Origin of the sequence: Devosia sp. CN2-171 (genome assembly GCF_049354815.1) — a bacterium.
In the GTDB taxonomy this organism is placed as follows: domain Bacteria; phylum Pseudomonadota; class Alphaproteobacteria; order Rhizobiales; family Devosiaceae; genus Devosia_A.
Genome location: NZ_CP186479.1, coordinates 2,587,438 through 2,696,242, shown reverse-complemented (window position 1 = coordinate 2,696,242; position 108,805 = coordinate 2,587,438). Strand labels below are relative to the sequence as shown.

The window sequence follows — 108,805 nt, the reverse complement described above, 5'->3', positions numbered from 1 at the left end:
CGTGCCGTGCCGGTCGCCCTCGGCGCCTGGACTTTTCCGGCCGTCCTGATGCTCTCTGGCGTCGCCATCGCGGCTCTTGGGGTCACTTTCGTCACCCTCGGCCGCTGGCTCTGGTACGGCGGGCTCGGCGTCTGGAAGCTCGACCAGATCGGCGCCGCGCTCGAGCAGACCGTGCTCTATGCGGTACTGGCCGGTGTCGTTGCTACCGCCCTGGCCATGCCCATGGCCTGGATCGCAGTGCGTGCGCCGGGACGCTGGCAGCGCGTGCTCGAGGCCTGCCACCTCTATGTCGGGGCGCTGCCAGGGATCATCGTCGCGCTGGCGCTGGTTGCCATCACCGTCCGCGTCGCTCTGCCGCTCTACCAGACCGTCGCGACGCTGATCTTCGCATACGCCCTCATCTTCCTGCCCCGCGCACTGACCGGCCTCCGCTCCTCGATCGCCCAGGTCCCCGTCGAGCTCGAACGGGCCGCGATGAACCTCGGCCGGCCTCCGGTCGCCGCCGTCTGGCAGGTGACCATGCGCCTCGCTTCGCCCGGCATCGCCGCCAGCGTCCTGCTCGTCGCGCTCGGCGCCGCCAACGAGCTGACCGCGACCCTCATGCTGGCCCCCAATGGCACCCGTACACTGGCGACCAAGTTCTGGGCGCTGACCAGCGAGATCGACTATGCCGGCGCGGCGCCTTATGCCGTGCTGCTCATCCTTGTTTCCATGCCGCTGACGTTGCTCCTGCGTCGCCAGTCCAACCGGGCGATCGGACAATGACCCTGCTCTCGCTGACCGGCATCACCCGCCGCTTCGGCCATGTCGTGGCCCTCGACAATGTCGACCTCGAAGTCGCGCGTGGCGGGCTGACCGCAGTCGTCGGCGCCTCCGGCTCGGGCAAGACCACTATGCTGCGCCTGATTGCCGGCTTCGAGCCGCCCGATGCCGGCCGCATCGCGCTCGGCGGGCAGGTGTTGGCAAACGGCCACGACTATGTGCCGGCCCACCGCCGTGGCATCGGCCTCGTCGCCCAGGAAGGCGCGCTCTTCCCGCACCTGAGCGCCGGCGCCAACATCGCCTTCGGCATGGATGGCGGCGAGCACGCGCGGCGGGTCGGCGAGTTGCTCCACGCCGTCGAGCTCGATGCCGAGCTCGCCCATCGCATGCCGCATGAGCTCTCCGGCGGCCAGCAGCAGCGTGTGGCTCTCGCTCGCGCGCTCGCCCGTCGCCCGACGCTCATGCTGTTCGATGAGCCGTTCTCGGCTCTCGATGCCGGCCTCCGCGCCAACATGCGCGAAATGGTCAAGGCCCGCCTCGCGGCCGAAGGCCTCACCGGCATCCTCGTCACGCATGATCAGCAGGAAGCGCTGAGCTTTGCCGATCAGCTCGTCGTCCTCGAACAGGGCCGCATCGTCCAGGCCGGCGATCCGCGCGAACTCTACCTGCAGCCCCGCACCGAAAGCCTGGCCCGCTTCCTCGGCGACGCAGTGGTCATTGATGCCGAGGTGGCCGGCGGCGAGGCGATGACACCGCTCGGCCGGCTCAAGGTCGGCCGCATCACCGCCCCCGGCCGAGCCCGCATCCTGCTCCGGCCCGAGCAGATCCGGCTCGTGCCATGGGCGGATGGTCAGCCCACCGCCGAGATTCTTTCGGCTTCGTTCGAGGGCCCGGTGACCGTCGTAACCTTCCGCGCCGACGGCGCCACTTTCAGCATCAAGTGCTCGAGCGCCGAAGCCCCGGTGCAGGGCCGGGCGTCGATTGTCGTCCTGGGCACCGGCCATGTCGTCGAGCCCGCTCCTCGCGCCTGATCGGCCGCAGTGTTTTCGCCACTTTCGCCCTTAGTCCCATTCCATCGCCGTCGGGAATATGGCTTATGGGCGCAACTGGTATGGTAGGGTTGAGGAGCCTCCCTGAATGAAGATTACCGATCTCAAATGCGCGATCATCGCCAACAGCCCGGTGATCCGCATCACCACCGATGAGGGCATCACCGGCTGGAGCCAGATCGAGACGCCCAAGCCCTACGTGAAGCCGCAGGTGCTGCAGCTCAAGGACTGGATTGTCGGCCAGGACCCGCGCGACGTAGAGCGTGTCATGCGCCGCATTCGCGTGCGTGGCGGCTTCAAGCCCTTCGGCTCGGCCGTATCCGCCATCGAGCACGCGCTCTGGGATATCGCCGGCAAGGCCCTCAACGCACCGGTCTACCGCCTGCTCGGCGGCAAGGTCCGCGACCAGGTGCGGACCTACCGCACCCTCTACCAGGCCGAAGTGCCCGGCGGCGCCGAGCACACGCCCGAGGGCTACAAGCGCTGGGCCGAATACGGCAAGTCGCTGAAGGGCGAGTTCACCCTGTTCAAGCTGCCCAGCGCCTTCCACTCGTCCATGGTGCGCGACTTCCCGAATTACTTTTATGGCGAAGTCCAGCACGATGCGCCGTTCCCGTACCCGCACAAGGGCACGATGACCAAGGAAGGCCTCGATCACCTCGTCGCCTGCATCACCTCGGCCCGCGAGACGCTGGGCAAGGGCTACAACACCGCCGTCGACGCCGGTCCGGGCTTCATGCCGCTCGATGCGCTTCGCCTCGCCAAGGCGGTGGAGCATCTGCACCTGATGTGGATCGAGGATACCGTCACCGGCGACTACAGCCCTTACGTCAATCCCGACGTCTACAAGGACGTCACCCATCACACCACGACGCCGATCCATACTGGCGAGCAGATCTACCTGCGCCAGCACTACAAGGCCCTGATCGAGAGCCATGCCGTCAACGTCATCGGTCCCGATCCCTGCGACGTCGGCGGACTCGCCGAGATCAAGTGGGTAGCCGAGCACGCGGACCTGCATGGCATTGCCATCGCTCCGCACGGCACCGCCAACGGCATTCTCGGCCTCGCCGCGCTGATCCAGGTCTGCGCTACCATGCCGGACAACCTGATCGCCTTCGAGTACCCTGCCCGGTTCGAACCCTTCTGGTACGACATCACCGAAGGTTTTGAAGGCATGCCGGTGAAGGGCGGGCTGATCGACGTGCCGGATCGCCCGGGCCTCGGCGTCAACTTGATCGCCAAGGAAGCCAAAAAGTACCTCGAAGAGGGCGACGAGAACTTCTTCGACTAAACGCCTGCGACGAACTGACTATCCCGCGCCGGCTGGCCTCCAGCCGGCGTTTTCCTTGTCGGACCGCGACTTGCCGACAAGGAATGGCGGAGAAAAAGGGAAACGGCGATTGTTCCTCGAAAGTTAGCGATTCCAATGACTTATGAGCGCCGCACTTGCCCTCTGTGTACCAGTCAATTGCGCACCATGGACAAGCTCCAAGGTTCGCTTTGGCTGCCACCAGACCTTGGTGTGTCCTTCGATTCCCACGGTCCGCTTTGCGCTACGACCAGACATCAGCGCGGAACGAGAGCGCGACTGACAGGTCGGCGCCACTACCCGACGAGCGAGCACGTCGTCCTCGGTGAAACGATGGAGTAGGATCTCGGTCGGATCGGAGCGGCCGTGGTCGTTGAGAACGCCAATCGCTTCATCGGCGAACTGGCCCGCGCTGGCCCTTTATCGTCTCACGCCCAGCCGTGACATCTTCTCACTTAGGGTTCGGCGAGGGACCCGCAGGGCATCAGCGACGGCCGAGACCGAGTCCTGGTGGCGGTCGAGCTCGGCCTCGATCAGGTGGCGTTCGTAGGCGGCGACGCGCTCAGCAAGGCTGGCGCCCGAGACGATGGGCGTGCGGGTACCGAGGATGTCGGCCAGCGACCGACCGGTCGCGTCGAGGCCCAGGGCGAAGCGGTCAGCGGCGGCCTTGAGCTCGCGCACGTTGCCAGGCCAGGGATGAGTCAGCAGGATGTTGATGTCGGCTGGGTGCAGGCTGGGGGCGGCCCGGTTGAAGCGCCGGGCGGCCGCGCCGAGGAAGTGGTGGAACAGCAGCACGCTGTCGTCGGCGCGCTCGCGCAGCGGCGGCAGGGTGATGGTGGCGGTATTGAGCCGGTAGTAGAGATCGGCGCGGAAGCGACCGGCGGCGCTCTCGGCGGCAAGATCGGCCTTGGTGGCGGCGACGAGCCTCAGGTCGAGCGGGATCTGGCGGTTGGAGCCGATGCGCTCGACGACGCGCTCCTGGATCACGCGCAGCACCTTGGCCTGGGCCAGCATCGGCATCGACTCGATCTCGTCGAGCAGGAGCGTGCCACCATTGGCGTACTCGAACTTGCCGATGCGCTGGCCGCCAGCGCCGGTAAAGGCACCGGCTTCGTGGCCGAACAGCTCGCTTTCGATCAGCTCGGCGGGGATGGCGGCACAGTTGACGGCAACGAACGGTCCTTTGGCGCGCGGTGAGAAGTCGTGGAGGCACCGCGCTACAACTTCCTTGCCGGTGCCAGTCTCACCCAGGATGATTACGTCTGTCGGAATGCCGGCGAGCTCCAGTACGGATCGGCGCAGCCGCTCGATGTTGCGCGAGGAGCCGGCGAGGCGGGTCGCAAGTTCGGTCTCGCCGCCGTCGAGCTTTCGACGGAGTTCAGCCACCTCGCGTTTCAGCCGGGCCCTCTCGGCGGCGCGGGTGATGATGCGGACCAGCTGATCCGGCACATAGGGCTTTTGCAGGAAATCGAAGGCACCGGCGCGCATAGCCTCAACCGCCATCGGCACGTCGCCGTGGCCGGTGATGAGGATGACCTCGATGGGCAGGCTCCGTTCGCCAATGGCGCCGAGGAGGTCGAGTCCGGACAGGCCGGGCATGCGTACGTCAGTCAGCACGACATGCGGGTGCGCTTCGTCGATCACCGCCAAGGCTTCGGCGGCGTTTGCCGCCGTCGTGGTGGCAAAGCCCGAGAGGCGCAGCCATTGCTCGAGCGCCGTGCGCACCATGTCTTCGTCGTCGACGATAAGGACGGCGGGGTCGGTCATGCGGGCTCTCTTGTGGTGAGGGCGGGGAGGAGCGGCAGGGTGACAGTGAAGGTGCTGCCTCGACCTGAGCTGCTCGTGACGACAATGTTGCCGCCGCTGTTGCGCACGAGGCCATAGGAGATGGAAAGACCGAGGCCGAGGCCCTTGCCGGCCTCCTTGGTGGTGTAAAACGGATCGAAAAGGCTGCCGAGTTCGCCGGGGGCGATGCCTGCACCCGTGTCGGTGACGGTGATCCGCGCCGTGCCACCTTCGGTCGCGACGCCAACGGACAGGACGCGGATCGTGGCGGCTTCCATGGCATCCGCGGCGTTGGCGATGAGGTTGATCAGCACCTGCTCGAGGTGCACCGGGTTGACGGCGACCGTGATCGGGGCATCGGGCCGGCGATACTCGACATCGATGCCCAGCTGGCGCAGCTTGTGGTCAGTCAGGTCCAGCGCGTTGGCGATGGCAATTCGGGCGTCCGCGCTCATGGCCACCCCTGTTTCCTTGCGGGCGAAGGTCTTGAGATGCCCGGTCAGGGTGGCGAGGCGCTCGACCACTTTGTCCATGGCCGAAAGCACCGGGCCAATTTCTTTGTCACCCCGACGGTCGGCAAGGAGGTGGGCGCTCGCGAGGTGGGTGGTAAGCGCAGCGATGGGCTGGCTGACCTCGTGAGCGACGCCGGCCAGGGCCTGGCCGAGGCTGGCCATCTTGGCGGCTTGAACCAGTCCATGCTGGGCCTCGCCTTCGGCCTTCTCGGCCCGCACACGGTCCGCGATCTCGGCTCGCAACTGTTCATTCATGTTGTGGAGGTCTTCGGTACGCTCGGCCACACGCTGCTCAAGCCGGTCGTGCTCGGCGAGGCGCTGTGCGACGTGGCGTTGGCGCTGGATGATGAGGACGACGATCAACAGCAGCGCCGCACAACCGAGGGCCGCTGCCGCGGCTGCGACCAGCGACCATCGGGTGAGCGGCGCCATGGGAGTGAAGGATACGATCCGCCATTGGTGCCGGGGCAAGCGCAGCTCGTCGACAATGAAATAGCCCGAGGCCTCGATATCGCTGTCGGCGATATGGGCGAAACGAGCGCCTCGGCTTGACCACATGTCGGAAGTGACCGGCTTGGAGCCGAGGCCGTTGTTGCCGTAGCGCAGAGCAGCATTCGCGGGCGGCGCGACACCGGGCGCCAGCGCGCGATAGCGCCAGTCGGGGCGGGTGGAAAGGATGACCACGCCGTCGTTGTCGACGATGCCGATCAGTTCGCCCGAGCGCCACCAGTTGGCCTCGATCTCACCCAGGTTGATTTTGGCTACGGCGACGCCCAACGGCCCGTCCGGACCATCGATCCGCTCGGAGAGGAAATAGCCAGGCACGCCTGTAGCGATGCCGACCGCATAGAAGCGGCCGTCCCCATCGCTCAGCGCGTCCTCGAAATAGGGGCGGTGGGCGAAGTTGTGGCCGACGAGGCTGTCATACGCCCACCAGTTGGAGGCCGCGACGACGTTGCCGGCGGTGGACATGACGAAGGTTTCGCCGGCGCCGGCGGTATTGTTCAGGTTCGACAGGAAACCGTTGGCGGCGTTGCGGGCGGCCTCGTCGCCCGGTTGCTGCAGCACAGCGTGGGCCTCGACTGCTTGGGCGATGGTTGCCGGCAGGTAGTGGAAGCGCTCGATGATGGCTTCCAGCGTGCGGTCGAAGAGCGCCAGGCGCCGCTCGGTCTGCTCGGAGGCATTTGCGATGGCCGAGGTGGAGGCGAACTCGAACCCGGTCCAGCCGGCCAGCGCAGTCACAAGCATCGCCGCGCCAATCCAGACGAGGTGGCGGAGCTTCAGGCTTTCCTCCAGACGGGCCTCTGCCACGCATTCTCCTTTGGCAATTTCCTGCCGAAAGTTACGCACCGGCCGCGCAATTTCTTGCCTAATCCGCTACCACAGCCTGCGGCGATTGCATATCAGCCCTGCATTTTTCATGTTTGGCACGGCGGTTGCAAAGGTTGCGACAGGGCGCCGAGACCGGCGGCCGACCAATGGGAGGACAGAAACATGAAGACCCTTCTGCGCACGCTCGCCGCCGGCGCCTTGATCGCCGGCCTCGCTCTGACCGCCGCCGCCTCGGCCCAGGACTATCCGACCAAGCCGGTAACGGTGGTGGTGCCGTTCTCGGCCGGCGGCCCGACAGATACGGTGGCGCGTCTCATCGCCGAAGTGATGAGCAAGGATCTCGGCCAGCAGGTCGTGGTGCAGAACGTCGGCGGCGCCGGCGGCACGCTGGGTGCCGGGCAGGTCGCGACGGCGCCCAATGATGGCTATACGCTGCTGGTGCACCATATCGGCATGTCCACTGCTCCGACGCTCTACCGCAGCCTGCCCTACAACCCCGAGACCGATTTCGCACCCATCGGGCTAGTCACTGCCGTGCCGATGACACTGGTGGCCCGCAAGGGCTTCGAGCCCAACACGCTTGCCGACCTCACCGCCTACATCAAGGCGAATGGCGAGAACGTCACCTATGCCCATGCCGGCATCGGCTCGGCCAGCCAGCTGTGCGGCATGCTGCTGATGGACGCGCTCGATGCTCCCATGACCACCGTGCCCTACCAGGGCGCCGGCCCGGCCATGACCGACATCATCGGCGGACAGGTGGACATGATCTGCGATCAGTCGACCAACACCACCAGCCAGATCAAGGCCGGCGAAGTGAAGGCCTATGCGGTGACCTCGCCCGAGCGGCTCGCCAATTTCCCGGACCTGCCGACCACCGCCGAAGGCGGGCTCGACCAGGTGCAGGTGACGGTGTGGCACGGGCTCTATGCGCCGGCCGGCACGGATGCGGCGATCATTTCGCGCCTCGAGGCCGCGCTGCAAACGGCGCTGGCCGATGCGACGGTAATCAGCCGCTTCGCCGAGTTGGGTACGACGCCGGTGACGGCCGCGGAAGCAACGCCTGATGCCCTCAGCAAACAGCTGTCGAGCCAAATCGTGCTGTGGCGCGGCATCATTGAAGCCGCCGGCGTCTACGCCGACTAAGCGTTGGTCCCCGTTCCATCAGCAGTCCCGCGGACCTCAGGCCCGCGGGCAACCTCAGCACGCCCTGCGCGAGATGGCTTGGGCTGACAGTGGACGGGCGGCGGCACCGAGGAGAACCGAGATGGCTATGACATTTTCGACCAAGGACCTGGCGGCAGGCGGCATATTCGTGGCGGCGGGTGCCTATTTCGCCCTCGAGTCGCTGAACTACAAGCTCGGCACCGCTTTCCGAATGGGACCCGGATACATTCCGCTGCTGCTCGGCAGCGCGCTCGCGGTGCTGGGCGTCGCCATCGCGGCCAGTGGTTGGCAGAAGCCGGACGGCGACGAACTGCAGCCCGTCCCATGGCGCGGCCTCGCGCTGGTGGTGCTGACCATTGCCTTTTTCGGTGCCACCGTCCGTGGGTTGGGCTTCGTGCCGGTGGCGTTCATTTCGGCCTTTGCGACAGCGCTCGCGAGCCGACTCAACTCGCCGCTCTTTGCCGCGCTCCTGGCGGTGGCGCTGACAGTGCTCTGCACGCTGGTCTTCAAGATCGGCCTGGGGTTGGGCGTGCCGATGTTCGGCCCCTGGCTCGGGCAATAGGGGGTAACCATGGATATCGTCGCTTCGCTCGGGCTGGGGTTCTCGGTCGCACTCGACCCCATCAACATCCTCTACTGCTTCATCGGCGTTCTGCTGGGAACGCTGGTCGGCGTGCTGCCCGGCATCGGGCCCACCGCCACCATCGCCATGTTGTTGCCGATCACCTTCTCCCTTTCGCCAGCCGCGTCGCTGATCATGCTCGCCGGCATCTACTATGGCGCCCAGTATGGTGGCTCGACCACGGCGATCCTGATCAACCTGCCGGGCGAAAGCTCGTCGGCGGTGACCGCGATCGACGGCTACCAGATGGCGCGGAAGGGCAGGGCCGGGCAGGCTCTGGCTACCGCTGCGCTTGGCTCGTTTTTTGCCGGCACGGTGGCAACGCTCCTGCTCGCCTTCGCCGCACCGCCGCTGGCGCGAGCGGCGCTCAGCTTCGGGGCACCGGAATATTTTTCGCTGCTCGTCCTCGGCCTCCTTGTCTCGATCGCGCTGGCGCACGGCTCGATCCTCAAGGCGCTGGCGATGATCGTGCTCGGGTTGCTCCTCGGAATGGTGGGGCAGGACATCTACGAGGGTACGCCGCGCTTCACCTTCGGCATCCGCGAGCTGTTTTCGGGCCTCAACTTCGTCTCGGTCGCCGTGGGGGTGTTCGGGGTCGCCGAAATCCTGCGCAACCTCGAGAACGAGAAGGGCCGCGAGGTGATGGTCAAGTCGGTCAAGAATCTCTGGCTGTCGAAGGACGATTTCAAACGCATCATCGCGCCGGTGCTTCGCGGCACGGGCCTGGGCTCGCTGCTCGGCGTGCTGCCGGGCGGTGGGCACATCCTCTCGTCCTTTGCGTCCTACTCGGTCGAGAAACGGCTCTCGAGGAACCCCGAGGAGTTCGGCCAGGGCGCCATCGAGGGCGTTGCCGGGCCGGAGTCGGCCAACAATGCCGCGGCTCAGACCTCGTTCATTCCGCTGCTGACGCTGGGCATCCCGGCCCATCCTGTGATGGCGCTGATGGTCGGGGCGTTCATCCTCCAGGGCATCACGCCGGGCCCAAACGTCATCAACGACCAGCCGGCGCTGTTCTGGGGCATCATCGCCTCGATGTGGATCGGCAACGTGCTACTGGTGCTGCTCAACCTGCCGCTGATCGGGCTGTGGGTGAAGATGCTGAGCATCCCCTATCGCGCCTTGTTCCCGGCGATCGTGCTGTTTGCCTGCATCGGCTGCTACTCGATCAACCAAAACGTCTACGACATCTTCGCGATCGGCTTTTTCGGCGTGCTAGGCTACGTGCTGATCCGGGTTGGTTGCGAGCCGGCGCCGCTGCTGCTCGGCTTCGTCTTAGGGCCGCCGCTCGAGGAAAACCTGCGCCGCGCGATGATCATCTCGCGGGGCGATCCGATGGTGTTCATCGAGCGCCCGATCTCGGCGGTGCTGCTGGCCATGGCACTGGCTGCGGTCATCGTCGCTGTGCTGCCGGCGATCCGGCAGAAGCGAAAGGAAGTGTTCGTCGAGGAGGACTAGGCTCGAGATGGCGGCTACTGCTCCTCCGACCGGGGCTGCTAGTCTTTGGCTCGCATCGCATGTTCCCGCCGAACAACCGCTCGCCGCCGGCGGTAAGGCAGCAAAGATCGCCGAGCCAAATACGCTCCTGTGCGAGATGCCGCAGCATCGAGTAGGGGGCAGTGGTTTAACGCAAGTCGCTATGGCAGTTTGTGTCCTGCCGCGGTGAACAGGCGGTACCATTCCTGGCGCGTCAGGACGACGTCTGATCCTGTCGCACTCTCCCTCACGCGATCCGGCTTGGTGGTCCCCAACACCACTTGCAGGTTGGCTGGGTGCCGGGTGATCCAGGCGATGGCGATGCCCATCGGCGTAACCGCGTATTTCTCGGCGAGTTCATCCATCACGACGTTGAGCTCGGCATAGTTCTCGCGATCGCCGATGAAGACCCCCTTGAAGAAGCCTTTCTGCACCGGTGACCAGGCTTGCAACGTCATGCCCTTGAGACGCGAATAGTCGAGCAACCCGACGTCGCGCGAGACCGACTGTTCGAGGCCGTCCATGTTGGCCGCGATGCCCTGCGCGAAGAGGTTGGCATGGGCGATGCTGAGTTGAACCTGGTTGAACAGCAGCGGTTGGCGCACCGCAGACTTGAGCAGTTCGATCTGGCCCGGTGTCTGATTGGAGACGCCGAAGTGGCGTACCTTGCCCGCCGCGTGCAACGTATCGAATGCCTTGGCTACGTCGTCGGGTTCGACCAGCGTGTCCGGGCGATGCAGCAGCAGGACATCAAGGTATTCCGTTCGAAGCGCCTTCAGCGATCCATCGACGGCTGCGATGATGTGCTCGGACGAAAAATCAAAATAGCCGGGCCGGATGCCGGCCTTGCTCTGGATCATGATGCGAGCACGGTCGGACGCAGAAAGCTTTACCGCCTCACCGAAGCGCGCCTCGCAGACATGAGGTGCACCGCCATACACATCGGCGTGGTCGATCATCGTTACGCCGCTCTCAATCGCCGCGTCGAACAATGCCCGAATTTCGGCTTCACTCATCCTGGCGATGCGCATGAGACCCAGCACAACGCTGGAAACGGTGAAATCGGAATGCGGGACTTTGATGATCTTCATGGCTGCACCGAAGCGTAAGAGGACCGCACTGCTTACCACAGCCTTCCGCCGTGGTGACCAAGATCGTGCCCCGGCTCGACACTCGGGCCTGCTTTACCAAGGCCGGCCTAGAATCACTTGGAGCCGACCGGCCCCACTCGGTCCCGCGCGGCGGCTAGGCGGTAGGCACCCAGAGAGGGCCCGACGAGAACTCGCGGGACGGCCCGACCGTGACGCCGGGTCTTTGCATATGCTGTGGCCAGCGAGCCGGTATCCGCTCCCGAAGGTCTTTGCGCAGTGACACTGGAACACCTGACGGCCCTGATGCCGCGTTGATGGCGGCGGTCAGGGCGCGCATGGAGGCCATCGTTGCGCGCTACCTGCCGACCGACGGCACGATGGCAACACGGGTGCCCGGGCTTTCGCTGCACCGACTGACGATTCCCGAAGGCCCGGCCTCCTTCGTTTACGAGCCCGCCTTCGCATTCATCATCCGGGGAAGGAAGAGGGTCGTCGTCGGAGACGACGAATATGTCTGTGACGAGGGGCATTTCCTGCTCACCTCGATTGGGCTTCCAACGGTCGTGCAGGTCTTGGAACCGAGCGAATCCGCCCCATACCTGTCGATCAAGCTCGACTTGGACCTTGATCTTGCGCGCGACTTGATCAGCGAGGTTGACCAGTTCAATAGCGTCAGGAGGCGCGACGGGCCGGGCATCGGGGTGGGCCCGGTCACCTCCACGTTGGCCAGTGCCTGCCTTCGGCTGATCGAGTTGTTGGACAGCGAGCAGGACACCGCCATTCTGGCGTCCGCCATCCAGCGAGAAATCCTGTGTCGCGAGCTCACAAGCCCGGTTGGAGCACGCCTACGCGAGACAGTTCAGCTCGGCACACGTGCCAACCATGTCTTCGCGGCGGTTCAATGGATTCGCCACCACTACGCCGAGCCCATGCACCTTGAAACTCTGGCAGGCGAAGCCAGCATGGGCGCGTCGACGCTGCACCATCATTTTCGCGCGCCGCCTGCCGACAAGTGCCGCGACGCTGCGTGGTCCTGACTCGACGCTGTACCGACACTTACCGGCCGCGAGGGTACGAGCCTCGCAGTAAGGTGTAAGGCCGTAAGAACTGAGGTTCGCTTTGGCCCAAAGCGGACATTTGAGGGGACAGCGCCAATGCGTGCGTTCTGACCAGATGTCGTGCGGCATTCTGGCAGTGAACTGCTAGGCTGCGCAGTCATGACAAGCACACTGGTTGCCACCAAGCTCTTCGTGCCCACGCCACGGGACGTAGTCGTGGAGCGTCGACGGCTCATCGAGCGCCTCGAACGAGGTGCGGCTTCAAAGCTGACGCTGATCTCGGCGCCGGCAGGATTCGGCAAGACCACCCTGGTTTCTGCTTGGCTCGCCGCGCGCTCCGCCGGACCCGAGGCGGTCGCATGGCTCTCGCTCCAGCAGACCGACAATGAGCCAGCTGTCTTCTGGACATATGTGATTGCTGCGTTCCAGAAGTCGTTGGCGGACAGGGCCGCGGCATCGCTCCACGTGCTGGAACCAGGCCAGCACTCCAGCGATCTTGTGCTGGCCTCGCTGGTAAACGAGCTCGCCAGCGCAAAGTTGAGCATCAACCTCATCCTTGACGACTACCACGTCATCGACGAGCCGGACGTGCAGGCCGGGATGAAGTTCCTGCTCGAGCACCTGCCGCCACATGTCCACATCGTGATCACGACGCGGGCCGACCCTCCGCTGCCGATCGCCAAAATGCGGGCGCGCGGTGAGGTGGTCGAGATCCGGTCGGCGGACCTGCGTTTCACCGCCGACGAGATGGCGGCCTACCTGAACGGGATGATGGGCCTCGGGTTGACGGCCAATGAAATAGCAGCGCTCGAGGAGCGGACGGAGGGCTGGATCGCTTCGCTGCAGCTTGCCGCACTATCGATGGAGGGGCGGGCCGACCCGACATCGTTCATTGCCGGATTCGCCGGAAGTGATCGTTATGTCTTCGACTACCTGGTCGAAGAGGTGATGGAGCGTCTTTCCGACGACGTTCGCAGCTTTCTACTGGACACCTGCTTCCTCGACCGCTTGAGTGGCGAGCTCTGCGACGCCGTCATCGGACGGACGGCGAGCAACGCAACACTCGCGGCGCTGTATCGCGCCAACCTGTTCCTCGTCCCGCTCGATGACCGTAGCGAGTGGTACAGGTACCATCACCTCTTCGCAGACGTCCTGCTTACCCAGCTCGATGCTCAAGCCCGCAGCCAGTTGCCACGCCGGCACCAAAAGGCCAGCGACTGGTACGAGCAGCACGGGGAGCGGTCCGAGGCTATCCGGCATGCCCTCGCAGCCGAGGATTTCGAGCGCGCCGCACGGCTGATCGAGCTTGCCATCCCCGAGACGCAGAAGCATCGCGGCGAGGCCCTTATCCGCAGCTGGGCGCGACAGCTGCCTGATGAGCTCGTTCGCAACCGGCCGGTGCTCGGTATCGGCTTTGTCGGGGCACTGATGTCCTACGGCGAGTTCGAAGGGATGGAGGAACGCCTGCGCGATATCGAGCGCGGCCTGGCAGAGTTGCACCAGGGCGATCAGTCGCCATGCGTGGTGGTCGTCGATGAGACGCAGGTCCGCCGGCTCCCCGGGGCCATCGAGTTGTACCGCGCCGCTCTGGCGCAGGTTCGGGGTGACGTGGCTGCAACTATCGAGCACGCGAGGCGAGTGCTCGATCTCGTGCCGGAGGACGACGACCTGGGTCGCGCCTCTGGGTCGGGGCTGCTGGGAATCGGATACTGGTCCCTCGGAGATCTCGAGGCTGCAAGCCGATCATGGACGGACTGCAAGAACGGGCTGCGGCGCATCGGTCACATCGCCGATACGCTCGGCGTCTCGATCGCGCTTGCCGATATCCAGCTGGTTCAGGGTCATCTCCGGGCTGCCGCGCAACTCTATGAGCAGGCACTGCAGGTCGCGGCGACGGAAAGCGGCGCCGGTCTCCGTGGCACGGCGGACATGCATGCGGGCCTGAGCCAGCTTCTCCGCGAACGCAATGACCTTGAGGCCGCGCACCGACACCTGTCGAAGAGCCACGAGATTGGCGAACGTGCCGGGCTGCCGCAGCAGCCGTATCGGTGGCGGGTCGCCGCGGCGCAGCTGTTGCAGGATGAGGGGCAGCACCAGCGAGCCGCCGAGTTGCTGGATGAGGCGGAGCGCCTCTACGTCAGCGACTTCTTCCCCAATGTCCGGCCGGTTGCTGCAATCAGGGCGCGCACCTTTATCGTTCAGCGCCGCCTTGATGACGCACGTCGCTGGCAGCGCGCGGCCGGTATCGGCATCGATGATGAACTGAGCTATCTGCGCGAGTTCGAGCACATCACCCTGGCAAGGGTGCTGCTGGCGCAGGAGGGCAATGACCGTTCCAGCCGAACGGATCAGGTTAGTCGGTTCCTTGATCGCCTGCTGGAGGCGGCGGAACGCGGGGGACGTGCCGGTAGCGTCATCGAGATATCGATCCTGCAGTCGATTGCCCACCGGCACAGCGATGCCGACGCGGCGCTCGGTTCGCTTGAACGCGCACTCGCACTGGCCGCGCCCGAGGGCTACGTGCGCTTGTTCATCAACGAAGGACCAGCGATGGAAGCCCTCCTCAAGATCGCGGTCAAGCGCCGCATCGCTCCGGACTATGCGCGCGAGTTGCTGGCTGCGTACGGCCCGCCGGAAGTGAGGCCGCAACGGCACCCGGACCTGATCGAGCCACTGAGCGAGCGTGAACTCGACGTGTTGCGCCTGCTCAGCACGGATCTCGCAGGCCCCGAAATCGCCCGCGAACTGGCGGTCTCGGAAAACACCATGCGCACCCACACCAGGAACATCTACGACAAGCTGGGTGTGAACAACCGTCGCTCCGCGGTTCGCCGCGCGGAGGAGCTCGACCTTCTGACGCGCGCCAAGCGACAGTAGTTCCGGGTGCCCGCCTCGGCCCTGCCAAAATAGTTGCGCGGGCTCACCAAGCTTGGTGAGGCGCTCTCACCAAAACCGCTCCCACAAGTGCACCCGTCGAACGCGACGTTCGCCACGAGCACGAGCCGAGGAGCGGCATGACTAAACCATCTGCAAACCCGACCGAGACCTACGAGATTCGCCTGCGCGGGCACCTGGATGCCCGCTGGGCCGCTCGTCTGGCGGTGCCAAACCTGACCCATGAAGCCGATGGCACGACGACTCTGCGTGGCATCGCGGCGGATCAGGCCGCGCTCCACGGGTTGCTCCAGCGCGTGCGAGATCTCGGCCTGACTCTGATCTCGGTCATCCGCGTCGGCTCCGACCTTCCCATGACTATTCCCACCGACTTCAGCGAACCAAGGAACCAGAAATGAGCACTACTGCGACCATCTCCACTCTGAGAGCCGAAACGAACGCGGCAAATCCCGCTGCGACGCAAACCACCGGTCATCGGCGCGGTGCGAACACTGATCAGCAGCTTCTCGCCAGACTGGCGGGCGGACTGTTTCTCATCACCTATGCCACCTCCATCCCGCCCGTCGCCGCGCTCTACGTCCCCGTCCTGAACGATCCGGCCTTCATTATGGGTACCGGCACGGACATGGGCCTCTCCTGGGGCGCGCTGCTCGAGCTGCTGCTGATCGTCTCCAACATCGGCACTGCCCTCGTCCTGTTCCCCATCCTGAAGCGGGTCAGCGAAGTCCTCGCACTTGGCTTCGTCGCCGTGCGAATCATGGAATCCGTCTTCATCGCCGTGGGCATTCTCAGCCTGCTTTCGATCGGAACGCTGCGAGCGGAGGCGGCGGGGGCGGACGCCGGGGCGCTCCTCATCGTCGGCCAGGCCTTGGTCGTCCTGCACGACTGGACCTTCCTGCTCGGTCCCGGCACCGTCGTGGGCGTCGGCAACGGCCTGATCCTGGGCTACCTGATGTACAAGTCACGGCTCATCCCGCGGGCAATGTCCGTGCTCGGCCTCATCGGCGGACCGGCGCTCCTCGCTGCCAGTGCTGCCATCCTGCTCGGGTTCATCGAGCCCGGCTCCACCTGGCAGGTCATCGCCACTGTCCCCGAGTTCTTCTGGGAGCTGTCGCTCGGCATCTGGCTGCTCGCAAGAGGCTTCAACCCCGGTGCCCTCGCCGCACTCGAAGCGGCAACCCCGGGTCGCAGCGGTGCGGCGCGCGACTAACGCTGCCTGCCTTCCGGAGGATGCGGGGCATCCTCCGGAACTCCAACCAACACGGCCAATGCACCATTCGTCGTCGCTGCTGATGCGAACCGGCTTGGCTGTAGTCAAATCAGGGACCGAACCATGAAGATCACCTACCCAGGCCTCGTCCGCTGCACCGGCCTCGCAGCCATTCTCGCCGGCGCCATTTTCGCCGGCATCCAGCCGATCCATCCCCCCGACATGCTTGCTTCCGTCACCACGGGCAACTGGGCCATCATCATCAGCCTCAAGCTCGCGATGTGCCTGCTCTTTCTCGTCGGAATCGCCGGCCTCTACCTCCGCCAGGCCGAGAGGACAGGCTGGCTCGGCCTCGCCGGATTTCTGCTGCTGACAGTCTCGTTCTGGCTGCAGACCGCGTTCGTCTTTGCCGAGCTCTTCATCCTGCCGGTGGTGGCGGCATCGACGCCGGCTTTCGTCGATAGCTATCTGGGCGTGGTCAATGGCAGCCCCGGCGAAATGGATATCGGCGCGCTGGTACCGACCTACGGGGTTGTCGGGCTCTGCTATGTGCTGGGCGGGCTGCTGTTCGGCATCGCCGCGGTTCGCGCTGGCATCCTGCCGCGCCTGCCGGCGATGGTGCTCGCCATCGCGGCGATCATCACTCCGGCAGCCGCGTTCCTCCCCCATGAGATTCAGCGATTTGCAGCGGTGCCCATGGGACTAGCGCTGGGCTGGCTGGGTTGGGCCCTGTGGTCGGAGCGAGCGAAGGCGCGCAGCAGTGGGACAAGTGCACCACTGATCTAGGCCGACCGACCATCATTTCGGGCGCGACTTCTTTCACCCGGTCACCAAGTGTGATGACGCGCCCTCACCACATCCACGCCCAAGACTGCATCCAGCGGACATTCCGTTCGCAACAGGAGACCTCCATGCACCGCTCGATACTCGCTCTCGCCTTCACAGCCCTGTCGCTTGGGGCTGCCCACGCCCAACAGGCCCCCATCCTCGAAATCGTCTGGCCGCCAGAAGGCGCGGTCATCGAGCTGGGCGGCGACGCCGACCAAACCATTGGCGTCGTCGTCAAGAGCAACTTCTCGCTGGTTCAGGCAGGGCTGTGCGGCGACAACGCCGAGTGTGGCCACATCCACATGAAAATCGATCCTGAAGGAGACAGCTGCAACATCCCTGGGAGGGCCTATAACAGCATGAACAGCGATTTCGGCGGCGACCTGATCAAGGCACGCTTCGGCCACTGCCCGAGCCCAACAGGCACCCACGTTATCGGCATCCTGCTTGCCGACCAGGACCACAACCCCATCCTTATCGACGGCAAGCCCATTACGGCCCTCGTGATGGTGACGACGAAGTCCGTCAAATGAGTGCGATGGCGGCAACCGAAGACGCGAGAGCCTGTAACAGCCTGCCGGCGACTAGGCCCGGTGTGGCAGATCGGCGGCGTGCCGAGGCGGGAGCCGCCTTGGTTGTGCTCTTCACAACGGGCGCGAAGACTTATGGCGTCGCCATCCGGCTGGTGTTTCCGTGGCCCTCGGTGGCTGTCGGCGTTGAAGCCGTTCCGGGGGGCGATCTCGCTCCGGGACGGCATCTATGAGCGCTACCTCAATCGAACCCGGAACATTCGCCGTTTTCGCGTCGAAGTGGACCTTGCCAGTCGCCTCCGCGCTGCGTGGTCGGGTTGTTCGCTTCGGCGTCCTTCGCTCTGAGCACAGCGACATCTCACAGAAGATGCTGTCCAACAGCCTGAAGTTGCTCGAGCGGCAAGGCTTGGTGGAGCGCCGACACTACCCCGTCATTCCACCGCGAGTGGAGTACCGCCTGACTGAGGCGGGAGAGCAATTGCTGGAACGCCTTGAGCCCCTGGGACTACTAATCGCTGGAGCCCGGGAGAGCGTCGAAGCCGACGGCAATCAACACGCAAACTCGAGGTTGCGGGGGGCCAACGTACGCTGTTGGCAAGAAGATAATGCTCAGTGAACTTGAGCTGGCCGCGGCAAGCCAGCGCCATTTTCGCCAGGATCAATATATTCTAGGGTGTTGCATGGATATCGCGGGCATCGGCAGGGTGGTGTTCTGGGAAGGCGGAAGCCTTTGGCTTGCACTGGTCACAGGCGTCGTGCAGCGACATTCACATCATGCCCTCCAACTCTGCGTGCCCCTGGAGGGCGAGGCCCAATTCCAGACTGAGCCGGACGGCGAATGGGTCACCTGCGTGGGTGCGCTGATACCGCCGGATGTCCCACACGCCTTCCGCGCACCCGGCAAGGTGGTTGCAAACATCCTGTTCGAACCGGAATCCGCCGTCGGACGGACGCTCCTGGCGAGATGCGCCCAGCTTGGTCTCAACCATCTCGATGCAGGGTTTGTGGCGCCGCTCGCTGCACCCATGGCCGCCGCCTATTTCCGCGGGGCAGACGACGACGAGTTGCGTGTGCTGGCGCAGGGAACTGTCGCGGCGGCGGCAGGTGTCGCCCTTCGACCGAGTGCGGTCGATCCAAGGATCATCGCGGCGATTGCCGAGATACGCCAGCGCATCGACGAGCCGATCGTGCTGGCTTCATTGGCGCGCCGAGCGGGGCTTTCAGCGGGGCGGTTTCGTCACCTGTTCGTGGCTGAGACCGGAGTGTCATTGCGCGCGTTCGTTCTGTGGGAGCGCCTCAACAAGGCGCTGTCAATCGGCTTTGCCGGGGGCTCGTGGACCGAAGCAGCCCACGCTGCCAACTTCGCCGACTCCGCTCACCTGACGCGCACGTGCCGGCGCATGTTCGGTCTTGCACCGACGTCTGCCCGCGTCGAGGAACTGGACCACCGACAGATAGCGTGATCCGACCCGGTTAGCCCCTACGTTCAATCGTGGGGCGGTCCGACTGTCTATTGCAACATCATCATCCCTGAAGGAGGCTGAATATGCCCAAATCCAGTTCGACGTCCAAGTCACCACTTCGCCTGCTCTGGCTTTTACCTGTTGCGCTGATCGGCGTCGTTGGTATCGGCGCCGTTGCGATGATGCAGCCCCCGCCGGCTGATCTCGATCTCTCGCTGACTCGGACGACCGAACAGGGCCTGTACGTCGGCACACTGGAGCCCGGTGCGTCTCCCGTTCCCGTGGGCACGATGCAGTCGTGGACAGTTGTGGTCACTACGGCGGACGGCCAGCCTCTTGAGCACGCAGAGCTGTCGATCGATGGCGGCATGCCACAGCACGGGCATGGCCTCCCGACCGAGCCGCAGGTCACGGACGAACTCGGCGGTGGGCGTTACCGGATCGAGGGCATGAAGTTTAACATGCCCGGTTGGTGGACGATCACCCTGGAGGTTTCGGGTGCCGCCGGCACCGATAGCGCCACTTTCAACCTCACGCTCTGAGAAAGATCATGCGCCTCCCATTGGTTGTTGGTGCTGTCGTGCTCGCCACCGCCATTGCGGGTTGGTCTTGGTTCGAGGTGACAGCCCCCACGTGGAGCCCGGCGGAGGCCAAGCTCATTGTCTCCTTGTCGCTGTCGGCATTGCCACTCCTCCCGTCCGATCCATCCAACGGGGTTGGGGACGACCCGGCGGCGGCGGCACTGGGTCGCTCGCTCTTCTTCGACACGCGCCTCAGTGGCAACGGCAAGGTCGCCTGTGCGTCTTGCCACCTGCCGGAACGGCAATTTCAGGACGGGACGCCACTGGCGACGGGCATGGGGCAGACCAACCGCCGAACCATGCCGATAGCTGGCACTGCCTACAGTCCCTGGTTGTTCTGGGACGGTCGCAAGGATAGCCAGTGGTCTCAGGCGCTGGGGCCCCTCGAGAGCCCGGTAGAGCATGGCGCCGATCGCACGCAGATCGCCCGCCTCATCTCAGCAAACTACTCTACCAGGCGGTATTCGGTTTGCTGCCGGAAATGACCGGTTTGCCGGAGCACGCGAGCCCGATGGGTGCAGACGCTGCAAAGGCTTCGTGGTCGTCCGCACTTTCCGAACAAGAGCGCGACCAGATTAACCGGGTCTTCGCCAATGTCGGCAAGGCGATTGCTGCGTTCGAGCGGACGATCGAGCCTCAACCCACTCGCTTTGACAACTATGCCGATGCGCTAGCAGCAGGACAAGACACCACCGGAATTCTCTCGCCGACCGAGTTGGAAGGCCTTCGCCTCTTCGTCGGCAAGGGAGACTGCACCAAGTGCCACAACGGTCCGCTTCTGACTGACCAGCACTTCCACAATACCGGCGTCCCCGCTGTGGCCGGGCTGCCAGAGGACGCGGGGCGCATCGTCGCGACCGCTCAGGTTCTCGCCGACCCCTTCAACTGTCTCGGCCCTTACAGCGACGCCGGTCCCGCGGACTGCGCGGAACTGCGCTACATGGACCGCGACGGACACGACCTGGTGCGCGCCTACAAGTCGCCGTCACTGCGCGGAGTAGCCGAGCGCGCGCCGTACATGCACGCCGGCCAGATCGCGACCCTGGCGGCGGTGGTTCGCCACTACAACGCAGCGCCGGATGCACCTGCCGGACACAGTGAACTGAAGCCCCTGGCAATGAGCGATGCGGAGCTGGCCGCGCTTGAGGCCTTTCTAGGAACGCTTGGCGAAGTCGCAGTCCAGGGGTCCAAGTCATGATCGACCGGACCATGCTCAAGGAGCACCTCGCGCTCGAGCGCCGCTCGATCACCGAGATCGCCACGGGTATGAGCGCCGCCGCCGTGGTCGGCGCGACGCTCTACAACTTCGGCTTTTTCGCCCCGATCGAATGGAGCTTGATCTCACTGCTGACGGTGCAGGACCTACTGATCGGCGCGGGCGTAGCGCTGGTACCTATGGCTGCGGCGGCGTGGATCGCGATGATGGTCGGACGACTGATCCGTTCTGCGCCCGAGCGCAAGGCCATCGCGCTTGCAGTTGGTGTACCCATCCTCGTTCTGGCCGGCATCGGCTTTTATGCGTTCTTCAGCGGGCCTTTGCAGTGGACGTTAGGGCACCTGGCGTGCGGTTACCTCGTGCTCGGCGTGGTTGCAGCTGGCGCAAACGTGCTCGTGAAGTCGCGACACATGCCACTCGCTTGGCTGGTGTTCTCACTGATCTACATTCCTACTGCCGTCGGCATATCGGACAGTATTGCCGCCTCTGCTCCCGATCGGCCGGTCTCCCAGGTCGAGACTGATCGGGGAGTGTTGCGCGGAGTCGTTGTCAGGGTGACATCGGCATACCTGTTGATCACCCAAGACAACACCATCATCACGATGCCAATGAGCAAGGTGCGCGAAATGCGTCGGCTCTACGTGCAATCGCCTGAGGCCGACTTCCTGACCGGGCCCACAACCCCGGAACATTAGCCCCTGCGTTCAATCTTGCCCTGCCGACACCGCGTAGATCTCGAGCAACCACTTGAGAGGGATACAGATGAACGCGACCACAGACGGACCACTGACTGTATTGTCCACTACCAGCGACAGGTCCAAGTCGGCCGGCATGACGCGAGGCTCGCGAGGCTCACGTATTCTGCGCAGCCTGCTCCGAGCGGCCTGCGGCACCGTCGCATCGGTCGCCGTACTCGCGGCACTGGGCGCGGTCTACGAGACCGTTGCCGGATCCACTGACGCATCGATCTATCCCCCCGCCGGGCGTCTCGTTGATGTCGGGGGGTATCGGATGCACCTCGACTGCCGAGGCAAAGGATCACCCACCGTTGTTATGGACGCGGGACTCGGCGGGTCGTCTCTCGACTGGACCCTCGTACAGGCGGACGCTGCCAGCACAACGCGGGTCTGCAGCTACGATCGGGCTGGCATGGGCTGGAGCGATGCCAGCCCGCTTCCGCGAACCCCCGGCCACATTGCCGACGAGCTGCACACGCTCCTCAACAATGCCGGCGTTCACGGCCCTTACGTCCTTGTCGGCCATTCCCTTGCCGGAAAGAACATTCGGATGTTTGCGTCCACTTATCCTGATGAAGTGGCGGGCATGGTTCTCGTCGATGCGCGAAGCGAGTACGTCGACGCACTGACACCGAAGGCCGAAGCCGACGCGTTCCGGGCAGCCCTTGAAATGCAGGGCATCCTCTACGGGTTGGCGCGCCACCTGGGTGTGGCGCGCGCGCTCGGTGCCAGCCTTGTTGGCGCCCCCCTGGTTCCGCCAGCAGTCGCCACCGAAATGGCCCTCCTGCAAACCCGGAGCGCTGCCATCGATGAGACCACCAAAGAGGGACTGGCACGGTCAGCCGACGATCCGGCACTCACCGGGTTCTCACTCGGATCGATCCCCCTCGTGGTGATTGCGGCGGGCGCAAGCACGGCCGGCATCCCGAATTGGGCGAATGCTCAGAATGAACTGGTTGCCCTCAGCACCCAGGGCAAGCTCGTCGTAGCCGAACAGAGCGGCCACGCCGTGCAGCTCGAAGACCCAGGCGTCGTCTTGGACGCCATTGACGACGTAGTGTCGATGGTCCGCGCCGACCACTAGTCACGCCTTTCCCACAAACTCGACTCTTGCCCGAACCGCAGGACGCCCGCTGGAACGCGCGGTGCCGCATCAAGGAGACAGACCATGAAAGCCATGACTTACCGCCAGTATGGCGGACCCGACGTCGTCACGCTCAGTGAAGTCGAAAAGCCCACACCCAAGCCGAACGAAGTCCTAATCCGCATCCTCGCGACCACCGTGACCACCGGTGACTTTCGTGCGCGCAGCCTCAACATGCCGGCCGGCTTCCGGCTGATTGGTCGACTGGTCTTTGGCCTTATCGCGCCGAGACAGCCGATCTTGGGGACGGAGCTGGCCGGGATCGTCGAGGCGGTTGGCGCCGACGTGATAAACTTCAACCCGGGCGACGAGGTCATTGCCTTTACGGGTGGCGCCTACGGCAGCCACGCCGAATACCGGACGATGCCGGAAACTGGGACGATTGCCCTCAAGCCGACCAACCTGTCATTCGAAGAGGCTGCATCGCTGTCCTTCGGCAGCATGACGGCTTTGCCGTTCCTGCGTGACAAGGCCCGGATCAAGGCTGGCGATCGCGTACTCGTCGTCGGCGCATCCGGCGCGGTTGGCACTGCCGCCGTACAGATCGCTCGTCATTTCGGTGCCGACGTCACTGGTGTGACCAGCACGTCCAACGTGAAGCTGGTTGCCGCGCTCGGAGCGCATCGCGTGATCGACTACACCCAGACGGACTTTGCAATGACGGGGGAAACCTGGGACATCATCGTCGACACCACCGGCACCGTCGCGTTCGCCCGGTGTGCTCACTCGCTCAAGACTGGCGGCCGCCTTGTCGCCATTCAGGGCTCGTTCGCGCAAACTCTCGGTATCGGAAAGCCATCAAAAGCCAGTGGCAAAGAGGTCATCGCCGGCTATGTGCCGGCCCGACCCGACGATCTTCGCTACATCGCCAGGTTGGCGTCGAACGGCGAGCTGAAGCCAGTGATCGACCGCGTCTACCAGCTCGAGGATGCGGCCGAGGCTCATGCCTATGTGGACACTGGCCGCAAGAGGGGCAGCGTTGTCCTGACGGTGGCAACGGGCGAGTTCGAGACCGCGACTGGCCGGCCGGCTGGGGTTTTGGCGTCCTGAGCACCTCGCCGGGAAGGACACCGGGCAGCCGTTTCTGGCGCAAGGCGGCCCGGCTAATGCCCACAATTGGCCCTATGCGGAACTACGGCGAATGTGGGTGATTGCCGACATCGGCTCGAGACATGGGGGCGCTTCACGGCCTTCGGGTCCAGAAAGCTGGCCACGCTGTCACTGAGCGCCGGGTTGTTGTCCACGTCAGCACTCACCACAGAGCTTGAGGTGTGGGGTGGATGACCGTTCGTGGCTCAAAGCGGACCTTCCCTCCATTCGGCGCTGGATCCGCGTGCGACCACGATACACTTGAGGATCCGTCGTTCGGTATCGCGGCCCTTGCCCTGCACTAACTGATCCAGCATGTCGGCCCCCTGCCACCCTAGATCGTAATAGGGCAGAGCTACCGTCGTTAGCTCAGGTTTGAGGCCGAGCGAAACCGTCCTGAAGTCGTCAAAGCCAACAATGGTGATGTCATCGGGCACCCGCAGGCCGATGGAGAGGGCGGCCAGGTAAGCCTGGAGCGCCATCTCGTCATTGCCGCAGACGAGCGCGGTCGGCCGGTTAGGCGAGGCAAGGATATCCAGCGCTTCCCGGTAGACATAGTTTGTCTCGCGGCCGATTGGTCCCTCCATTCCCAGGCGGATGATCAGGTTGTCCTCCGGTATGCCGGCTGCCTGCGCCGCGGCGAGGAAGGCATCTAGCCGCTGATTGGCGCCCAACAGCAAAGGGTTCAGCCGGATGTAGCCGATCCGGCGATGGCCGAGGGCAATCAGGTGCCGGGTGAGGTCATATGAGCCGCCAAAGTCGTCGGGCTCGATCGAGGGATATGCATACCCGTCTTCCGCATGTGAGTTGACCAGCACGGTCGGTATCGAAACTTCGCCTGTCGCCGGCGCCACCACCCGATGGTACATCGCGACGTGGAGGACGCCGTCGATGCGATGCGCCTTGAAGGTGCGCCAGACATTGGCCTCCCGTTCCCGATTGCCGTCGGTGTTGGCCAGCAGCACCGTACGACCATTGGCATTGGCCCAATCCTGCACGCCCCTGACGATGTCGCCGGAGTAGGGCGTCGTCGAAATGAAGTCGGTGACGATGCCTATAGTGTTCGAGCGGTTCGAGCGAATGCTCCGGGCTGCCAAGTTTGGGATGTAACCCAGATCGGCAATCGCCAGCTTCACCTTCTCGATCGTGTCAGGCGTGACATTCGGCTCGCCATTGACCACCCGAGAGACGGTCTTGTCGGAAACGCCGGCCACACGCGCGACATCCTTGATGCTGACCATTCGTCCTCCCTTGCGCTCACCCGCGAACACTAGCGAGACAAATCCGACGCCGCAACCGACGACGTCGACATAGGCAATGTCGACGTCGACATTTTGATTGACGACGTCGACATTCAAAAATATCGTCCAGCTCGCAGCGGGTCGTCTTCCGCTGCAAACGACATGGAGGAGGAGACATGAACAAGACGCTATTGTGCACGGTGGCGGCGCTTTCGCTGGCCACGTCCGCTGCCAATGCCGAAGCCATAAATGTGCTGGTCGAGGGTGGGGGTCATTCTCTGCAGCAAGCCGCCGCCGATGCCTTTACCAAGGAAACCGGCATCGAGGTCAACTTCGTCGAGGTGCCCTACCAGGGCGTCTACGACAAGCTCACGGCCGAGATCGCTTCGGGAACTTCGAACTATGACGTGGTGACCATCGACGTGGTCTGGAACGCCGCTTTCGCGTCGCATGTCGAGGACCTCAGCGACCTCTTCACCGACGCGGTAAAGGCCGACATTCCCCCAGCCCTGGTCGCTGACGCCAATGTCGGCGGCAAGATGATAGGCATGCCTGCCTGGGCGAATGCCGAGATCGTCTTCTACCGTAAGGATCTGTGGGAAGACCCGGCCAACCAGGCCTCCTTCAAGGAACAGTATGGCTACGACCTCGCCCCGCCGGCCACCTGGCAGCAGTGGCGCGACATGGCCAAGTTCTTCACCAAGGACGGCATGTACGGCACCAACATCATCGGCGCGACCTCGGAAGAGTGGATGGCCGAGGTGCTGCAAGCCGGCTCGCCCGGCGTGATCCTCGATGCCGGGGGCAAGGTGATCCTCGACAATCAGGCCCACGTCGATGCGCTCGAGTTCTACCGGGCGCCGCTATGCGAAGACAAATCGGCGCCGGACAACGCACTCGAGATCAATTGGGGCGAAGCTCAGAACTTATTCTACCAGGGTCAGACGGCAATGATGAAGTTCTGGGCACACGCCTACAAGATGACGCCGGAGGACAGCAGAGTCGCCGGCAAGGTTGGGGTGGCGCCCATGATCGGAGGTAGTGCAGGCGTCGCCGGCATCCCCGGCCCTTGGTACAACGTGGTTCCCTCGACGTCGCAGCACAAGGATGCGGCGCGGCAGTTCGTTGCCTATGCGGTGGCACATAACGCGCTTGGCATCGAAGCTCCGCTGGGGCTCGCCGCCACCAACTCGGCCTATGCGAGCTATATGGGCAAGCCCGGCTACGAGCATTTCGGCCCGCTGATGGACACGCTGTCGGCGCCCGCCACCAAGGGGCGCCCGCTCAACGAGCACTACCAGGAGATCGTTGACGAAGCCGTCATGCCCGCTTTCCAGGGGGCGCTGGAGTGCGAAGACAACGTGGCCACGCTGCTGCAAGATGCGGCCGTCACCGCTCGAGACATCCTGGGTCAGTAAGCCCTAGAGCAGTCAGGTTCGGGGCGGCGGCACGCCGCCTCGGCGTCCACGTGCATAACTGGGAGGAAGCCATGACCGAACGCAGGTTCGTGCTGCTTATGCTGCTGCCTGCCGTGCTGTTCCTGGGGTTCATGGTCGCCTACCCGGTCGCACTGCTCGTCTACAACTCGTTCTTCGACGTCAAACTGATCGATCCGGCGAACCGCGTCTGGGTCGGGCTGGCGAACTATGCCGAGGTGTTCACCTCGAAGCGGATGCTCGAATCCGCTATCCGGACGCTGAAGTACTCAGCCTTTGCCCTCACCTTCGAGCTGCTGTTCGGCTTCGGCGCGGCGCTTCTGTTCTCGGCGATCGCCAAGCATTCGCACTGGCACCGCACCATCTTCGCGCTGCCGCTGATGATCTCCCCGATCGTCGCGGGCCTCTTGTGGCGGTTTCTGCTCGTCGGCAATATCGGCATCTTCAACTACGGGCTGGCCGCGCTTGGCATCATCGCCGATCCGGGCGATATCAAGTGGCTATCCGACACCGATATCGTGATCTACTCGGTGGCTGTCGCCGACATCTGGCTCACTACCTCGTTCGTGGCCCTGGTCAGCTATGCCGGCCTGATGAACATCCCCAAAGACCTGTTCGAGGCGGCGCGCATCGACGGCGCAACTGCCGTCCAGCGGTTCTGGCACGTCACCCTGCCGATGATGCGGCCGGTGCTTGCAGTCGTGGTGATCGTGCGCGGCATCGACGCGCTCAAGACCTTCGACCTGATCTGGATCCAGACCCAGGGCGGTCCCCGGCAGGCCAGCGAAGTGCTGTCGATGAATATCTATCAGCGCATGGTTCGCTACGGCGATCTTGGCCAGGCTTCGGCCTCGGCGACGCTGTTCCTCGCCTTCATGATTGCCCTTGCGGGCCTCGCCTACTGGAAGATCTGGAGGACCGACCGTGGCTGATCGCGTCCCACAAGATGCCGGCAAGGTGGTGATCAATGCGGTGGCCCTGCTGCTGGTGCTGTCCTATGCCCTGCCTTACGTCTACCTGGTTTCGACCTCGCTGAAACCAGCGGTCGACGTGCAGCAGATCCCGCCCTCGTTCTTCCCCAACCGGGTTTCGTTCGAGAATTTCGGCACTGTCGTCAGCACGGCCGGGCTGCCTCAGGCGTTCATGAACTCGGCGCTCGTCGCCATCCTGACGACGCTACTGTCGTTGCTGATCTCGGTTCCGGCCGCTTACGTCTCGGCGCTGTATCGGCGGCGGATCACCGTGCTCTTCCTGCTGTTTGCACTCATTACCCGCATGGTGCCGGCGGTGTCGCTGGGCGTGCCGCTCTTCCAGATCCTGAAGTCGCTGGGCCTGCTGGACACCAAGATCGGGCTGGTCCTCGCACACACCTCCACGGCCGTGCCGCTGGCGCTGCTGTTGATGGCGGCCTTCTTCGAGGGCATGCCGAAGGAGCTTGAGGAGGCAGCGCGCATCGACGGCTGCAGCCGCTTCGGGGCGTTCTGGCGCATCATGCTGCCGCTGGCGCCGGGTGGCCTCGCCGTCACGGCGCTGTTCAGCTTCATCGCCAGCTGGAACGAGTTCCTGTTCGCCTTGCTGCTCACCTCGCAGAACAGCAAGACGGCGCCGATCTTCATTGCCGAGTTCAACTCGGTCTATGGCCTTGCATGGGGGCCGATGACCGCCGCGGCGGTGCTCTACTCGCTCCCCGTCATCCTCGTCACGCTTGTCCTGCAAAGGCAGATCGTCGGCGGTCTGACTTTCGGGGCGGTGAAAGGCTGAACCATGCGCGCTCCCACCAGAACAAGAGTTTCCGAGGAAGAGGCCGGTATGCGCAGCTCCAATGTCTACGACGTCACCGAGTGGTCAGCCGGAAATCCGCATGAGGACATCGGCGCGGTGATCAACGGCATCATCGCCGACATCAGGCGCCGGCAGGCGGTGGCCGACCTAAACGACGGAGGCAAGCCCGGTGCGGTGATCTACATCCCGCCGGGCGACTACAGGCTGAAGACGCAGGTCGTCATCGACATCAGCTTCCTCAGGATTGCCGGATCCGGCCACGGCTTCACATCGTCCAGCATCCGTTTCAACACGCCGCGAGATCAGTTAAGGCAGTGGCACGAAATCTGGCCGGGGGGCAGTCGCGTGATCGTCGATATCGCCGTCCAGCCGGGCGCGGCGGAGGGGGACGGCGCGGCATTTCTCGTCAAGCGTGCGGGCAACCCGCGCATCAGTTCGGTCGAGTTCGCGGACTTCTGCATAGACGGCCTGCACTTTTCCGGCGGCTCCGGCGATGAGGCCGAGAACTCGTACAGGAATGGCAAGACCGGGATCCATGTCGCCAGCGCCAACGACTCGTTCCGGATCACCGGCATGGGGCTGGTCTACCTTGAGCATGGCGTCGTCTCGCATCATACCGATGCCTGCGCCATCGAAAGCAACTTCATCGCCGAATGCGGCAATTGCATCGAGCTCAGGGGCATGGGGCAGGCGTCGCGGATCGCCAGCAACCTGATCGGGGCGGGCTATGACGGGCATTCCATCTATGCCGAGAATTTCGGTGGTCTGCTGGTATCGGGCAACAACGTCTTCCCCCGGGGGCGGAGCAGCATCGCCCTTTCCGGGGTTGTCAGGTCGTCGATAACGGGGAACAGGCTCCACTCGTTCTATCCGGGGATGCTCGTCTTCTCAGGCAACTGCTCGGAGAATCTGGTCGCTTCCAATCACTTCTTTCGCGACCGCGAGCCGTGGGCGCCGATGACCCGATACGACAATGGGCTCGATGACCAGTTCGGGCTCCTCCATCTCAACGGCGACAACAACTCGGTGATGGCGAACCATATCTCGGAGTCGATTGACACCCAGTACCTGAAGCCTGCCAACGAAAGGCCGGTGATCATCCGGATCGTCTCGGGCAAAGGCAACTATGTCGCGAACAATCACATCGTGGCGACCACCGAGAGTTCGCATGCGAGCGACGCACCGAACAGCGAATGTTTTGCCACGCAGGTGGAGGCAATTCTGGCAACAAAGAACCTGACAGCTCTCGAGGTGATTGCCGTCAAGATCGAGCCAGGGGCCAGCCACAACACGGTGCTGGACTCCGGCAGCGATGCGCAGGTGCTGATGGACAGGTCGGTGAATGCGTTTCGAGGAACGCCTGTGCCGGGGCAGCTGGCCGGGAACCTCACGCCTTGAGCGGCGCAGGGATCTGAAATGGAAGCGTCCATCAACCACTCCTCTGGCTACAGGCTCGAGTTCTGGGCCCGCGGGCCGGGTTTCATTCGTCTCACGCAAGGCGATGCCCTGCTGTGGCAGGTTCCGGCGTTTTCCGGCCACGAGGACTTCTTCACATATCACCACTCTCAGCCCGGCAGCGTCACGGTAGAGTGGGACAGGTCCGAGGCCATTCTATTCGCATATGGCTACGACCCGGCGACCGTCGACGAGATCGGTATCACGATCTGGGCGTTCGAGGGCGACGAGCTGACGCTTCAACATCCCGATCCGCGAGCGTCCTGCTAGCGTGTAAGATCACGATTGGACTGTTTGCGCTGTTGTGCTTGGTCCAGTTAGCTCGCCTGGCAGGGGCAGAAACTAGCCCCTGAGCGTCCGCTTGGCGCAAAGCGGACCTCGGCCCTTATCGAAACAGCCGCAAGGTCACCGCAAATAACGGACAACATCAGCACGTGGTCGCTGACCTGCGTCGCACCAGATTTCCAGGCATTCTGCCGTCTTGCCGGCCAATATAGCGCCTTCTGGTACGCACAACCCTGCCCACGTCGACCAACCGGATGTCCGCTAGTGGCCCAAAGCGGAGGCCATCATCTAGGCACCGTCTGACTGACTTCCCCTGAATGCGGCTCCGTCTCGGATTCCACCAGGTGCCATGTAGCGCACCGACATTTGCCCGCTAGACGTTCTCCGATGTGAAGATGTCGAAGGGCAGGATGCTTGTCTGGCTGCGAGTGTCCTCGAGGTTGGATGTCGCGCGCACCATGTTCGAGACGATCTCGGTGGCGAGACGCTCCAGTGGATGGGATAACACCACGGTCACCGAATGATCGAGTAGGGCCGCGCGCGTCACATCCATTAGGTCGTGGGCGATGACGACAATCTCACCGGCCCTGCCGGCGTTGCGCAGGGCGGACAGTACGCCAGTGATGCCGCCGCCGGCCACGTAAACGCCGGCGAGATCCGGATGCTCGTTGAGGAGTCTTTCGGTGATCTCCTGGGACACGCTGCTGGTCTCGAAGGTCGAGAGCGCCTCGAGAACGGTGAAGTGCGGGTCGTGCTCGCGGAAGTACGACCGGAAACCGCTTTCGTTCATTTCCTGGCTGCGGAATCGGTGACTGCCGACGAGGATCGCAACCTTGCCCGCCTCCTTGCACGTATGGGCGACCGCCCAGGCCGCCGTCCGGCCCACTTTCCAGTTGTCGAGCCCAACATAGCGCAACTGACCGGTGGGTGAGCTCTGCGAGATCAGCGCGAAGACTGGCACCCCTCGCTGCTCCAGTTCGCCGATGGCGCCGGCGACCAGGGCGTGAACCGGCGCCACGACACCGATCGCATCGCAGGTCTGCCCCAGCGCCAGCAGCTTCGAAGCCGTGGTCTGTGGCGCCAGGTCTTCGGCAAACTCGATCTCGAGGTCGATGTCGTGGCCCTCCAGGCCTCGTGCGGCTGCCTCCAGCGCAGCCGCCACGTTCCTGTAGAAAAGTCGGGTCGGCTGCAGCAACAGGAAACCGAACCGGTGCTTGGCTCGGCGCGCGGAGACGCTCGATTGAATGGTCCCCAGCCCATAGAAGCCGATCCGCTCTGCGGCATCCCGGACCTGCCTCATGGTGGCATCGCGGACGTTCTCGGCACCGGCCAGCACCCGATTCACGGTGGAGATGGACACTCCTGCTGCTTCAGAGAGGTCGCGAATTGTCGGGCGCGGCACATCGATCTCGTGTCATTTCGTATCATTAAATGAGAGCGTATGACATGGATGGAATGAAATCAATGAGCCAGTTCAGCTTTTGTTGACTCTCATCCTGAGCTGTTGAGTATCGCCGATATAAGGGGCGAATGCTCCAGGGAGGGAAATGTGAAACGAGCGAAGTATCTTCTTACGGCACTGGTAGCGGCGTCGCTGATGGCCTCGAGCGCCATGGCGGCGAACATCGCGGTCGTCGGCGGATCGAACGACGATGCGTTCTGGAACATCATCAAGAAGGGCCTCGACGACGCGACGCCGGGGATCGTGGCCAATGGCGGGTCGGTAAACTACCTGCGCCTCGTGAACTACGACAACTTTGCGCCTGACGTGGTGCAGCTGATTCGCACTGCAATCTCGATGGACGTCGATGGCCTCGTGATCCCGAACTGGGTGACGGAAGCCGAGGACCCGGCAATCAAGGACGCCGTGGCGGCCGGCATCAAAGTGATCCTGATGAACGCCGGCGGGGCCGACAAGGCGCGCGAACTTGGCGCCATCAACTATGTCGGTTCGGACGAGTATGTGGCCGGTGTCGCCGGCGGTGAGTACTTCGCCGAGCATGGCCAGAAGAACGTGCTGTGCATCAACACGCTGCCGGGCACTGCCAACATCGAAGCACGCTGCAAGGGCGTGATCGACGGCATCACCGCCAAGGGCGGCAAGGGTGCGCAACTGCCGCTGCCCTCGACCTCCTTCGGCGATGCCACTGCCGTTGCCGAAGCTATCAAGGCGACGCTGCTACAGGATGAAACCATCGACGGTGTGATCACCATTTCTGCCGGCGACGCAGACTCGGCGGCCATCGGCATCAGCCAGGCCGACAAGACAGCGACCACCATGCTTGGCACTTTCGACCTGAACCAGGCAGGCCTCGACCGCGTCAAGGGCGGCACGCAGCTGTTCGCCATCGACCAGCAGCCCTATCTTCAGGGCTTCCTCGCAACGACGTTGCTGGCTTCCGCCATCGACTTCGGCACCGATCTGCCCACCTTCCCGGTACTGACCGGTCCGGGCATCGTCGATGCGTCGAACATCGATGCGACGCTGGCGGGCGTATCGAGGGGCGCGCGCTGATCCCGCGCTAAGACCCCGGGCTCGCAGCCAGGGTGCGGCGGGTACTCTCGTCGAAGTGCGACGGGGCGCGTTGCCCCGTCCAGCTCACGACACATGTGTTCTTGAATTTGGGAGAGTCCCATGAACCGTAGCTTCTCGCTGGGCGGGCTGCTGCGCCGGCCCGAGGCGGGCGCCCTGTTGGGCCTCGTGGCCGTGCTGATCTTTTTCTCGATCTTCGGCGGGACGTCTTTCCTCAAGATTGCCGGGATGTCGAGCTGGCTAAACGTGGCGGCAACGCTGGGTGTCATCGCGATTCCAGTCGGCCTGCTCATGATCGCGGGCGAGCTCGATATCTCGGTGGGCGCGATGGTCCCCGCCGGCGCGATGACGGTGTCGATAATCTCCGGGCATTTCGGCCTGCCGATCTGGGTCGGCGTTGCCGCGACGCTGGGCTTCGGCGTGCTTGTGGGCTTGATCAACGGCCTGATGGTGGTGCGGACGGCGGTGCCCTCCCTCATCGTTACGCTGGGCAGCCTGTTTGCCGTTCAAGGCATGGTGCTGGGCCTGTCGGTCTTCATCACCAAGTCCACCAGTGTCGCGCTCAAGACCGAGGGCCTCGCAAAAATGCTGTTCGGCGACTTCGTCTTCGGCCAGCTGCAGGTGATGGTCATCTGGTGGCTCGTGGCCACCGCGGCCTACGTCTATTTCATCCACTTCTCGAAGTTCGGGAACTGGGTCTTCGCCATGGGTGGCGACAAGGTCTCGGCGCGCAATGCGGGCATTCCGACCGAGCGGCTGACCATCACCCTGTTCGTCCTGTCGTCCACCAGCGCCGCCTTTGTCGGGATGTGCCAGGCGATCCTCTACAATTCTGCGCAGGTCGCGGGCGGCCAGTCCTTCATCTTCAACTCGATCATCTCGGTCGTCGTCGGCGGCGTGCTGCTGACCGGCGGGTTCGGCTCGGTGATCGGCATCTTCTTCGGCACCATCACCTTCGCCATCGTGACCCAGGGCATCTACTACACCGACTTCGACCGCAACTGGTCGAGCCTGATCATCGGCGTGCTGCTGCTGCTGGCCGTGCTGATGAACAACACCTTCCGCCGGGCCGCGCTCTCCTACGCACCGAAGAAGGGGAGCAAGTGATGGCTAAGCCGATCCTGCAGCTCAAAAACATCAGCAAGCATTTCGGTCCGATCGACGTGCTGCACGACATCTCGCTGGAGGTGAACGCGGGCGAAGTGCTGTGCCTGTTGGGCGACAACGGCGCCGGCAAATCGACCGTTATCAAGACCCTCGCGGGAGTGTTCAAGCCCAGCTTCGGCACCATCGAGATGGACGGCGAGGTGGTCGAATTCACCGGGCCGCGCGATGCCGCCAACCGCGGTATCGCGACAGTGCACCAGTTCGGCGGAACGTTTCCGCTGATGAGCATCGGCCGCTCGTTCTTTGTCGGGGTGGAGCCGACGCGGAAGTTCGGCCCGTTCAATATCTACGATCGACGGACCGCCAACGAAATCGCCGTCAAGGCGGTCCGCGAGTTCGGCATCACGCGCATCGACGACGGGGACCGTCTGGTGGGCGGCTTGTCAGGTGGCGAGCGCCAGGCGCTGGCCATCGCCCGCGCCGTGCATTTCGGTGCCCGCGTCCTGATCCTCGACGAACCGACGGCTGCGCTGGGCGTGAAGGAAGCGGCGCACGTGCTGCGCATCGTGCTTCAGGCCCGCAAGCGCGGGCTCGCCGTGATCTTCATCACGCATAACGTCATTCACGCGATGACGGTGGGCGATCACTTCGCCGTCCTCATCCGGGGCGCCAAGGCGGCGGATTTCCGCAAGGGCGAAATGACCCGCGAGCAGATCACCGACCTGATGGCCGGCGGCGAGGCGATGGCCGAGCTGGAGGCTGAAATCAACAGCCACGCGGCGGGTCAAACTGACGAAACCAGAGCAGAGGTAACTTGATGAAGATCGCACTTGATCCGTTCATGCACCGGCACCTGTCGCTGGAGGAACTTCCGGCAAAGGTGAAGGAGCTTGGCTACGACTGGATTGAGCTCTCGCCCCGTGGAGATTTCCTTGAGTGGTTCAAGGCGCCACGCGTCTTTCCGGAGCGGGTGAAGTCCTTCAAGCGCGCGCTCAAGGAGCAGCAGGTCGGCATTGCCTCGCTGCTGCCCATGTACCGCTGGGCCTCCAATGACGAGGATGAGCGGCAGGCCGCGGTTCGCCACTGGAAGCGCGCGATCGAGATCGCCGTCGAGATGGAAGTGGACACCATGAACTCCGAGTTCGGCCGCGGGCCGCACCCGGACAAGGGTTCCTGCTACTGCTGCCACACCGGCTCGATGATCGAAACCTGTGAGGATGCTTGGTGGCGCTCGATGGAGGAACTGGTGCCACTGCTCGAGAAGGAGGGGGTCACCCTCCACATCGAGCCGCATCCCGAGGACTGGGTGGAAACGCTGCAGCCGGCGGTCGACATTATCCGCACGGTCAATTCCAAAAGCGTCAAGTTCCTCTACTGCGCTCCGCACACCTTCCATTTTGGCGACGACACCAAGGCGATGTTGCGCGAGTGCGCCGACGTCCTCGCGCATGTTCACGTGGGCGACACGTTCAATCACAAGGCCAGCTCGGGGTTGCGCTACATCCTCAACCCGCCCGGCACCCAGGCACGGGTGCACCAGCACCTCAACATCGGCCAGGGCGAAGTGCCGTGGGACGACTTCTTCGGCACGCTCGGCGAGATCGGCTTCGACGGCATCATGACCGCCTGCGTCTTTGCCTGGGAAGACAAGGCCGACCACTCCGGCAAGTTCATGCGTGCCGAAATGCAACGCTACATCGACAAGTACTGGAACAAATAACTAGCTATGCTCAAAGGCGAAAAACTCATTGAACGCCCCCTGCGCTGGGGCATGGTCGGCGGCGGGCGCACCAGCCAGGTCGGCTACAAGCACCGCACCGGCGCGCTGCGCGACAACACGGCCTACGAATTCGTCTGCGGCGCCTTCGACGTCGATGCAGCGCGCGGCCGCGACTTCGGTACGGCCATCGGACTCGATGGCGACCGTTGCTATGCGGACTACAAGACCATGATCGCCAAGGAGGCCAAGCGCTCCGACGGCGTTGAGGTGGTCTCCATCGCCACCCCGAACTTCTCGCACTTCGAGATCACCAAGGCCTGCCTCGAAGCGGGACTGCACGTGATCTGCGAGAAGCCTCTCTTCTTTACCGTCGCCGAGTGCGACGAGATCGAGAAGCTGGCTCGGGACAAGGGCCTGATCGTCGGTGTCACCTATGGCTTCACCGGCCACCCGCTGGTCCACCAGATGGCGGCGATGGTCAACAAGGGCATGCTGGGCGAGATCCGCATCGTCGACCTGCAATACACCCACGGCTTCAACGCTGGCGACGACACAAACGCCTCGGAAGCCCAGAAATGGCGCACCAACCCCAAGACCTCCGGGCCGACATTCGTTCTGGGCGATATCGGCACGCACCTCTACTACCTCTCCGAGATCGTGCTGCCGCACCTCAAGATCGAGAAGCTGCTTTGCGACCGCAAAGCGTTCATCCCGACCCGTGCGCCGCTCGAGGACCATGCCACGGTGTTGATGCACTACGACAATGGGGCCCGCGGCCGGCTCTGGGTGTCGTCCGTAAATGCCGGGAACATGGGCAGCCAGCGCTATCGCTTCGTTGGCTCGAACGCCTCGATCGAATGGTCCGACAGCCACCCGGACCAGTTGATCTATGAAGTGCAGGGCGAGCCGAACCGTATCCTGCACCACGGCATGCCCTATCTCGAACCCGAGAGCCTCGCCGTCGACCGCATGGGGGCGCTCCACACCGAAGGGCTCGGCGACAGCTGGGCCAACATCTACCTGTGGATCGCGCAGGCGATCGACGCCCGCAACCGCGGCGACGACGCGTTCCTCGCCACCCATCACTACCCAGGCATCAAGGCCGGCACCGAAGGCGTGCGCTGGCTCGAGAACTGTGTGCGCTCCGCCGACGCCGGCTCGGCCTGGGTCGATTTCCGCTAACCCCTTCTCCCCCTAGGGCGCGCTCCGGCGCGCCCCTTCTTTGGACAGAACGACGATGAAACTCTCTATCTGCACCGACGTCATGGGCGGCCTACCGTTCATCCAGATGCTCGACAAGTGTGTGGCATTGGGCGTCGAAGGCGTCGAAATGACCGGCGGCGGCTGGTCGCCGGCGCCGCACTTCCGCGCCGGGGAACTGCTCGCCGACGGGGCGCTGCTCAAGTCGAAGCTGAAGGAGATCGAGGCTCGCGGCCTCCATATCGCCGCGCTGAACTGTTCGGCCAATCCCCTCGATCCGGGCGAGATGGGCAAGCGCCATCGCAAGGAGATGGAGGACACCATCCGCCTCGCGGGCGCCATCGGCGTCAAGACGGTCGTGACCATGTCAGGCCTGCCCGAGGCCGCCCCCGGCGACATGGTGCCGAATTGGCTCGTCTACACCAAGTCCTGGCCCGATGAGATGCCGGAACGCGACCGCTACCAGTGGGAAGAGCGCGCCTTCCCGCTCTGGCATGACCTCGTCAGGCTGGCCGACGAGGTCGGCGTCGCGAAGTACGCGCTCGAGAACTTCTCCGCCATGCTGGTGTGGAACCCGGAGACCCTGTTCCGGCTCCGCAACGCCGTAGGTCCCAAGGTCGGCATGAACCTCGACCCGAGCCACCTGATGTGGATGGGAGCCGATCCGATCGCCTCCGCCCGGGCGCTCGGGAACGCCATCCATCATTGCCATGGCAAGGACACCCGCATCGAGCGCGGGCGGGCGGATGTCGACGGGCTGCTCGAACTTCGCGAGGTGACGGATGTGGCTAACCGCACCTGGAACTACGTCGCGGTTGGCGCCGGGCACGACCTGCAGTGGTGGAAGGAGTTCTTCTCCGTCGTCCGCATGCAGGGCTATGACGGCTGGGTGAGCCTCGAGATGGAGGACTTCACCATGTCTGTCGAGGCCGGCATCCAGTCTTCGGTCGATGCCCTCAAGGCGACGATCAGCCGCTGAGATCGGGAGCACGAGGCAAGCGCATGAGCGTTCCCATTACCATCACCTGCGCCCCGTGCTGCTGGGGCGTAGACGACGTCAAGAACCCGCATCTGCCCGCATGGGAGCACGTGCTGGACGAAGCACGCACCGCGGGCTTCGACGGGCTGGAACTCGGCCCCTACGGCTACCTGCCGCTGGACGTGGATCGGGTTTCAGCGGCGCTGGACCAACGCAAGCTCCGCATCGTCGCCGGCACGATCTTCGATAATCTCGTCGATCCCCGGAACCGCGACAACCTGCTGCGCCAGACCGAGGAAATCTCCGCCCTCATCACCCGCCTGCCCAAGCCCGCCGGCCATCCCCACCAGCGCTTCGAGGCGCCCTATCTCACCGTCATGGACTGGGGTCACGTGGCGCGGGACTACGCGGCGGGGCATTCCGACCAGGCGGTTCGCCTCGACGACGCGGCCTGGGCTGGCATGGTCGGAAACATCCGGGCCATCGCCGAGCGCGCGAGGGACGGCTTCGGCGTCCGTGCCGTCATTCACCCGCATGCTGGCGGCCACATCGAGTTCGCCGACGAGATCGAGCGGATCGTCGAGGACATCCCCGCCGAGATTGCCGGCCTCTGCATCGACACCGGCCACACCGCCTATGCTGGGATGGATCCCGTCGAGACGCTCCGTCGCTATTGGGACCGCATCGACTATATCCACTTCAAGGACATCGATCCGGTCGTGTTTGACGAGGTGATGCAAGAGCACATCCACTTCTTCGACGCCTGCGCCAAAGGCGTGATGTGTCCCATCGGCCGCGGATCGATCGACTACGCCGCGGTCTATGAGCTGCTCAGGTCGCGGGGCTACGCGGGCTACGTCACCATCGAACAGGAACGCGACCCGCGAAACGCCGGCAGCATCCTCAAGGATCTGGCAGCGAGCCGGAGCTTTCTCCGGGAAGTCGGATTTGCCAACTAGGAGAGCGACGGATGTTTGAACCCGCCCTCGGTATCGAGCGTCTCGGAACCATCAAGGAGATCTCGACCCTCGCCGGCGTCGCGGAGAGCACGGTACACCGCGCCCTGAAGGGCCAGCACAACGTCAGCAAGCGAGCCCGCGGGCTAGTGATCTCCGCCGTCTGGGAGATCAACGCCCGAAAAATCCGCTTGGTCGAGCGTGTGGACCGCGATCTCTAGCCGATCACCTTGACGCCGTCCGCGGCGCCGCCAAGGTCTGCGTAATTGCGCAACGCAGACCGCGGGGGTATTTCGTGGAGCGAACGTCCGCTATTGGCGCCAAGCGGATGCTGGCCAATGTCCGCATTTGGCCCAAAGCAGTAATTCGTGACGGCTGCAACCTACACGCGCATAGCCTCGATGACAGCGCGTAAGCTGGCGGACATGTTTCGCCGGCTTGGATAATAGAGGTACAACCAATCCTCCGGTTGGCACCAGGCTTCAAGGCACTGGATCAAGCTTCCATCCGCGAGGGCCGCAGCGGCGCGCTGTTCCCACACGTAGCCAAGTCCCACACCGCCTTGGGCCGCGTGGACGATGAGCTCGTGGTCGTCGAGCGCAAGCGGGCCGGTGGGCCAGTAGTCGATGGCCTCACCGTCCTTGCGAAACTCCCACGCGAAGCGATTGCCGTTCGGGAAGATGTTTTGGATGCCGACATGATCCTTGAGGTCGTGCGGCGTTTCCGGGATGGCCCGGCGCGCGAAGTAGTCAGGCGACCCGACCACGATGAGGCGCAGGCGCGGGTTGATGCGGACGGCGACCATGCCTTCGCGCAAGCTCTCACCCAATCTGATACCGGCGTCGAATCCTTCCTCGGCGATATCGACCAGCCGATCGGTTGCGACAACCTCAATTTCGAGATCGGGATTGGCTGCCGTGAGCGGTCCTAGCATCGGTCCCACAACGAACGGTGCGATCGAGTTAGGGACATTGAGGCGCACTTTGCCGAAGGGGGTGTCGCGAAACTGATTGAGGCTGTCGAGGGCCGCCCCCATGCCGTCGAAGGCGGGAAGGAGCTGAGCGTGCAACCGGCCGCCGGCATCGGTGAGCGAGACGCTACGGGTTGTCCGGTTCAGCAGTCGGATGCCGATCCTTTCTTCGAGGTTGCTGACGGCATGGCTAATCGCCGACGCCGTGACACCGCGTTCCTCGCCGGCTTTGCGAAAGCTGCGGTGACGGGCGACGGCCTCGAAGGCTGCCAGTTCTGATAGGTCGCTCGCTCTCATTACTGAGCATGGTTCAGCATTGTCAGGATCATTGCAAGGCTAATCAGAGCACCCGATCCGGCTCAATCTCTTCTCAACGACGGCAATGCCGCCGGCGCCGCAAACCGAGGAGAAAGAAATGACCAACTTCACCATTCCTGCCCGCAACACGGCTTCTGCCTTCGCCGATATGCGCGGTCACCATGTCGCGCTCCGCGTGACCGACTTCGCCAAGGCCAAGGCCTGGTACATCGAGAAGCTCGACTTCCGAGTCGTCCACGAGTGGCCCTATGCCGACGAAGAGCTCGCCTACATGGCGCCCGCGAACGACGACAACTTCATGATCGAGCTGCTGGGTGGCGGAGACCCGCTGCCGAAGGACAAGCCGTCCTACACTGATCTCGGGGACAGCCTCGGCTATGCAGGCTACCACCACTTCTGCATCAACGTCGCCGACATGAACAAGACGGTGGCCGAACTCAAGGCGCGCGGCGTGACCATCGTCACCGAGCCCTTCCAGCTGGACGCCATCAGCCGCAAGCTCGCCTTCTTCGCCGATCCGTTCGGCAACCTGATCGAACTCGCCGAAATCGTCGGCTGACGCGGCCGGGGGGCGGCGGATAACGCCGCCCCTCCGATTAATCCGCCCGACATAGGATACCGATCATGCCCAAGACCTGGTTCATCACTGGGTGCTCGACAGGCCTTGGCCGCGCCATTGCCCAGCACCTCATCTCGCTCGGCCACAATGTGGCTATCACCGCTCGCAATCCGGCACAGATTGCCGACCTCGTCGTCGATCACCCGCAGACCTCCATGGCGATCAAGCTGGACGTCACCGACCAGTCGCAGATCGATCAGGCGCTTGCCATGGCGACGATGCGCTTCGGCGCCATCGACGTGCTCGTGAACAATGCCGGCGTCAGTTATTTCGGCGCCTTCGAGGACAGCGATCCTGACGCGGTCCGCGCGATGTTCGACCTCAACGTCTGGGGTCCTGTCAACATGCCACGCGCTGCTCTGCCCGCGATGCGTCGGCGCCGGTCATCGTCAACATCTCCTCGATCGGTGGGCTGAGAGCTTTTCCGGGGTGCGAGCTGGGCGCCCCTAGACTGTTCTATCGCGACCACCGGGGGCCTCCGATTAATGCGCCGGAAAGGCGCATGGACGATGGCTGCACTCAACCGAGCGCGGCTTAACTGCGGCCCGAAGGCCAAAATCCATCCATCCACCGTCGACGTCAGAGGCTGGTCGACGCAAGGCACGTTGCCATGGTCATGATGGACGGGCAAGCACACACTCAGACGACGCCCGAAACGTGGGGACTTGCGTGAAATTTCCAATCAGCGTTGGCGGGGTACATGGCGGGTAGCCATGACGATCCGCAGCGATGCTGTAGGAAAATCAATGCGTTAAGATGAGAAAATGGCGGAGAGAAAGGGATTCGAACCCTTGAGACGGTTCCCCGCCTACACACTTTCCAGGCGTGCGCCTTCGACCACTCGGCCATCTCTCCGCTGCTTGCAGCGGCCGGGTTGGGCCCGGAGTCTGCTGTCCGGGGCGTGAGCCTGCCGGAGCGGGCGCAATATACCCATCGAGGCCCGGACCGCAAGTCAGATAAGGTGCCTCTCGGAACATGTCTTGTGGCCTGGCCCGAACGCGTGGCAGAAGGGGCGCGCGGGAAACATTGCGACACGGGGCCGAGGGCGCGGCACCCCGCGTGGACGGACTTGGATGCGGCTCTTCCTGAGAGTGCTGGGTACCTGGTTGCTCGGCGTGGCACTGATCCTGCTGATCATCGACGGCACGCGCTCACTCGGCGCCAGCCAGCTCGTTTTTACATCCTTTGCCGACAACTGGGCCTGGCTGAACGCCGATAGCCTTGCGGCAGTGCGCGCCTTCGTTGCGGGGCGGTTTTTTGGCCTCGTGCTCGAGCCGGTGACCGAGTTCATCTTTGCCTGCCCGGGCTGGGCCGTGCTGGCGGTACCTGGTGCGCTGCTGGCCTGGGCGGGCCGGTCACGCAAGACGCGGCTCTTCGTCCGCCACGACCAAATCTAGGCCACGCGATGAGCCTCCACCACCGCGACGACTATCGCCAGTTCATCGGGACGCTGCCGGCCGCGACGCTCGGTGAGCAGTGGGAAGCGCTGGTCGCCAAGGTCGGCGGCAAGGTGTTCTGTCTTTTGGGCGACGACGGCGGCGTCCTTGTCTTCAAGGTGAGTGAGATCGCCTTCGACGGGCTGGTTGAAATCGACGGCATCGAACAGGCTGCTTACTTCGCCAAGCGCCAGTGGGTTCGCGTTACCCGGGGCGCCCTCGATGCAGAGCTGCTCGCTGGTTACATCCGTGAGTCGCACCGGCTGATTGCGGGCAAGTTGACGCGCAAGCTGCGGGCCGAGCTGGGCCTCTGAAGCCTCGTTGACTTCATCAGTCACCCGTCCTTAACCTTCCCGCAACCACGGGAGGGGGCGAGTATGGTTGCGGGACTTCTCTACATTGCCGGATTGATTGCGGCGCTGGTGACTCTGATGATGGTCGGCTTCGCTGCGCCTGAGCTGATCCAGAATTTCACCGGCCGGCTCAACGCTCCCGGGAGCGACGTGATTGGCGCTGTCGTCGATCTGGCGCGCAGCCTCAACTGGGCCGTGCTTCCGTTTGTCGGTGGCCTGGTGCTGATGGCGCTCGGCCGCATCACCATGCTGCTCGGCTCGATCGACCGGGCGCTTCGCGGCAACCCATAAGCAAACAGGCGGCCCATAGGACCGCCTGTTGCATTCAGATGTGTCGTTGGATCAGGCGCGCGGCTGCGGCACGATGCGCAGGTAGGGCTTCGGCGCCTTCCAGCCGTCCGGATACTTTTCACGCGCGGCTTCGTCGGAGACCGCGGCGACGATGATCACATCCTCGCCGTTCTTCCAGTTCACAGGTGTTGCCACCTGGTGCTTGGCGGTCAGCTGAAGGCTGTCGATGACGCGAATGATCTCGTCGAAGTTCCGCCCGGTGGAGGCCGGGTACTCGATCTTGAGTTTCACCTTCTTGTCCGGCCCGATTACAAACAGCGACCGCACGGTCAGGCTGTCATTCGCATTGGGGTGGATCATGTCGTACTTGGTGGCGATCTCGCGATCGACGTCCGAGATCAGCGGGAAGTTGAGCGTTGCGCCCTGCGTCTCGGCAATGTCGGCAGCCCAGCCGGCATGGTTCTCGAGCCTGTCGACCGAAAGGCCCAGCACCTTGACGCCACGCTTGTCGAATTCCGGCTTCAGCTTGGCGGTGTAGCCCAGTTCGGTCGTGCAGACCGGGGTGAAATTCTTGGGATGCGAGAACAGGACCGCCCAGCTGCCGTCGATGTAGTCGTGGAACTTAATGCGGCCTTCGGTGGTCTCAGCCTCGAAGTCGGGCGCGACGTCGCCGATGAGAATTGCCATGGTGAACTCCTTGTTGCGGTCGTTGCCGCGCTCGGCGCTATGCGCCGGGATGCACAATATCGAATGCTAGCGCACCGATTGCGACAGGACGGGATGAAAACTTTTTGTGCTTTGCCGTCAAGGCGAAGCAACCGCTTGCGCGATGTTGCGGGGTGCCGGCAATGAGGCCGCTGACGGGCTAGATCAAGCCGAGCGAGAGACCGTTCTGCAACGCTACCGCGTAAGCCATCGGGGTAAGTGCGACGGCCAGCGACATTGCCTGGCTCAGGCGCGCGATCCGCGCCACGAGGAACATCGCGACGATGATTACGACGTAGGCGAACAGCACGGCAGCGTTCTGCTGGAGGATCTCTAGCGCTTGCGGCATGGCCGGTCTCCCGGGCGAAGTCGCCCAGGCGAAATGCTTGGGGCAGCCATGTTGCTGCCCCCTTGCCGCGATCGATCGCGTTTGATCGGCATTTGAGCTAGATGCCGCCCGCCGCCGTGCCCGCCGGCGCCTGCTGCACGCCGGCCGGCGCGCCGTTGGTCCACGTCACGTCGAGGCCGTTGAGCGGCACGACCGACAACGACATCTTGCCCGAGCCCTGCTGCAGTTCGCGGGCGTGGGCGAGGTAGACGAGCGAATTGTTCTCGGCATCGTATATGCGCGAGACGCGGAGGCTCTTCCAGATCAGCGAGCGGGACTGCTGGAAGATCTCCTCGCCGCCCTTGTTGGTGTTGATCTTGCCCACCGTGATCGGGCCCGAAGCGGTGCAGTCGACCGCCGAATAGGACGGATCCTCGAACCAGTTGCCCTGCTGCAGCCGGTCGATCAGCGAGCGGTTGAAATAGGCGACATGGCAAACGACGCCCTTAACCTGCGGATCGGCTACGGCCTCGACGCTGATGTCGTTGCCGGTCCAGTCGACGCCGACGCTCCCGACATTGGTCGAGTTGTTGTTGCCGCACGCCGCGAGGGCGCCGGTGAGGACGAGGGCGAGGCCGAGGGAGGCGAGGCGCTTGATCATCAGATCGGAATCCCGGGTTGGCGTTGCGACGGCGGTGATGTGGGGACCCTAAGTCCTCGCTGCAACTAGCGCATGTCCGATTGTTTGAGTCGCTGCTCGAGCCAGCGCACGAACAGCGACAGCGAGATGGTCATGGTGAGGTAGAGGAAGGCCACCACGTTGTAGGTCTCGAAGAACTTGAAGGTCGACGATGAGTAGACCTTGCCGAGCTGGGTGATGTCCTGGACGCCGAGCGCCGAAACGAGGGCCGAGTCCTTGATCATCGAAACGAAGTCGTTGCCGAGCGGCGGCAGGATCGTGCGCAGCGCCTGCGGAGCGACGATGAAGCGGAAGGTGTGCCAGCGGCCGAGCCCCAGTGATCGCGCCGCTTCGATCTGGCCGCGATCTACCGCTTCGATGCCGGCGCGGAAGATCTCGGCGATGAAGGCCGAGTAACAGATGGTCAGCGCGACGATTGCGCGCCAGGTGAAATCGAAGTTGCGGACGGTGAGCGGCTCGATCCAGCTGGGCTGGATCAGCGGCGTCAGCAGCCAGTTGGCGGCCGCGACCATGGCAGGGGCGCCGACGAAGGCGACATAGAACAGCGCCACCAGCATCGGGATGCCCCGGATGATCTCGACATAGAATGTCGCGATCTGGCTGAGCCACGGGTTGCCGGAGGTGCGGGCGAGGGCGATGACGAGGCCGAGCAGGCCGGCGAGCCCGAAGGCGACGAAGGTCACCCATAGGGTCGTCACGACGCCCTTCCTGAGGACGTCGAAAATCTCGGAATAACCCTCGTCGGCAACGATTGCCCAGAGGGTGACGAGCCCGATCAGCGCAATGGCGAGAAGCCACCACGGGAAGCGGGCGATTGTGTTGGGGCGGGGGGAGGAGGGCGGCATCGGGGATGGGACGCGCGAGTTATCGCGCGTCCCGTCACGGACTTACGAGTTTTGCTGGCCGTACTCGAAGAACCACTTCTTGATCAGCGCATCGAGCGTGCCGTCGGCCTTCATCTGGTCGATGGCCGCATTGAACGGCGCGACGAGATCGGAGCCGGGGGTGAGGATGAAGCCGAGCGGTTCGGACTTGATCGGTTCACCCACCTGCTTGAAGGCGCCCGGATCGGCGCCGATATAGCCGGCCGCCGCCGACTGGTCGGCAATCACCGCGTCGACGTCGCCGGTCTTGAGCGCAGCTACCGAGGCACCGAAGGTGTCGAACAGCTTCACCCGCGGATTGGCTTCGTCGCCATCTAGTACGTCGTAGATGGCGGTGTAGAAGGCCGAGGTTCCCGGCTGCGCGCCGAACAGCAGCTTGTCGTCGTCCTTGAAGCTCTGGACGCCGGTGATGCGGCCCTCGTCAGCGCGGACGAGGAAATACTGCTCGACCGTGATGAAGGGCTGCGTGAAGTCAATCTGTGCTTCGCGCTCTTCATTGATCGTGATGCCGTCGGCGCCGATGTCGAACTGGCCGGTACGAACGGCTTCGATCATCACGTCCCAGGCCGACAGGTTCCACTCGACCTTGGCATTGAGGCGCTTCGCCGCCTCGTTGATCACGTCATATTCGAGCCCGATGCCGGCGCCCGTCTTGTCGGCAAAGTTGAGCGGGTAATAGGCGTTCTCGGTGACCGCCTTGATGGTACGGCCGGCAAGGTCAGGCAGGGCCTGGGCATGGGCGGGCAGCGCGAGGCCGAGCGCCATGAGCGGCGCGGCGATGAGGGTCAGTACGGATTTCATGAGGCGGCATTCTCCCGGAAATGACTTGTCACCGGCCATTGTCACCCCTGCCGGCATGGCCGCGACAATATCCGCTAAGCTCTCGCGCCCTCAACCGGATTCTGGGAAACGGCTTGCGGCGTAGTGGCTGGTTCTTGGTGTCGCATTCTCGAGCCGAAAAAGCCTGCTGCTCTTCCTGAGAATGCCTTGATCAGGAATGGCCATGCCGTACGGCAGGTCCCTTCGGATGGTCGATGTGGCCGAGGTCGCGGCCGGGATCGATCTTGTCGCGCACCAGCTGCTTGATCTGCTTGGCGTCGGGGAAGCCGCCGTCACGCTTGCGCTCCCACACCAGTTCGCCATCGAGGTGGATCTCGAAGATGCCGCCGGTGCCCGGAATGAGGCTGACTTCGCCCATTTCGAGGCTGAAGGTCGAGAGCACTTCCTGCGCCATCCAGGCAGCGCGCAGCAGCCAGTTGCATTGGGTGCAGTAGGTGATCTGGAGTTTTGGCTTGTCGGTCATATCTGCGGATCGGCCCAGCTTGAGAAGACATTGGTCGGTAGCACGAGGACGTCATCGTCGTCCCCGCCATCCTTGCTCTTGAGGGCCACAAGCTGCGCCGTCGTCGTGTTGACCCGCTGGGCCAGCAGCCGCGCGATCTGCAGTAGCCAGGCCGGATGCGCTTCGAGGACGCGCAGGGCATCGTCGATGACGTAGAGCTGCACATCGGTGACGGCCCGGACGGTCGCCGAGTGCGGCCGCTCCAGCAGCACGCTCATTTCACCGAAGATGGCACCCGGCTGCTTGATGGTCGAAACGAATCTGCCGTCGCGGATGACTTCGACCTCGCCCTCCTTGAGCACCATGATGCTGCCGCCGGCGTTGCGCCCTTGGGCGATGAGCTCGCTGCCGGCCGGAAAGAAGTCGAACCGCAGCCAATCCTGATCAGTCACACGTACACTCCGTCCGGAACGCCGACTACGCGATGGTAGCGGAGCTTTGCGGCGATGCGAAGCCGGCGCGAACGCGGTGCTGGCATTTCGGTATCACTGCACTTGCTCCAGTATTGCCCCCCGCTTCTACTTACTCGCCCCTTCTCACGTCGATCGCAACGGGCTAGGTTTCGCGCGCAAAACTGCCCGGAGCCTAAGGCCACCATGTCGAGCCCCGTATCGTCTGCCGCGTCCTATTCGACCCTCCGCCTCGCGCCCGGGGAGGTTCTGATCACGCAGGGCGAGCCGGGCGGCACGCTGTTCGTGCTCGAGGAAGGCGAACTTGGCGTCGTGCGCGATGGCATCGACATCGCCACAGTGTCGCAGCCGTTCTCGCTCGTGGGTGAGATGTCGGTGGTGCTCGGCACGCCGACCAGCGCTACGGTCAAGGCGACCAAGCCGAGTGTCGTGCGGGTGTTTGCCGATGCGCGCAGCACGCTTTCTCAGGACGCCGACTTCGCCTTCCGCATGGCCTACCTGATGGCGAGCCGGCTCGACGCGACCTCTTCGCTGCTGGTCGAGCAGGCCCGCAAGCACAGCGGCAAGCCGGAGGGCGATATCTTCAGCAGAATCCTCTCCGCGCTCCACCTGCCGGTCGATGACAAGCGGTATGCCACGGTGGCGCGCGGCGACATGTTCGGCCGCCCCGAAGAAGCAACCTTCCGCGACTAAGCGGGCACTACTTCAGCGGGTCCGTCAGGAACAGGCTGACCCGGATGCCGCCATGCGAAACGCTGGGGAGCGGGGCCTGGAACGGCAGGCCCGTAGCCTTGGCCAGCGCCGCCTCGGTGGTGATCAGCGCCACGCGCCAGCCGGTGAAGCGGGAGAGGCTCCGTCCCATCGCTCGGTAGAGTGGCCCCATTGCGCCGCGCTCGCCGATGCGGGTGCCGTAGGGCGGGTTGATGATCACGAGGCCTGCCGGTCCCTCCGGCGGCACGACATCGGCGATGTCGGCCTCGGCGAAGGTCACCCATTCCGCAACGCCGGCACGCTCTGCATTTGCCTTGGCCATCCGCACCGCGCCCGGATCGCGGTCGCTGCCGTAAAAGCGCGCTGCAGGTGACGAATGAGGGCTGGCGGTCCGCATCTTCCGCCATGCTGCCGCATCGAAGTTTGCCAGCTGCTCGAAGGCGAATTCGCGATCCCGGCCCGGCTTCAGGCCCGCCGCGATCTCGGCAGCCTCGATCGCAAACGTACCCGAGCCGCACATCGGGTCGAACACCGGGCCGGTCCCGTCATAGCCGGCCTGGCGCAGGAACAGCGCCGCGAGCGTCTCGCGCATCGGAGCGCGGTTAACCGCCTCCTTGTGCCCGCGCTTGTGCAGCATCTCGCCTGAGCTATCGATGCTGATCGTGACGAGATCGTCCTCGATCCGTGCCTTGACCACCACTTCTGCCTCGGCAGATATCGGGGCCCCCAGTTCTTCGCCAATCGCCGTCGCGATGCGCTGCGCCGCGGCGCCCGAGTGATAGATTTTCGAGCGGCGGCAGGTCGCCTCGACATGCACCGGCATATCGGCGCGGAGGATTTCGCCCCACGCGACCTTGCGGGCCCGCTTGTCCAGTTGGGCGAGATGCATGGCACGGAAGCTCGCGATGCGGACCAGCACCCGGCTTGCCCCCCTCAGTTCAAGATTGGCGCGCCAGGCGTCCGGCCACGAGCCCTTGATCGTGACGCCGCCCTCGCCGGCTGTCGCTCCGGCAAATCCACGCTCCATCGCCTCGGCACGCAATGGTGCTTCGAGGCCCGGTGGGGCGACGAGGAAGATCTCAAGTTCGGCAGCCGTATCCATGCGCGCTCATTAGCCCGAAGGGCAGCTGGCAGCGACAGGAATCTGCGGTCGCGCGACTGGCAGACGGTTAACCGTCCCTCGCCATCATCGATAAACCTCACCGTGCGAAATGGGACGAAGCAGTGATGCTTTTGCCCTTAGATGCGGGCGGGGGTTCACCAGGGTCAGCTACCGGTAGTGCCCCGCATCGCATTCGCTCCCAGGAGGGACCTTTTGCTCCGGCGCACAGAAAAGATCGTCATCAAGGACGAGACCGAGGATAACTCGACCCCGCGATCGGCGAGCGAACGTCGTGGCCTCAGTGCTCTGCGTTCTGCGCCCCAGGGGACCTCCGTCGCGGAGGACGAACCGCCCGCCAAGCCGGTCGTCGAAGAGATGAACTCTGAACGCTGGCGCAACGAGGTCGAGCCATTGCCGCAGCTTTCTCCTGAACAGCGCCGCGACATCGACCGCTGGCGCGCCGAAGTGCTGCGCTCGGTCAGTGCTAATGAAGACGACGATGTGCAGCCCAGCCGCTGGCGGCACCTGTTCAAGCCGACCAATATCGCTCTGCTTGCCGTTGCCCTCGTTGCCGGTGGTGCAGCCGCCTTCCTCGCGATGCAGCAGCCGGGGGCGCCGGCGCCCACCGTCATCGCCGCGGCACCGGAGCCGAAGACGATCACGCAGGTCGTCGAGGAGCCCAAGGTCCAGGTGCTGGTTGCCAAGGTCCCGATCGTGGTCGGCCAGCGGCTTACGCCGGCAACGATCGAGTGGGTGGAATGGCCCGAGGACACGACTCGCGCCGATTTCGTGACTCAGGTCGCTGCGCCTGACGCGCTCGACACCATGTCGGGTGCCGTGGCGCGCTATGAGTTCTTCCCCGGCGAGCCGATCCGCGAGATCAAGCTGGCGCGTGCCGATCGCGGCTTCCTCTCGGCGGTACTGGATCCGGGGACGCGTGGCGTCTCGGTGAACGTCAGCGCCGAGTCGGCGTCGGGCGGCTTCATCCTGCCCAACGACCGGGTGGATGTGGTGCTCACTTCGAGCGTCGGGAACAAGCAGGCCTCGACGACGATCCTCGACAATGTCCGCGTGCTGGCGATCAACAGTCAGATCGGTGAGACGGCCGGGACCAGGCCCCAGACCGACGAGGCAAAGAACAGCGGCGCCAGTGATGAGCCCGACTCCGACGAGGCTGCCGCGCCGCTCAGGTTCGCGACAGCCATCGCGACGCTGGCCCTCAATCCGCGTCAGGCTGAGGTCATCATCTCGGCGACGCTCAACGGCCGGCTGTCGCTTGTACTGAGGCCGACCGCCGACGTTGCCGACGGCGGCGGCGACGACGCGGTGCGGGCGACGAACGAGGCGATCCGCATCTCGAGCCCGTTCTGGGCAAACTGAGCCGAATGGCTCGTCATTAAGCCGGCGTTGACCTAACGCCGGTACGATTTGGAACAGGGCTTGGTTACGCTAGCGGGCAGAGTGAAGTGACGGCGGGTGGGCAGTTGAGGGCTTCGGCTCGGGCGATGGTTTTTGCGGTGCTGGCGGTGCTGGCGGGCGTTGTTGCCTTGGGCGTAGCGCCCGCCGCAGCGCAGACGGTGACTTACGATCTCAAGACCACCTCGGTCATGCGGGTCAACCTGCCGGTGTCCCAGGCTGTGACGGTGATCATTTCCGATGCCGTCGGCAAGATCGTCTCGGCCGATCCCCTGATCGCGGACGCACAGCCGATCACCGACCGCTCCCTCTACCTCGTCGGCAAGGCCTTCGGCACGACTACCGTCAGCCTCTTCTCCGAAGACGGGGCTCCGGTCGGACTGCTTGCCGTCGAAGTCGGCGCCGATGTCTCCGATATAGCGCAGTCGATCCGCGCTGCAGTGCCCTCGGGCAACGTCAAGGTCTCGACCGTGAACGGTCGCGTGCGGCTCTCGGGCACGGTTCCCGACACCAACACGATGGACAGGGTGCTCGCGATCGTTGCCCAGTACGGCAGCCCACAGGTGATCAACACGATGACGCTCGTGGGTGGCCAGCAGGTCAATCTTGAAGTCCGCATCCTCGAGGCGCAGCGCGACGCCGGCCGCCAGCTTGGCATCCAGTGGGGCGGCTCGATCGGCGGCGTGGAAATGGGAATCGGCGGTGGCCCCTCCGACCCAGCGGCAGATGCCGCGACCTTCTCGGGCTTCATGACCAACATCATCTCGGGCGGCGTCAACCTGAACGTGCTGATCAGCGCGCTCGAGGGTAAAGCGCTGGTGCGCACGCTGGCCGAGCCAAATCTGACGACCCTGTCGGGCGTCCAGGCCAGCTTCCTCGCCGGCGGCGAAGTGCCGATCCGCACCGCCGACGCCAATGGGAATATCGCGCTCAGCTACCGCCAGTTCGGTGTGCTGCTCGGCTTCACCCCGATGGTGCTCGACAACGACCGCATCCAGATCCACCTGCAGCCCGAGGTGAGCGGCATCAATGGCTTCACCTCGACCGGTGACCCCATCTTCAACACTCGCAACCTCAACGCGACGGTAGAGTTGCGCGATGGGCAGAGCTTCGCCGTGGCCGGGCTGTTGCAGAACGACACGCAGCTCAACCAGAACCAGCTGCCGTGGATCGGCGACGTGCCCGTGCTGGGGTCGCTGTTCAAATCCTCGAGCTATCAGAAGCACGATACCGAGTTGGTGGTGATCGTCACGCCGCGCCTCGTCCAGCCGCTGACGCCCGGTCAGGTCGCCGCGACACCGATGGACCAGACCCAGCCCGCCAACGATTTCGAGTTCTTCGCGCTGGGCCAGATGGAAGTGACCCCCAAGATGATCAAGAGCTTCCAGACCGGTGCGGGCATCGTCGGGCCCTACGGCTACATCATCGACCTGGGGGATACGAAATGACCCGCCGTGCCCTGCTTCTCGCCGGCACGGCAGTGCTCGTTCTCGGTGGCTGCACCTATGATTACCTGCAGCGATCCGACCGGGTCGGCTACAGCGCCGGCGATGCGGTGAAGGCTAACCTCGCCGCGCAGACGATCGATCCGGCCAAGGGCTCGACCAACTCGACAAAGGGGCTGGGCAAGGACGGTTATGTCGAGCCCAAGCCGCCTACCGGCGGCATGGAAGAAGCGCCTGCCGCGCCTGTCGCCAACTGACGCGGCATACCGCGTCACGCCCTGCTTGCGGCAGCGTCCTTGAGGATCTGGATATTGTTGGCGACCACGAGGTTCTCGGGGTCCAGCGCCTGGGCTTTGCGGAAATTGGCCAGCGCCTCGCTCAGCTTGCCGCGCAGCATGTAGGAATAGCCGAGGTTGTTGTAGTACTGGGCGCTGGCGCCCGAGAGTTTCAGCAGCGAGGCATAGACGCGGTCTGAAAGGTCGAAGCGACCCAGCCGGTCGTAGGACGCGCTGAGCCCGACATAGCCTTCGGCATTGCCCGGGTTGAGCTCGACCGCACGCTTGTAGAGCGCGGCGGAATAACCGAAATCGCTGTTGCGGAAGTGCGCTTTGCCTTCGGCCAGGGCGCGCTCGGCGGTGTAGTCGCCGATATTGGAAAGTTCCGCCACTTCGAGCTTGTTCTGCCCGAAGCTGCTGAAGCCGACCGAGCTGCAGCCCGTCAGCGCCGACGCACCCAATGCGAGTGCCGCTGCAAAAAGCCCGAAGCGAACCGACCTGAAGCCGCGCCGCATAATCATATGCCCCCATATGATGCCCGCCGCGTTCTGTGGCGAGTTCTGTTGCAGCCGAGGCTACGGGGCGGGATGGTTACTATTGGTGAACGCCGACGGTTGACGTGACGGTAGGCTTAACAAGCCGTTATACCGGTGCGCTTACCTCTTCCGTTCGCGGCACCTGACATGCAAATCTTGCCGTACGAACGGAGATTTTTGTCCATGCCCGGTCTTGCCGCCCTTACCGTCGCCCTGCCGCTCGAGACGCTCGCGCCTGGGACGCAGTTGACGACCGAGGGCACCCGCTCGGGTCAGCTCTACATTCTTGAAAGCGGCCGGCTGAAGGTTGCCCGCGGCGGCGTAACGCTTGCCACGATCAGTGAGCCGGGCGCCATCATCGGCGAAATGGCCGTGCTGCTCGGTATTCCGCATAGCGCAACGGTCACCGCCGAGACGACGTGCAAGGTGCGCGTCCTCGACGAAGCATTCGATGCGCTGGTCCACTATCCGGAGCTGGCGCTGCACATCGCGACCATCGCCTGCGCGCGCCTCAACACCACCTCGGCGCTTCTGGTCCAGTTGCAGAGCCAGAGCACCGATCAACCGCGCGAGAACGCGCTGCTGAGCCGCCTGCTAGGCGCCCTTAGCGCTGCGCCACGCGGGTCCCGCGGCCACTGGGCCGACCACGAGTAGGGAGACCGGAAAAGTCGCAAACCTTTCCGGTTCGATCCGTGACGCGAGATACTCGTGTGCCTCAGGCGCCCGTCACCCGCCAGATCACGTCGCCGACGTCATCGGCCATCAGCACCGAGCCGTCCGGTCCGATGACGACGCCGACCGGCCGGCCATAGGACTCGCTCTCGTCGGGCGACAGGAACCCGGTGAGGATTTCGCGTGGCGTGCCGGTGGGCTTGCCGTTGACGAAGGGCACGAAGGCCAGCTTGTAGCCCGACAGGGTCGAGCGGTTCCATGAGCCGTGCTGGCCGATCGCCATGCCGTCCGGGAAGCCCGGCAGCGTGCCCTCCGGCAGCCAGCAGAGGCCGAGCGAGGCGGTGTGACCGCCAAGCGCGAAGTCCGGCGCCGTAGCGGAGGCAACCTTCGCCGCATCCTGCGGCACGCGCTGGTCGACGATCTTGCCCCAGTACGAATAGGGCCAGCCGTAGAAGCCGCCGTCCTTGACCGAGGTCAGATAGTCCGGCGGGGTCTCGTCGCCAATGCCGTCGCGCTCATTGACCACGGTGTAAAGCACGCCGGTCGTCGGCTCGAAGGCGAGGCCGACAGGGTTGCGCAATCCGCCGGCGAAGATGCGGTGCTGGCCGGTCGTCAGATCGAGCTCGTAGATGCAGGCGCGGCCTTCTTCGACGTCTAAACCGTTCTCGCCGATGTTGCTCTGCGAACCCACGCCGACATAGAGCTTGGTCTTGTCGGCGCTGGCGACGAGGCTGCGCGTCCAGTGGCCGCCCGGCTTGGTGTCCATCAGCTTCTTGCCGGGCGCGCTGATCTGGGTCTGGCCGACCTTGAACGGGTAGGCATAGACGCCGTCGGTATTGCCGACATAGAGCGTATCGCCGATCAGCTGCATGCCGAAGGGCTGGTTCAGGTTCTCGAGCAGGGTGTGCCGCACCTCGGCAACGCCGTCGCCATCTGCGTCGCGCAGGAGCGTGATCCGGTTCGGGCTCTGCCCGACCGCCGCGGCGCGCCGCATGGTGGTGAAGATTGCGTAGTCGAAGGCATTCTTGATGCCGCCCGGCGTGTTCAGCGCCTCGGCAGCGAGCACGTCGCCGTTCGGCAGCACATGCAGCCAGCGCGGGTGCTTCAGGCCCTTGGCGAAGGCGTTGACCCTGAGCCCTGCGGCAGCGGTCGGCTTGTGGTCGCCGGACCAGCCGCGTGCCGTCGGCATTTTCAGAGTCGGAATGGCCTGCGGCCGCGCCTCGGGAATATCAGGGGTGCTGCCGTAGATTGGGCTGCGCTTCGGCTCGTTGAAGCTGCGCGCGAGGATCGCACCAGCCCCGATCCAGGCAACCACGCGGGCGTAAATATCGGCAAAACTCATTTCGTCCCCCTAAATGTCGTGGCGGCGCGCCGAGCGCGCCACCCATTTGTGCCGCATACTTCCCCGCGGCACTTTTCGCAACCTTGAATCGGTTCAGGCGATGCCGGCTTTCTTGAGGTCAGCCCAGACATCGTCCTGCGGATCGTAGCCGATCCAGGCCCGACCATCTTCGAGATCCCAGGCCATTCCGGAATTGTTCGACATGCCACTGACGACGATGGCCGGCGCCGGCCATTTGCCTGCGTCGGCGGTCAGCGCGGCCGCCATCAGCCGCTCGTGGTCGCCATTCGACAGCCACATATCGCGATACCACTTGGCGTTTCGCGCCGCGACCGTCTTGTCCGGCTCGCCCGCGCCGCCGCCGCCATCGGTCAGCGTGGTGGCGAGGTTTGCGCCGCCCTGGCACCAGCCGATGCGGGTTGCGACGGCGGTGATACGGCCGTTGGTGGCATGGGCGCGCGCCATGCAGACGCGCTCGCCGAGCATCTTGGTGGCGCCATAGGCCGCACCCCAGCGATACATCTGGCCGTCCCAGTAGCGCGTGCCGCTGATCTGTGGTGTTGCCATCCGGATCTTTTCACCACCCGGCAGCGGATCGTCCTTGTAGCCGCCCATGGCGTGATTGGAGGAGGCGAAAACAAACCGGCACGGAGTGGCGCCGCCGCCGGCATTCTCGAGCAGGTTTGCCGTCATGTCGAAAGACTTGGCCGATTCCGCCCAGCTCGAGGTCGGCGCGGGATTTGCCGACGCGTAGTGCACGATGCCATCGGCATTGCGGACCGGTGCCAGCCAGCGCTCATCCTTGGGATCGGCGAGGTCGGCCACGACCGACTTCGATTTGGCTGAGGCCTCGAACGGCTTCACGTCGATGCCGACGATCTCGTCGACCCAGTCCACCGTTTCCAGGTAGCGCCTCAGCTTGGTGCCCAAGTTGCCGGCAGCACCGGTAATCACTACGCGCATAGTCTCTCCTCCAAGGCGGGGTATTGTATCCCGTCACAGTGTGTCGCGTATAACACCCTCCGCGTCAGTCGCGAGCACGGAGAGCATCATGCAGATCGGTATTGTCGGGTTAGGTCGGATGGGCGGCAATATCGCCAAACGGCTGATGCGGGCGGGTCATGACGTCGCCGTCTACGACATCGACGCCGATGCGCGCGCCGCTCTTGGAAGAGAAGGTGCGCGCACCGCGGAAACACTCGAAAGCCTCGTCGCCTCCCTGACCGATTCCCCGCGCGCCATCTGGGTCATGCTCCCAGCCGGCAAGATCACCGAAGGCACGCTGGTGCATCTTAGCAACTGCCTGAGCGAGGGGGATATCCTGATCGATGGCGGCAACACTTACTACAAGGACGATATGCGCCGCGCCGTCGAGTTCGCCCGTAATGGCATCCGCTACATCGACGTCGGCACCTCGGGCGGCGTCTGGGGCCTCGAGCGCGGCTATTGCCTGATGATCGGTGGCGAGAAGGCCGCGGTCGACCATCTCGATCCGATCTTTGCCGCCCTTGCACCCGGTCGCGGCGACATCCCGCTTACCCCCGGCCGTGAGGGGTTCGACCCACGCGTCGAGCAAGGGTACATCCATGCTGGTCCTGCGGGGGCGGGTCATTTCGTCAAGATGATCCACAACGGCATCGAGTACGGCATGATGCAGGCCTATGCCGAGGGCTTCGATATCCTCGCCAGCAAGAACACCGAGCTCTTGCCGCCCGACCTGCGGCTCGATTTGAACATCGCCGATATCGCCGAAGTCTGGCGTCGCGGCTCGGTGGTGACCTCCTGGCTGCTCGATCTCAGCGCCACTGCGCTGGCCAAGGATCCGGACCTCGAGGGCTTCTCGGGCCATGTCGCCGATTCCGGTGAAGGACGATGGACCGTCGAGGCGGCGGTCGAGGAGGCGGTGCCGGCCGAGGTGCTGACGGCGGCGCTGTTTACTCGCTTCCGCTCGCGGCAGGATCACAATTTCGCGGAGAAAATGCTCTCGGCCATGCGGCTGGGCTTTGGCGGGCACAAGGAGCAGGCTTGAGATCAGGGGACGGTGCCGACCATGGCGGTGCAGAGCTTGGCGACGCTGTTGAGGCTGGCCAGCTGCTCTGCCGTGGGATCGGTGGCGGAGACGGCGTCCCACATGTTGGACGTGTCGACCTGCTCGAGCGCGCAGCCGCAATAGCGCTCGCAGCGGGCGGCGGTGGAGCCTGTGCCGAGGCAGCTTTGCTGGCAGCTTGTGACGAAGCCCTGCGAGACGGATTGCACCGGGGGCGTGAGCGTGGCCGGCTGGATCAGGCTGAAGCCCCAGAGCAGCGCGATGATCAGCGGCTGGTGCAGCACGTAGATCGGGAGGCTCCAGCGGCCGATGAAGGCAAGTCCGCGGGCCACCGGCTCATTGCTGCGGATGGTCGCCAGTTTATCCGTCAATGGCGACGCGAGGATAAGCCGCATGCCGGCGATGCCGAGGAGGACCGTGCCGAGCCAGGGGAAAATCGGGACGACGTCGCTGGTGGGGGGCGAGGTGGGCCAGAAGCCGATCCAGCCGAGCTCGCGGCTCGAAAAGATGGTGTTGTTGTAGGCGAAGTTGGCGCCGATCACGACGATGCCGATCGTTGCCGTGAGCCAGGGGGGCAGGCGGAGGAAGGCGAGGCCGATGAGGGAGAAGAGGGCGATGGCGTGGAGGACGCCGAAGAAGACGAAGTAGTCCGGGAACATCCAGTAGGTCCCGGCCGTCGTCGCTAGCGCCGCCGCGACGATGAGGGCGAAGCGGCGCCAGAATTTCTGCCACCGGATGCCCCGGCCGTGGGCGAGGACGAGGCCGGCGCCGACGAGTAGCAGGAAGCTCGTGAGGATCGACTTCTGGAACACCACCCAACCGATCTCGGTGGTGACGTCGACCGGCGAGTAGCCGAAATAATAGAGGTCCCACGCCACATGGAAGACGATCATCGCGAGGATCGCCACCCCGCGCAGGATATCGAGCAGCTGGTAGCGCGGGCTTCCTCCCACCGCCTCGGTCGAACTCAATTGCACTGTCCCCGCGATTCGCGACGACAATAGTGGAACCCGAACGCCCCTCAAGCATTTGATACGCGTCCCCCGGTCGGCGGATGCGCCCTCACCGCCGACTTCGAGCCGCTCGAGCCGCCCCCGGTCGAGCGGCTCTTCTTTTGCGCTGATGGAATGGCGGACGTGCCAAGGCGCCCTCCGCCACGAGGGCATCGGGGTTACGCGGCATAAAGGGACAGCGCGCCGGTGGGGCTCTGCCCCCTGGCGGTAGTCCGCAAGAAGTGTGGAGCATCGCCCCACCGGCGCGGCCGGGGTTTTGGGCTTATGGCACGAGGGCCCGGGCGCATCCCGTGCCGCATCGCGAAGACCCTGCCGGCTGCGAACGCCCGGTATGCACCGGTGCGTCCCGCCCGCGGCTGCCTCATGCGTGGCAGCCTGGTCCCTTGGAACCGCTCCGCATCGAGCGATCCCCCGCGTTGTCAGCGGCGTCCCCGGCGAACCGGATCCTGCCGTCGTGCTTTGGGCCTCGGCCGGCACGACTGCCAACCGACCCGTCCACCTCCCCGCAGCCGTTCGTCTCGACTCCGTCCCGTGCGGGTAGGCGCAGGCATTATCGGGCGGGTAGAGACGAGGGGGATTAGTTTTTTGTGCGGCCCTCGGCGCTGTAGGCGGCGCCGTCGGGCATGAGATGGTGCGGCGGGTCGTAGCGCACGCGATCCCCCGTCAATCCGCTGAGGCGTGCGTTCTCGGCCCCGCCACGAAGGTCTGACACCTTGTTCCAGATCCGCTCGCAATACTCCGACCGCGGCGCCTTACCGGCTCGGCCGTCGCGGTATCCAGCATCATACCCGGCCGAATAGCGACCCAGGATGAGACGATAGACTTCCTCCCGAAGGCGCTCGGCCTCGGGGTTGCGTGTCTCGACCGGGTTGGCCTCGGTCCCCGGCCCCAACAGGCGCAGCACCGGGCGCGGCGGGCCATCGAGGGTCCACACGGTGCACTTGCTTTTAGCTGACCAGCCCGAATGCGCCGCCTCGAACGCCTCGAGCCCGGCCACCGCCTGGCCGAGCGCCACGGCGAGCCCGGCATGATCGAGCGGCGGCGTCTTGTTCGCCGGCGGCACGGCAATCCCCCGCCCCTCCCGCCCGAGCAGCGTCGCCGCCTCCCCAACCAGTTGCCGCGCCAGCCGCGCACTCTCCTCCGGCACAGGCGTACTGGCCCGCTGCCCCGCCACCCGCTCGACCTGCTTCAAGAGGGCCGCGAGGCGTGGGTAGAGGCGTTCGTGGGTGGCGATGAGGGCTTCGGTGAGTGTGGTGGTCATGTGCGTGTCCTTTCGCGCTGGCGTTTGGGCGCGGAGGATACGGCGGGTGTGATGGGGCGGGGATAAGGAGCGTGTGGCGATGGATATTTGCGTCGATGCCATGCTATTTAATGCAGAACTACGGGGGAAAGTATGGATAGGCGCATTACTGTTCAGGACGTCACTTGGTTTCTAGATATAAATCGATCGGACCAGCTGAATCTAAATCCACCCTATCAGAGACGTAGTGTGTGGACCGCCGGTGACCGACGGTTCTTTCTCGACACTGTGTTTAGGAACTACCCGTCTCCCGCGATTTTTCTGCACAAAGAAATAGATCCTAATGGAAAGACGACGTACCACGTCGTCGACGGTAAGCAGAGACTGCAAACCATTTTGGATTTCGTAGCAAACAAGATCCGAATTGCGGAAGATTTCGGAGATGATCGTCTGAGTAGCAAGCGCTGGAAAGATATTGCTGCTGAGCTGGAGTTGAAACAGCTATTTTGGAATTACCAAATAACCGTCGAGATGATCGACGTCAGGGACGGCGAGTTAGTTAATGCGGTCTTTGACAGACTCAACAGAAATTCAAGAAAGCTAACGAATCAAGAGCTTAGGCATGCTCGACACGATGGGTGGTTCGTCAATAAGGCAGAGACAGAAACGGAGGCCGATATCTGGAAAGATCTTGGCGTCACGAGCCGTGCGCGAACCAAGCGCATGATGGACGTACAGTTCATGTCAGAGCTCATGGCGTTGGTAATTGAGGGTAAGCCAAGAGGATTCGATCAGAATTTTCTGGATGACATTTACGTGGAGTACGACGACATTGCGGAAGTGCCTGATTTTTCCGAACAGGCGTTCGACGATACATTTAACGCAGCGAAACAGGTGCTGCTTGCCATGCAAGAGCACAACGGTTCTGTGACGAAATGGGCCAAGGGATTTGGTCCTCTTTATACTCTGTGGGGTGTCGTTGCGACAGCTCATCAACTCCCAGACTCGAGCGTACTCGCTGATCGATTTGATGGCTTCATGACTAAGGTTGAGGAACTGTCGAACTTGGAGGCGGGCGCTCCTCTGCCTGAGGGTGACGAGTACGTTCTTGCAGCTGCGTATCGCGAGAATTCGCGTGGTGCCAGCACAGAAGAGCCCCAGAGATTGGCGCGCCATGACGCCCTCAGGAGCGCGCTGGAAATCCAATGAAGATCCAAGGCTCGGTGAGGGCGGCGTTCGATGCCCAATTCGGACTTAATGAGGCTCTCAAGAAGCATGTAGACTCAACGATGTCGGCCCTCAAGCAGCCTAGGTGGCACTATGAGGCCCGGCTCAAAGAGTTGGAGAGCTTCGCCGTCAAGTTGGAAACGTGTCGAGTGCCGAAGCCGGCAGCGTTGGAGGATTTCCTCGCGTGCACGATAGTCGTCCCTACGACAGCCGACATCTCAACTGCGATAGGTGCCGTGCGAAAGAAGTTCACGGTGAAGTATCGACGTCCGGCAAAGCCGAAGATGACAAGCAAGGCTGCGAACGCGTTCCCGTTCGACGATGTGCGGCTCTATTGTTGCCGAGGCAACGACGGAACAACGCCTGCCGATCCGATCAACGAGTTGATTTTTGAGGTGCAGGTCAAAACGTTCCTCCAGCATGCGTGGAGCATAGCGACGCATGACTTCAACTACAAAACCGACGGCGTCACATGGGGTAAAGATCGCGTCGTGGCGCATCTGAAGGCAGCGCTAGAGCATGTTGAACTGTCTCTGCAGGAGGCCGCGGCGCTGGCGGTAAGTCCCTTGGTCGATTTGGGCAATCCGCAGTATGAGCTGGTTGCAGAGGTTATTGCAGTGCTTAAGAAGCACTGGAAAGGTGCGGATCTTCCCTTCAATGTAAGGGCAGTTGCGGAGTCGGTTGCGGCATTATTGACGGCATCGAAAATTAAGCCGCCGGAACTAGATGCAATCCTGGTGTCACAAAAGAAGTTGTCTGGCGCATTGCCGTTGAATCTATCGCCCTACGGCGTGATTGTATCCGCTTTGGCAGGCGTAAAGACGGCAGAACTTGATGCGGCACTCGTTGCCAGCAAAAGACCGATCCTGTTGATTACACCAGAGTTGGCGCTACCAACGGGGTTTCCTAGCAAGGATGCCACGTCTGCAGTCGTCACGGTCTAGTTGGCCGCGTATGCTCTGTTCACGGCTTCCTCGGTGTCATTGGTTTGAGCCAGTGACGCGAGGTATGCTGTCGGGTTAGGTAGCGGCAATCGCCGAAGCAACTTGGTACTCACGCTAACGGTGCCTGAAATCCGTCTATAGAGACCGTCGACGACTTCACTGCTTAGTAGGGCCGCCAGCTGCATTGGCGTCACCTCAGGGGCAAATAGCGTTTTCGGCACCAGAACGATAGTGTGGTTCTCGGTAACATAGCCGCCATAGACGTCTATCAAGTCTTGGTTCACGTAGCCGGCGACGAGGCGCCGCGGCTGGCGGCGGTTTGTTGTTCTTTGCAGGACGACTGATGGGTGCCGGATAAGAGCGACGCTACTGGACGTGATGCGTACAAAAGTGACTGCGCCAGCCAACTTTCCACTCAGTGGCCTACTCGCTGGCTCTATAGGTTGGCCAGACCGTATGCCGTTCGCCCAGATGAGCGGCACTTCGCCTTCGTGAGCGACATCTCTGTTTTCGAAGTAGTCCCGAGACCTGTTCCATACGAAATAGCCGGACCGCGCCTCGTAGCCGTAGTCCTGCAGCGTATAGTGATGTGTGCGGCTGAACACGTCGTCAATGCGGGGCGCATCTCGCATCTCGGGCAGTACCCATTCACCCTCAGTCGTTGTGGGCAACCGAATGGTGCCTAGCTCGCGGGCCGCCCCGCTGGGGCCGATAAGGGCGCTGCGGGGTGCCTCGCGGCTCTCGCTAGAAGAATCGTCCCTTCGCCGGAGAAACAACACGCACGTATCTTGGGTAACATCTAAGAACTCGTCTGAGCGCTTGTCGATAAGATCGAGCCGGATTACGTCGGCAACTCTTCGAATTGCCGCTCGAAGCCGTGAAAAGTATGGACCCCCGGTAAAGCTTGTTGGGATCAAGAGCGCCACTAGGCCGCCGGGTCGTGCCAACCGGAGCGACAGGCCGACGAACAAGCTGTAGGTATTGACGTGGCCATCCGTGATCACTTCTTGCCAGGCGTTGAGCAGTTCCGGCTTCGGTCTGAACACTCGGCCATACGGCGGATTTCCAACGATGAGGTCGTATTGCTCTCCGCGCCTTGGCGAGCGCAACGCACTGCCCCGCTGGACGACTGCAGATGAACTGGTCCCTAGTTTGCCTAGTGCATCTGCGATGAGCAAATCAGACAGGGCGGCCAGACCAGGTTCGATCTCGATGCCAGTCAGCCGTCCCAAAATCCCGTCGGCCGCCGACTTTGGGTCCTCTGAGGACGCGAACATTTTCTCGGCAATAGGCACCAAAAAAGCTGCTCCGCCACATGCCGGATCGAGCGCTGTATGTACCGCTGGGTCAAAGCCAAATTCGATAAGTCGAGACACGACGTATTCAGAGATTGCGGGGGGCGTGAAATAGGCAGCCAGTCGCTGCCTGCGCCGCGATGGCATCAACAGTACGTAAAGTGCTCCAAGAAGGTAGTGTTGGTGCTTGCGCGAGGCCAGCCGATAGTGTTCCGCAAGCTCCGTGCCTTCTAGAGACGAGAGGTCTCCCAAAAGTATGTCGCGGCAGATATTGAGTCGATTGGCTTGAGCGTCCGCTCTGCGCCTTGCCAGGACAACAGATGCGCGCCGAACTAGGTAATGCACACCGCGATGGACAGAAACATTGTCATGCAAAGCAAGATCCCGTGCTTCGACAAACGCGGCGTCGTCCAGCGTATATTGCTTGGTCACCCTAAGCCCCGAGCCGAAACCCAATAGAAGCGAGAAAAGATCAGAGAGTTGCCGTTATCCGTCAGCTTAACAAACAGTTCATGCTGAGCCCCCTCACTCATCCCCCATCTTCAGCGCCTGAATAAACGCCTCCTGCGGGATCTCGACGCTGCCAAACTGCCGCATCCGGGCTTTGCCCTTCTTCTGCTTTTCCAAGAGCTTCCGCTTACGGGTCGCGTCGCCGCCGTAGCATTTGGCCGTCACGTCCTTGCGCAGGGCGCGGACCGTTTCGCGGGCGATGATCTTGCCGCCAATCGCCGCCTGGATCGGGATGACGAAGAGGTGGGGCGGGATCAGCTCTTTGAGCTTTTCGCACATCTGGCGGCCGCGGGCTTCGGCGGCGTTGCGGTGCACCAGCATGCTCAGCGCGTCGACGGGCTCGGCGTTGACGAGGATCGACAGTTTTACCAGGTCGCCGGGGCGGTGGTCGGATAGCGTGTAGTCGAAGCTGGCATAGCCGGCCGAGATCGACTTCAGCCGGTCGTAGAAATCGAACACCACCTCGTTGAGCGGCAGGTCGTATTCGATCATGGCGCGGTTGCCGACATAGGTCATGTTGCGCTGGATGCCGCGCCGGTCCTGGCAGAGCTTCAGGATCGAGCCGAGATATTCGTCGGGCGTCAAAATCGTCGCCTTGATCCACGGCTCGCGGATTTCCTCGATCTTGACCACATCCGGCATATCGGCCGGGTTGTGCAGCTGCATCGTATCGCCATTGGTTAGGGCGATCTCGTAGACGACGCTCGGGGCGGTGGCGATGAGATCGAGGTCGAACTCGCGGCTCAGGCGCTCCTGGATGATCTCGAGGTGGAGAAGGCCGAGGAAGCCGCAGCGGAAGCCGAAGCCGAGCGCGGCGGAGGTTTCCATTTCGAACGAGAAGCTCGCATCGTTGAGGCGGAGCTTGCCCATGGCCTCGCGCAGCACCTCGAACTCCGACGCATCGACGGGGAACAGGCCGCAGAACACCACCGGCTGGGCCGGGCGGAAGCCGGGGAGCGCGGCGTCGGTGGGCTTCCGATCATCGGTGATGGTGTCGCCGACATTGGTATCGGCCACCTGCTTGATCGAGGCGGTGAACATGCCGATCTCGCCGGGGCCAAGGCTGTCGACCACGACCAGCTTGGGCGTGAACACGCCGACGCGGTCGAGCTCGTAGGTGGCGCCCGACGCCATCATCCGGATCTTCTGGCCCTTCTTGATCGTGCCATCGACGACGCGGATGAGGACGACGACGCCCAGATAGGTGTCGTACCAGCTGTCGACGAGCAACGCCTTCAGCGGCTTGGTGATATCGCCCGTGGGGGCGGGCAGGCGGTTGACGATGGCTTCGAGCACGAGGTCGATGCCGAGGCCGGTCTTGGCCGAGATCTCGACGGCATCGGAGGCATCGAGGCCGATCACATCCTCGATCTGCTGTTTTACGCGCGGGATATCGGCTGCCGGCAGGTCCACTTTGTTGAGGACGGGGACGATCTCGTGGTTGGCATCGAGCGCGTGATAGACGTTCGCCAGCGTCTGCGCCTCGACGCCCTGGCTGGCATCGACGACGAGGAGCGAGCCCTCGACGGCGGACATCGAGCGGCTGACTTCGTAGGCGAAGTCGACGTGGCCGGGCGTGTCGATGAGGTTGAGGATGTAGTCCTCGCCGTTCTTCGCCTTGTAGCTGAGGCGCACGGTCTGCGCCTTGATGGTGATGCCGCGCTCGCGCTCGATATCCATCGAGTCGAGCACCTGCTCCTTCATCTCGCGCGCCTCGAGCCCGCCGGTGGTCTGGATCAGCCGGTCGGCAAGGGTGGATTTCCCGTGGTCGATATGGGCGACGATGGAGAAATTGCGGATGTGGTCGAGGGGCACGCTCATATGCGGCTGATAGCAGAGCGGTGTGGCCGGGCAAAGATGGTTTATCGGGAGTTAACCACGCGGGCTGTGCAGGGTTAACGCGGGGCCCGCGCTTTGGCTGGCCGGCCGTGCTAGCGTGGGCGCGGGCTGGAGCGGAGGGCGCTCGCCCTAGCATTGGGGGACAAGATGGCAGACGGCAGCAGCTACGCCGTGCGTTTCGACGTCGACTATCAGGGCCAGATGGACCGGCTGACCACGTTCTTCCGGCTGATCTGGGCCATCCCGATCGCCATCGTGCTCGGACTGCTGACCAATGCCGGCAGCGGCTATCACTATGTCGACGAGACGGGCAAGGCCATGCAGTCGAGCGGTGGCGGCATCGCCGCGGGGCTGTTTCTCGCCACCGTGCTGATGCTGGTGTTCCGGCAGAAGTACCCGCGCTGGTGGTTCGATTTCGGGGTCGAGCTGGCGCGCTTCAGTGCGCGGGTCAGCGCCTACATCTTCCTATTGACGGACCGCTATCCCTCGACCGACGAGGCGCAGTCGGTGCATCTCGATGCCGACTTTCCCGATGCGGCGCAGCTCAACCGCTGGCTGCCGCTGGTCAAGTGGCTGCTGGCGATCCCGCACTACATCGTCCTGGCCTTTCTCTCGATCGCGGTGCTGGTGGTGACGATCATCGCCTGGTTCGCGATCCTCTTCACCGGCAGCTATCCGCGCGGGCTGTTCGATTTCACCGTCGGCGTGGGGCGATGGTGGAGCCGAGTCTGGGCCTATGCGTTCCTGCTGGTGACGGATGTCTATCCGCCGTTCAGCCTCCGCTGACGGGGGCGGCAGCCACATGTGAACACGCCGTTGCGGCTGGTTAAGCAATCGTAAACCCTCCTGCACCCAAAAGGATCGTGGCCTCGGCTATCGAGCGCCACGGCTCTGGCAGCGGGGAGATGTACATGCGCTGGATGATCTTGCTGGGTCTGGTGCCGCTGCTGGCATCGACAGCCAGTGCCGAGGAGTGGAGCTTCGAGGACGGCGGCACGCCGATCGCCTATGTCGATAATGGCGCTGCGCAGTTCCAGTTCGCGTGCCGCGGCGGCGATCTGGCGATGGGGTTCTGGGTGCGCGCGCCGCACAAGCAGGTGGCGGGAGCGGCGGCGATGCATGTGGCCATCACGCCCGATCCGCCGGCCGGCGGTACGAGCTTCGCCCAGGAGATCCCGCTCATCCACAGCGACGGCAGTTCGGTGATCGTCCGCGGCCCGGTGGCCCGGCAGTGGGCGGCGATCGCGCAGCGCGCCAAACAGAATATCCGCGTCGCCTATGTACGGACCGGCGGCGGACGAGAAACGCTCGACAGCAACGATTTCGGCGCCAAAGGGTCGTCGGCGGCGATCAAGCGGGTACTCGAGCGCTGCGGGTGATTGGCGGCAATCGGCAACCCGGCACGGGTCCGGCGCGTTCCGGCGGCATGCGGAAACCCTTGATCCTGATCGCGACCCTCCTGTGTCTGCCAGCATTGGCCCAGGAGGCGAACCCTCCATTGCCGAAGTCCCGGCCCGATGCAGTGACGACTGCGCCCGCCGGCGAGGCGCCGGCAGGAGCGACGGCAGAGACGCCGGCCGTGCCGCTGCCGCGCCCGCGTCCTGCCGAGAAGCCGGTGTCACCTGCCGCCGCCGTGCCTGCTGGCGAGGTCTATGGCCCACCCAAGCCCGAGACGCATGCGGCAGAGCCGACGAAGCCCGTCGTGCCGCGCATCTACCAGACCGCGTGCCCCGCCGTTCTCCTCGGACGGGTGGAGGCGACCGCACTGCCGCCGATTGCCGATGGGCAATGCCACGCGCAATCACCGCTATCGGTGACGGGCGTATTGGCCAATGGCCGGATGGTGCCGGTTTCGGGAGGGGTGCAGACCGATTGCGGAGTGGCTTCGGCGCTGCCGGCCTGGGTGGAGTCGGTCGATAGCTACCTGCTGTCGCGCGAGCAGACGCGCATCGCCGAGCTCGTGGTCGGCACGTCCTACATGTGCCGCAACGTCAATGGCGGCAGTTCGGGCAATCTCAGTTTTCACGGCTTCGCCGACGCGCTCGATGTCGTCGGCTTCAAGCTCGAGGATGGCCGCTTTGTTACGGTGGAAGGCGGCTGGGCCAATGCGACCTCTCCGGAGGGGCGATTGCTGCGCTTTGCCCACGATTCGGCCTGCGCGCAGTTCACCACCGTGCTCGGGCCTGAGGCCAATGCCGAGCATCACGATCACCTGCATGTGGATCTCGGCTGCCACGGCAAGACCTGCACGGCGCGGCTCTGCGAGTAGTTCAGCCGATCGGCGCGAGATCCTTTTCGAGATGGACCACGACCATGCGGGTGCCGTCTTCGAACAGGTGTTCACCGCGCCCTCCCACGCGGTAGCCCAGCGCGGTGTAAAAGCTGCGGGCGTTGCGGCCGGCGCGGACGCGAAGGGCCCGGGTGCCCGCGGCGAGGGCCGTGCGCTCCATCGCGTCGACCAGCCGGCGGCCAATGCCCTTGCGGGCCTGCTCGGGCGCGACATAGCAGGCGCTGATCTCGCCTTCGACCGGGCGCACGGTGCCGAAGCCGGCGATCTCGCCCTCGCTCTCGGCGACGAGCGTCAGGCCGCCGGCTTCCTGCGCCTCGCGATAGACGCGCTCCGCCCGCGCCACTGTCACCGGCGGGCTCCAGCGGCCGAGCACATCGGCATCGTAGAAGCCGGCGGCCAGCCGATGCACTGCCACATGGTGCAGCGCGGCGATGTCGAGCGCGTCGGCCAGTCGCGCCGGCCGGATAGCGAGCGGAAGCGCGACGCGCACGGGGTGCGCCTCAGAGCGCGTCGTCTTCGCGGCGCGGGTGGTGCGTGGGCAGGTCGGCCCAGTCGCGCGGTGTCCAGTCGGCCGGCCAAGTGCGGGTCTGCGGCTTGCTGGCGGCACGGTCACGGAACTTCTTGAACAGGTCTCTCATCTTCATTTCCTTCTCCCCGGTTGGGGTGCGTGGCGGCGGGATAGCGGCCGGTCGCTGAACCGGCCATGAACCCGCCAGTCAGCTTAGGTGCGGGCACAGCCGTCCGAGCCGGGATGGTGCACCGGCAGGTCGGCAAGCTCACGCGGGCTGAGCTGGTTCAGTGGATCGGGCGATGCCTCGGTCTCGAGAAGCTCGAGCAGCCAGCGCTGCAGCAACTGGAAGATTTTGTACACTTGTCGAACTCCTTTCTGGCAGCGGACGGCCCGGATATGGGCTGCGATGGTGCGAACAACAATCGACAAGAGTTCAGTGGCGGTATAGAAAATCTATATGGCTAGCCCTTTCCCCATTCCTCTCAATGCCTTGCGGGCCATCGAGATCGTGGCGCGCCGCGGTGCGCTGGCGCCTGCCGCCGAGGAGCTCGGCGTCACCCCAGGCGCGGTGAGCCAGCACCTGAGGCGCGCCGAGGAGCGTCTCGGGATCGAGCTGTTCGATCGCACCGCGAGCGGGCTGAAGCCAACCGCCGCGCTGCGGCAGGTGCTGCCGCGGCTGACCGCCGGTTTCGACGCCCTCGCCGATGGCGTCGCCGGGCTCAAGGCCAGTGACGAGCAGGTGTTGACCCTGACGGTGGGCAGCGTCTTCGCCTCGCGCTGGCTGATCTGGCGCATCGCCAAGTTCAACCGCCTGCATCCCGATATCGAGGTACGGCTGGTTGTGACCGGCACCATGATCGATCTTGCCCATTCCGATATCGATGTCGGCATCCGCTTCGGCCGCGGCAAATGGCCGGGCCTCAAGGCGGAACTGATTGGTGGATCGCGCTACAGCGCCGTTGCGGCCCCGCCGGTGGCATGGCTGCTGAAATCACCGGCCGATCTCGCCAATGTTCCGCTGATCCGCGACACGGCCTCGATGCTGCCGTGGGAGCCGTGGTTCGCGGCGGCCGGGATCGACCCGATTCCGCTGAGCGGGCCACGCTACGACGATCCGACGCTGGCTTTCGATGCCGCGATCTCCGAACAGGGCGTGCTTATGGCGGTGGAGATGATGGCCGCCGATGCGGTGAGCGATGGGCGGTTGGTGCGGGTGTTCGACATCCACGTCGACAGCGACGTCGGCTACTGGCTGATCCTCGCCGAGGGCCGCCGCGTGCCGCGCAAGGTGAAACTGTTCCGCGATTGGCTGCACGACGAAGTGCCGGACTCGATCGGCGGCTATGTCGACCAGGTACGGCGCGGACACGGGGTGCCGCAGCCGGGGGTGTGAGCCTCGGGCTTTCCTCGTTGGCATCGCCTGACTGATAGAGACGGCCCCCCCGGCCTCCCCCATAAAGGGGGAGGTGAAGAGTCGGGCCTGTGTCGTCAATCGTGCCAATACTCGATCCGGCACTCCCCCTTTATGGGGGAGAATGGGAGGGGGCCGTCCGCTTCGGCTTCGGCACCTTGCAACGGCGCAGTGCCTAGATTAGAACTGTTCTAAACTAAAAACCGGACGACCGACCATGTTCGCACGCTTGCTGCACCCGCATCGCCGTGACTTCCTCAGCCTCGACGAGCGCGAAATCCTGTCGCTGGCCGTTGCGGCCGAGGAGGAGGATGGGGCGATCTATGTCGAGATCTCGGAGCGACTGGCGGACCGATACCCGGCGACGGCGCGGGTATTTTCCGGCATGGCGGCGGAAGAGGATGCGCATCGGCGCAAGCTGCTGGACCTTTATGTGCAGAAGTTCGGCCAGCGCCTCGTGCCGATCCGGCGCGAGCATGTGCGCGGCTTCCTCGAGCGCAAGCCTGTTTGGCTGATGGAGACCATGGGGCTCGAGCAGGTGCGCCAGCTCGCCTATGAGATGGAAGAAAGTGCCGTGCATTTCTACACCGAGGCGGCGGCGCGGACGACCGATGTCGACGTGCGGCGCCTGCTCGGCGACCTCGCCATCGAGGAGCGTCAGCACGCGACCCGGGCCGATGAACTGCAGGGCGAAGTGCTCGGGCCGGAAGAGCGCGCACGCGAGAAGACCGAGGAACACCGCCAGTTTCTGCTCACCTATGTCCAGCCGGGACTGGCCGGGCTGATGGACGGCTCGGTGTCGACCCTGGCGCCGGTCTTCGCCGCCGCCTTCGCCACCGGCGACACCTGGTCGACCTTCCTCGTCGGGCTTGCTGCGGCGGTGGGTGCGGGCATCTCCATGGGCTTCACTGAAGCCGCGGCCGACGATGGCCGCCTGACCGGGCGCGGCTCGCCGATCACCCGCGGCGTCGTCACCGGCTTGATGACAACATTGGGCGGGCTGGGGCATGCACTGCCCTACCTGATCCCGCATTTCTGGACGGCCACCGGCCTCGCCATCGCTGTGGTGGTTGTCGAACTCTGGGCCATCGCCTTCATCCAGAACCGCTACATGCAGACCCCGTTCTGGCGGGCGGCATTGCAGGTGGTGGTGGGCGGCGCACTGGTTTTTGCGGCAGGCACGCTGATCGGCAACGCCTAGCGCCTAAAGGCCAGGCCGGTCTCCATGGACCGGCCGCTATGCGCGTCGCCTAATTGGCGACGACGAAGAACACCACCAGCGTCAGCACGGCGAACAGGGCCACGAGATATGGCCACGGCAACAGGTGCAGCTCGTGCTGGGATTCGAGCGGGTGGTCGAGAGATTCGTGGCGGATGACAGCCATCTAAAACTCCAGTCCTGATGGACCCGACGACGACAGTTTAGCACCATCTGACGACGGACTGAAGCTCAGACGCCACCGCGCGTCTTGACCAGTTCGCGCATCGCGGCGGCATCGGGCGACGTCTCGGCGGCAAGGCCCTCGACCACGCCGTGGCGATCGGCTTCCGGACGGTTCTGGCTGGCTTTGAACTTGCCTTCCAGCGAAGTGATGGCGATCTCGATGCCGACGATGCCCCTGAGCTGGGCCGCGACAAAGCTGTCCGGCGCATCGGCGACGGACCACGGTTTGGAACGCCGGCCCTCCTGCTGGTCGGTTAGCGCGCTGACATTGGCGAGGAGCCACGCGGCATCGTCGACGATCTGGGCCGCGCCGCGCGCCTGCACCACGGCGTAGTTCCAGGTCGGCACGACTTTGCCGTCGACGGCCTTCTGCGCGTACCAGCTGGGCGTGATGTAGTGCTCGGCGCCCTGGAACACGATCAGCACGTCCGGCGCCGCGGCCAGCTCCTTCCACTGGGCGTTGCCGCGCGACAGGTGGGCCCGTAGCGTGCCGTGCGCTCCCTCGTTGGGATAGATGATGAACGGGATCGGGTTGGCCAGCAGCCCCGCCGCGCCGCCCGATATCAGCAGTCCGAGCGGATGGGCGGCGATGAAAGCCTGCTGCATCCCCGTGTCGGTCTCGCGGAAGGCTGGGGGCTGGTACATGGCGGATTCTCCGGACGGTGGCTGATGCCCGATGCGGACTGAACCGCGGCTGATTGGCTACCGGCCGTGATCGGCAGCAATGAGGCTGGCGGCTTTCGAGCCGATCGCCATGGCGATGGCATTGGTATTGGCCGAGGGGATGGCAGGGATGATCGAGCAATCGATGACGCGGAGGTTCTCGACGCCGCGGACGCGCAACCGCGCATCGACGACGGCCATTGGATCATCGTCGCGGCCCATCTTGAGCGAGCCGGAGGGGTGGTAGTTGGTCTTCACCGTCTCCTGCGCGAAACGGGTGAGCCCGACCATGTCCTCGACATCGGCGCCGGGCAGGATCTCCTCCTTGATCTTGGAGCGGAACGGCTCGGCCTCGAGGATCTTTCGGGCGTAGCGCATCGAGGCGAGCGTCAGGCGAAGATCCTCGGGATCGCCGAAGAAGTTGCAGTTGACCAGCGGTTGCGCGGCCGGATCGGCCGAGCGCAGCCGCACCGTGCCGCGCGCCTTGGGGCGGAGGAGGCACGAAGTGAAGGTGACACCCCAGGTGGGCTTGGCCTTCGACACATCGCGGTCCTGGTAGACGATCGGGGCGCAGTAGAGCTGGATCGTCGGCCGGTCGCCACCATCGGGGTCGTAGAAGAGGCAGGATTCGATGCCGGTGGTGGTCACCGGGCCGGAGTTGAAGAGGATGTACTGGAGCCCATTGCGGATCATCGGCCAGCCCCGGTCCTGGCCGAAATAGCCGGACTTGGCTTTGGTCGTCGCGATGATCGGGACTTCGTGATGATCCTGGAGGTTTTCGCCGACGCCAGGGAGATCGGCGATGACGGGGATCTGGAAATCGTCGAGATGCTCGGCCGGCCCGATGCCCGAGAGCATCAGGAGCTTCGCCGAATTGTAAGTACCGGCGCCGACCAGCACCTCGCGCTGGGCGCGGGCCTCATGCGGATCGCCGTTCCGCGTATAGGCGATGCCGACCGCCTTGCCGTTCTCGATGATGATCTTGTCGACGCGGGCATCGGTGACGATGGTCAGCCGCTTGTCGCGCTTCAGCGGGTCGAGGAAGGCCTTCTTGGTATCCGAGCGGCGCCGGTAGCGGCCCCACTGGCCATAGGTGTGCTGCATGATGCCCACACCGTTCTGCCGCTCGCCGTTGAAATCCGGGTTGTAGCGATGCCCCAGCCCCTGCACGGCAAGGAGGAAATCCTCGGTCGTCTCGGAGATGTAGCCGGGCTCGGCGACACGCAGCCGCCCGCTGATGCCGTGATACCGGTTGTTGAAACGGGCATTGTGCTCGAGCGAGGTCCAGTGCGGGAGCAGGTCGGCGTAGCTCCAGTCGTCGGCATTGCCGAGGCCCGCCGCCCAGCCGTCATAATCTTCCTTCTGCCCGCGCATATAGACCATGGCGTTGACGGCGCTGCCGCCGCCGAGCGCTTTCGCTACCGGCACGATGGGCGCGCGGCCGCCCAGTTGCGGCTGTGGCACCGTGCGGTGCATTTCGAGGAAGGTGTCCTTGCTCAGGTACTTCATGTAGCCCGCCGGCATGCCCATGACGGCATTGGTGGTGCGCGGGCCGCGCTCGACGATCAGCACCGAAAAGCCGAATTCGGAAACGAGCCGCATTGCCGCGACCGAAGCAGCCGAGCCGCCGCCACAGATGATGAAATCGAAACTGCGCTCGGCCATCCAAAGTCTCCCGGATGGCCCTGTTTAGCGGGCCGTCGGTAGATTGGGTAGTGCGTCGGCCTCAGGCGGCGTTCGCTGCCTTGGGCAATAGGCTCGACTCGAGGATGGTGCCGTTCCTGACGCATTCCGCGGCGATCTCGGTGGCGAAGTCGCGCAGCATCTCGCGGTCGAGCACGTCGGCGTTGCGCACCACCATGGCGATGTCGCGGTGGACGACATCGACGTCCGACGGGCGGATTTCGGTGAGGCGGCCGGCGGCGATGTCGTCGGCGACGGCGGAGTGGACGAAGAAGCCGACGCCCTCGCCGCGGATGGCGATGCGGCGGGCCGGGCCGGTGGGGAGTTCGACCGAGACCGGGGCACGGCGGAACAGCGCCAGCGCCGCATCCGGGTAAGCCTGCCACCAGTTGATCGATATGAGCCGCGGCACGCGCTTCAGCACGTCCTCCATCTTCGGTTCGAGCCCCAGTTCGGCCGCGATCTGTGGCGTCGTCACCATCGGCACCCGTTCGCGCATCACCAGCAGTGGCACGAGATCGGTGATGATCGGATCGAGATTGGGCCAGCAGAGAATGCCGAGCTCGATCTCGCGCTCGCGCAGCATGGCGGCGATCTGGCTCTGGCGGCCTTCGTTGATCACCACGTCGACCGATGGGTACTTCTGCTGGAAGCGCAGCAGCGATTCCGTGATCAGGGGGGAGACGAGGCTGCGGAGCGAACCGATCGAAACCCGGCCGCGCTCGACCCGGCGCAACGCGTCCTTGGCTTCCTGCGCGGCGGAGAGGATGCGGCGGGCATAGGGAAGGAAGGTCATCCCCTGGTCGGTCAGCTGGATATTGCGGCCGCGATGGAAGAGCGGCACGCCGAGCAGATCCTCGAGTGCCCGCATGCGCATGGAGACTGTCGCCTGCGTGACATTGAGTTTCGCCGCCGCCTTGGTGAAGCTCAGGTCCTGCGCGATGCGGTCGAAGGTTCTGATCTGGTCGAGGTCCATGGATCGGTCCGGCTTATGCGTGACAGCGGATACGGCGTTGTTCGCCCTGTCACATTGGATAAGCTGATGGAGCGGTCTGGGCAAGGGGCGGTTCCGGCTGCCGCTTCGCGGCCTTACCCGAATACTTGCTGTAGATTTGCGGTCCACGTTGCGCGGCGGCTACAGACATTGTTGATCAAACGGCTATGCTCGGCACCGACAGTTGACGAGGTGGCGTACATGAACCGGATATTCGCAGCAGCGGCGGTCATCGCCATGGGTAGCGTCGGGGCACAGGGTGCCGACTTGATCGTCGACGAGCCCGTGGTCGTAGCGCCGGCTCCAGAGGCAACCAACATCTACGTTCAACTGCTTGGCGGGGCGACCGCCGGCATCGACTTCTCCTTCTTCGATGGCTCGGACGAATACGTCAACGCGACCGATATCGGCTGGGCCGTGGCCGGCACCGTCGGTGTCGTGGTGTTCGATGGCTTGTCGGTCGAACTGGACGGGCTTTACACCCATCGAAACCTGTCGGATTACGACGACAGCGAGATTGCCAGCGCCAGCATCATGGGCAATCTCAAGTATACCGCAGATCTGAACGACATGTTCTCGATCTACGGCGCGGTCGGCCTAGGCTACATCAGGTACTATGACCGCTTCGAGGGCGAGGACGGCGAGTTTTCCGGTTTTGGCTATCAGTTCATCGGCGGCATTGGCGCCGAGATTTCGGAGGGCGTGTCTCTGATCGGCGAGGCACGCTACCAGAACACCTTTGACAATGCGGTTTACGACGAAAGCGATGACCTGTCCCTGCAGGTGCCGACCGTGACGGTGCTGGGCGGCGTGAAGTTCTCCTTTTAGGCGACCCTAGGCTTTCCAGCGGCCTGCGGTCTTCCGCGACGCTTCCCGCCGCTTGAGCTTCGCCGCCTTGTGGCGCGCCGCGACCTCAGCCGCGTCATCGCCGAGATGCGCCTCGCCGCGCGCCCGCGCCAGTTGCATCTGCCGCTCGCGCTCCTGCGCGCCGGCGGGGGCGGTTTCGGCGCAATCGCGGCAGAGCGAACCGACGGCATTCTCGGGCATGATCGGGTTGCGGCAGGCGCGGCAGAGGACGGCTTCGCCCTCCTTCAACCCATGCGTGACCGAGACGCGTTCGTCGAAGACGAAGCACTCGCCGTTGAAGCGGCTCTCGGTTTCGGGCACCGCCTCGAGATATTTGAGGATGCCGCCCTTCAAATGGAACACTTCCTTGAAGCCCTGCGACAGCATGTAGGCGGAGGCCTTCTCGCAGCGGATGCCGCCGGTGCAGAACATCGCGACCTTGGGGTGCTGGGCCGGATCGAGCCTGGCCACGTAGTCCTTGAACTCGGTGAAGCTTTGCGTCCCGGGATCGCGCGCCCTGGCGAAGGTGCCGAGCGCAACTTCGTAATCGTTGCGCGTGTCGATGACGGTGACATCGTTGCGCTCGATCAGGCCGTTCCAGTCGCGCGGCTCGACATAGGTGCCAACCAGTTTCGAAGGATCGGCCTCGGGGGCGCGCAGGGTGACGATCTCGGGCTTCAGCCGGACCTTCATCCTGAGGAACGGCATCTCGGCAGCGCCCGAGAACTTGGCTTCGGCGCCGCGCAGGCGCCCGGCCCAGAGCGGGCTCGTTTCGAACCAGTCCATCAACTCGTCGATCGCGCCGGGGCGGCCGGCCACAGTGCCGTTGATGCCTTCGGGGGCGAGGATGAAGGTCCCTCGAATGCCGCGGGCGCAGCAGAACAGCGCCAGCTCCGGCTTCAGTTCGGCGCAATCTTTGAAATCGGCAAACTTGTACAGCGCCAGAACCTTGAACCGGTTCAGGCTTTCGGGCAGGTTGGCGACAGTTTCAAAAAGCTCGGACATCGCCGCGGGTGTAACATCCGCTGACCGCAACGGGCAAATCGGACAAATTCGGAGGGTGAGATGACCTATCGGGCCAGCGACGCTCGCTATGGCGACATGCAATATCGATACACGGGGCGTTCGGGGCTGAAGCTGCCTGTGGTCAGCCTGGGGCTGTGGCAGAATTTCGGTGGCACGCGCGACTATCCCAGCGCCTTCGAGATCCTGAGCTACGCCTTCGACAAGGGCATCACTCACTTCGACCTCGCCAACAATTACGGCCCCCCGCCGGGCGCCGCCGAGGAACTGTTCGGCGACGTGATGGCGCGCGATTTCCGCCCCTATCGCGACGAGATGATCATCTCATCGAAGGCCGGCTGGACCATGTGGGAAGGCCCCTACGGCGACCGCGGCTCGCGCAAGTACATCATCGCCTCGGCCGACCAGAGCCTCAAGCGCATGGGGCTCGACTATTTCGATATCTTCTACTCGCACCGCTACGATCCCGAGACGCCGCTCGAGGAGACGATGGGGGCGCTGGCGCAGCTGCACCGCCAGGGCAAGACGCTCTATGTCGGCATCTCGATGTATCCGGAAAAGCAGACCCGTGACGCTGTCACGATCCTCAAGGGCATGGGCGTGCCCTGCCTGATCCACCAGCCGAACTATTCGATCCTCAACCGCTGGATCGAGGAGGACGGCACGATGGCCGCCTGCGCCGACGAGGGCGTCGGCATCATCGCCTTCTCGCCGCTGCAGCAGGGGATCCTGTCGGGCAAGTACAACAACCTGAAGGGTGACCTGAGCGGCACCCGTGCCTCGGAGAACTATTCGCTCTCGGCCAACCGGCTGGAGCCGCGCATCCTCGAGGCCGTGGACAAGCTCGGCGCCATCGCCAAGGCACGCAAGCAGACCATGGTGCAGCTGGCACTGAGCTGGGTGCTGCGGCGCAGGGAGATCACCTCGGCGCTGATCGGCGTGCGCACGCTGGAGCAGCTCAAGGATTGCCTCGGCGTGCTGGACAATCTCGAGCTGTCGGCCGAGGAAATCGCGGCGATCGACGTGGCCGCCAAGGGTGGGCTGATCGACAGCCGGCCCGGACGGTAAGGAGGGCCTACGCCCGCCGTCCTGCAATCGCCGCCGCCAGCACCACGTAGATTGTCAGCGTCATCGGCGCGACCAGGAAAGTGTCGGGGATGCCCAGCACGATCGCGCCGATGATCAGCACCAGCAGCGCGTGGAGACGCTGCGGGCTGCGGGCTTCGCGCGGCAGGTGCAGGTAGCCGGCGATCGGGGCGGCGAGCAGCAGCAGCCACGCGGCGAGCCCGAGGAGACCACCCGAGACGGCGAACTGGGCGACGTCGTTGTGGAGATGAGGAATGCGGCCCCAGCTCAGTTGCCCGGGCGTGAGCAGCGCGAGGACCTGCGGCATTGCCGCTTCGCTCCAGCCGTGGCCGAACAGGGGGGCGGCCGCGAATAGCTGGGCGGCGGCGCGGCCGAGGCCGAGGCGGATGTCGACGGCGGGATCGGGGACGGGGCTGCCGGCGGCAATAGCGGCCAGGACGTCCCATAGCCGCATGCGTTCGGTGCCTGGCAATTCGATGAACAGGGCGGCGAAAGCCACGGCGACGGTGACCGCGACGATGGCTGTGCGTGTCACGGGCCGGTGTGCGAGGCAGAGGCCGGTGACCAGCAGCAGGACCGGCAGGCCGAGCAGCGCGGTGCGCGACCCGGTCAGGGCGATGACGATGATCGCGCCGGCGAGGGCGAGCAGGCTCAGCCAGCGCCAGCGGTGCTGGGTGAACAATGCGCCGAGGCCGAGCGTCGCGGCGAGCAGCGTTGTGACGGCGAGGCGGGTAGGGTCGGTGAGCCAGAAGCCCTCGGCGGCGCGCGGCATGTCGAGGCCGTAGCGGTAGGCGAGGGCTGTGGCGAGGCCGACGATGGCACCGGGAATGGCGTAGCGGGTGAGGTTGGCACCGCCGATGAGGCGGGCGAGAGGGGCATAGAACAGCGGGGCGGCGAGGCCGAGGAGGGGGAGGAGGTCCGTGGGAGTGCGGAGGGTCGCGAGGGCTGAGAGGGTGATGAGGAGGTAGGCGAGAGCGAAGAGGAGGGTCGGTGCACTTGGCCGCCCCCTCCACCAGCTCCGCTGGTCCCCCTCCCTCGCATACGGGGGAGGATCACGGAGAGATCGTGCCTCGGTAACGTGCGCACCGGCGGTGCCTTGGTCCTCCCCTGTCGAAGACGGGGGAGGGGGACCGCCGAAGGCGGTGGAGGGGGCGACCACGAGCACGATAGTCGCCACCGCCGCCAAGCCCAACAGCACGAACGTCGTCGCATAGCCGAGCGCCGGGCTCAGCCCCAGCGCCACCAGAAGCACCGCCGATCCGAGATATCGTCCGGCGGTGGCCATGTCAGGTGCGAAGGGCCCCGCCGGTCGCCTTGGTGACGGCGCTGACGACCGACTGGCTCACGGCTTCGATCTCCTCGTCGGTGAGGGTCTTCTCCGTCGGCTGCAGCGTCACCGCGATGCCGATCGACTTCTTGCCCTCCGGCACGCCCTTGCCCTCGAACACGTCGAACACGCCAACATCGGTGATCAGTCCCTTGTCGGCGTTCTTCGCGGCGCGAAGGATGGTCGCGGCGGCCACATCGCGATCGACGAGGAAGGCGAAGTCGCGGCTGAGTGCCATGAGATCGCTGAGCTTCAGTGCCGGCTTCGAGCGGGTGGCTTTCTTCCGCGGCTCGGGGATGGCGTCGAGGTCGAGTTCGAACGCGGCGACGGGGCCGGTCAAATCGAACTTTTCGAGCTCGGACGGATGCACTTCGCCGAACCAGCCGATGGTGAGCTTGGGCCCAAGCTGGATGCGGCCGCCGCGGCCAGGATGGCTCCATGACGCCGGTTCGGCGACAAGCTGCAGCTTGTCGATGTCATGCCCGAGCGCATCGAGCAGGGCGGCGATATCGGCCTTGGCGTCGAACACCGAAACCTTGCCGGCCTGCGCCTGCCAGTGACGCGAGCTGCCGAGGCGGATGCCGGAGGCATAGGTGCGCTGGCCCTCGGGCAGGATCGAGTGGAACACCTGGCCAATCTCGAACAGCTTCAGCTCGGCAATGCCGCGATTGGTATTTCGGGCCGCAGCGGCGAGAAGCCCGGGCAGCAGCGAGGGCCGCATGTCGGTGAGTTCGGACGCGATCGGGTTGGCGAGCTTCAGCTCCGGCTTGCCGCCGCCGAAGCGTGTGGCCTCGGCTTCGGGGATGAACGACCAGGTCACCGCTTCGTCGAGACCGCGCGCCGCGAGCGTGCGGCGGGCGAGGCGGCGGCGGTTCTGCAGCGTGGTCAGCATGCGCGGCGCCACGTGATTGAGGCGCGGCAGCGGATCGACCGGCACGTTGTCGACGCCGACCATGCGCATCACTTCCTCGGCGAGGTCGGCCTTCATGGTGACGTCTGGCCGCCAGGACGGGACATGCACCTTACGGGTGTTGCCGGTGCCCTCGAGCTTGAAGCCGAGACGGGCGAGGATCGCCTCGATCTCGTTTGCGCTGGTCTCGAGGCCGGTGAGACGCTCGACCTCGGAGATCGGGAACTCGACGATGGTGTTGGGGAACACGTCCTCGCCCGAGATCACCGGCTCCATGGCTTCGCCACCGACGAGCTCGAGCATCAGGCGGGTCGCCAGTTCGAGGCCGGGCTCGGTGAGTGCGGGATCGACATTGCGCTCGAGCCGGTAGCGGGCATCGGAGACGATGCCGGTCTTGCGGCCGGTCTGGGCGATGAGATCGGGATCCCAGCTGGCGCATTCCATCAGGACGTTGACCGTCTCGTCGGTGGTGCCGGAGCGGATGCCGCCCATGACGCCGCCGAGGCAGAGCGCACCGAGGTCGTCGGCGATGACCGTCATGGTCTCGTCGAGCGCGTAGACCTTGTTGTCGAGCGCGTCGAACTCTTCCCCGGGTTTGGCGACGCGCAGCACCGCCGTGCCGACGATCTTGTCGGCGTCATAGGCGTGGAGCGGCCGGCCCCAGCCGAGCGAGACGAGGTTGGTGATATCGACCACGGCATTGATCGGCCGGAGGCCGACGGCACGCAGGCGCTGCTGCAGCCACTCGGGCGATGGGCCGTTCTTGATGCCCTTGAAGTAGCGTCCGGCGAACTTGCGGATGGCTTTCGGCTGGCCGGGTTCGAAAATATGCGGCAGCGGCGCGATCGGGCTCGGGCCCCTGGACGGCACCGGGGACATGTCGGTCGACTTCAGCGTGCCGAGGCCGAAGGCGGCGAGATCGCGCGCCACGCCGTAGACGCCGGTGGCATCGCCGCGGTTGGGGGTGATCGAGATGTCGATCACCGTGTTCCCGAGCTTGGCGTACTCGACATAGGGCACACCGACAGGCGCATCGGCGGGCAGCTCGATGATGCCGTCATGGTCGTTCGAGAGCTCGAGTTCGGCGGCCGAACACAGCATGCCGTCCGACTTCTCGCCGCGGATGACGACGCCGGCCTTCAGCGTGAAATCTTTGCCCGGAATGTAGGTGCCCGGCGCCGCGAATACCGACTTCATGCCGGTCCGCGCATTCGGGGCCCCGCAGACCACGTCGATCAGCGTGCCGGTGCCGACATCGACCTTACAGACGTTGAGGTGGTCCGAGTTCGGATGGGGCTTGGCTTCGACCACATAGGCGACGACGAAGGGCCGCAGCTTTTCGGCCGGATCGACGATCTCCTCGACTTCGAGGCCGACCATGGTCAGCGCCTTGCCGATCTCGTCGACCGAGGCGGTGGTGTCGAGGTGCTCTTTCAGCCAATCGAGGGTGAATTTCATTTGTACATGCTCTCGGTCGCTTCGATGTACGGCAACGCGCCGCTGATCTCGAAAAGTTTGGCCAACACGTTGGCAAAGCCGCGCGCGTCGTCGATGGCGCGGTGGGTGTGTTCGATGTGGCCGTACCACTCGGGCGGCACGCGCTGCATGCCCCACTTGAGATACGGCGCGCCGCGCAGGGCGCCGGCCATGGTGTAGAGGCAGACCCCGCCGCCGCGGAAGATCTGCCGCGAGTTGAACGGCCCGCCGAGGACGCGTGTACCGGCATAGGTCCAGAGGTAATGGTCCATCCACGGACCATCGAAGGTCATCGGCGCGGCAGCGAAGACACGGAAGCCCGGGAGGGATTCGACCCAGTCGGCATAGCGCGCCATCACCACGGCCGGATCCTCCGGATTGGTGGTGGCCCACTTGTAGGCCTCGGGCTGCGTCGCCCACCAGGCCATCGTGTCCGGGTTGGGCCTGCGGTCGGCGCGTGGGGTGAGCACGGCCTCGAACTCGCCCAGCACCCCGCCGGTGACATCGACCGCCACCGAGGCAAAGCTCAGCATCGAGGATTCGAGCGGGTTATGCCCGTCGGACTCAATGTCGGTGACGACGAAGGTCGTAACCGGCTGCTCATCAGCGGCGATGGGAGGCTGGAGGCTCATGCCGTACCCTTCCGCAGCGCCGCTACCCGTGGGGGCAACTGCCGATGGCCAAGCAATCCGTGGCATCTGCCGAGGAACGGCACGACGCGCTCGCTGAGCAGCGTGGTCACGCGCCGGCGCAGCGGGCTGTCGCCATCGAGCTCGGCATAGGGCAGGGCGTCGAGACCATTGGCCTCGGCGACGCTGTCGGTGAAGTGGCCGACCCGCCAGCCCGAATAGACGCTGCCGGGCGGCACCCACTCGCGGCCGAACAGGCGCTGGAAGCGGGCAAGGTTGATGTAGCAGGCAAGCCCCGACTGGCTTCGCTGGATCGCGACCTCGGTGCGTGCAAACGCGGTCGTGCGGCTCCAGCTCCCACCGATCCGGACATAGCCGGCAGGAGCGAGGATCGCATCGATCTCGCGTTGCAGCACCTGCAGCACGCGGTCGCGCAATGATGCCGGGGACTCGACCGTCATCAGCTCGACAGCCCCCCGAACAGCGTCGGCAGGTCGAGCGGCCTGAACCCGTAGTGGTCGAGCCAGCGCTTGTCGCCGTCGAAGAAGGCACGCAGGTCGTTCATGCCGTATTTCAGCATGGCGATGCGATCGATGCCCATGCCCCAGGCGAAGCCCTGGTAGACCTCGGGATCGAGCCCGCAATTGCGCAGCACGTTCGGATGCACCATGCCGCAGCCGAGGATTTCGAGCCAGTCATTGCCCTCGCCGATCTTCACTTCCGAACCCGAGCGGTCGCACTGCACGTCGACTTCCATCGACGGCTCGGTGAAGGGGAAGAAGCTCGGGCGGAAGCGCAGCGTGACGTTGTCGACCTCGAAGAAGGCCTTGAGGAACTCTTCCAGCACCCAGCGCAGCTGGCCGATATGCGAGCTCTTGTCGATCACGAGGCCTTCGACCTGGTGGAACATCGGCGTGTGCGTCTGGTCCGAGTCGTGCCGATAGGTGCGGCCGGGGATGACGACGCGGATCGGCGGATCGATCGCCGTGGTGAGATAGGGCGCCGACGGCTTCTCGTTGGTCTTCAACATGGAGCGGATCTGCACCGGCGAGGTGTGAGTGCGCAGCACGCGCTTCACCCCATCGGGCGAGGGCGCCATGAAGAAGGTGTCGTGCATCTCGCGCGCCGGGTGCCCCTCGGGGAAGTTGAGCGCGGTGAAGTTGTACCAGTCGGTCTCGATGTCCGGACCTTCGGCGATGGAGAAACCCATATCGGAGAAGATCGCGGTGATCTCGTCGATCACCTGGCTCACCGGGTGGATGCGGCCTTCGGCGGTCGGCGCCGGGCGCACCGGCAGGGTGACGTCGACGCGTTCGGCAGCGAGACGGGCATCGAGCGCCGATTTGGCGAGTTCGGCGGCCTTGGCTTCGATCAGCGCCGTGACTTCTGTCTTCAGCCCGTTGATGGCAGCGCCGGCGCTCTTGCGCTCTTCCGGCACGATGCCGCCGAGCGTCGCGAGGAGCGCGGAGACCGAACCTTTCTTGCCAAGGGCGGAGACGCGCACCGCTTCGATGGCGCCTTCGTCGGCAGCGGCCGCGACGGCGGCGCTGATTTCGGCGCGGAGGGTGGCGATCTGGGCGTCGAGGGACATTTGAACGTTCCGGAAAATTGTGTTTCAGGGCCAAACGAAAAAGCCCCGCGCCAGCCCCTGTTCGGGGCGGCGCAAGGCTTAGCTTAGGGCCTCAGAAAAGGCGAGTGGTCTTGCTGGCTCTTAGCCTGATCCGAAAAGTCTCGTGACTTTTCGGGGCTAGACGCTAGGCGCTGATACGCTCGTGGGTGGTCGTCTCGATCTTGCCGAGATACCCCAGAGCCTTCTTGGCCTGCTCAACCAGCACGGCGAACGCTGCGGGCTCGGTGATCGCGAGATCGGAGAGCACCTTGCGGTCAACGGCAATCTCGGCCTTGCTGAGGCCGTCGATAAATCGACCATAGGTCAGGCCGTGATCGCGCACGGCGGCGTTGATGCGCTGGATCCAGAGGGCGCGGAAGTTGCGCTTCTTGACGCGGCGATCGCGGTACGCGTACTGGCCGGCCTTGTCGACGGCGGCCTTGGCGGTGCGGATGGTATTCTTGCGGCGACCATAAAAGCCCGAAGCAGCCTTCAGGACCTTCTTGTGGCGAGCGTGGGCGGTAACGCCTCTTTTAACGCGGGACATAGGTTCGGCTCCTTAACGGTTGTACGGCATGTACCACTTGACCAGACTTTCATCGCCCTTCTTGAGGATCTTGGTTCCCCGGTGAGAGCGGATGTAGTCGGCGTCGTGGCTAAGGAGACGGTGACGCTTGCCCGCGACGCCGGCCTTGACGCGGCCCGTCGCAGTCATCTTGAAGCGCTTCTTGGCGCCCGATTTGGTCTTCATTTTTGGCATTTTGCGTTCCTGGTTAGAGGCGGTTCCTGAGAACCAGCATTTCGAACTGCCACGGCATGCCTTTTGGCCGGGCGGCCCGTCGAAGAAGCGCGGTGTATAAGGGGAAAGGCGTGGACACGCAAGAGGCGTCGGCTCAGGCGTCACACAGTCGCAATATCCATCTGCGGTGATCGTGGCAAGCGCCGGGAAAGGCGCGGCCAGGAGCGTCCATGTCGGATCTATTTGCGGCTCGACCGGCGAGCCAATCACCACTGATCATCAACAAGGCCTACCTGCGCGGCGCCATCTGGTTCTTAGCTTTGGCACTGTTCGTCTGGCTACCCAAGCCGGCGGATGCGGCTCAGGCTCGATTTGCGGCTGCGAGTTCGCTGAGCCCGTCGATGAGCTGTGCTGCCTCGGTGCGGCTGAGCGAGGCGAGCGCCTGCCGGTCGGCATCGGCGGCCGCGGTCGCTGCCTGGGGCAGGATGTCCCGGGCGCGCTGGCTGAGATAGAGGCCCTGCGCCCGGCCCTTGCCGATCGAGGCCTTCTCGATCCAGCCTTCGGCTTCGAGCCCCGTGAGGGTGCGTGCGACACCCGGCTGCTCGAGGTCGAGCCGGATGACGAGCTCGGCCTGTGTCAGCCCTTCGCGCTGCGCGATCTCGCTGAGCGCGGTGTACTGCGCCGGGTGGAGGCCGAACGGCGCCAGCGCCTCGCGCAGGCCATTGGCGAGTTGGCGCGTCAATAGGCTCGCGACGTGAAACAGCGTTTCCTTGTGGTCGAACATGGCCTCCTCCCCCTTGAGGATTGGCCATCATAGCGCGCCGGGGATTAAGCGAGCCTTGCTGGGGCCTACCGCACGATCTCGGACCACGGCCGGCCGTTGCGTGCGGCGGTCGCGGCCATGGCGATCGAACGCTTCTGGGCGCTGGTCAGTTCGTCCGAGACGATGTTGGCGGCGTTGGCCGGATCGAGCATGGCGCGTGGCACCAGCAGCCGCTCGAGGAAGCCGAGCGCAGCCCAGACATTGTCGGCCAGCGCGCCGACCGGGCGGCGCCGCAGCGCGGCGGTGACGGCGAGTTCGAGGTAGAAGGAGGGGAAATCGAGCCCGTTCTGGTCGCGCCAGAGTTTCAGAATGCGGATCTCGTCCTGCCGGTCGGCCTCGTGGGTGTCGAGCACATGCTGGTGGAGGTTGGTGGTGATCGCCAGCGAGCGGCGGCTCGAATAGATCTCATGAATGTCCGAGATCATCGACAGACGCTTGGCCGGCAGGATGTCGACGATCATGTTGTCGCCGACCCGCAGGGCAATGGTGACATCGCGCCGGATCGGTTTCAGGCCTAGCCGCCCGAAGGTGGTGAACATCGACTCGTAGACGTCGGGGATCCGGCGGGTTGACTGGGTGCGGATCCAGACGACGAAATCCATGCAGATGCCAGTGCGATTGGCCGTTGCCTTCTCGAAGCCGCCGCCGGGCATGACTTCGACGATATGCTCGCCGCCCCAGGCGTTGCAGAGCAGCTCGATCTTGGTCGCGACGTCCTCGAGTTCGGCGGCGGAACGCCGATCCACCACCTCGCGGGCGAGGATCCGCGACAGGTATTCGGACGCTGTTACGCTACTGACCGCCGTACTCATGCCAACCATTTTACGAAATTGCGGCGGGACGATCCAGTATTCGCCGCGGTCACCGAGTTAAGTGGTTACCACACAAAGTTAAACGGCGCCTTGCGAGCCCGATCTACTCCTTGAGGCCGGCGGCGATGGCGTCCATGAACGCGGTCAACCGCCGCGGCAGCAGCCGGCGCGAGGGATAGACGAGGTGGATAGGGAGCGTCATCCGGTCCCAGTGCGGCAGCACTTCGACCAGCTGTCCGGCCCGCAGCGGCTCCTCGACCAGGTCGACCGGCAGGTAGACGATGCCGGCGCCCGCGAGCGCCGCGGCGAGCTGGGCCTCGCCATTGTCGATCTGCAGCCCGCCCTCGACTTCGGCGATCACCGATGTCCCACCCGGTCCGATGAACGGCCAGCGGTTGCGCGGGCTCATGTTGAGATTGAGGATGCAGCGATGGTGGCGGAGCTCGTCCGGCGTTAGCGGCAATCCGAGCGATGACGCATACGACGGCGCGGCAACGACGCGGAAGCGGTAGGTACCGATGCGCCGCGCAATCATGGTCGAAGCCTGCAGCTCGCCAACGCGGATGGCGACATCGTAGCCTTCCGCAATCAGGTCGGCGCGGCGATCGTTGAGGCTGAGCTCCACCGTGACCTGCGGGTTGAGTTCGCAGAAGCGCGCGACGATGGCGGCAAGCCGATGGATGCCGAGCGTCGCGGGGCCGGTGGCGCGGATGCGGCCGGAGAGCTGGCCCGGCTCGGTGCGGGTGAGATCATCGAGTTCGCCCATCGCTTCGAGAACCGTCTCGGCTTGCGCGAAAAAGCTCTCGCCCAGTTCGGTGAGGCGCTGGGCGCGCGTCGTGCGCTCGATGAGGCGGGCACCGTGATGCTCCTCCAGCGCCTGGATGCGGCGGCCGACCATGGCGGGGGAAATGCCCAGCAGCCGGGCTGCGCCGGCGAAGCTGCCGGATTTCACCGCGGCGACGAAGGTTTCGAGATTGATCAGCTCGGCCATTCGATACCCAGATGCAAGAGTGAAGCGCGAATTGTGATCATTCTATACCAATTGAGAGCGGGCTAGATAGAGGTCATCGAAACCGCAGACAGAGGGATTTCCCAATGACCACCGCAATTCTCGGCCTCGGCAACATGGGCAAGGGTCTGGCCAAGCGCCTCGCCGGCAAGACCGAGCTCGTCCTCGGCGCGTCCAACGTCGCTGCCGCCGCCGACTTCGCCAAGTCCGTTGGCGCCACCGTCACCGACTACAAGTCGGCCGTCGCCGCCGCCGACATCGTGATCCTCGCCGTGCCCTACCCGGTCGCGCTCGAACTGGTGAAGACCCTGTCGCTCGCCGGCAAGACCGTCATCGACATCACCAACCCGATCAAGGCCGACTTCTCGGGCCTCTCGATCGGGCACACGACTTCGGCCGCCGAGGAACTCCAGGCTGCCGCTCCCGCCGCCAAGGTAGTGAAGGGCTTCAACACGATCTTCGCGAGCCTGTTCGACACCCCTGCTTCGGCCACCGCCAACGTTCCGGTGTTCGTCGCCGGCAATGACGCCGCCGCGGTCGACGCGGTTGCCGCTCTTGTTACCGCGGCCGGCTTCGCGGTGGAGAAGGTCGGCGGCCTCGATGGCGCCCGCCTCGTCGAGCCGGTCGGCATGCTGAACATCCGCTTTGGCTACGGCCTCGGCCAGGGCACGGCCATCGCCCCGGCCTGGCTGAAGCTCGCCGCCTGATCCAGAGTTCAGTGCAGCAGACCAAGAAGGCCGGGGAGCGATCCCCGGCCTTTCTGTTTTCCCGTGCCTCGGCTATCGCTAGCCTAAGTTCGGGGAACACCATGCCGACCACCTCATCTGCTCGCGCCTTGCTGGTCATTGCCGGCCTGTTCGGCGCGCTCGGCGTCGCCGCGGCGGCCCGGGCCAGCCATGCCGGCGACGACAATCTCGGCATCGCCGCCAACTTCCTGTTGCTGCACGCACCGGTGCTGATCGGGCTGAGTCTAATGGCGGCCAACCGCCTCGCGCTCGCTGCGGGGATTGTGATCGCGGTCGGCGTGGCGGTGTTCGCCGGTGACCTCGCCTTGCGCTCGTTTGCGGGCAATCCGCTGTTCCCGATGGCGGCGCCGATCGGCGGCGGCGCGATGATCCTCGGCTGGGTGCTGGTCGCGGGCAGTGGCATCTGGGGCAGGCGGTGAGCGAAAGCCTCGGCATCTACGACTACATCATCGTCGGTGCCGGCTCGGCCGGTTGCGTGCTTGCCAATCGGCTGAGCGCCGATCCGCGCAATAGCGTGCTGCTGCTCGAGGCGGGCGGCAGCGACCGCTACCACTGGGTCGATATCCCGATCGGCTACCTTTTCACCATGGGCAACCCGCGCACCGACTGGATGCTGCGGACCGAGGCGGAGCCGGGGCTGAACGGCCGATCTCTCCCATACCCGCGTGGAAAAGTGCTCGGCGGCTGTTCGTCGATCAACGGCATGATCTACATGCGAGGGCAGGCCGCCGACTATGACGGCTGGCGCCAGATGGGCAATGCCGGCTGGGGCTGGGACGATGTGCTGCCGTACTTCCGGAAGTCCGAGCGCCACTATGCCGGAGAGTCCGCCAGTCACGGCGCGAACGGCGAATGGCTCGTGGAGAAGCAGCGGCTGAACTGGCCGATCCTCGATGCCTTCCAAGCCGCGGCAGTGGAGCTGGGCATCCCCCGCGTCGCCGATTTCAACACCGGCGACAACTTTGGTTCGGGCTATTTCGAGGTCAACCAGCGCGGCGGGGTGCGCTGGAGTACGTCCAAGGCCTTCCTGCGGCCGGTGCAGCATCGCCAGAACCTGCGCGTACTGACTGGTGCCGAGGTGGAGACGCTGCTGTTCGAGGGAACGCGGGCGACCGGTGTCCGCATCCGGCATCGTGGGCGGGTCGTCGATGCCATTGCTGGACGCGAGGTGATCCTCTCGGCCGGCGCGGTGCATTCGCCGAAGCTCCTGGAACTCTCCGGCATCGGCCGGCCGGATGTACTGGGCGGGCTCGGCATCCCGGTGCGCCACCGGCTCGGCGGCGTCGGCGAGAACCTGCAGGACCATCTGCAGATCCGCACCGTGTTCAAGGTGAAGAATGCCGACACGCTCAACAGCCGCTACCACAACCTGATGCGCCGCGCCGGCATGGGGATGGAGTATGCGCTGAAGCGCACCGGGCCGTTGTCGATGGCGCCGAGCCAGTTCGGCATCTTCGCGCGCTCGCGACCGGGGCTTGCGACGCCCGATCTCGAATATCATGTGCAGCCGCTTTCGACCGATCGGCTCGGCGAGCCGCTGCATCGGTTCGACGCGGTGACGGTGTCGGTGTGCAATCTCCGGCCTGAAAGTCGCGGAACGATCCACATGGAAAGCGCCGACGCGAGGGCGGCGCCAAAGATCCGGCCGAACTATCTCTCCACCGAAACCGACCGGCACGTGGCGGCCGACTCGATCCGCCATGCGCGGGCGCTGATGCGGACCCGAGCGGTGGCGCGGTTCGAACCGGAGGAGTTCCTGCCCGGACCGCAATATGCCGACGATGCCGACCTGGCGCGGCGGGCCGGGGATATCGCGACGACGATCTTCCACCCAGTCGGGACCTGCCGGATGGGCAATGACGACATGGCGGTGGTCGACCCGCAGCTGCGGGCGCGCGGTCTCGCCGGGCTGCGGGTGGTCGATGCCTCGATCATGCCGACGATCACTTCGGGGAATACGAACTCGCCGGTGATCATGATCGCGGAGAAGGCGGCGGAGATGGTGCTTTCTCAGAGAGCCGGCTGACCAAAACAAAGGGCGCCTCGCGGCGCCCTCATCATCTCGGCAGTGTCACCGGCTCACTTCGGAGCCAGCACCATCACCATCTGGCGGCCTTCCGAGCGCGGGGACGATTCGACCTTGGCCTTGGCCTCGAATTCGTTCTGCACCTTGATCAGGACCTGCATGCCGAGTTCCTGGTGGGCCATTTCACGGCCACGGAAGCGCATCGTTACCTTGACGCGGTCGCCATCCTCGAGGAAGCGAGCAAGCGCCTTCATCTTGGTTTCGTAGTCATGGGTATCGATGCCCGGACGCATCTGGATTTCCTTAACCTCGATCACCTTCTGCTTCTTGCGGGCTTCCGCGGCCTTCTTCTGCGCGGAATACTTGAAGCGGCCAAGATCGAGGATCTTGGCGACGGGCGGCGTGGCGTTCGGGGAGATGATGACCAGATCCAGACCCTGCTCCTGCGCTTCCGCGAGAGCTTCGCGCGTCCGTACAACGCCGCGATTGGCGCCTTCGCCATCAATGAGCTGGACGTCGGGGGAGGAGATGTCTTCGTTGGATTGCGGCCCATCCTTCTGGGGCGCGACGGGTCTCATGGGACGACGAATGGGAGACGATCCTTCAGTTGTTACCGGGTCGGCGGGAAATCGGCGCTAAAATCGTTCTGTGACGACCATAAGTCAACACCGGCTTGGGCAAGAAACCCGCACTCAACGCACATCGTCGACAAACTGTTGCCGCGAAGCAGGCGACGGGGCATACGCCGTGCGCTGTAGTGGTGGAGATGGTGTGTCATGACCGAGCTTGCAACCGAGTATCTCGAAGTCGGATCGGGCACCGAGTCGCGGCGCATCGCCACGCTGCGCCGACCCGGCAAGGCACCCGGCATCTTCTGGCTCGGCGGCTATCGTTCGGAGATGACCGGTGCGAAGGCGACTGCCCTCGATGATTTCGGCGCCGAGCACGGCCTCGCCGTCACCCGGCTCGACTATTCCGGCCACGGCCAATCGGGTGGAGATTTCCTCGAAGGCACGATTTCCCGCTGGCTCGAGGAGTCGCTCGCGGTCTTCGCATTGACGGAGGGACCGCAAGTGGTGGTCGGCTCCTCGATGGGGGGGTGGCTTGCGGTACTGTTAGCCCGCCACATGCATGGGCTCGGCAGCGATCGGGTCAAGGCGCTGGTGCTGATCGCCCCGGCGGTCGACATGACCGAGGAGCTGATGCTGAAGGGCTTCTCGAAGAAGGAGCTGAAGGCGTTGCGCGAAAAGGGCGTGGTCGAGCAGCCGTCGGAGTATTCGCCCGATCCCTATCCGATCACCGCCCGGCTGATCGAGGACGGCAAGCGCCACCTGATGTTCGGCCGCGGCATCGATGTCGGCTGCCCGGTGACGATCCTCCAGGGCGGCAAGGATCCGGACGTGCCGCGCGACCATGCGCTGAAGCTGGTGCAGCACCTCTTGACCGATCCAGTGACCTTCACGCTGGTGCCGGATGGCGACCATCGGCTGAGCCGGCCGGAGGACCTTGAACTGCTGAAAGCCGCCGTGGAGCGCGAGATCACCGTGCCGCCGGAGCAACTGACGCTCGACCTGGGAGAGACGACGTGACCGAAATCACCGACGACTTCATGAAGGGCATGCTGGCCAAGGCCCGTCCCTACACCGTGGTGCTGCTGTCCAAGGGCCCCAACTACCGGGCCGATGGCGATCGCAGCATCATCTGGGAGCACGGCCGGCGCAATTTCGAGCTGCGCGCCGATGGCAAACTGGTCGTGGTGGTGCCGATGGGCGCCGGGGATGGCACGAGCGACGTGGTCGGCATCTCCATTCTCACCACCACGCCGGAGGATACGGCAGCGCTGATGGCAGACGACCCGGCAATCGTCGCCGGCTGGCTTGTCGCCGAAATCCGCGCTGGCCGCAGTTTTCCGGGGGACAGCCTGCCAGGCTAGCCGAAACGCAATGCCGACTTCTGCTGCCCGTCAGCGTCGAAGTTCGCCGGGTCGAGCCAGCGTTCATACTCGGCCTTGAGCGCCGGCCATTCGCCGTCGAGCATCGAGAACCACGCGGTATCGCGATTCTCGCCCTTGACGATCATGTGCTGCCGGAACCGGCCCTCGTAGGTGAAGCCAAAGCGCTCGGCAGCGCGCTTCGATGGCTCGTTCCGGTCGTTGCACTTCCACTCGAAGCGGCGATAGCCGAGGTCGTCGAAGACGTTGTGCGCCACGAGGTAGAGCGCTTCGGTGGCGAGACGGGTGCGGGCCACGTCCGGGCCCCAGTAGACATAGCCGATCTCTATCACGCCATGTTCCGGCACGATCCGCATCAGTTGTTGCCAGCCGCCGGCTCGTCCGGTCGACTTGTCGACAACTGCATAGAGGATGGGGTCGGCGACACCCTGTTGGCTGACAATCCAATCCCGCACCGCCTCGACGGATCTGAACGGATATGACGGCAGGTAGGCGAAGCGCTGCTCGGCGTCGGGTATGTCGACGGCCGCGAACAGGTCGGCGGCATGGCTGGGGACGAGCGGCTCGAGCCGGGTGTATCGACCCTCGAGCACCACGCGCCCGGGGGGTGTTGCCGGCTGCGGTGCGCTCATGCGTGTGCCTTCCAGATGGCGTCGAGGCCTTCGCGATAGGTAGGGAATTCGAGCTCGGTGCCGAGCGCTGCGAGCACGCGCTTCGAGGAGACGCGCTTGTTGTCGCCGTAAAAGCTCCGCGCCATCTCGGTCATCTGCGCCGTCTCGAACGGCATCTCGGGCGGCGGCGCGACTCCCATCATCGCGGCGGCGTAGGTGACGAGATCCTGCGGCGGGGCAGGCTCGGTGTCGGCGAGGTTGTAGGTGCCCTCGAGCTTGGCCAGCGCGGCAAGCGCGGTGATGCGGCCGATATCGCCGACATGGATGCGGTTGAACACCTGGCCCTGCTTGACGATGCGACGCGCGGTTCCTTCGCGCAGCTTGTCGAAGGCGGAGCGGCCCGGGCCATAGATGCCGGCGAGGCGCTCTATGAACAGCGGCACGCCGCGCGCCCTGGCATAGTCACGCCAGGCCTGCTCAGCTTCGACACGCTGCTGCGAGCGGAAGTTTGTGGGGTTCGTCGGCGCATCTTCGTCGACCCACTCACCGTCGAAATCGCCATAGACGCCGACGGTCGAGAAATAGCCGATCCACTCGAGGTTCTTGGCCGCGTCGAGATCGGCGCGGTGGTGGATGAGCGCCGGATCTCCGCGCTCGTCCGGCGGGATGGAGAGGATCACGTGGGTCGCCTGGCGCAGGTCGGCGCCCAGCGTCGCGCCGGGGACTTCGCCATCGAAGACATGGATACGGTAGTTAGTATCGGCGAAGGCCTCGGCGCGCTCCTCGCTGCGCGATGTGCCGGCGATGATGGTAGTGGGGTCGCCCAGCTGGTGCAGGGCCCGCGCCGTGGCCCGCGAGGAATAGCCCATGCCGAAAAAGAAGACGTTCATCTGAAGTGGTCTCTAGTTAGCGCGCGCTGGCTGGACAGCCGCGCTCCACTCTGCCTGGACGCTGATGTCGCCTTCATCGGCAAAAAAGGCAAGCCTCAGTGCATGGGCGTGCGCATCGGTCGCGAGCCGCCTGACCGCCCAGACGGCCGCGCCACGGATCAGCGGATCGGGATCGGCGAGCCGCGCCTCGATGAGCGGGACGAGGCCGGGGTCGCTGGAATTGCCGATGGCGATGAGCACGTTCCTGAGGAACCGGGCATGGCCGATGCGTTTGACCGGTGAGGCCGAGAAGAACGCGCGGAAGCCGTCGTCATCGAGTTGCACCAGATCGGCGAGCGCCGGAGCCCGCAGATCGTCGCGCGCCATCAGCTTCATCTCGTGGGTGAGCGAGGCGAACTTGTTCCAGGGGCAGACGGCAAGGCAATCATCACAGCCATAGATGCGGTTGCCCATGGCGACGCGGAATTCGTGCGGGATCGGCCCCTCATGCTCGATATTGAGATAACTGAGGCAGCGCCTGGCATCGAGCTGGAACGGAGCAGGGAAGGCGTTGGTGGGGCAGATATCAAGGCAGCGCCGGCAGTTGCCGCAGCTTTCGGGATGCGGCTCGTCGGCGGGAAATTCCGCCGCGGTGAAGATGGCGCCGAGGAACAGCCAGGAGCCGAATTCGCGGCTGACCAGCACGGTATGCTTGCCCTGCCAGCCGATGCCGGCCGCTTCGGCGAGCGGCTTCTCCATCACCGGCGCTGTGTCGACAAAGACCTTCGCCTCCTCGCCGGTCCAGCGGCGGACGAGGCCGGCAATCTCCTTGAGCTTGCCCTTGATGACATCGTGATAGTCGCGGTTGCGGGCGTAGACGGAGATATTGCCGATGCCGGGGCGTTCGAGGTCGGCGAGAGGATCGGTGTCCGGCCCGTAATTCATCCCCAGCATGATCACCGAGCGGGCCTCGGGCCAGAGCGCATTGGGATCGCCGCGCCGCTCGGCGGTCTCGGCCATCCACGCCATGTCGCCATGCCAGTGATGTGTCAGCGCGGTATCGAGCTTGCCCGGCAGGTCGGGCCGTGCATCGGCCCGCGCGACGCCGAAGGCGCTGAAGCCGAGGCTGGTGGCGCGTTTCCTGAGATTGGCGAGGATGTCGGTCTCTGTCACGCGGGCTGCCTTAGCACGCCACGGGTGCGATCAGAAATCGAGGTCCGCATAGCCAGCGGCGGCCGGCATCCCGCCGATGCGGTCGTTGAGCAGGGTCCGGAAGGCTGGGCGCGACTTGATGCGGGCGTACCACTGGCGCGTCTCGGGCGAAGTATCCCACAGCACGTCGCCGAGGTAGTCGAGGCTCGAGAGGTGGGCGGCGAGCGCGAAATCGGCGAGCGTCATCGAGTCGCCGGCGACCCAGCTGCGCGTCGCGAACAGCCAGTTGAAGTAGTGGAGGTGCTCGCCGAGATTGGCCTTGGCGACGCGCAGCACGCCCGGCTCGGGCACTGCGCCGCGCTGGTCGCGCTTCACGATCTTTTCTTCGAGGATGTAGCGCGTCACTTCGTCGTTGAGCTTGACCAGCACCCATTCGAGCAGCCGCCACATCTCGTTGCGGGCCGCCGGCTGCGACGGGAAGAGGCCGGCGACCGCGGTCGGCGCGTAGCGGTCCTCGATGGCATGGATGACGGCCATGGTGCCGACGACCGGCGGATCGGTGTCCTGGATCAGGATCGGCACGGTCGCAGCCGGGTTGATCTCGAGCAGCGCGGGGTCGCGCGCCCATGGCTTGATGTCATCGAGGTCGATACCGACGCCGTACTCGGCGAACATCAACCGGGCCAATCGTGACGATGGGTCTAGCCGGTGCTGGAGCAACCTTGGCATGCGTTCTTCGATCCTTGGCGGGCTAGCGCAAATCGGGCTAGATGCCGCGCGACTGCCCGGGGCGGCGGGCTTGAGTTAGGGGATCAGATGAACGGCGATCAAGGTCTTTTTGTGCCTCTTCTACTGGGGATCGTTGAAGGGCTTACCGAATTCCTACCGGTCTCCTCGACTGCCCACATCCTCCTGATCGGGCACTTCCTCGGGTTCAACAGCCCCGGCCGCGTGTTCGAGGTGCTGATCCAGTTCGGGGCGATCCTCGCGATCCTGATCGTCTACTTCAAGCGCCTCGTCTCCATCGCACGTGACGCAATTGCGCGGAAACCGGGCGCCCTGCGCTTCATCCTCGGCGTGATCCTCGCTTCGTTCCCGGCGGCGCTGGCCGGCGTCCTGCTGCACGATTTCATCAAGACGGTGATCTACGAGACGCCGATCGTCTTCTGTGTGTCTCTGATCCTCGGCGGCATCGTGCTGCTCTATGTCGACCAGCTGAAGCTCACCCCGAAATACACAGATATCTACAATTACCCGCCACTCCTCTGCCTCTATATCGGCCTGTTCCAGATGCTGGCGCTGGTTCCCGGCGTGTCGCGCTCGGGCGCAACCATCGTCGGTTCGCTGCTTCTCGGCACCGACAAGCGCTCGGCGGCGGAGTTCACCTTCTTCATCGCCATGCCGATCATGGGCGGCGCCTTCCTCTACGATCTCTACAAGAGCCGCGACTTCATCACCGCCGAACTCGGCGCCGCAGTGATCATCGGCTTTGCCGCCGCCTTCGTGACGGCCTTCTTCGTGGTGCGCTACCTCCTCGACTACATCTCCCGGCACGGCTTCGCGATCTTCGCCTACTGGCGCATTTTCGTCGGCGCCATCGGGCTCTGGGCGCTGCTGCTGTTCAAGTGACAAGGACCTGCCCGTCGGCGCGGGGTGACAAACCGGCTTTCGCGCACCATTATCGCCCTCCCGGATTCGGCGGTGGGGATGTCCGTGGCGACTAAGGCCAATATCGATGCCTGGTTCGAACGCATCGGCTTTGCCGGTTCGATCGCGCCATCGCTGGAGACGCTGGGCCAGCTGATCCAGCTCCATGTCGACAAGATCCCGTTCGAGAACCTCGATCCGCTGATGGGCGTGCCCGTTCGGCTCGATCTCACCAACCTGCAGCAAAAGCTCCTGTTCGATCGCCGCGGCGGCTACTGCCTCGAGCACAACCTGCTGCTCAAGGCCATGCTCGAAGAGCTGGACTATGCGGTGAAGATCCATCCGGCCGTGGTGCTGTGGGGCCGCGAGGAGCCGGTGGACGAGCCCGCAACGCATGTATTCCTGACCGTCGAGATCGGGGGCAGCCGCTACCTCGTCGATGGCGGCTACGGTCGCCAGACCCCCGCCGCACCGTTGCGGCTGCGCGCTGACGTCGAACAGCCGACGCCGCATGAGCCCTATCGCCTGCTCGAACAGGATGGCGTGTGGCGGGCCGAGTCGCTGATCTCAGGCGAATGGCGGGCCCTGTTCCGCTCGAGCCTCGACGAGATCGACGAGGCCGGGCTGAACCAGATGAACGAACTGGTATCGTCGAGCCCAAGTTTCCGTGACCGGCTGATCGCCGCCCGGGCGGAGAAGGGCCGGCGTGTCGCGCTGCTGAACCGTCGCCTCACCATCCGGCCGACCGACGGCGAGCCGGATGTGCGCGAGCTCACGTCGACCGCCGAACTGCGCGAGGCGCTGACTGCGACACTCGGCATCCAGCTCCCCAATGATGAGCGCCTCGAAGTGGCGCTGGACAAGGCGCTCGCCTCGGAGCTCGTCTGATGGCCCCGGTCATCGTGGATCCCAGGAAGGTCCGCGAGTTCGAGGACTTTCAGTCCTTCTACGATTGGCTCGCCGAGCATCACGACAAGGCCGATGAGGTCTGGATCAAGATGCACAAGGCCGGCTCGGGGCTGAAGTCGGTCAACGCCAAGGAAGCGATCGACGCCGTGCTCTGCTGGGGCTGGATCGACGCCATCCGCAAGGGTCTGGACGACAAGAGCTTCCTGCAGCGCTACACGCTGCGCGGCCGGAAGAGCGTGTGGAGCAAGATCAACGTCGACAACGTCGCCCGGCTTGAGAAGGCCGGGCTGATGACCGACCACGGCCGGGCCCACGTCCTCCTCGCCAAGGCCGACGGCCGCTGGGACAATGCCTATGGGAGCGGCAAGGACCTGAAGATCCCCGCCGACCTGCAGGCGGCCATCGACGCCGAGCCGGCCGCGAAGGGAATGCTGGGCAAGCTGACCGAGCAGAACCGCTTCGCCCTCGCCTTCCGCATGCACAACATCAAGACCCCGGCCGGCCGCGAGAAGAAGATCAAGGCCTTCGTCGACATGCTGAAGGCAGGGGAGACGATCTATCCCCAGAAGGCGAAATGACGGTCTGGGTCGCGTTCCTCCGCGCCGTCAATGTCGGCAAGCGCCAGATGAAGATGGCCGAGCTCAAAACGCTCTGCGAGGAGTTGGGCTACACCGGCATCAAGACCATTCTCGCCAGCGGCAATGTGCGCTTCGAATGCGACGGCGATCCCAAGGCCGAGCTCGAAGCGGCAATCGAGAAACGCTGGGGCTGGTTCAGCGAGGCGGTGATGCGCTCGGGCGATGAGATCGAGGCCATGCTGGCGTCCTCGCCTTTCTCCGCCTATCCCGACGAAGGGCCGTTCCATCGCTACGTAATGATGTTCGACAAGCCATTGCCGGCCAACGCGAAATTGACTGGTGTCGCCGGCGATTACGACGTGGTGCGGGTCGATGCGCGCGATCTCTATCTGGTCGGCTGGCGCCAGCCGGATGGCCGGCACGGGCCGGGGCTGGACAAGTTCGACCGGCAGTTGGAGAAGGGAGCGATTGCCACGATGCGCAACTGGAACACCATTCCCAAGGTCCTCAAATGATTACGGTTCTCGGCTCCACCAATCTCGACCTGATCGGCACCGTGAGCCGCATCCCGAAGCCCGGCGAGACCGTGCCGGGAGACAAGTTCTCGATGGCCGCAGGTGGCAAGGGCGCCAACCAGGCCCTCGCCGCGCGCCGGGCCGGGGCCGAAGTGCGCATGTTCGCCGCGGCCGGTACCGACAGTTTTGCCGATGAAGCGCTCAAGCTCCTGCGCGCCGATGGGGTCGACCTGAGCCACGTGCGCATCGTCGACGGACCAACCGGCATCGCCATGATCTTCGTCGACGAGGCCGGCGAGAACGTCATCGCCATCCTGCCCGGCGCCAATGGCACGATGAGCCCCGCCGACGCCGACGCGGCGCTTGCAGGCCTCGGCATCGGTTCGGTGTTGATGCTGCAGCAGGAGATTCCGCAGGCGGCGACTGAGCGGGCGCTGGAGCTGGCGCGGGGGCAGGGCGTGGTCTCGATCCTCAACACCGCGCCGTTCCTCAAGACCACCAGGGCGGTGGCCGAGCAGGCTTCGATCGTCATCGCCAACGAGACCGAATTCGAACTGCTGACCGGCGCGGGCGTGGAGCGGCTGGACGCGGCGATGGCGGACTGGGCCCGGGCGCAGAACCAGACGGTGATCGTGACGCTCGGCCCCGACGGCGCGCGGGCCGCGACACCGACCGGCAGTTTCCGTGTCCCGGCGCTGAAGGTCGAGCCGGTCGATACGGTGGGTGCGGGCGATACGTTCTGCGGCTATCTCGCTGCCGGGCTCGATCAGGGGCTCGACCTCGAGGCGGCAATGCAGCGCGCGGCAGTGGCAGCCAGCCTCGCCGTGCTGAAGCCGGGGGCGCAACCGGCCGTGCCTTATGCGGCGGATGTGGAGAAGGCGCTCAAGTCCTAGCGCGCCGCTTCATACGCCCGCAGCCTCGGTTCTAGGTGATCCTCGAACAACAGCCCCGGCCGCCTGGCCATCGCCTCCGGATAGGCCGCCTCCGCCGCGAGTGAGAGCTGCAGGAACGCGATCAGCCCCTCGGCCGCATCCGCAGCTGCGAAGCTGTAGTGCCCCGTCTCCAGCCGTTCGAGCAGAGTCTTCTTCGACGCGATCATCTTCTCGGAAAAGCCCTCGCCGTTGCTCATCGAGGTGCTGACCTTGAGGTAGTCGTGCTGCGGCGTGCCGAGGTGGTGGACGACATCCGCCGTGCGCCACAGCTGCAGCAGCAGTTCGAGGTCGGTCATGTTGGTCAGCGTGAGATCGTAGTGGGCGTCGCAGCGGCGGCGGTCCCAGACGATCATCGAATCCATCGACAGGTTGACGAACTTGTACGCTCCGGGTGTGAGCCGCCGGTCCGGGCCCTTGCCCACGAAGCGCAGGTGCTCGTAGCGATCGGTCATCACGTCGAGCGCCGAGGAGACGATCGGGACCTCGGCGAGTGCGGCCACCGCCCGCGCCAGCTTGTCCGGCTTCAGACGATCGTCGGCGTCGAGGATCGCGACATGGGGGGCCGTGATCTGGTCGAGCGCCAGGTTGCGCGCCCGCGACGCGCCGGCGCCGAGCTGGCCGGTCGAGAGAAAGTGCATCCGGCGGTCGCGCAAACCGGCGTGCGCTAGCAGCGCCTCGTAGTCCGCGCCGTCATCGGAAACGACCCAGATATGCCAGTCGGCATGGGTCTGGGCCACGACGCTTTTCACCGCCTCGGCGATGAAGCGTTCCGCCTTGTAGGCCGGGATCACCACCGCAACGGTTTGCTCTGCCAAAGCCGGTCCCTCCCACCGTAAACGGCCTTGATCCGGCCGGGGCCGAGACCCATATCACGCTCATGAAGCGGTGCCACTGAAACTCGGGCCGCTCCAACAACCGTTGCTTTGAACAAGGACGATCGTATGTCGCGCGTCTCCATGTTTTCGGCGCCCTTCCTGCTCGGTTTCGATGCTTTCGAAGAACGCATCGACAGGATGAGCAAGGCGGCCGACGGATACCCGCCCTACAATATCGAGCGCAGGCTCGATGCGCAGGGCGAGGAGACCTTCACGATCTCCATCGCCGTCGCCGGGTTCGCGCCAAGCGATCTCGACGTCACGGTGGAGGACAACCAGCTGCTCGTACGCGGGCGGCAGAAAGATGATGCGGCACGAGAATTCCTGCATCGCGGTATTGCCGCGCGGCAGTTTCAGAGGAGCTTCCTTCTCGCCGATGGCATGGTGGTCAGAGACGCTGAATTACGGAACGGTATGCTGATGATTTCAGTTGTCCGTCCAAAGGCCGAAAAGATTGCCCGCCGGATCGAGATCCGTTCTGCCTAGAAAGGGGAACATGAGATGCAAGAGAACAGAGAACAGCCTTTCGACAACAATCCCCTGCGCGACCTGACCGAAGCCCAGTTCATGGCGCTCGGCGGCAATGCGGTGGTCTACGTCAAGCACGTCAAGGGCGCCCAGATGGGTCCGATCCTGCCCGGCGCCGACTTCGACGAGGAGACCGATTTCCACATCGTCGTCTCGGCCGACGGTTCGCCGCTAATGGTGGGCGACAGCGAAGAGTCGGTCGCAGAGTGGTTGAGCGACAAGTCTTTCGGCATCGTGACGCTGCACTGAGCGAAGTCAGGCGCCCTGTTCGCGCCACCACCTGAGCACCCTCATGGCGCGCAGGGTCACCCATTTTGACGGCTGGCCCTGCCCATCATCCACATCGAACCACACCCGACCCGCGAGTTGCCGGTCGAGCACCCAGCGTCCGTCGGGCTGCCGTCGCGACTGGACATGGTCGATCGCTTCGGCGATGCGCCGGTCCGGCCTGGCCAGCAATCCCGCCGAACGGAAATAGTCGAGCGCACGCAGCACGTCGTAACGCCAGCGGTTAGGGTGGGTGAACTCGAGGAAAGCAGGGTCGGCCACCTCGCCGGTGCTGAGCCGTCGGAACAGCTGGCGCGCGAGCAGGTACTCCTCGCCCGAGCGTCGTGCCTCCCGCGAGGCCGCGGTGCCGCCCGTGGAGCGTTCGAACTCCAGCAGCCCCTCGAGTACGTTGATCGTCGTTGCGAAGGACGAGCGGAGCGAGCCGTTGATCCGCTCGCAGTTCCACCCACCGTCGGCGAGCCGCTGCCCGACGAGCCGCTCGACGATCGGGGCGACGTCGACGCCGAAATAGGCGCCGTCGGCGACTGTCCGGCCGTTGATGCACTCCTCGACCTCGCCCTCCCAGAAGGGCTGGTGGTCGTGATCCCAATGCGCGTTCATGCCGACCAGCGCCACCGTACGCCGCGCGATCCCGCTATCTGGATCGATCCCGAATTCGCGCAACTGGGTCAGGGAGAAACCGGTCGCCGTCCAGGGCTGGCCGACACTGTGCCATTCGCTCCAGTCGAAGCCCGCCGGAACGAAGGCGCCGCCGGCCCATTGGCCGTCCGCGTCCTGGTTGGAGAGCAGCCGGGCGCCCCAGCCCGTGGTCTCGACCCTGGCGCGCTCGGCCCGCCACTCGGCTTCGGGCGCATCGAGCAGGTCGCGCAGCACCTGCCAGCGGATGGCGGGATCGGAATCGAGCAGCCAGCCGATGACCGGATCCGGCATCGGGCCTCAGGCCGCCTGGGTCTGGGCCAGCGGCTGGGTGAGGATCGCATGAAGCTCTGCCGCATCGTCGGCGGCACGCAACCGCGCCACGACCGAGTCGGTGCGGAGGAGCCGCGCCACGCGGGCGAGGGCCTTAAGGTGGTCGGCGCCCGCCCCCATGGGGGCGAGCAGCATCATGACCAGGTCGACCGGCTGGTCGTCGACCGCTTCGAAATCGATGGGCTTGGAAAGCCGCGCAAACACCGCCGTAACCGAGCCGATGCCGGCGAACTTGCCATGCGGGATGGCGATGCCGTTGCCGAGCCCGGTCGAGCCCAGCTCTTCACGCTCGTTCACCGCTTGAAAGATAGTTGCGGCGTCCTGTCCCGTTACTTTGGCGGCGCAGTCGGAAAGCTTTCGCAGTACGTCCAGCTTGGTCTTGATATCCGAGCAAACAATTACAGCCTCCTCTGAGAGGATGTCAGCCAATTCCATCAAGAAGTTCCCATCGTGGAAGCGGAGAGGACGCGCTCTTCCGGAGCCCTAGTTCGGCTTGAGGGCTGGGTCGATCCAGCCAATATTGCCGTCGGCGCGGCGGTAGACCACATTTAGGCCACCATGTCCAGCATGCCGGAATACGACCACTTCCGACTGGGTCAGATCAAGCTGCATCACCGCTTCTCCCACAGACATCTGCTTGAGGCTCGACGTCGTTTCGGCGATCACCGGCGGCGAGTAATCCTCGCCCAACTCGTCGTCGTCTGGCGCGGCCAGCAAGTCCGAGGAGGCCTCCTCGTCGCTGCCGTTGTGCTTGCGATGCGCCTTGAGCTTGCGGTTGTAGCGACGCAGCCGCTTCTCGATCGTCTCGGCCATCAACTGGTAGGCCGAGGTGGCGTCGCCGCCGTAGGCACTCGACTGCAGCACGGTGCCCGAGTCGAGGTGGACGAGGCACTGAGCGGAAAAGCCCGAACCTTCGGGTTCGAGGGTCATGTGGCCATTGTAGTTGCCGTCGAAATACTTCTTCACCACCGTGTCGAAGTGCCCTTGCGCCTTGGCTCGCAGCGCATCGCCGACATCCATGTTCTTTCCCGAAACACGCAGAGTCATGGAAGTCCTCTCTTCTGGTTTATGGTAGCCGGCCGGTGCCGCCCACCATGAGAGGTGGGCTCTCCGGCAGAGGGAGTCTAGACCGCCCCTTCTCCGGGAGCAATGCAGGGATTTGGGTTCGGTTGCGCTTCAGCGGAGGTCGAGGAGAACTATCTTTCCGTCGCCACCGGCTTCATCATCACCGGTCGTCATCTCCGGATGAACGAGCTTACCGCACCGTCGCCATTGCCCGCTTCTGCCGGCGGCGGATGACCGAGCTCGGGATGTTCATGCCTTCGCGGTATTTGGCCACCGTGCGGCGGGCAACTTCGATGCCCTTTTCCTTCTGCAGGAGCTCGGCGATCGTATCGTCCGAGAGGATATCGGCCGGCTGCTCGGCTTCGATCAGCTGCCGGATGCGGTAGCGCACCGCCTCGGCCGAGTGATCGCCTTCGCCGGTAGAGGAGCCGAGCGCGGTGGTGAAGAAGTACTTCATCTCGAACAGCCCGCGCGGGGTCGAGACGTATTTGTTGGAGGTCACCCGGCTGACCGTCGACTCGTGCATCTCGATGGCGTCGGCGACGGCCTTCAGCGTCATCGGTTTGAGATGCGTGATGCCGTGGACGAGGAATCCGTCCTGCTGCTTCACGATTTCGGCGGTGACCTTGAGGATGGTCTGGGCCCGCTGGTCGAGGCTCTTGGCCAGCCAGTTGGCGGTGGCGAGGCAATCGGTGAGGAAGGTTTTCTCGGTGCTGTCGCGGGTCTTCTTGGTCACCGAGGCATAGTAGATGCGGTTGACGAGGACGCGTGGCAGCACTTCGGAATTGAGCTCGATCTGCCACTCGCCGCCCGGCCCCGGGCGCACAAAGACATCGGGCACCACCGCTTCGACCGGCCCCGACTCGAAGGCGCGGCCTGGCTTGGGGTCGAGCTGGCGCAACTCCGCCAGCATCTCGGCGAGGTCTTCGCGGTCGACGCCGACGGTGCGCATCAGCGCCGCCATGTCGTGGCCGGCGATCAGCTCGAGATTGTCGAGCAGGCGCTGCATCAGCGGATCGAGCCGGTCCTTTTCGCGCAGCTGGATGGCGAGGCATTCGCGCACGTCGCGGGCGAAGACGCCAACGGGATCAAGGGTCTGGAGCTTCCTGAGCACCGCCTCGATCGTTTCCATCGGGGCGCCGAGCTGCTCGGCCACGGTCTCGAGCTCGACGGCGAGGTAGCCGGCTTCGCTGAGGCTGTCGATGAGGAACTGGCCGATCAGCCGCTCGGCCGGATCGTTGATGATCAGCCCAGCCTGTGATCGGAAAGCGTCAGGCGCGAGGCGACGAACTGGTCGAGGTCGGCGGCCTCGCCATCGCCGGACCCGCTCCTTTCGTTCCAGTTCAGGCTGTCGCTGGCCCGGTCCGGCGCCGACTGCTCGGGAAAGACGTTCTCGACCTCGGTGTCGTAGCCGTTGGCGATCGATTCAGCCGACTGGATGCGGTCTGAATAGTCGACAGTGTCCTCGGCGGCGTTCAGCTCCGTCGGCCGCTCGGGTGCCTCTGCATCTCCGGGCTCGGCGCCGTCCTCGCGCTCCAGCAGCGGATTGCGCATCAGCTCGGCTTCGACGAAGGCGTTAAGCTCGAGGTGACTGAGTTGCAGCAGCCGGATCGACTGCATCAGTTGTGGCGTGAGCGTCAGGCTCTGGCTCTGACGAACCTCAAGCCGTGGCGACAAGGCCATGCACTAAACTCCCCGCGGCACTAATCAGGCTTCCCGTTGTCACAATGCACAATCGGGGCCGCGAGGGCAAGAACCGTGCCAAGAATGGTCGCGTTTCGAGCGAGGGTTTACGCTTAGTCCTGCAATCTCAGCTGTCGAACGTGTCGCCGAGGTAAACCCGGCGGGCTTCGGGGTCCGCCGTGATTGCTTCAGGCTTGCCCTGGATCATCACGTGGCCCTCGTGGATGAGATAGGCGCGATCGACCAGCGACAGGGTGTCGCGTACCGAATGGTCGGTGATGAGGACGCCGATGCCGCGTCGCGTCAGGTGCCGCACCAGCGCCTTGACCTCGCCCACCGCGATAGGATCGACGCCGGCGAAGGGCTCGTCGAGCAGCATGAACAGCGGATCGGAGGCGAGGGCCCGCGCGATCTCGACCCGCCGCCGTTCGCCGCCCGACAGCGACATAGCGTTGGATTTGGCGATGTGGCGGATGTGGAACTCGTCGAGCAGCTCGTCGAGCCGCGCCATGCGGTCGGCGCGGCGCGGGATGTGGCCCTCGAGCACGGCAAGGATGTTGCCCTCGACGCTCAGGCCGCGAAAGATCGAGCTTTCCTGCGGCAGATAGCCGATGCCGAGCCGTCCGCGCTGGAACAGCGGCAGGTTGGTGATCGGCCGGCCATCGAGCAGGATCCGCCCCTTGTCCGGCTTCACCAGCCCCATGATCATGGTGAAAACGGTGGTCTTGCCGGCCCCGTTCGGACCGAGCAGGCCGACGGCCTCGCCGCGGCGCACAGCGACGCTGACATCCTCGACCACGGTGCGCTTGCCGAAGCGCTTGTTGAGCCCGTGCGCGACGAGCCAGCCGGCCTGATCGACCGCGGACGCTGCAGCGGTCTCGTTCATTGCGGCGTGAACACCCCGGTGACGCGACCGCCGCTCTTGCCGCCCTCGAAAGTCGAGGTCTGGCTGGCAAGGTTGATGGTGAGTTCGGGGCCGCTGACCTGGCCCTGGGCGTTCAGCACATGGACGTTCTCGGTGAGTTTGAGGATCTGGCTCAGCGGGTCGAACGTCGCCCGCCCGCCTGTCGCCTCCTGTGCCGGGGTCTTGATGCGGACCGAGCCGGTGGCGGTGATGTTGTCGATGTCGTTCTCGCCGCCCTTGCCATAGGTCACCACCACCTTGTTGGCCCAGATGGTGAGGTTCGTGCGCGTGATCACGACGCTACCCGAGAACGTGCCGTTGCGGTTGGCCTGGTCGACGGTGAAGTTGTCGGCGGTGATCTTGACCGGCTCGGCCGCGAGCGCGGGGGCTGCGAGGAGCAAGGCGAGGGCGAGGGGGATGAGGGGCTTCATTGCTGCTCGCCCGGGGTCATGTTCAGGTTCACCGTCACATCCTTGAAGCTGTAGACCCCGGACTTGTGATCGTAGCTCATGCCGTTCGAGTCGAGTGTCGAGCCGTCCGGGAGCTTGATATGCACGGCCCCGCCGGCGGTCATCGTGTAGTTCATCAGGTCGGCGAAGATGCCGTCGAGCGTACCTTCGAGACCGTCCGTGCCCGTTACATGGGTAGTGCCCGGCACATTTAACAGCTGGTTCGAGGTCTGGAACTGCGCCCCGTCGGCCTCGGCCTTCATCGTCGCGCCTTCCTTGGGCGACATGGTGAGGCTGGCCTTGACCATATCGATGATGTCGCGCTGCGTCGCCGAAACCTTGGCGGACTGGGCGCTTACAGAGAACAGCGTGCCGTCCTGCCCGGTGGAGGTGAGTTGCGGCGTCTCGACCACGAGGTTGTCGCGGTCGATGCGGATGTTGGAAAAGCCGAAGCGATGCGACAGCACATCGAGCGCCATCGCGCCGATGACGAAGAGCAGCACCGCTACCCCCCCCGCCGGTACCAGCCAGCGCAGCGCCGCCACCACCCGGTTGCGGCGCATCAGGCCGGCATAGAGCCGCTCGCGGCTATCGGGAAGGGCGGCGACGCCAACCATCAGCTATGCGCGAAGATGTCCGTCTCGTCCCAGCCCATCAGGTCGAGATCGATCCGGTGCTTGAGGAACTCAAAGCAGGCGGTGGCAAGCTCGGTCCGCCCCTCGCGCTTCAGCATGCGATCGAGATGGCGCTTGAGGTCGTGGAGATAGAGGACGTCCGAGGCGGCGTAGTCGAGCTGCGCCTCCGAAATCTTCTCCGCTCCCCAGTCCGAACTCTGCTGCTGCTTGTTGAGATCGATATTGAGCAGCTCGCGCGCCAGATCCTTGAGACCGTGCCGATCCGTATAGGTGCGCACCAGCCGCGAAGCGATCTTGGTGCAGTAGATCGGGCCGGTGACGACGCCGAAGCGGTGCTTGAGCACGGCCATGTCGAAGCGCGCATAGTGGAAGATCTTGGTGACGCCAGGGTCGGCCAGCATCTTCACGAGGTTCGGCGCGTCCTTGAGGTCGGCGGGAATCTGCACGACGTCGGCACTGCCATCGCCGGGGGAGAGCTGCACCACGCAGAGCCGGTCGCGACGCGGGTCGAGCCCCATCGTCTCGGTGTCGATCGCCACCTCCCGCCCATAGCGCGAAAGGTCGGGCAGGTCGCCCCGGTGCAGTCTGATAGTCATGTCGAAATCCTGGATCGAACGGTCGGGCTGTGATGCCATAGCATAAAGGCGTTGGAAAGGCCGGGCAGCATAGCTAAGAGGCTTGTGAGAGCGGCGTGGCGCGCGAATATCCGGCATATGGGTCGAATGGACACGTTGGAGAAAGTCCGGGACGGACTCAGCAGCCTGCCGCGCGCGCTGAAGCGCAGCCTGTTCATCGTCTTCGACATGGCGGCGCTGTTCGGCGTGCTCTGGCTGAGCTTCGCCATCCGCCTCGCCCCGCCCTATGCGCCACCCGGTCCCGCTCACATCGCTCTGATGCTGCTCGCTCCGGTGATCGCCGTGCCGGTGTTCATCCGCCTCGGGCTCTATCGCGCCGTGATCCGCTACCTGCCCGAACGGGCGCTCTGGACCATGATCCAGGCCATGCTGGTCGCGACCATCATCTGGGTCGCCGTGCTGTTCGTCGCCGAAGCGACGCGCTTCGCCGTGTTCCCGCGCACCGTGCCGCTCTTCTATTTCGTCTTCGGCGCGCTGATCGTCGCCGGCTCGCGCTTTCTGACCAAGGGCCTGCTGTCGCTGCCCGAGCGCAACATGGGCCGCGCCCGCGGGGTGGTGATCTACGGCGCCGGGTCGGCCGGTACCGAGCTTGCCGAAGCGCTGCGCAACACCTCGCGCAACTACGTCGTCGCATTTCTTGATGACGACCGCAGCCTCTGGGGCCGCGACGTTGCCGGCATCCGCGTCTACCCGCCGGCCAAGCTCGAGGAGCTGATCCGCAATCGCGGCGTGCATGAGGTGGTGATCACTATCCCCTCGACCGACACCGAGCGCCGCAGCCGTATCGTTGCCGAGCTGACCCGGCTGCCGGTCCGCCTTCGCACCCTGCCGGCCATCTCCGATCTCGTCGCCGGCAACTACCGCTTCACCCAGTTGCGCGAGATCGATATCGACGACCTGCTCGGCCGCTCGGCGGTGCCGGCAGACCCCACGCTTCTCGCTTCGATCCTCAGGGATCGGGTGATCCTCGTCACCGGCGCCGGGGGCTCGATCGGGTCCGAACTCACCCGGCTGATCATCAGCCAGGCGCCGCGCAAGCTGGTACTGCTCGAAGCCAATGAGTTCGCGCTCTACGAGATCGAACGGCACCTGCGCGCCAGTGCCGATACCGAACTGGTCCCGGTGCTCGGCTCGGTTTGCGATGCCCCGCTGCTCGAGCGCACGCTGGCCGAGCACGGCGTCGAGGTGATCTTCCATGCCGCCGCGCACAAGCACGTGCCGCTGCTCGAGACCAATGTGCTCGAGGCGGTGCGCAACAACGTGTTCGGCACGCTGAGCCTTGTCGAGGCCGCCGTCGCTGCCGGGGTCGAACGGTTCGTCCTGATCTCGACCGACAAGGCCGTACGGCCCTCGAGCGTCATGGGCGCCACCAAGCGCTGGGCCGAGCTGATCGTGCGGCAGTCGGGCGGCAACCGCCGCTACTGCGCCGTGCGCTTCGGCAATGTGCTCGGCTCGAACGGCTCGGTGGTGCCGCTGTTCCGCGAGCAGATCGCCGCCGGCGGCCCGGTGACGCTCACCGATAGCCGCATGACGCGCTACTTCATGTCGATCCACGAGGCCGCCGAACTGATCGTCCAGGCCGGCGCGCTGGCCGAGGGCGGCGACGTTTTCCTGCTCGACATGGGCCAGCCCGTCGCCATCCGCGACCTTGCCGAAAACATGATCCGCCTCGCTGGCCTCACTACCCGTTCGCCGGACAATCCGGACGGCGACATCGCCATCGTCGAGACCGGCGCGCGTCCGGGCGAGAAGCTGGTCGAAGAGCTGTTTTTCGATCCGGCCAATGCACTGCCGACGACGCAGCCGCGCATCCTGCGAGCTCCGCCGGCCTCGCTCCGCGGCAAGGAACTCGGCTCGGCACTGGAAGCGTTGCGCAAAGCCCTCAAGTCCGGCGACGAAGCCGAAGTGCGCCGCCTGCTGTTTGCCCTCATTGAGGAGTGAGCCGGTGCTGATCGCCCATCTGTCCGACCCGCATGTCTGCGCGCCGGGCGAGCTCTACCAGGGGCTGGTGGATTCGAACGGCATGTTCGAGGCAGCCGTGCGGCGCGTGACGGCGCTCGATCCGGCCCCCGACTTGGTCATCATGACCGGCGACATCACCGAGCACGCGACGGAGGCGGAGTACGCCCACGCGCTGTCGCTGCTGGCACCGATCCGGCAGCCGATCCTCGCCATTCCCGGCAACCACGACGAACGCGAAGCCTTCCGCCGCGCCTTTGCCGGGCATGGCTTTGTTCCCCCGGTGGGCCCGCTGCATTTTGTCGCCGGAGCGTTCGGGCCGGTGCGGGTGATCGGCCTCGATATCAGCGTTCCCGGCCACCATCACGGCGATATCGACGCGGCAACCGTGGCATGGCTCGAGGCAGCCATCGCCACCGAACCGGACCGGCCGACGCTGATCATGCTGCACCAGCCGCCGGTCGAGACCGGCATCGGCTTCATCGACGCCTATCGCTGCTTCAACGGCGAGCGGCTGGCGGCGGTGATTTCGCGCTATCCCACCGTCGAGCGCGTCCTCTGCGGCCACGTGCACCGGCATATGTCGATGCGTTTCGGTGGCACGATGCTGCAGATTGCGCCGAGCACTGCGAGTTCGATCGCGCTGCGCCTCGCGCCCGATGCGGAGCCGGCGTCCTTCGTCGAGCCACCGGCTCTGCTGCTCCATCACTGGCGTGGTCCGGCCGGCCTCGCGACGCACTACCTGCCGATCGATCCCGGCGCCGGACCGCTGCCGTTCTTCTAGCGCTCCTGAGGCTCTGTCGTCGTCCCGGCCCGCATCACCCTGAGCGTGCGCGGATCCTGCCCGCGGAACTGCGCGATGCGGATGCGGAAATTGTTCCCGATGGTTTCGGCCCGTTCGACAAACAATGCCGCGACGGCGGGTGGGCAGAGCTCCTCCACCGTCATGCGGAAGAGCGTCAGCCAGCGCTGGAAATGCGCGTCGGACAGTTCGGGAATGGCGATGTGCTTGGGCATCGGCCGGCCCATATAGCTGCCGGTGCCGAGCAGCATCGAGCTCCAGAAATCGGTGAT

At 64.6% G+C, this 108,805-nt stretch carries 120 protein-coding genes, 1 tRNA gene and 1 pseudogene (2 of these 122 running past the window's edge); 67 read left to right on the top strand and 55 right to left on the bottom strand.

What is annotated here, in order from left to right; translation table 11 throughout:
* From ACOYW5_RS13365 to ACOYW5_RS13355, 3 genes are all read left to right on the top strand, one after another.
* Positions 1-765 carry the 3' end of an ABC transporter permease gene (locus ACOYW5_RS13365; protein WP_423065381.1) on the top strand. It extends 798 nt beyond the left edge of the window, so only the last 765 of its 1,563 coding nucleotides appear in the window; its start codon lies off the left edge, out of view; its stop codon occupies positions 763-765.
* Positions 762-1,793: an ABC transporter ATP-binding protein gene (locus ACOYW5_RS13360; protein ID WP_423065380.1), complete on the top strand. Its 1,032-nt coding sequence runs from the start codon at positions 762-764 to the stop codon at positions 1,791-1,793. Before ACOYW5_RS13365 ends, ACOYW5_RS13360 begins: the two co-directional genes overlap by 4 nt.
* 106 nt (positions 1,794-1,899) lie before the next feature.
* Positions 1,900-3,105: a mandelate racemase/muconate lactonizing enzyme family protein gene (locus tag ACOYW5_RS13355; protein ID WP_423065379.1), complete on the top strand. Its 1,206-nt coding sequence runs from the start codon at positions 1,900-1,902 to the stop codon at positions 3,103-3,105.
* A gap of 438 nt (positions 3,106-3,543) precedes the next feature.
* On the opposite strand, the gene ACOYW5_RS13350 is transcribed toward ACOYW5_RS13355, so the two are convergent.
* Positions 3,544-4,890, bottom strand: coding sequence for a sigma-54-dependent transcriptional regulator (locus ACOYW5_RS13350; protein WP_423065378.1), 1,347 nt, complete (start codon positions 4,888-4,890; stop codon positions 3,544-3,546).
* Entirely contained in the window at positions 4,887-6,731 is a 1,845-nt protein-coding gene (locus ACOYW5_RS13345) for a sensor histidine kinase (protein WP_423065377.1), read from the bottom strand. Before ACOYW5_RS13345 ends, ACOYW5_RS13350 begins: the two co-directional genes overlap by 4 nt.
* 183 nt (positions 6,732-6,914) lie before the next feature.
* On the opposite strand from ACOYW5_RS13345, the gene ACOYW5_RS13340 reads away from it, so the two are divergent.
* The 3 genes from ACOYW5_RS13340 (at position 6,915) to ACOYW5_RS13330 (ending at position 9,996) form a co-directional block, all read left to right on the top strand.
* Complete coding sequence (locus tag ACOYW5_RS13340) at positions 6,915-7,898, top strand: tripartite tricarboxylate transporter substrate-binding protein (RefSeq protein WP_423065376.1); 984 nt, start codon at positions 6,915-6,917, stop codon at positions 7,896-7,898.
* 121 nt (positions 7,899-8,019) lie between these two features.
* On the top strand, positions 8,020-8,481 hold the full coding sequence (locus tag ACOYW5_RS13335; protein ID WP_423065375.1) for a tripartite tricarboxylate transporter TctB family protein: 462 nt from the start codon (positions 8,020-8,022) through the stop codon (positions 8,479-8,481).
* Positions 8,482-8,490: 9 nt separating this feature from the next.
* Positions 8,491-9,996 carry a tripartite tricarboxylate transporter permease gene (locus ACOYW5_RS13330; protein ID WP_423065374.1) on the top strand — a complete coding sequence of 502 codons (1,506 nt, stop codon included), beginning with the start codon at positions 8,491-8,493 and terminating at the stop codon, positions 9,994-9,996.
* A 179-nt stretch (positions 9,997-10,175) separates the two neighbouring features.
* On the opposite strand, the gene ACOYW5_RS13325 is transcribed toward ACOYW5_RS13330, so the two are convergent.
* Positions 10,176-11,105 carry an aldo/keto reductase gene (locus tag ACOYW5_RS13325; RefSeq protein ID WP_423065373.1) on the bottom strand — a complete coding sequence of 310 codons (930 nt, stop codon included), beginning with the start codon at positions 11,103-11,105 and terminating at the stop codon, positions 10,176-10,178.
* Positions 11,106-11,440: 335 nt separating this feature from the next.
* Here ACOYW5_RS13325 and ACOYW5_RS13320 point away from each other — a divergent pair, with 335 nt between their 5' ends.
* From ACOYW5_RS13320 to ACOYW5_RS13255, 14 genes are all read left to right on the top strand, one after another.
* Positions 11,441-12,142, top strand: coding sequence for an AraC family transcriptional regulator N-terminal domain-containing protein (locus ACOYW5_RS13320; RefSeq protein ID WP_423065372.1), 702 nt, complete (start codon positions 11,441-11,443; stop codon positions 12,140-12,142).
* A 180-nt stretch (positions 12,143-12,322) separates the two neighbouring features.
* Entirely contained in the window at positions 12,323-15,040 is a 2,718-nt protein-coding gene (locus ACOYW5_RS13315; protein ID WP_423065371.1) for a LuxR C-terminal-related transcriptional regulator, read from the top strand.
* Between the two features lie 137 nt (positions 15,041-15,177).
* Positions 15,178-15,456 (top strand): hypothetical protein, encoded by a 279-nt coding sequence (locus ACOYW5_RS13310; RefSeq protein ID WP_423065370.1) that lies wholly within the window; start codon positions 15,178-15,180, stop codon positions 15,454-15,456.
* The gene (locus tag ACOYW5_RS13305) at positions 15,453-16,268 is read left to right on the top strand and encodes a DUF4386 domain-containing protein (RefSeq protein WP_423065369.1); all 816 of its coding nucleotides are present in this window, start codon (positions 15,453-15,455) and stop codon (positions 16,266-16,268) included. The genes ACOYW5_RS13310 and ACOYW5_RS13305 overlap by 4 nt, the downstream gene beginning before the upstream one ends.
* 123 nt (positions 16,269-16,391) lie before the next feature.
* Positions 16,392-17,054 carry a hypothetical protein gene (locus ACOYW5_RS13300; protein ID WP_423065368.1) on the top strand — a complete coding sequence of 221 codons (663 nt, stop codon included), beginning with the start codon at positions 16,392-16,394 and terminating at the stop codon, positions 17,052-17,054.
* A gap of 125 nt (positions 17,055-17,179) precedes the next feature.
* On the top strand, positions 17,180-17,629 hold the full coding sequence (locus tag ACOYW5_RS13295; protein WP_423065367.1) for a hypothetical protein: 450 nt from the start codon (positions 17,180-17,182) through the stop codon (positions 17,627-17,629).
* A 226-nt stretch (positions 17,630-17,855) separates the two neighbouring features.
* Complete coding sequence (locus ACOYW5_RS13290; protein ID WP_423065366.1) at positions 17,856-18,242, top strand: winged helix-turn-helix transcriptional regulator; 387 nt, start codon at positions 17,856-17,858, stop codon at positions 18,240-18,242.
* Complete coding sequence (locus ACOYW5_RS13285) at positions 18,232-19,089, top strand: helix-turn-helix domain-containing protein (RefSeq protein WP_423065365.1); 858 nt, start codon at positions 18,232-18,234, stop codon at positions 19,087-19,089. Before ACOYW5_RS13290 ends, ACOYW5_RS13285 begins: the two co-directional genes overlap by 11 nt.
* 83 nt (positions 19,090-19,172) lie before the next feature.
* The gene (locus ACOYW5_RS13280; RefSeq protein WP_423065364.1) at positions 19,173-19,631 is read left to right on the top strand and encodes a FixH family protein; all 459 of its coding nucleotides are present in this window, start codon (positions 19,173-19,175) and stop codon (positions 19,629-19,631) included.
* 8 nt (positions 19,632-19,639) lie between these two features.
* Entirely contained in the window at positions 19,640-20,155 is a 516-nt protein-coding gene (locus ACOYW5_RS13275) for a cytochrome-c peroxidase (protein ID WP_423065363.1), read from the top strand.
* Positions 20,152-20,868, top strand: coding sequence for a cytochrome-c peroxidase (locus ACOYW5_RS13270; protein ID WP_423065362.1), 717 nt, complete (start codon positions 20,152-20,154; stop codon positions 20,866-20,868). Before ACOYW5_RS13275 ends, ACOYW5_RS13270 begins: the two co-directional genes overlap by 4 nt.
* Positions 20,865-21,581 (top strand): hypothetical protein, encoded by a 717-nt coding sequence (locus ACOYW5_RS13265; RefSeq protein WP_423065361.1) that lies wholly within the window; start codon positions 20,865-20,867, stop codon positions 21,579-21,581. Before ACOYW5_RS13270 ends, ACOYW5_RS13265 begins: the two co-directional genes overlap by 4 nt.
* A gap of 67 nt (positions 21,582-21,648) precedes the next feature.
* Entirely contained in the window at positions 21,649-22,707 is a 1,059-nt protein-coding gene (locus ACOYW5_RS13260; protein ID WP_423065360.1) for an alpha/beta fold hydrolase, read from the top strand.
* A gap of 84 nt (positions 22,708-22,791) precedes the next feature.
* Complete coding sequence (locus ACOYW5_RS13255; protein WP_423065359.1) at positions 22,792-23,817, top strand: NAD(P)-dependent alcohol dehydrogenase; 1,026 nt, start codon at positions 22,792-22,794, stop codon at positions 23,815-23,817.
* Positions 23,818-24,062: 245 nt separating this feature from the next.
* Here the strand turns inward: ACOYW5_RS13255 and ACOYW5_RS13250 are convergent, their stop codons facing one another.
* Complete coding sequence (locus ACOYW5_RS13250; RefSeq protein WP_423069464.1) at positions 24,063-25,097, bottom strand: LacI family DNA-binding transcriptional regulator; 1,035 nt, start codon at positions 25,095-25,097, stop codon at positions 24,063-24,065.
* 176 nt (positions 25,098-25,273) lie between these two features.
* Here ACOYW5_RS13250 and ACOYW5_RS13245 point away from each other — a divergent pair, with 176 nt between their 5' ends.
* From ACOYW5_RS13245 to ACOYW5_RS13225, 5 genes are all read left to right on the top strand, one after another.
* Positions 25,274-26,515, top strand: coding sequence for an ABC transporter substrate-binding protein (locus ACOYW5_RS13245; protein WP_423065358.1), 1,242 nt, complete (start codon positions 25,274-25,276; stop codon positions 26,513-26,515).
* Between the two features lie 71 nt (positions 26,516-26,586).
* Positions 26,587-27,465, top strand: a complete 879-nt coding sequence (locus tag ACOYW5_RS13240) for a carbohydrate ABC transporter permease (RefSeq protein WP_423065357.1) — start codon at positions 26,587-26,589, stop codon at positions 27,463-27,465.
* Complete coding sequence (locus ACOYW5_RS13235; protein ID WP_423065356.1) at positions 27,458-28,294, top strand: carbohydrate ABC transporter permease; 837 nt, start codon at positions 27,458-27,460, stop codon at positions 28,292-28,294. The genes ACOYW5_RS13240 and ACOYW5_RS13235 overlap by 8 nt, the downstream gene beginning before the upstream one ends.
* 48 nt (positions 28,295-28,342) lie before the next feature.
* A complete protein-coding gene (locus ACOYW5_RS13230) occupies positions 28,343-29,713 on the top strand; it encodes a NosD domain-containing protein (protein WP_423065355.1) in 1,371 nt (456 codons plus the stop codon).
* Between the two features lie 18 nt (positions 29,714-29,731).
* Positions 29,732-30,040 (top strand): hypothetical protein, encoded by a 309-nt coding sequence (locus tag ACOYW5_RS13225; RefSeq protein ID WP_423065354.1) that lies wholly within the window; start codon positions 29,732-29,734, stop codon positions 30,038-30,040.
* A gap of 388 nt (positions 30,041-30,428) precedes the next feature.
* Here ACOYW5_RS13225 and ACOYW5_RS13220 read toward each other — a convergent pair whose 3' ends face one another.
* Positions 30,429-31,457, bottom strand: a complete 1,029-nt coding sequence (locus ACOYW5_RS13220) for a LacI family DNA-binding transcriptional regulator (protein ID WP_423065353.1) — start codon at positions 31,455-31,457, stop codon at positions 30,429-30,431.
* A gap of 195 nt (positions 31,458-31,652) precedes the next feature.
* Here ACOYW5_RS13220 and ACOYW5_RS13215 point away from each other — a divergent pair, with 195 nt between their 5' ends.
* From ACOYW5_RS13215 to ACOYW5_RS13180, 8 genes are all read left to right on the top strand, one after another.
* Positions 31,653-32,570, top strand: a complete 918-nt coding sequence (locus ACOYW5_RS13215; protein WP_423069463.1) for a substrate-binding domain-containing protein — start codon at positions 31,653-31,655, stop codon at positions 32,568-32,570.
* A gap of 120 nt (positions 32,571-32,690) precedes the next feature.
* Positions 32,691-33,695, top strand: coding sequence for an ABC transporter permease (locus tag ACOYW5_RS13210; RefSeq protein ID WP_423065352.1), 1,005 nt, complete (start codon positions 32,691-32,693; stop codon positions 33,693-33,695).
* A complete protein-coding gene (locus tag ACOYW5_RS13205) occupies positions 33,695-34,513 on the top strand; it encodes an ATP-binding cassette domain-containing protein (protein WP_423065351.1) in 819 nt (272 codons plus the stop codon). The genes ACOYW5_RS13210 and ACOYW5_RS13205 overlap by 1 nt, the downstream gene beginning before the upstream one ends.
* A complete protein-coding gene (locus ACOYW5_RS13200) occupies positions 34,513-35,415 on the top strand; it encodes a sugar phosphate isomerase/epimerase family protein (RefSeq protein WP_423065350.1) in 903 nt (300 codons plus the stop codon). Before ACOYW5_RS13205 ends, ACOYW5_RS13200 begins: the two co-directional genes overlap by 1 nt.
* 6 nt (positions 35,416-35,421) lie before the next feature.
* On the top strand, positions 35,422-36,597 hold the full coding sequence (locus ACOYW5_RS13195) for a Gfo/Idh/MocA family protein (RefSeq protein WP_423065349.1): 1,176 nt from the start codon (positions 35,422-35,424) through the stop codon (positions 36,595-36,597).
* A gap of 55 nt (positions 36,598-36,652) precedes the next feature.
* Positions 36,653-37,594 (top strand): sugar phosphate isomerase/epimerase family protein, encoded by a 942-nt coding sequence (locus ACOYW5_RS13190; protein WP_423065348.1) that lies wholly within the window; start codon positions 36,653-36,655, stop codon positions 37,592-37,594.
* Positions 37,595-37,617: 23 nt separating this feature from the next.
* Complete coding sequence (locus ACOYW5_RS13185) at positions 37,618-38,553, top strand: TIM barrel protein (protein WP_423065347.1); 936 nt, start codon at positions 37,618-37,620, stop codon at positions 38,551-38,553.
* An 11-nt stretch (positions 38,554-38,564) separates the two neighbouring features.
* Positions 38,565-38,771 carry a LacI family DNA-binding transcriptional regulator gene (locus tag ACOYW5_RS13180; RefSeq protein ID WP_423065346.1) on the top strand — a complete coding sequence of 69 codons (207 nt, stop codon included), beginning with the start codon at positions 38,565-38,567 and terminating at the stop codon, positions 38,769-38,771.
* Positions 38,772-38,932: 161 nt separating this feature from the next.
* Here the strand turns inward: ACOYW5_RS13180 and ACOYW5_RS13175 are convergent, their stop codons facing one another.
* Positions 38,933-39,817 carry a LysR family transcriptional regulator gene (locus ACOYW5_RS13175; protein ID WP_423065345.1) on the bottom strand — a complete coding sequence of 295 codons (885 nt, stop codon included), beginning with the start codon at positions 39,815-39,817 and terminating at the stop codon, positions 38,933-38,935.
* Positions 39,818-39,935: 118 nt separating this feature from the next.
* Here ACOYW5_RS13175 and ACOYW5_RS13170 point away from each other — a divergent pair, with 118 nt between their 5' ends.
* Positions 39,936-40,397: a VOC family protein gene (locus ACOYW5_RS13170; protein ID WP_423065344.1), complete on the top strand. Its 462-nt coding sequence runs from the start codon at positions 39,936-39,938 to the stop codon at positions 40,395-40,397.
* A gap of 65 nt (positions 40,398-40,462) precedes the next feature.
* Positions 40,463-40,873: an SDR family NAD(P)-dependent oxidoreductase gene (locus ACOYW5_RS13165; RefSeq protein WP_423065343.1), complete on the top strand. Its 411-nt coding sequence runs from the start codon at positions 40,463-40,465 to the stop codon at positions 40,871-40,873.
* 349 nt (positions 40,874-41,222) lie between these two features.
* Here the strand turns inward: ACOYW5_RS13165 and ACOYW5_RS13160 are convergent.
* Positions 41,223-41,312: transfer RNA gene (locus ACOYW5_RS13160), tRNA-Ser, on the bottom strand.
* A gap of 218 nt (positions 41,313-41,530) precedes the next feature.
* Here ACOYW5_RS13160 and ACOYW5_RS13155 point away from each other — a divergent pair.
* The 3 genes from ACOYW5_RS13155 (at position 41,531) to ACOYW5_RS13145 (ending at position 42,537) form a co-directional block, all read left to right on the top strand.
* Entirely contained in the window at positions 41,531-41,854 is a 324-nt protein-coding gene (locus ACOYW5_RS13155) for a hypothetical protein (protein WP_423065342.1), read from the top strand.
* 8 nt (positions 41,855-41,862) lie between these two features.
* On the top strand, positions 41,863-42,207 hold the full coding sequence (locus tag ACOYW5_RS13150) for an MmcQ/YjbR family DNA-binding protein (RefSeq protein ID WP_423065341.1): 345 nt from the start codon (positions 41,863-41,865) through the stop codon (positions 42,205-42,207).
* 63 nt (positions 42,208-42,270) lie between these two features.
* Complete coding sequence (locus ACOYW5_RS13145; RefSeq protein WP_423065340.1) at positions 42,271-42,537, top strand: hypothetical protein; 267 nt, start codon at positions 42,271-42,273, stop codon at positions 42,535-42,537.
* A 51-nt stretch (positions 42,538-42,588) separates the two neighbouring features.
* Here the strand turns inward: ACOYW5_RS13145 and ACOYW5_RS13140 are convergent, their stop codons facing one another.
* The 7 genes from ACOYW5_RS13140 to ACOYW5_RS13110 all read right to left on the bottom strand — a co-directional run bounded on the left by ACOYW5_RS13140 (position 42,589) and on the right by ACOYW5_RS13110 (position 46,888).
* Positions 42,589-43,224: a peroxiredoxin gene (locus tag ACOYW5_RS13140; protein WP_423065339.1), complete on the bottom strand. Its 636-nt coding sequence runs from the start codon at positions 43,222-43,224 to the stop codon at positions 42,589-42,591.
* A 178-nt stretch (positions 43,225-43,402) separates the two neighbouring features.
* The gene (locus ACOYW5_RS13135; RefSeq protein ID WP_423065338.1) at positions 43,403-43,591 is read right to left on the bottom strand and encodes a hypothetical protein; all 189 of its coding nucleotides are present in this window, start codon (positions 43,589-43,591) and stop codon (positions 43,403-43,405) included.
* A 97-nt stretch (positions 43,592-43,688) separates the two neighbouring features.
* The gene (locus tag ACOYW5_RS13130; RefSeq protein WP_423065337.1) at positions 43,689-44,231 is read right to left on the bottom strand and encodes a CreA family protein; all 543 of its coding nucleotides are present in this window, start codon (positions 44,229-44,231) and stop codon (positions 43,689-43,691) included.
* A gap of 65 nt (positions 44,232-44,296) precedes the next feature.
* On the bottom strand, positions 44,297-45,115 hold the full coding sequence (locus tag ACOYW5_RS13125) for an amino acid ABC transporter permease (protein ID WP_423065336.1): 819 nt from the start codon (positions 45,113-45,115) through the stop codon (positions 44,297-44,299).
* A 42-nt stretch (positions 45,116-45,157) separates the two neighbouring features.
* Complete coding sequence (locus tag ACOYW5_RS13120) at positions 45,158-45,955, bottom strand: substrate-binding periplasmic protein (RefSeq protein ID WP_423065335.1); 798 nt, start codon at positions 45,953-45,955, stop codon at positions 45,158-45,160.
* Between the two features lie 190 nt (positions 45,956-46,145).
* A complete protein-coding gene (locus ACOYW5_RS13115) occupies positions 46,146-46,457 on the bottom strand; it encodes a SelT/SelW/SelH family protein (RefSeq protein ID WP_423065334.1) in 312 nt (103 codons plus the stop codon).
* On the bottom strand, positions 46,454-46,888 hold the full coding sequence (locus ACOYW5_RS13110; protein ID WP_423065333.1) for a Crp/Fnr family transcriptional regulator: 435 nt from the start codon (positions 46,886-46,888) through the stop codon (positions 46,454-46,456). Before ACOYW5_RS13110 ends, ACOYW5_RS13115 begins: the two co-directional genes overlap by 4 nt.
* A gap of 204 nt (positions 46,889-47,092) precedes the next feature.
* On the opposite strand from ACOYW5_RS13110, the gene ACOYW5_RS13105 reads away from it, so the two are divergent.
* Positions 47,093-47,599 carry a Crp/Fnr family transcriptional regulator gene (locus ACOYW5_RS13105; RefSeq protein WP_423065332.1) on the top strand — a complete coding sequence of 169 codons (507 nt, stop codon included), beginning with the start codon at positions 47,093-47,095 and terminating at the stop codon, positions 47,597-47,599.
* 7 nt (positions 47,600-47,606) lie between these two features.
* Here ACOYW5_RS13105 and ACOYW5_RS13100 read toward each other — a convergent pair whose 3' ends face one another.
* Positions 47,607-48,719, bottom strand: a complete 1,113-nt coding sequence (locus ACOYW5_RS13100) for a THUMP domain-containing class I SAM-dependent RNA methyltransferase (RefSeq protein WP_423065331.1) — start codon at positions 48,717-48,719, stop codon at positions 47,607-47,609.
* Between the two features lie 213 nt (positions 48,720-48,932).
* Between ACOYW5_RS13100 and cpaB the strand changes: the two genes are divergently transcribed.
* The 3 genes from cpaB to ACOYW5_RS13085 all read left to right on the top strand — a co-directional run bounded on the left by cpaB (position 48,933) and on the right by ACOYW5_RS13085 (position 51,837).
* Positions 48,933-50,099 carry a Flp pilus assembly protein CpaB gene (cpaB, locus tag ACOYW5_RS13095; RefSeq protein WP_423065330.1) on the top strand — a complete coding sequence of 389 codons (1,167 nt, stop codon included), beginning with the start codon at positions 48,933-48,935 and terminating at the stop codon, positions 50,097-50,099.
* Positions 50,100-50,224: 125 nt separating this feature from the next.
* Positions 50,225-51,583: a type II and III secretion system protein family protein gene (locus tag ACOYW5_RS13090; RefSeq protein WP_423065329.1), complete on the top strand. Its 1,359-nt coding sequence runs from the start codon at positions 50,225-50,227 to the stop codon at positions 51,581-51,583.
* Positions 51,580-51,837: a hypothetical protein gene (locus ACOYW5_RS13085; protein WP_423065328.1), complete on the top strand. Its 258-nt coding sequence runs from the start codon at positions 51,580-51,582 to the stop codon at positions 51,835-51,837. The genes ACOYW5_RS13090 and ACOYW5_RS13085 overlap by 4 nt, the downstream gene beginning before the upstream one ends.
* A gap of 14 nt (positions 51,838-51,851) precedes the next feature.
* Here ACOYW5_RS13085 and ACOYW5_RS13080 read toward each other — a convergent pair whose 3' ends face one another.
* Complete coding sequence (locus tag ACOYW5_RS13080; protein WP_423065327.1) at positions 51,852-52,370, bottom strand: tetratricopeptide repeat protein; 519 nt, start codon at positions 52,368-52,370, stop codon at positions 51,852-51,854.
* Positions 52,371-52,574: 204 nt separating this feature from the next.
* Here ACOYW5_RS13080 and ACOYW5_RS13075 point away from each other — a divergent pair, with 204 nt between their 5' ends.
* A complete protein-coding gene (locus tag ACOYW5_RS13075) occupies positions 52,575-53,045 on the top strand; it encodes a Crp/Fnr family transcriptional regulator (protein ID WP_423065326.1) in 471 nt (156 codons plus the stop codon).
* A gap of 61 nt (positions 53,046-53,106) precedes the next feature.
* Here the strand turns inward: ACOYW5_RS13075 and ACOYW5_RS13070 are convergent, their stop codons facing one another.
* Both ACOYW5_RS13070 and ACOYW5_RS13065 read right to left on the bottom strand, forming a co-directional pair.
* The gene (locus ACOYW5_RS13070) at positions 53,107-54,405 is read right to left on the bottom strand and encodes a PQQ-dependent sugar dehydrogenase (RefSeq protein WP_423065325.1); all 1,299 of its coding nucleotides are present in this window, start codon (positions 54,403-54,405) and stop codon (positions 53,107-53,109) included.
* Positions 54,406-54,498: 93 nt separating this feature from the next.
* Positions 54,499-55,368 carry an NAD-dependent epimerase/dehydratase family protein gene (locus ACOYW5_RS13065; RefSeq protein WP_423065324.1) on the bottom strand — a complete coding sequence of 290 codons (870 nt, stop codon included), beginning with the start codon at positions 55,366-55,368 and terminating at the stop codon, positions 54,499-54,501.
* A gap of 88 nt (positions 55,369-55,456) precedes the next feature.
* Between ACOYW5_RS13065 and gnd the strand changes: the two genes are divergently transcribed.
* Positions 55,457-56,434: a phosphogluconate dehydrogenase (NAD(+)-dependent, decarboxylating) gene (gene gnd / locus ACOYW5_RS13060; RefSeq protein ID WP_423065323.1), complete on the top strand. Its 978-nt coding sequence runs from the start codon at positions 55,457-55,459 to the stop codon at positions 56,432-56,434.
* A gap of 2 nt (positions 56,435-56,436) precedes the next feature.
* On the opposite strand, the gene ACOYW5_RS13055 is transcribed toward gnd, so the two are convergent.
* Together ACOYW5_RS13055 and ACOYW5_RS13050 are read right to left on the bottom strand one after the other, a co-directional pair.
* Positions 56,437-57,423, bottom strand: coding sequence for a DUF1624 domain-containing protein (locus tag ACOYW5_RS13055; RefSeq protein ID WP_423065322.1), 987 nt, complete (start codon positions 57,421-57,423; stop codon positions 56,437-56,439).
* Positions 57,424-58,042: 619 nt separating this feature from the next.
* On the bottom strand, positions 58,043-58,726 hold the full coding sequence (locus tag ACOYW5_RS13050) for a hypothetical protein (protein WP_423065321.1): 684 nt from the start codon (positions 58,724-58,726) through the stop codon (positions 58,043-58,045).
* Positions 58,727-58,858: 132 nt separating this feature from the next.
* On the opposite strand from ACOYW5_RS13050, the gene ACOYW5_RS13045 reads away from it, so the two are divergent.
* On the top strand, positions 58,859-59,914 hold the full coding sequence (locus ACOYW5_RS13045; protein ID WP_423065320.1) for a DUF262 domain-containing protein: 1,056 nt from the start codon (positions 58,859-58,861) through the stop codon (positions 59,912-59,914).
* Positions 59,911-60,876 (top strand): hypothetical protein, encoded by a 966-nt coding sequence (locus ACOYW5_RS13040; RefSeq protein WP_423065319.1) that lies wholly within the window; start codon positions 59,911-59,913, stop codon positions 60,874-60,876. Before ACOYW5_RS13045 ends, ACOYW5_RS13040 begins: the two co-directional genes overlap by 4 nt.
* Here ACOYW5_RS13040 and ACOYW5_RS13035 read toward each other — a convergent pair.
* Both ACOYW5_RS13035 and lepA read right to left on the bottom strand, forming a co-directional pair.
* Complete coding sequence (locus ACOYW5_RS13035) at positions 60,873-62,603, bottom strand: HsdM family class I SAM-dependent methyltransferase (RefSeq protein ID WP_423065318.1); 1,731 nt, start codon at positions 62,601-62,603, stop codon at positions 60,873-60,875. The two genes, ACOYW5_RS13040 and ACOYW5_RS13035, sit on opposite strands and share 4 nt — an antisense overlap.
* Positions 62,604-62,696: 93 nt before the next feature.
* Positions 62,697-64,502 carry a translation elongation factor 4 gene (lepA, locus tag ACOYW5_RS13030; protein ID WP_423065317.1) on the bottom strand — a complete coding sequence of 602 codons (1,806 nt, stop codon included), beginning with the start codon at positions 64,500-64,502 and terminating at the stop codon, positions 62,697-62,699.
* A gap of 165 nt (positions 64,503-64,667) precedes the next feature.
* On the opposite strand from lepA, the gene ACOYW5_RS13025 reads away from it, so the two are divergent.
* From ACOYW5_RS13025 to ACOYW5_RS13015, 3 genes are all read left to right on the top strand, one after another.
* Positions 64,668-65,306 carry a DUF4389 domain-containing protein gene (locus ACOYW5_RS13025; RefSeq protein WP_423065316.1) on the top strand — a complete coding sequence of 213 codons (639 nt, stop codon included), beginning with the start codon at positions 64,668-64,670 and terminating at the stop codon, positions 65,304-65,306.
* Between the two features lie 125 nt (positions 65,307-65,431).
* Positions 65,432-65,899: a hypothetical protein gene (locus ACOYW5_RS13020; RefSeq protein WP_423065315.1), complete on the top strand. Its 468-nt coding sequence runs from the start codon at positions 65,432-65,434 to the stop codon at positions 65,897-65,899.
* Positions 65,900-66,042: 143 nt separating this feature from the next.
* On the top strand, positions 66,043-66,789 hold the full coding sequence (locus ACOYW5_RS13015) for an extensin family protein (RefSeq protein WP_423065314.1): 747 nt from the start codon (positions 66,043-66,045) through the stop codon (positions 66,787-66,789).
* 1 nt (position 66,790) lies between these two features.
* On the opposite strand, the gene ACOYW5_RS13010 is transcribed toward ACOYW5_RS13015, so the two are convergent.
* The 3 genes from ACOYW5_RS13010 to ACOYW5_RS13000 form a co-directional block, all read right to left on the bottom strand.
* Positions 66,791-67,300, bottom strand: coding sequence for a GNAT family N-acetyltransferase (locus ACOYW5_RS13010; RefSeq protein ID WP_423065313.1), 510 nt, complete (start codon positions 67,298-67,300; stop codon positions 66,791-66,793).
* Between the two features lie 10 nt (positions 67,301-67,310).
* A complete protein-coding gene (locus tag ACOYW5_RS13005) occupies positions 67,311-67,454 on the bottom strand; it encodes a hypothetical protein (RefSeq protein WP_423065312.1) in 144 nt (47 codons plus the stop codon).
* 77 nt (positions 67,455-67,531) lie between these two features.
* Positions 67,532-67,681 carry a hypothetical protein gene (locus tag ACOYW5_RS13000; protein WP_423065311.1) on the bottom strand — a complete coding sequence of 50 codons (150 nt, stop codon included), beginning with the start codon at positions 67,679-67,681 and terminating at the stop codon, positions 67,532-67,534.
* A gap of 97 nt (positions 67,682-67,778) precedes the next feature.
* On the opposite strand from ACOYW5_RS13000, the gene ACOYW5_RS12995 reads away from it, so the two are divergent.
* The gene (locus ACOYW5_RS12995; protein ID WP_423065310.1) at positions 67,779-68,714 is read left to right on the top strand and encodes a LysR substrate-binding domain-containing protein; all 936 of its coding nucleotides are present in this window, start codon (positions 67,779-67,781) and stop codon (positions 68,712-68,714) included.
* A 235-nt stretch (positions 68,715-68,949) separates the two neighbouring features.
* Positions 68,950-69,933 (top strand): iron exporter MbfA, encoded by a 984-nt coding sequence (mbfA, locus tag ACOYW5_RS12990; protein ID WP_423065309.1) that lies wholly within the window; start codon positions 68,950-68,952, stop codon positions 69,931-69,933.
* A 49-nt stretch (positions 69,934-69,982) separates the two neighbouring features.
* Here mbfA and ACOYW5_RS12985 read toward each other — a convergent pair whose 3' ends face one another.
* From ACOYW5_RS12985 to ACOYW5_RS12970, 4 genes are all read right to left on the bottom strand, one after another.
* Positions 69,983-70,117, bottom strand: coding sequence for a hypothetical protein (locus tag ACOYW5_RS12985; RefSeq protein ID WP_423065308.1), 135 nt, complete (start codon positions 70,115-70,117; stop codon positions 69,983-69,985).
* 65 nt (positions 70,118-70,182) lie between these two features.
* The gene (locus ACOYW5_RS12980) at positions 70,183-70,821 is read right to left on the bottom strand and encodes an FMN-binding negative transcriptional regulator (protein WP_423065307.1); all 639 of its coding nucleotides are present in this window, start codon (positions 70,819-70,821) and stop codon (positions 70,183-70,185) included.
* 57 nt (positions 70,822-70,878) lie between these two features.
* Entirely contained in the window at positions 70,879-72,504 is a 1,626-nt protein-coding gene (locus ACOYW5_RS12975) for a GMC family oxidoreductase (protein WP_423065306.1), read from the bottom strand.
* 61 nt (positions 72,505-72,565) lie between these two features.
* A complete protein-coding gene (locus ACOYW5_RS12970) occupies positions 72,566-73,498 on the bottom strand; it encodes a LysR family transcriptional regulator (protein ID WP_423065305.1) in 933 nt (310 codons plus the stop codon).
* 219 nt (positions 73,499-73,717) lie between these two features.
* Between ACOYW5_RS12970 and ACOYW5_RS12965 the strand changes: the two genes are divergently transcribed.
* Positions 73,718-74,344, top strand: a complete 627-nt coding sequence (locus tag ACOYW5_RS12965) for an outer membrane protein (RefSeq protein ID WP_423065304.1) — start codon at positions 73,718-73,720, stop codon at positions 74,342-74,344.
* Between the two features lie 6 nt (positions 74,345-74,350).
* Here ACOYW5_RS12965 and ACOYW5_RS12960 read toward each other — a convergent pair whose 3' ends face one another.
* Positions 74,351-75,367, bottom strand: a complete 1,017-nt coding sequence (locus ACOYW5_RS12960) for a rhodanese-related sulfurtransferase (RefSeq protein ID WP_423065303.1) — start codon at positions 75,365-75,367, stop codon at positions 74,351-74,353.
* A gap of 60 nt (positions 75,368-75,427) precedes the next feature.
* On the opposite strand from ACOYW5_RS12960, the gene ACOYW5_RS12955 reads away from it, so the two are divergent.
* On the top strand, positions 75,428-76,453 hold the full coding sequence (locus tag ACOYW5_RS12955; RefSeq protein ID WP_423065302.1) for an aldo/keto reductase: 1,026 nt from the start codon (positions 75,428-75,430) through the stop codon (positions 76,451-76,453).
* A gap of 7 nt (positions 76,454-76,460) precedes the next feature.
* On the opposite strand, the gene ACOYW5_RS12950 is transcribed toward ACOYW5_RS12955, so the two are convergent.
* From ACOYW5_RS12950 to ACOYW5_RS12905, 10 genes are all read right to left on the bottom strand, one after another.
* Positions 76,461-77,756 carry an O-antigen ligase family protein gene (locus tag ACOYW5_RS12950; RefSeq protein ID WP_423065301.1) on the bottom strand — a complete coding sequence of 432 codons (1,296 nt, stop codon included), beginning with the start codon at positions 77,754-77,756 and terminating at the stop codon, positions 76,461-76,463.
* A gap of 1 nt (position 77,757) precedes the next feature.
* A complete protein-coding gene (gene pheT, locus ACOYW5_RS12945) occupies positions 77,758-80,166 on the bottom strand; it encodes a phenylalanine--tRNA ligase subunit beta (RefSeq protein WP_423065300.1) in 2,409 nt (802 codons plus the stop codon).
* On the bottom strand, positions 80,163-80,816 hold the full coding sequence (locus tag ACOYW5_RS12940; protein ID WP_423065299.1) for a 3'-5' exoribonuclease domain-containing protein: 654 nt from the start codon (positions 80,814-80,816) through the stop codon (positions 80,163-80,165). The genes pheT and ACOYW5_RS12940 overlap by 4 nt, the downstream gene beginning before the upstream one ends.
* Entirely contained in the window at positions 80,813-81,274 is a 462-nt protein-coding gene (locus tag ACOYW5_RS12935) for a hypothetical protein (RefSeq protein WP_423065298.1), read from the bottom strand. Before ACOYW5_RS12935 ends, ACOYW5_RS12940 begins: the two co-directional genes overlap by 4 nt.
* Positions 81,274-82,404 (bottom strand): phenylalanine--tRNA ligase subunit alpha, encoded by a 1,131-nt coding sequence (gene pheS, locus ACOYW5_RS12930; RefSeq protein WP_423065297.1) that lies wholly within the window; start codon positions 82,402-82,404, stop codon positions 81,274-81,276. The genes ACOYW5_RS12935 and pheS overlap by 1 nt, the downstream gene beginning before the upstream one ends.
* Positions 82,405-82,567: 163 nt before the next feature.
* Positions 82,568-82,969, bottom strand: coding sequence for a 50S ribosomal protein L20 (gene rplT, locus ACOYW5_RS12925; RefSeq protein ID WP_055873058.1), 402 nt, complete (start codon positions 82,967-82,969; stop codon positions 82,568-82,570).
* Positions 82,970-82,981: 12 nt separating this feature from the next.
* The gene (gene rpmI, locus ACOYW5_RS12920) at positions 82,982-83,182 is read right to left on the bottom strand and encodes a 50S ribosomal protein L35 (protein WP_055047457.1); all 201 of its coding nucleotides are present in this window, start codon (positions 83,180-83,182) and stop codon (positions 82,982-82,984) included.
* Positions 83,183-83,522: 340 nt separating this feature from the next.
* Positions 83,523-83,945, bottom strand: a complete 423-nt coding sequence (locus ACOYW5_RS12915; RefSeq protein WP_423065296.1) for a MarR family winged helix-turn-helix transcriptional regulator — start codon at positions 83,943-83,945, stop codon at positions 83,523-83,525.
* A 65-nt stretch (positions 83,946-84,010) separates the two neighbouring features.
* Positions 84,011-84,796, bottom strand: coding sequence for a hypothetical protein (locus ACOYW5_RS12910; protein WP_423065295.1), 786 nt, complete (start codon positions 84,794-84,796; stop codon positions 84,011-84,013).
* Between the two features lie 103 nt (positions 84,797-84,899).
* Entirely contained in the window at positions 84,900-85,787 is an 888-nt protein-coding gene (locus ACOYW5_RS12905; RefSeq protein ID WP_423065294.1) for a LysR family transcriptional regulator, read from the bottom strand.
* Positions 85,788-85,891: 104 nt separating this feature from the next.
* Here ACOYW5_RS12905 and ACOYW5_RS12900 point away from each other — a divergent pair, with 104 nt between their 5' ends.
* The 3 genes from ACOYW5_RS12900 (at position 85,892) to ACOYW5_RS12890 (ending at position 88,577) form a co-directional block, all read left to right on the top strand.
* Positions 85,892-86,512, top strand: coding sequence for an NADPH-dependent F420 reductase (locus ACOYW5_RS12900; protein WP_423065293.1), 621 nt, complete (start codon positions 85,892-85,894; stop codon positions 86,510-86,512).
* A 101-nt stretch (positions 86,513-86,613) separates the two neighbouring features.
* A complete protein-coding gene (locus ACOYW5_RS12895; RefSeq protein WP_423065292.1) occupies positions 86,614-86,970 on the top strand; it encodes a DUF423 domain-containing protein in 357 nt (118 codons plus the stop codon).
* Positions 86,967-88,577, top strand: coding sequence for a GMC family oxidoreductase (locus ACOYW5_RS12890; RefSeq protein WP_423065291.1), 1,611 nt, complete (start codon positions 86,967-86,969; stop codon positions 88,575-88,577). The genes ACOYW5_RS12895 and ACOYW5_RS12890 overlap by 4 nt, the downstream gene beginning before the upstream one ends.
* Before the next feature lie 53 nt (positions 88,578-88,630).
* Here the strand turns inward: ACOYW5_RS12890 and infC are convergent, their stop codons facing one another.
* A complete protein-coding gene (gene infC / locus ACOYW5_RS12885) occupies positions 88,631-89,167 on the bottom strand; it encodes a translation initiation factor IF-3 (protein ID WP_423069462.1) in 537 nt (178 codons plus the stop codon).
* 186 nt (positions 89,168-89,353) lie between these two features.
* Between infC and ACOYW5_RS12880 the strand changes: the two genes are divergently transcribed.
* Entirely contained in the window at positions 89,354-90,166 is an 813-nt protein-coding gene (locus ACOYW5_RS12880; protein ID WP_423065290.1) for an alpha/beta hydrolase, read from the top strand.
* Entirely contained in the window at positions 90,163-90,510 is a 348-nt protein-coding gene (locus tag ACOYW5_RS12875; protein WP_423065289.1) for a hypothetical protein, read from the top strand. The genes ACOYW5_RS12880 and ACOYW5_RS12875 overlap by 4 nt, the downstream gene beginning before the upstream one ends.
* Here the strand turns inward: ACOYW5_RS12875 and ACOYW5_RS12870 are convergent.
* The 4 genes from ACOYW5_RS12870 to ACOYW5_RS12855 are packed head-to-tail and all read right to left on the bottom strand — an operon-like array spanning position 90,507 to position 93,847.
* The gene (locus ACOYW5_RS12870) at positions 90,507-91,160 is read right to left on the bottom strand and encodes a GNAT family N-acetyltransferase (protein ID WP_423065288.1); all 654 of its coding nucleotides are present in this window, start codon (positions 91,158-91,160) and stop codon (positions 90,507-90,509) included. The two genes, ACOYW5_RS12875 and ACOYW5_RS12870, sit on opposite strands and share 4 nt — an antisense overlap.
* Positions 91,157-92,029, bottom strand: coding sequence for an SDR family oxidoreductase (locus tag ACOYW5_RS12865; RefSeq protein WP_423065287.1), 873 nt, complete (start codon positions 92,027-92,029; stop codon positions 91,157-91,159). The genes ACOYW5_RS12870 and ACOYW5_RS12865 overlap by 4 nt, the downstream gene beginning before the upstream one ends.
* Positions 92,030-92,041: 12 nt before the next feature.
* On the bottom strand, positions 92,042-93,181 hold the full coding sequence (gene queG, locus ACOYW5_RS12860; RefSeq protein WP_423065286.1) for a tRNA epoxyqueuosine(34) reductase QueG: 1,140 nt from the start codon (positions 93,179-93,181) through the stop codon (positions 92,042-92,044).
* A gap of 30 nt (positions 93,182-93,211) precedes the next feature.
* Positions 93,212-93,847, bottom strand: a complete 636-nt coding sequence (locus tag ACOYW5_RS12855) for a glutathione S-transferase family protein (RefSeq protein ID WP_423065285.1) — start codon at positions 93,845-93,847, stop codon at positions 93,212-93,214.
* A gap of 129 nt (positions 93,848-93,976) precedes the next feature.
* Here ACOYW5_RS12855 and ACOYW5_RS12850 point away from each other — a divergent pair, with 129 nt between their 5' ends.
* The 5 genes from ACOYW5_RS12850 (at position 93,977) to ACOYW5_RS12830 (ending at position 97,702) form a co-directional block, all read left to right on the top strand.
* Positions 93,977-94,789, top strand: coding sequence for an undecaprenyl-diphosphate phosphatase (locus ACOYW5_RS12850; protein ID WP_423065284.1), 813 nt, complete (start codon positions 93,977-93,979; stop codon positions 94,787-94,789).
* Between the two features lie 78 nt (positions 94,790-94,867).
* The gene (locus ACOYW5_RS12845; protein WP_423065283.1) at positions 94,868-95,695 is read left to right on the top strand and encodes an arylamine N-acetyltransferase family protein; all 828 of its coding nucleotides are present in this window, start codon (positions 94,868-94,870) and stop codon (positions 95,693-95,695) included.
* Positions 95,695-96,294 (top strand): YdeI/OmpD-associated family protein, encoded by a 600-nt coding sequence (locus ACOYW5_RS12840; RefSeq protein ID WP_423065282.1) that lies wholly within the window; start codon positions 95,695-95,697, stop codon positions 96,292-96,294. Before ACOYW5_RS12845 ends, ACOYW5_RS12840 begins: the two co-directional genes overlap by 1 nt.
* Entirely contained in the window at positions 96,291-96,809 is a 519-nt protein-coding gene (locus tag ACOYW5_RS12835) for a DUF1697 domain-containing protein (protein WP_423065281.1), read from the top strand. Before ACOYW5_RS12840 ends, ACOYW5_RS12835 begins: the two co-directional genes overlap by 4 nt.
* A complete protein-coding gene (locus tag ACOYW5_RS12830; protein WP_423065280.1) occupies positions 96,806-97,702 on the top strand; it encodes a ribokinase in 897 nt (298 codons plus the stop codon). Before ACOYW5_RS12835 ends, ACOYW5_RS12830 begins: the two co-directional genes overlap by 4 nt.
* Here the strand turns inward: ACOYW5_RS12830 and ACOYW5_RS12825 are convergent.
* The gene (locus ACOYW5_RS12825; RefSeq protein WP_423065279.1) at positions 97,699-98,556 is read right to left on the bottom strand and encodes a glycosyltransferase family 2 protein; all 858 of its coding nucleotides are present in this window, start codon (positions 98,554-98,556) and stop codon (positions 97,699-97,701) included. The genes ACOYW5_RS12830 and ACOYW5_RS12825 overlap by 4 nt on opposite strands.
* A gap of 126 nt (positions 98,557-98,682) precedes the next feature.
* Here ACOYW5_RS12825 and ACOYW5_RS12820 point away from each other — a divergent pair, with 126 nt between their 5' ends.
* Together ACOYW5_RS12820 and ACOYW5_RS12815 are read left to right on the top strand one after the other, a co-directional pair.
* On the top strand, positions 98,683-99,102 hold the full coding sequence (locus ACOYW5_RS12820; RefSeq protein ID WP_423069461.1) for an Hsp20 family protein: 420 nt from the start codon (positions 98,683-98,685) through the stop codon (positions 99,100-99,102).
* A gap of 15 nt (positions 99,103-99,117) precedes the next feature.
* Positions 99,118-99,393: a DUF1150 family protein gene (locus ACOYW5_RS12815; protein WP_423065278.1), complete on the top strand. Its 276-nt coding sequence runs from the start codon at positions 99,118-99,120 to the stop codon at positions 99,391-99,393.
* Positions 99,394-99,399: 6 nt separating this feature from the next.
* Here ACOYW5_RS12815 and ACOYW5_RS12810 read toward each other — a convergent pair whose 3' ends face one another.
* The 8 genes and pseudogenes from ACOYW5_RS12810 to ACOYW5_RS12775 form a co-directional block, all read right to left on the bottom strand.
* Entirely contained in the window at positions 99,400-100,362 is a 963-nt protein-coding gene (locus ACOYW5_RS12810) for a squalene cyclase (RefSeq protein WP_423065277.1), read from the bottom strand.
* A gap of 6 nt (positions 100,363-100,368) precedes the next feature.
* Positions 100,369-100,836, bottom strand: coding sequence for a PTS sugar transporter subunit IIA (locus ACOYW5_RS12805; protein ID WP_423065276.1), 468 nt, complete (start codon positions 100,834-100,836; stop codon positions 100,369-100,371).
* A 48-nt stretch (positions 100,837-100,884) separates the two neighbouring features.
* Positions 100,885-101,448, bottom strand: coding sequence for a ribosome hibernation promotion factor (locus ACOYW5_RS12800; RefSeq protein ID WP_423065275.1), 564 nt, complete (start codon positions 101,446-101,448; stop codon positions 100,885-100,887).
* Positions 101,449-101,656: 208 nt separating this feature from the next.
* Positions 101,657-103,149: pseudogene (gene rpoN, locus ACOYW5_RS12795) on the bottom strand (RNA polymerase factor sigma-54).
* A gap of 127 nt (positions 103,150-103,276) precedes the next feature.
* A complete protein-coding gene (gene lptB, locus ACOYW5_RS12790) occupies positions 103,277-104,035 on the bottom strand; it encodes an LPS export ABC transporter ATP-binding protein (protein WP_423065274.1) in 759 nt (252 codons plus the stop codon).
* Positions 104,032-104,484: a lipopolysaccharide transport periplasmic protein LptA gene (lptA, locus tag ACOYW5_RS12785; protein ID WP_423065273.1), complete on the bottom strand. Its 453-nt coding sequence runs from the start codon at positions 104,482-104,484 to the stop codon at positions 104,032-104,034. Before lptA ends, lptB begins: the two co-directional genes overlap by 4 nt.
* Positions 104,481-105,119: a hypothetical protein gene (locus ACOYW5_RS12780; protein WP_423065272.1), complete on the bottom strand. Its 639-nt coding sequence runs from the start codon at positions 105,117-105,119 to the stop codon at positions 104,481-104,483. The genes lptA and ACOYW5_RS12780 overlap by 4 nt, the downstream gene beginning before the upstream one ends.
* Positions 105,119-105,733 (bottom strand): ribonuclease D, encoded by a 615-nt coding sequence (locus ACOYW5_RS12775; protein WP_423065271.1) that lies wholly within the window; start codon positions 105,731-105,733, stop codon positions 105,119-105,121. The genes ACOYW5_RS12780 and ACOYW5_RS12775 overlap by 1 nt, the downstream gene beginning before the upstream one ends.
* Before the next feature lie 126 nt (positions 105,734-105,859).
* Here ACOYW5_RS12775 and ACOYW5_RS12770 point away from each other — a divergent pair, with 126 nt between their 5' ends.
* Entirely contained in the window at positions 105,860-107,713 is a 1,854-nt protein-coding gene (locus ACOYW5_RS12770; RefSeq protein WP_423065270.1) for a polysaccharide biosynthesis protein, read from the top strand.
* A gap of 4 nt (positions 107,714-107,717) precedes the next feature.
* Positions 107,718-108,515 carry a phosphodiesterase gene (locus tag ACOYW5_RS12765; RefSeq protein WP_423065269.1) on the top strand — a complete coding sequence of 266 codons (798 nt, stop codon included), beginning with the start codon at positions 107,718-107,720 and terminating at the stop codon, positions 108,513-108,515.
* Here the strand turns inward: ACOYW5_RS12765 and ACOYW5_RS12760 are convergent.
* A protein-coding gene (locus tag ACOYW5_RS12760) for a group III truncated hemoglobin (RefSeq protein ID WP_423065268.1) crosses the window boundary here: on the bottom strand, positions 108,512-108,805 show its 3' portion. Its footprint extends 114 nt past the window's final position; 294 of the gene's 408 nt are visible here — the last part of the coding sequence; its start codon lies beyond the right edge, outside the window; it ends in the stop codon at positions 108,512-108,514. The genes ACOYW5_RS12765 and ACOYW5_RS12760 overlap by 4 nt on opposite strands.

Excerpts from the sequence above, each read along its gene's own strand:
- ACOYW5_RS13360 (WP_423065380.1), top strand. The coding sequence starts at position 762 with ATGACCCTGCTCTCGCTGACCGGCATCACCCGCCGCTTCGGCCATGTC.
- ACOYW5_RS13355 (WP_423065379.1), top strand. The coding sequence starts at position 1,900 with ATGAAGATTACCGATCTCAAATGCGCGATCATCGCCAACAGCCCGGTG.
- ACOYW5_RS13350 (WP_423065378.1), bottom strand. The coding sequence starts at position 4,890 with ATGACCGACCCCGCCGTCCTTATCGTCGACGACGAAGACATGGTGCGC.
- ACOYW5_RS13340 (WP_423065376.1), top strand. The coding sequence starts at position 6,915 with ATGAAGACCCTTCTGCGCACGCTCGCCGCCGGCGCCTTGATCGCCGGC.
- ACOYW5_RS13335 (WP_423065375.1), top strand. The coding sequence starts at position 8,020 with ATGGCTATGACATTTTCGACCAAGGACCTGGCGGCAGGCGGCATATTC.
- ACOYW5_RS13330 (WP_423065374.1), top strand. The coding sequence starts at position 8,491 with ATGGATATCGTCGCTTCGCTCGGGCTGGGGTTCTCGGTCGCACTCGAC.
- ACOYW5_RS13325 (WP_423065373.1), bottom strand. The coding sequence starts at position 11,105 with ATGAAGATCATCAAAGTCCCGCATTCCGATTTCACCGTTTCCAGCGTT.
- ACOYW5_RS13320 (WP_423065372.1), top strand. The coding sequence starts at position 11,441 with ATGGAGGCCATCGTTGCGCGCTACCTGCCGACCGACGGCACGATGGCA.
- ACOYW5_RS13315 (WP_423065371.1), top strand. The coding sequence starts at position 12,323 with ATGACAAGCACACTGGTTGCCACCAAGCTCTTCGTGCCCACGCCACGG.
- ACOYW5_RS13310 (WP_423065370.1), top strand. The coding sequence starts at position 15,178 with ATGACTAAACCATCTGCAAACCCGACCGAGACCTACGAGATTCGCCTG.
- ACOYW5_RS13305 (WP_423065369.1), top strand. The coding sequence starts at position 15,453 with ATGAGCACTACTGCGACCATCTCCACTCTGAGAGCCGAAACGAACGCG.
- ACOYW5_RS13300 (WP_423065368.1), top strand. The coding sequence starts at position 16,392 with ATGAAGATCACCTACCCAGGCCTCGTCCGCTGCACCGGCCTCGCAGCC.
- ACOYW5_RS13295 (WP_423065367.1), top strand. The coding sequence starts at position 17,180 with ATGCACCGCTCGATACTCGCTCTCGCCTTCACAGCCCTGTCGCTTGGG.
- ACOYW5_RS13290 (WP_423065366.1), top strand. The coding sequence starts at position 17,856 with ATGAGCGCTACCTCAATCGAACCCGGAACATTCGCCGTTTTCGCGTCG.
- ACOYW5_RS13285 (WP_423065365.1), top strand. The coding sequence starts at position 18,232 with ATGCTCAGTGAACTTGAGCTGGCCGCGGCAAGCCAGCGCCATTTTCGC.
- ACOYW5_RS13280 (WP_423065364.1), top strand. The coding sequence starts at position 19,173 with ATGCCCAAATCCAGTTCGACGTCCAAGTCACCACTTCGCCTGCTCTGG.
- ACOYW5_RS13275 (WP_423065363.1), top strand. The coding sequence starts at position 19,640 with ATGCGCCTCCCATTGGTTGTTGGTGCTGTCGTGCTCGCCACCGCCATT.
- ACOYW5_RS13270 (WP_423065362.1), top strand. The coding sequence starts at position 20,152 with ATGACCGGTTTGCCGGAGCACGCGAGCCCGATGGGTGCAGACGCTGCA.
- ACOYW5_RS13265 (WP_423065361.1), top strand. The coding sequence starts at position 20,865 with ATGATCGACCGGACCATGCTCAAGGAGCACCTCGCGCTCGAGCGCCGC.
- ACOYW5_RS13260 (WP_423065360.1), top strand. The coding sequence starts at position 21,649 with ATGAACGCGACCACAGACGGACCACTGACTGTATTGTCCACTACCAGC.
- ACOYW5_RS13255 (WP_423065359.1), top strand. The coding sequence starts at position 22,792 with ATGAAAGCCATGACTTACCGCCAGTATGGCGGACCCGACGTCGTCACG.
- ACOYW5_RS13250 (WP_423069464.1), bottom strand. The coding sequence starts at position 25,097 with ATGGTCAGCATCAAGGATGTCGCGCGTGTGGCCGGCGTTTCCGACAAG.
- ACOYW5_RS13245 (WP_423065358.1), top strand. The coding sequence starts at position 25,274 with ATGAACAAGACGCTATTGTGCACGGTGGCGGCGCTTTCGCTGGCCACG.
- ACOYW5_RS13240 (WP_423065357.1), top strand. The coding sequence starts at position 26,587 with ATGACCGAACGCAGGTTCGTGCTGCTTATGCTGCTGCCTGCCGTGCTG.
- ACOYW5_RS13230 (WP_423065355.1), top strand. The coding sequence starts at position 28,343 with ATGCGCAGCTCCAATGTCTACGACGTCACCGAGTGGTCAGCCGGAAAT.
- ACOYW5_RS13225 (WP_423065354.1), top strand. The coding sequence starts at position 29,732 with ATGGAAGCGTCCATCAACCACTCCTCTGGCTACAGGCTCGAGTTCTGG.
- ACOYW5_RS13215 (WP_423069463.1), top strand. The coding sequence starts at position 31,653 with ATGGCCTCGAGCGCCATGGCGGCGAACATCGCGGTCGTCGGCGGATCG.
- ACOYW5_RS13210 (WP_423065352.1), top strand. The coding sequence starts at position 32,691 with ATGAACCGTAGCTTCTCGCTGGGCGGGCTGCTGCGCCGGCCCGAGGCG.
- ACOYW5_RS13205 (WP_423065351.1), top strand. The coding sequence starts at position 33,695 with ATGGCTAAGCCGATCCTGCAGCTCAAAAACATCAGCAAGCATTTCGGT.
- ACOYW5_RS13200 (WP_423065350.1), top strand. The coding sequence starts at position 34,513 with ATGAAGATCGCACTTGATCCGTTCATGCACCGGCACCTGTCGCTGGAG.
- ACOYW5_RS13195 (WP_423065349.1), top strand. The coding sequence starts at position 35,422 with ATGCTCAAAGGCGAAAAACTCATTGAACGCCCCCTGCGCTGGGGCATG.
- ACOYW5_RS13190 (WP_423065348.1), top strand. The coding sequence starts at position 36,653 with ATGAAACTCTCTATCTGCACCGACGTCATGGGCGGCCTACCGTTCATC.
- ACOYW5_RS13185 (WP_423065347.1), top strand. The coding sequence starts at position 37,618 with ATGAGCGTTCCCATTACCATCACCTGCGCCCCGTGCTGCTGGGGCGTA.
- ACOYW5_RS13180 (WP_423065346.1), top strand. The coding sequence starts at position 38,565 with ATGTTTGAACCCGCCCTCGGTATCGAGCGTCTCGGAACCATCAAGGAG.
- ACOYW5_RS13175 (WP_423065345.1), bottom strand. The coding sequence starts at position 39,817 with ATGAGAGCGAGCGACCTATCAGAACTGGCAGCCTTCGAGGCCGTCGCC.
- ACOYW5_RS13170 (WP_423065344.1), top strand. The coding sequence starts at position 39,936 with ATGACCAACTTCACCATTCCTGCCCGCAACACGGCTTCTGCCTTCGCC.
- ACOYW5_RS13165 (WP_423065343.1), top strand. The coding sequence starts at position 40,463 with ATGCCCAAGACCTGGTTCATCACTGGGTGCTCGACAGGCCTTGGCCGC.
- ACOYW5_RS13155 (WP_423065342.1), top strand. The coding sequence starts at position 41,531 with ATGCGGCTCTTCCTGAGAGTGCTGGGTACCTGGTTGCTCGGCGTGGCA.
- ACOYW5_RS13150 (WP_423065341.1), top strand. The coding sequence starts at position 41,863 with ATGAGCCTCCACCACCGCGACGACTATCGCCAGTTCATCGGGACGCTG.
- ACOYW5_RS13145 (WP_423065340.1), top strand. The coding sequence starts at position 42,271 with ATGGTTGCGGGACTTCTCTACATTGCCGGATTGATTGCGGCGCTGGTG.
- ACOYW5_RS13140 (WP_423065339.1), bottom strand. The coding sequence starts at position 43,224 with ATGGCAATTCTCATCGGCGACGTCGCGCCCGACTTCGAGGCTGAGACC.
- ACOYW5_RS13135 (WP_423065338.1), bottom strand. The coding sequence starts at position 43,591 with ATGCCGCAAGCGCTAGAGATCCTCCAGCAGAACGCTGCCGTGCTGTTC.
- ACOYW5_RS13130 (WP_423065337.1), bottom strand. The coding sequence starts at position 44,231 with ATGATCAAGCGCCTCGCCTCCCTCGGCCTCGCCCTCGTCCTCACCGGC.
- ACOYW5_RS13125 (WP_423065336.1), bottom strand. The coding sequence starts at position 45,115 with ATGCCGCCCTCCTCCCCCCGCCCCAACACAATCGCCCGCTTCCCGTGG.
- ACOYW5_RS13120 (WP_423065335.1), bottom strand. The coding sequence starts at position 45,955 with ATGAAATCCGTACTGACCCTCATCGCCGCGCCGCTCATGGCGCTCGGC.
- ACOYW5_RS13115 (WP_423065334.1), bottom strand. The coding sequence starts at position 46,457 with ATGACCGACAAGCCAAAACTCCAGATCACCTACTGCACCCAATGCAAC.
- ACOYW5_RS13105 (WP_423065332.1), top strand. The coding sequence starts at position 47,093 with ATGTCGAGCCCCGTATCGTCTGCCGCGTCCTATTCGACCCTCCGCCTC.
- ACOYW5_RS13100 (WP_423065331.1), bottom strand. The coding sequence starts at position 48,719 with ATGGATACGGCTGCCGAACTTGAGATCTTCCTCGTCGCCCCACCGGGC.
- ACOYW5_RS13090 (WP_423065329.1), top strand. The coding sequence starts at position 50,225 with ATGGTTTTTGCGGTGCTGGCGGTGCTGGCGGGCGTTGTTGCCTTGGGC.
- ACOYW5_RS13085 (WP_423065328.1), top strand. The coding sequence starts at position 51,580 with ATGACCCGCCGTGCCCTGCTTCTCGCCGGCACGGCAGTGCTCGTTCTC.
- ACOYW5_RS13080 (WP_423065327.1), bottom strand. The coding sequence starts at position 52,370 with ATGCGGCGCGGCTTCAGGTCGGTTCGCTTCGGGCTTTTTGCAGCGGCA.
- ACOYW5_RS13075 (WP_423065326.1), top strand. The coding sequence starts at position 52,575 with ATGCCCGGTCTTGCCGCCCTTACCGTCGCCCTGCCGCTCGAGACGCTC.
- ACOYW5_RS13070 (WP_423065325.1), bottom strand. The coding sequence starts at position 54,405 with ATGAGTTTTGCCGATATTTACGCCCGCGTGGTTGCCTGGATCGGGGCT.
- ACOYW5_RS13065 (WP_423065324.1), bottom strand. The coding sequence starts at position 55,368 with ATGCGCGTAGTGATTACCGGTGCTGCCGGCAACTTGGGCACCAAGCTG.
- gnd (WP_423065323.1), top strand. The coding sequence starts at position 55,457 with ATGCAGATCGGTATTGTCGGGTTAGGTCGGATGGGCGGCAATATCGCC.
- ACOYW5_RS13050 (WP_423065321.1), bottom strand. The coding sequence starts at position 58,726 with ATGACCACCACACTCACCGAAGCCCTCATCGCCACCCACGAACGCCTC.
- ACOYW5_RS13045 (WP_423065320.1), top strand. The coding sequence starts at position 58,859 with ATGGATAGGCGCATTACTGTTCAGGACGTCACTTGGTTTCTAGATATA.
- ACOYW5_RS13040 (WP_423065319.1), top strand. The coding sequence starts at position 59,911 with ATGAAGATCCAAGGCTCGGTGAGGGCGGCGTTCGATGCCCAATTCGGA.
- lepA (WP_423065317.1), bottom strand. The coding sequence starts at position 64,502 with ATGAGCGTGCCCCTCGACCACATCCGCAATTTCTCCATCGTCGCCCAT.
- ACOYW5_RS13025 (WP_423065316.1), top strand. The coding sequence starts at position 64,668 with ATGGCAGACGGCAGCAGCTACGCCGTGCGTTTCGACGTCGACTATCAG.
- ACOYW5_RS13020 (WP_423065315.1), top strand. The coding sequence starts at position 65,432 with ATGCGCTGGATGATCTTGCTGGGTCTGGTGCCGCTGCTGGCATCGACA.
- ACOYW5_RS13005 (WP_423065312.1), bottom strand. The coding sequence starts at position 67,454 with ATGAAGATGAGAGACCTGTTCAAGAAGTTCCGTGACCGTGCCGCCAGC.
- ACOYW5_RS12995 (WP_423065310.1), top strand. The coding sequence starts at position 67,779 with ATGGCTAGCCCTTTCCCCATTCCTCTCAATGCCTTGCGGGCCATCGAG.
- mbfA (WP_423065309.1), top strand. The coding sequence starts at position 68,950 with ATGTTCGCACGCTTGCTGCACCCGCATCGCCGTGACTTCCTCAGCCTC.
- ACOYW5_RS12985 (WP_423065308.1), bottom strand. The coding sequence starts at position 70,117 with ATGGCTGTCATCCGCCACGAATCTCTCGACCACCCGCTCGAATCCCAG.
- ACOYW5_RS12980 (WP_423065307.1), bottom strand. The coding sequence starts at position 70,821 with ATGTACCAGCCCCCAGCCTTCCGCGAGACCGACACGGGGATGCAGCAG.
- ACOYW5_RS12975 (WP_423065306.1), bottom strand. The coding sequence starts at position 72,504 with ATGGCCGAGCGCAGTTTCGATTTCATCATCTGTGGCGGCGGCTCGGCT.
- ACOYW5_RS12970 (WP_423065305.1), bottom strand. The coding sequence starts at position 73,498 with ATGGACCTCGACCAGATCAGAACCTTCGACCGCATCGCGCAGGACCTG.
- ACOYW5_RS12965 (WP_423065304.1), top strand. The coding sequence starts at position 73,718 with ATGAACCGGATATTCGCAGCAGCGGCGGTCATCGCCATGGGTAGCGTC.
- ACOYW5_RS12960 (WP_423065303.1), bottom strand. The coding sequence starts at position 75,367 with ATGTCCGAGCTTTTTGAAACTGTCGCCAACCTGCCCGAAAGCCTGAAC.
- ACOYW5_RS12955 (WP_423065302.1), top strand. The coding sequence starts at position 75,428 with ATGACCTATCGGGCCAGCGACGCTCGCTATGGCGACATGCAATATCGA.
- ACOYW5_RS12950 (WP_423065301.1), bottom strand. The coding sequence starts at position 77,756 with ATGGCCACCGCCGGACGATATCTCGGATCGGCGGTGCTTCTGGTGGCG.
- pheT (WP_423065300.1), bottom strand. The coding sequence starts at position 80,166 with ATGAAATTCACCCTCGATTGGCTGAAAGAGCACCTCGACACCACCGCC.
- ACOYW5_RS12940 (WP_423065299.1), bottom strand. The coding sequence starts at position 80,816 with ATGAGCCTCCAGCCTCCCATCGCCGCTGATGAGCAGCCGGTTACGACC.
- ACOYW5_RS12935 (WP_423065298.1), bottom strand. The coding sequence starts at position 81,274 with ATGACGGTCGAGTCCCCGGCATCATTGCGCGACCGCGTGCTGCAGGTG.
- pheS (WP_423065297.1), bottom strand. The coding sequence starts at position 82,404 with ATGTCCCTCGACGCCCAGATCGCCACCCTCCGCGCCGAAATCAGCGCC.
- rplT (WP_055873058.1), bottom strand. The coding sequence starts at position 82,969 with ATGTCCCGCGTTAAAAGAGGCGTTACCGCCCACGCTCGCCACAAGAAG.
- rpmI (WP_055047457.1), bottom strand. The coding sequence starts at position 83,182 with ATGCCAAAAATGAAGACCAAATCGGGCGCCAAGAAGCGCTTCAAGATG.
- ACOYW5_RS12915 (WP_423065296.1), bottom strand. The coding sequence starts at position 83,945 with ATGTTCGACCACAAGGAAACGCTGTTTCACGTCGCGAGCCTATTGACG.
- ACOYW5_RS12910 (WP_423065295.1), bottom strand. The coding sequence starts at position 84,796 with ATGAGTACGGCGGTCAGTAGCGTAACAGCGTCCGAATACCTGTCGCGG.
- ACOYW5_RS12905 (WP_423065294.1), bottom strand. The coding sequence starts at position 85,787 with ATGGCCGAGCTGATCAATCTCGAAACCTTCGTCGCCGCGGTGAAATCC.
- ACOYW5_RS12900 (WP_423065293.1), top strand. The coding sequence starts at position 85,892 with ATGACCACCGCAATTCTCGGCCTCGGCAACATGGGCAAGGGTCTGGCC.
- ACOYW5_RS12895 (WP_423065292.1), top strand. The coding sequence starts at position 86,614 with ATGCCGACCACCTCATCTGCTCGCGCCTTGCTGGTCATTGCCGGCCTG.
- ACOYW5_RS12880 (WP_423065290.1), top strand. The coding sequence starts at position 89,354 with ATGACCGAGCTTGCAACCGAGTATCTCGAAGTCGGATCGGGCACCGAG.
- ACOYW5_RS12870 (WP_423065288.1), bottom strand. The coding sequence starts at position 91,160 with ATGAGCGCACCGCAGCCGGCAACACCCCCCGGGCGCGTGGTGCTCGAG.
- ACOYW5_RS12865 (WP_423065287.1), bottom strand. The coding sequence starts at position 92,029 with ATGAACGTCTTCTTTTTCGGCATGGGCTATTCCTCGCGGGCCACGGCG.
- ACOYW5_RS12850 (WP_423065284.1), top strand. The coding sequence starts at position 93,977 with ATGAACGGCGATCAAGGTCTTTTTGTGCCTCTTCTACTGGGGATCGTT.
- ACOYW5_RS12845 (WP_423065283.1), top strand. The coding sequence starts at position 94,868 with ATGTCCGTGGCGACTAAGGCCAATATCGATGCCTGGTTCGAACGCATC.
- ACOYW5_RS12840 (WP_423065282.1), top strand. The coding sequence starts at position 95,695 with ATGGCCCCGGTCATCGTGGATCCCAGGAAGGTCCGCGAGTTCGAGGAC.
- ACOYW5_RS12835 (WP_423065281.1), top strand. The coding sequence starts at position 96,291 with ATGACGGTCTGGGTCGCGTTCCTCCGCGCCGTCAATGTCGGCAAGCGC.
- ACOYW5_RS12830 (WP_423065280.1), top strand. The coding sequence starts at position 96,806 with ATGATTACGGTTCTCGGCTCCACCAATCTCGACCTGATCGGCACCGTG.
- ACOYW5_RS12820 (WP_423069461.1), top strand. The coding sequence starts at position 98,683 with ATGTCGCGCGTCTCCATGTTTTCGGCGCCCTTCCTGCTCGGTTTCGAT.
- ACOYW5_RS12815 (WP_423065278.1), top strand. The coding sequence starts at position 99,118 with ATGCAAGAGAACAGAGAACAGCCTTTCGACAACAATCCCCTGCGCGAC.
- ACOYW5_RS12810 (WP_423065277.1), bottom strand. The coding sequence starts at position 100,362 with ATGCCGGATCCGGTCATCGGCTGGCTGCTCGATTCCGATCCCGCCATC.
- ACOYW5_RS12805 (WP_423065276.1), bottom strand. The coding sequence starts at position 100,836 with ATGGAATTGGCTGACATCCTCTCAGAGGAGGCTGTAATTGTTTGCTCG.
- ACOYW5_RS12800 (WP_423065275.1), bottom strand. The coding sequence starts at position 101,448 with ATGACTCTGCGTGTTTCGGGAAAGAACATGGATGTCGGCGATGCGCTG.
- lptB (WP_423065274.1), bottom strand. The coding sequence starts at position 104,035 with ATGAACGAGACCGCTGCAGCGTCCGCGGTCGATCAGGCCGGCTGGCTC.
- lptA (WP_423065273.1), bottom strand. The coding sequence starts at position 104,484 with ATGAAGCCCCTCATCCCCCTCGCCCTCGCCTTGCTCCTCGCAGCCCCC.
- ACOYW5_RS12780 (WP_423065272.1), bottom strand. The coding sequence starts at position 105,119 with ATGGTTGGCGTCGCCGCCCTTCCCGATAGCCGCGAGCGGCTCTATGCC.
- ACOYW5_RS12775 (WP_423065271.1), bottom strand. The coding sequence starts at position 105,733 with ATGACTATCAGACTGCACCGGGGCGACCTGCCCGACCTTTCGCGCTAT.
- ACOYW5_RS12770 (WP_423065270.1), top strand. The coding sequence starts at position 105,860 with ATGGACACGTTGGAGAAAGTCCGGGACGGACTCAGCAGCCTGCCGCGC.